The organism is Ruegeria sp. HKCCSA071, from assembly GCF_017872555.1.
Lineage (GTDB): Bacteria > Pseudomonadota > Alphaproteobacteria > Rhodobacterales > Rhodobacteraceae > Ruegeria.
The window spans coordinates 1-112,145 of sequence record NZ_JAEDOX010000010.1 but is presented as its reverse complement, the minus strand read 5'-3'; the positions used below and the strand labels follow the sequence as shown (position 1 = coordinate 112,145).

Here is a 112,145-nt window from a genome sequence, read left to right as displayed (position 1 = left end):
GGTCGCCGGTGCGTACACCATCGGCCAGTACTTTCTCGATCGCGGCCTCAAGACGATCCGCTTCTTCGCCCTGATCAAAGCTATAGCGCAGGGCCATGGCAAAGCTGAGGATACAGGCGATCGGGTTGGCTTTGCCCTGACCCGCGATATCCGGAGCCGAGCCGTGGACGGGCTCATACATTGCCTTGGGCCGACCATTGGCCATCGGCGCGCCCAGAGAGGCCGAAGGCAACATGCCCAGCGACCCGGTCAACATCGCGGCGCAGTCCGACAGGATGTCACCGAACAGGTTGTCGGTCAGGATCACATCAAACTGTTTCGGTGCGCGCACAAGCTGCATCGCGCCGTTGTCGGCGTACATATGGCTCAGCTCAACTTCGGGGTAGTCCGCAGCGACGCGGGTGACGACTTCGCGCCACAGGATGCCCGATTCCATGACGTTGGCTTTTTCCATCGAGCACAACTTTTTATTGCGGCGCATTGCCAGTTCAAAAGCCGAGCGCGCGGCGCGTTCGATCTCGGATTCGGTGTAACGCTGGGTGTTGATGCCGACGCGTTCGTTGCCTTCCTCGAAGATGCCGCGCGGCTCACCGAAATAGACGCCCGACGTCAGTTCGCGGACGATCATGATATCCAGACCGGCAACGATGTCTTTCTTCAGCGACGAGAAATCGGCAAGCGCGTCAAAGCACTGGGCCGGGCGCAGGTTCGAATACAGGTCCATTTCCTTGCGCAGGCGCAGCAAACCACGCTCGGGTTTCAGGCTGAAATCCAGATCGTCGTATTTAGGACCGCCGACAGCGCCCAGCAGAACCGCGTCAACCTCTTGCGCCTTTGCCATGGTCTCATCGGACAGAGGCTTGCCGTGGGCGTCATAAGCGGCACCGCCCACCAGATCCTCGCTCACGTCAAATTGAAGACCGCGATTGGCACCGAACCAATCGATGATTCTGCGCACTTCGGCCATAACTTCTGGGCCAATTCCGTCTCCGGGCAGGATGAGGAGCGAGGGGTTGGGCATGAAGGGTCTCCTTGCGTTTTGTTGCACAGGCCCTAGCGTCTGCGCAGCATCGGGTCAATGAGACAGACCTGTCAGAACACAAGGAAAACACATGCTGACACCTGGAAATCGGGTTCCTGCGCTAAAAATCGAAACTGTTGCCCATGGCAGCTTCGATCTTGACGTGGACAAAGGCGAAAACGGGGCGCTGGTAATTCAATATCGCGGGCTGCATTGCCCGATTTGCATCAAGCAGATGGCCGAGGTAGAGGCGGCGCTGGACGATTTCACGGCGCTGGGTGTCGAGGTTATCATGATCACCACCGATACCGCCGAACGTGCCGCTGAAACCGCCGAAAAAGCCGGAGCGTCGCGCTTGCGTGTGGGTCACAGCTTTCCCCTGTCTGCTGCGCGGGAGGGTTGGGGTCTTAACATCTCGACCAAGCGCGAAGGCAGCGCCGAACCGGATCTGTTCGCCGAGCCGGGGCATTTCTACATCGCACCTGACCGGACGCTTTATTTTGCGTGGCAACAGACCACGCCTTTTGGACGTCCGTCGATGTCTGATATCGCGGGTGGTCTGAAGTTCACTTTGGGCAATAACTACCCGGCGCGCGGAACTTATACCGGCCCGCTTTGACGCTCAAAGAGCGGCTTTGAGCCCTTCTGCCAACAAATCCCAGACCCTGCGGATACGTGGGGTCTGGCGCATCGCCTGCGGTGCAGCCAACCACACGGGTAGAACCGGGATTTCAACATCCAGTGGCAAGATTTCGACATCCGGGTCGGCTTCGGCCATCTGGACCTGGCTGAAGCCAATGCCGCATCCCGCGCGGATCAGTTCCCAATAGGCGCTTTGCAGATCGCAGCGGGTCGCAAAACTATCGCGACTTGCGGGCCATCCTTTTTCGCGCATGGCCTTGATGATTTCCTGATTGGCGTCAAAACCCACAAGGTCGTGGGAAAAAAGTTCCTTGGGTGTTGTAGGGCGCCCCTTACGATCAAGATAGGACTTGGCCGCGCAAAAGCATAGTGGCACCTCCCCCAGATATCGCGAGATGATATCCATCTGCGCGGGGCGATACATGCGAACGGCAATATCCGCCTCGCGGTACAGCAGGTTTTCCGTGGTGTCAGTGGCGACCAGCTCAAGTTGAATGGCGGGTTCCTGCCTTCGGATATTCGCCAGAATCGGTGGCAGCAAGTGATGCGAAGCGAAGACCGAAGCGGTGATGCGGACCGAGCCTTCAAGCTGTTGCGACTGCCCCGCGGCAGTAAGGCTGAAGGCAGTCATGGCGCTGTGCATTTGCTGCGCCATCGGCAAGAGCTGGGAACCTGCCACGCTCAGTTTCAGGCCACGCGCGTGCCGGTCGAACAAGGATACGCCCAGTTCGGCCTCAAGGCTTTGTACTTGCCGTCCCAATGTGGGCTGGCTGCGATCAAGGTGCCGTGCAGCGGCAGACAGAGACCCGGTTTCGGCCACGGCCAGAAAGCTTTGGATCAGAGACCAATCCGCATGTGTCAGTGCTTTATCCATTCAAAAATGAATACACATTCTGCATTTCGCGGCAATTCAATACGTACATTGAATGGGTAGATTGGTCTGAAACAGGAGGCATCAATGACACAAACTGCACTGATACTCGGCGCGTCGGGCCGGTTTGGGCGCAATGCTACAAAGGCGTTTCGAAATGCAGGCTGGGCCGTGCAAACGTTCCGTCGCGGGTCCGGATCTCTTTCCCAGGCGGCAAAAGGGGTGGATGTCATCGTAAACGGATGGAATCCGCTCTATCCTGATTGGGCGCGTGAAATTCCCGACCTGACCAGACGTGTGATAGATGCCGCGTCCGAGACCGGAGCCACCGTACTGGTTCCCGGCAACGTCTATGTGTTTGGAGCGGACACGCAAGGCCCATGGTCCGGGAGTACACCGCACTTGGCCACCAATCCGCTTGGCCGCATCCGGATCGAGATGGAGGAGACGTATCGCGCCTCAACCGTCCGTACGATCCTTCTGCGTGCGGGTGATTTCATTGACACCGAGGCATCTGGAAACTGGTTCGATCAGGTCATGATCAAGCATCTGTCGCGCAATCAATTCGTGTATCCCGGAGATCCAGAAGCTTTGCACGCCTGGGCCTATCTGCCTGATTTGGCCCAAGCTGCCGTCGCGCTGTGTGAAATTCGAAAGGATCTGCCGCGGTTCTGCGATGTTCCTTTTGCTGGCTACACTCTGACCGGAACTCAGATCGCGCAGTCTTTGACGAGAGTGACCGGACGCGACATATCCGTGAAGCCGATGCAATGGTGGCCATTGCAGCTGGCGCGACCATTCTGGCGCATGTCTTCACACCTGATTGAAATGCGGTATCTGTGGCAGGTGCCACACCAGTTGGACGGATCGTACCTGACCGAGTTACTGGGTTCTGAGCATCAGACCGATCTGGATGATGCATTGCGTTCTGCAATCTCACCTAACCTGGTGACTTTGTCCTATGCGACCCCAGAGTCGATCATGCCTTAAGGCAGGGTGACGTCAACCCAGACCAATCGGTGCCTGCTGGCACGTAGGGCAGATTCGTAAAGCTTGTTGCCTTTTTCCGGCCACGTCACACCGGCATCCGAAATGCGCAGGTCGGCGGACGGCAACACATAATCCACGCGCATTTCACCCGTGGCCTTCCAAGCGACCGTTGAGGTCGAGCCTGAAGGGTCTTTCGGCAGCGGGTCTTGCAAACGGGGATGGGTCAGAAGGGACTGAATGGCCTGTTTACGGCCCTCTCCACGCGTTGGATCAAGGTTGGCATCGCCGGCGATCACAAAGGCACCTTCGGGGACTGGCTCCAGTTCACCGTTCAATAATACGGACCAGAGCCGGATCTCATCTTGATTGCGCAACCCGTTTCGATCCTCGGGCCCATCGAAAACGGGCGGCGCCGCATGAAAGGTCATGAGATTGAGCCGCCCATACGGGGTTTCGATCGGTACAACCCAATGTGCAGTCGAAGACAAGCGTTGTATCTGATGTGCCGCGTCAGACGGGAAGGGTTGCCCGTTTACGCCAGGCAGGGTGGCGCCCGGTAAACTGCGCCACAACAGCGCAGAATAATCCTGAACCTCAGCTGTGATAATTTCGTATCGTGATAACACCGCCAGCCCACCTTGACCTGTGAACTGGCCCCAGCCTTGGGCGTCGCCGGGGCCTTGGGCCTTGCTATCGCCGTCCAGGTCAAGCGAGGTTTCCAGCCCGGCATTGGGTTGTGTGGCAAGGTAATATCCGTAATCAAGCCCCGCGGTGCGCAGTTTCCCGGTCAGGGCTGTTACAGCGGTATTGTTCAGGTCCCAGTCGATACCCTGAAGGGCGATGATGTCAGGGCGCGCGGTTGCAATAACGTCGACAACGGCCAGAACTTGCGCGTCATCGCGTTGAATGTCGCGAAGCAGTAGGCCGGGACCTTTTTTGCTGAGCTCGGTGTTATAGGTGGCGATACGCACGACCTCTGCCTGTGCCGCAAAGGGCAACAATAGCAGACATAGGATGCGGATCATGCGGCCTGTGTTGACTCGCTGGTCGAATAGGCGCGGCGTTTTTCCATGATCAAGCCCGCGATCCTGAGGGTCGCCATGCCGCGCATGATCATGCTGGCGGGCAGGAAAGCCCATGCGCTCATGGTCCAGATCAAGGTCTGTGGGTTCCCGAGAGAGATCGGGGCGATCACACTGCTCATCAACTTGATGATCGCCGGAATGAGGAATGGCAGCAGAATGCCGATACAGATGTTCAGGCGGCCATCCCGTTGAAGGCGCGTAACGACATCGCCCCCTTTGGTCGGGTCAAACAGCGGCAGGTTTGTCCACACATTGAAGGCGCCATTTCCGGTTGGCCATCCCCGAACCCTGACCGCATAGGCAAAGCTGACAATCGTGACCAAAGCCGCGACATAAGCCACGCTGGCCGTGATGCGGACCAGTTCGATCAGGGCGTGGCCGGCATCCGGGGGCAACATCAACACGATGAGGCGCACCGGAGAATAGGGGAAGTCCACCACATTTGCGACAGACAAACCAACCGAATAAGAGAACGTGGTCAACTGCGTTGGTTCAAAAGTGTTTTTGCAGATCAACGTCAGAAAGGTGACCATCGACATCAGGCCGACAAACCGAAGGCGATTGACCGGCGGTGCGTCGCGGAATTCGATAAAGCTGGGAAAGGCGGAATTGTATTCGGCAAAGGTCAGGATAAACGCGAGGATCGCGAGAAAGACCAGTATCTCGGTCCCGTTCGTAGATGAGACAGGCAGGTACAACGCAGGTGTCAGCACCAAAAGTGCAACAAGTATACCGCGTATCGCCGCCCCTGTTGTGCGCGCAATCACTATCCGAACCCTTTTTCAAACCGGATCAGCCGATCTTTGTCGACTTGTTTCCAACTTGTGCCCGTCGCTTCGTCTGACGTTGACGGATGCCTCTTTAGCGTCAACATGAACGATAAGCGGCATTTTGCTCAAGCCGAGGTGCAGAAAACACGGGATTTCGGGCAAAAAGATGGCGCAACTGGTGCGGTATTGCATCATTTTCGACGCAAATCCGACGTGTATCTCAAATTGATACCCACATGTTGTGGTTTGCGAAAAATCAACCCCAAGAATGCGAGCGGGGCCGCCTTGGCGACCCCGTCAGGTTGAGTATCCACAGATTCGTCCCCAGAATCACACCCAGGGACGGGCCTGACTGGCGTGATCCTCGAACTTGTCGATGTGATGATCTTTTTCCATCGTGAGTCCGATATCGTCCAGACCATTCAGCAGGCAGTGCTTGCGATGAGGATCGATTTCGAAATCGATCACGACACCGTCCGATGTGGTGATCTGCTGGTCTTCCAGATGTACGGTCATGCGGGCGTTTTCGCCTTTATGCGCATCATCCATAAGGATCGCGTGGTGTTCTGCCCCGACAACGATCGGCAGAATGCCGTTCTTGAAACAGTTGTTGAAGAAAATGTCGGCAAAACTGGTCGAGATCACGACCTTGATGCCGAAATCCTTGATCGCCCAGGGCGCATGTTCGCGTGAGGACCCACAGCCGAAGTTGTCGCCTGCAACCAGAATCTCGGCCTCGCGATAGGCAGGCTTGTTCAGGATGAATTCTTCATTCTCCTGACCGTCATCGTGATAGCGCATCTCGTCGAACAGAACGACGCCCAGGCCGGACCGTTTGATTGTTTTCAGGTGCACTTTCGGGATGATCATATCGGTGTCGATATTGATCAGCGGCATTGGGGCGGCCACCCCGTGGACTTTTTCAAACTTATCCATGTTCACACTCCTGCGGGAGAGGGCCGTGCCCAGACCCCGCGTTAAGCTTGTTTCGTTTCTTTTGGTGCGTCCTTGACGAAGAACGCCATGAAGACAAGGCCGAGCCCGTTAAAGATCATCTCGATCCCCAGCAGGATGCCCAGCAATTGCAGCAGCACCGAAGGATCCATCGCGGCAAAGCGCCAGATCAGGATCGCCAGAACAATCGACATGATGCCCGAGACCAGCGTCGCCCAGAAATACTGTGTTCCGCGCATCTGGAACGACAGGATCACGCGGGCAATGCCGCCAGCCATAAACAGGATCAGGCAGACGGTCGCCAGTGTCAGCGTTCCCTGCAGTGGGTGATCCAGAAAGGACCAGCCCAGAAACAGCATCACGACACCCATGATAAGTGACAGTATCTTGTTGCCGGTCCCCTCGACGGTGAAGCCGCCGACAACCTGCAATGCGCCCGAAATCAGCAGCAATACACCTGTGACCACCGTCACGGTAATTGATGCCACGACCGGTGCGCCCAGCACAAAGATGCCGAACACGATGGACAGAAGTCCAAGCAATAGCCATTTTGTCCAGTCACTCATGTCTTCAATCCCTCAAATATCCAGTTATGAGGGTAGCTTACATCATTTCACGAACGTCTGTCAGCCGTCCTGTGATTGCTGCTGCGGCGGCCATTGCCGGGCTTAGCAGGTGGGTGCGCCCACCCCGGCCCTGACGGCCTTCGAAGTTGCGGTTCGAAGTCGCGGCGCAGCGTTCACCCGGTTGCAACTGGTCGGGATTCATCGCCAGACACATCGAACATCCTGCCAGACGCCATTCGAAACCGGCTTCTTTGAAGATATCCGCCAGACCTTCTTCTTCGGCCTGTGCGCGGACCAGACCCGAGCCCGGAACGACCATGGCGCGTATGCCATCCTTGATCTTTTTGCCTTTCAGAATCTCGGCGGCGGCCCGCAGGTCCTCGATCCGGCCGTTGGTGCACGAACCGATAAAGACGGTGTCGATCTCAACTTCGCTCAGCTTCTGGCCAGCTTTCAGCCCCATGTATTCGATGGAGCGGCGGGCCGCGTCGACTTTGCCACCTTCGAAATCTTCGGGGTTCGGGACGGTTGCGGTGATCGGTAGAACGTCCTCGGGGCTGGTGCCCCAGGTCACGACCGGCGCGATGTCTTCGCCGCGCAGGGTGATAACCTTGTCGAAATGCGCGCCTTCATCAGTAAAGAGCGTTTTCCACCATGTCAGAGCCGCTTCCCACTGCGCTCCTTTCGGCGCATGCGGGCGGCCTTTGACATATTCGAACGTTGTTTCATCCGGCGCGATCAGACCGGCACGAGCCCCGCCTTCGATCGCCATGTTGCAGACGGTCATGCGACCTTCCATTGACAGATCACGGATTGCTTCGCCGCAATACTCGATGACATAGCCGGTACCGCCAGCAGTGCCGGTCTCACCGATCACAGCCAGAGTAATGTCCTTGGCGGTCACGCCCGGTTGCAACTTGCCGGTGATTTCCACCTTCATGTTCTTGGACTTCTTCTGGATTAGTGTTTGCGTGGCCAAAACATGCTCAACCTCAGACGTGCCGATGCCGTGAGCCAGCGCGCCGAATGCACCGTGAGTCGCTGTGTGGCTGTCGCCGCAGACAACGGTCATACCCGGCAGGGTCCAACCCTGTTCCGGGCCAACGATGTGGACAATGCCCTGGCGCACGTCATTCACCGGGTAGTAGTGAATGCCGAAATCCTTGGCGTTCTTGTCCAGCGCCTCGACCTGAATGCGTGATTCCGGGTTTTCGATCCCGTTCATGCGGTCCGGTGTGGTCGGCACGTTGTGGTCCGGTACAGCGATGGTCTTTTCCGGCGCGCGCACTTTACGGCCTGCCATGCGCAGCCCTTCAAAAGCCTGCGGGCTGGTAACTTCGTGCACCAGATGGCGGTCGATATAAAGCAGGCAGGTTCCATCATCGGCTTCGTGCGCGACATGGGCGTCCCAAATCTTGTCATAGAGTGTCTTGGGGGACATCGGTCCTCTCCCGTATGTAATGAGAAATAGCTGGCGAGTTGGCTCAGGCGACGGATAGGCGCGCCAGAACCGTGCGGGCAGCGCCAAAGAACCGTTCACGCAAGCGCGCGCGATCTTCCAGATTCTGAAGTTGGGCCACATTGAGTCTCATGCGGTTCAGATATACCGCGCCCATCCGGCAATCAAGGTTCAAAACCAGTGTCAGGCTTGCATCGCCCCGCATTGCTGTCCAAGCTGACCCGCAGGAGACGTGTATGAACCAAGACCTGATCCCCAGTACGCTGACGGACCTCTACAACAACATGGTTGCGGCTTTTTCCGCGCAGTTCGAGAAGTTGCTTGATCTGATCGTCACGCCAGGCTGGCGACAATATCAACTGCTCATCATCCTGTTACTGTGGGCGCTGGCTTTGCTGCTGAAGTTTCTGACTCAGTCCAAATGGGATAGTTGGGCCCGTTCACGTACAGGATGGCCGAAATGGCGGCTGCGAATTCTGGTGCAGTTGATGCGGCGGTTGGCGCTGCTCTACTTCATCCTGCTTTCCTGGGCAATTTATCTGATCATGCAGCAACTCACCTGGCCATCGCGCAGCTATATCATAGGGGTGATAGCTACGTTGGCGGCGGCATGGCTGGCGATAGCACTGGTCGCGAGACTGGTCCAAAACCGCACGCTTCGCCGGATTTTCAAATGGGCAATGTGGATTTACGCAACGCTTGTCGCGCTGAATCTGACGGATGATGTCGCGGGTTTTCTTGATGGAGTCGCGATTTCCATCGGGGATCTACATATTTCGGCCCTTGGGATTCTCAAGGCCACATTGCTGATTGGCATCCTGCTGACACTGGCCCGTATCGGTACGCGCGCAGCCGAACGCGCATTGCAAAGCAATGACGACATAACACCTTCCATGCAGGTGCTACTGTCGAAAGGCATACAGGTTTTGCTTTACGGGGCAGTCTTTATGGCTGCGATCCGCACTTTGGGGTTCGATCTGACCGGCATCGCGCTTTTGTCCGGCGCCATCGGCGTGGGTATCGGGTTCGGTTTGCAAAAAGTGGTGTCGAACCTGATATCGGGGATCATCATCCTGATGGACCGCTCGATCAAGCCGGGCGACGTGATCTCGTTGGGGGATACGTTCGGTTGGATCAACTCGCTTGGCGCGCGATATGTGTCGGTCGTAACACGGGACGGGCGCGAGTACCTGATCCCAAACGAAGATCTGATAACCAACCAGGTGGTGAACTGGTCTCATTCCGACCGGTTCGTGAGATTGGATCTGGATTTTGGTACCAGCTATGACGACGATCCGCATAAAGTGCGCGCAACCGCAATCAGGGCGGTAAAGGCGGTTGCCCGGGTCCTGAGCGGCGGCAAACATGAACCGGTTTGCCACATCACCGGGTTTGGTGACAGCAGCGTGGACTATGTGCTGAGGTTCTGGATCAGCGACCCGACAAAGGGGCTGACCAATATTAGGGGCAATGTCTATCTGGCGCTTTGGGACGCATTCAAGGAAGAAGGTATCTCGATCCCCTTCCCGCAGCGCGAAATCCGGTTGCTGCCGGACGGCGCAACTGCGCAACAGATCATTACAGAGTAAGCGCCTGTGTGCGCCCTGCAGCGTGCATTCATTGAAATGTTGCATTCCCCTTGCTACCTTATTAGTACCCCGGCGCCGGGGTTTCACGGCGCGCAGCAAAGGAGGACTATGTCCTGTCTCTACATACACAGGCGGGTTTGCCCGCCGATGATGGGGTCAACATAATGGCCCACTCTCAGTCAATCAGCGACAAGCTGCTTGAACGAATCCTTTCCTCACTTTCCGATGACAAGGCCGAAGACGTCGTGCAGATCAACCTGCAGGGCAAATCATCGGTTGCGGATCACATGGTGATTGCCTCGGGTCGGTCGACTCGTCAGGTTTCGGCCATGGCGGAAAAGCTGACGGATCGCATCAAGCAGGAATTCGGTTTCACCTCGAAGGTCGAAGGCAAGGATACCGGCGACTGGGTGCTGATCGATACGGGCGACGTCATCGTCCATATCTTCCGCCCCGAAGTGCGTGATTTCTATCAGCTGGAAAAGATGTGGCTGCCTCAGGGCGGCAGCGCCTCGGCGAACTGAGGCGCTATCCCGGCCTGCATTAACAGGCCGGAGGCGAGAGAGACATGCGTATCAGCATAGTTGCGGTCGGGCGATTGCGCGCCGGACCCGAGAAAACACTGCTTGACGATTACCTGACCCGATTTGACCGGACCGGCCGTGCGCTGGGCCTTGGGTCTGCGCAGGTGATCGAGGTTGAAGACAAGAAAAACGCGGGGATGGCAGCCGAGGCCGCGCTGCTGCGTAGGGCCCTGCCCAAAGGGGCAGTGTTGTGCACGCTGGATGAACGGGGGCGGGTCATGTCCTCGCCCGATTTCGCGAAGAAGCTGGGTGATTGGCGCGATGCCGGTCGGCAGGACCTGGCGTTTGTGATCGGTGGTGCGGACGGAATTGACCCAGTTCTGCGGACCGAGGCGGATTTTTCCATTTCATTCGGGTCGATGGTCTGGCCCCATATGCTGGTCCGTGTGATGCTGGCCGAGCAACTTTACCGGGCCGCGACCATTCTGTCAGGTGGCCCCTACCACCGGGTCTGACATGGCGCAGCTTCTGATCGTTTATCACTCCCGCACAGGCGGTGCCCGGCAGATGGCCGAAGCCGCGGCCGAAGCTGCGCGAGGTGAGGCTGACACAAAGCTTATGCCTGCCGATCAAGCCGGGCCGGAAGATCTATTGGCTGCCGATGGCTACATCTTTTGCGCGCCAGAAAATCTGGCGGCAATTTCGGGTCAGATGAAGGAATTCTTCGACCGTTGCTACTACCCGGTGCTGGGAAAACTAGAAGGCCGACCCTATGCGCAGATGATTTGTGCAGGATCAGATGGCGAAAATGCCGCCCGTCAGATCGCACGGATTGCCACCGGTTGGCGATTGAAAGCTGTTCAGTCTCCGCTGATCATCTGCACCCATGCGCAAACGCCCGAGGCCATTTTGGCCGAAAAGACAATCCCGCAAGACCAGCTGGATCAATGCCGCGAGACAGGAGCCGCTTTGGGTGCGGGTCTGGCCATGGGTATTTTCTGAGGGTCAATCCAGTTTGACCACTGTGGTGCCTTCATTCCATCCGTCGACGATGCACCGTGCCTGAACTTGCACCTGAGTCATGCCTTCGGGAATGACCACCCCGCCCAGAGAGCGGGTAAAGGGTTGCTCGGTTTCGTGTGGATGGAGCAGGACGCGCATTCCCAACTCGTTTCCATCCATATCCAGAACACGCCAGCCGTCGGCGTAATGGTCCCAACCCGTGTCGGGATGCCGGATCGTCACATCGAACCGCCATGTTTCGCCGTTCGTACTGGTGCGGACCTGTTCGATTGTTGGTGGGTCGGCAAGGGCGGGGCTCGCCAACATGGCGCAGAGAATCAAGTATCGCATCGCACCAGTGTAACCAGTGTGGCGGTGTGTCGGTATCACGTATCCGTGCTGGCCGCTCGGGCCATCAGTATTTCCCGCGAGTGTGAGGTGAACTCGCGCCGATACAAGACGCCAAACGTGACCGCTGTACCCAAAAATAGCGCGACAGGTCCAAGAAACCACGCCAACGACGCCAGTGCAAAATAGGTGGCGCGCAGACCGCGGTTGAAGCTGCGCGCGGCGGTAACACAGATCTCGGCCGCCTGACCGGCGCGAGGATAGGTTTGCGGGTCTTCGGGGTCATTGGGAACTGCAGCCATCAACACGGCGCAATATCCGAAAAGGCGGTGCGCCCAGACATATTTCAGAAATGCGTTAGCCAGCAGCAATACGACGAAAAGGATTTTGATCTCCCAGACCATTGCCGGAGCACTGCCGATGGCGAGGTCGATTGCGACGCCTGCCAGTCTTTCGGTGTTGCCCAGCAGGGCCAGCCCACCCCCGATGGCAATCATCGTGGTCGACGCGAAAAATGTACTGCCCTGCCGCATGGCCGCCACGACCTGTGCGTCAAACATGCGCGGTTGGCGGGTCACCATCTCGCGCATCCAGTCGCGCCGATAATCGTCCATCATAAGGGCTACGGATTGCCTCTGCGGTGACGGATGTTCAATTTTCCTCCCGATCCACAGCCAAGCAACCAGCAGCAGAAGCAGCGATGCATAGTCCAGAGGGGCAAAAAGAGCGGCACGTTCGATCCAGGTCATGACCGCGACAGTAAGGCCGGGCATGGGAACTTGCCAGCGCGATAAATTGGTAATATTATTTTACCAAAAGGAGGAGCGCCATGGAGATGCCAAAGCCAAGTCCGGATGTTCTGAGCCGGAAATCTGCGCTTGTTGCGCGGCTGTCGCGGGTTCTGCCCGAAGAGGCGATCATCCACGACCCCGCCGAAACCCGCGCTTACGAGTGTGACGCCTTGACGGCTTATAGATGCCCGCCAATGCTGGCCGTGCTGCCGTCAAGCACACAGCAGGTTTCGGATGTTCTGCGCATTTGTCATGACGAAAACGTGCCTGTGGTGCCGCGCGGGGCGGGTACTTCGCTGGCCGGTGGAGCCTTGCCGACTGCGGATTGCGTCATTCTGGGCGTCGCACGGATGAATGAGGTGCTGGAAATCGACTATGACAACCGCTTCATCAGAGTACAGACGGGTCGCACCAATCTAAGCGTTACCGGCGCGGTCGAAGAAGAGGATTTCTTCTACGCCCCCGATCCGTCTTCGCAGCTGGCTTGTGCCATCGCGGGCAATATCGCGATGAATTCGGGCGGTGCGCATTGCCTTAAATATGGGGTGACCACAAACAACCTGTTGGGCGTGACCATGGTCATGATGGATGGCAGCGTTGTCGAAATTGGTGGTGCGCATCTGGATGCACCAGGTCTGGACCTGTTGGGTGTCATCTGTGGGTCTGAAGGCCAGCTGGGTGTGGTGACCGAGGCCACGTTGCGTATTCTTCGCAAGCCCGAGGGCGCGCGACCGGTCCTGATGGGTTTCAATGACAATGAGGTTGCAGGGCAGTGTGTCTCGGACATCATCAAATCGGGCATATTGCCGGTTGCGATCGAGTTCATGGATACATTGTGCATCAGGGCCTGCGAGAACTTTGCCCATGCCGGGTATCCCGACTGCCATGCGCTGCTGATCGTCGAAGTTGAGGGGTCTGACGCTGAAATCGATTATCAGCTTTCGAAAATCATCGAGATAGCCAAACGCCATGACCCGGTTGAATTGCGCGAAAGCCAGTCGGCCGAGGAAAGCGCCAAGATCTGGTTGGGTCGGAAATCTGCATTTGGCGCCATGGGACAATTGAACGATTACATGTGTCTGGATGGCACGATCCCGGTGTCAGCCTTACCAACCGTTCTGCGTCGTATCGGAGAACTGAGTGAGGAGTTCGGGCTGCCGGTTGGAAATGTGTTCCACGCAGGCGACGGAAACATGCATCCGCTGATCCTGTTCGACGCCAACAAACCCGGCGATCTGGAAAATTGCGAAGCTTTCGGGGCGGAGATCCTGAAGCTGTGTGTTGACGAGGGCGGCTGTCTGACCGGGGAACATGGTGTGGGGATCGAAAAACGGGATCTGATGGCGCATCAATACTCACCTGCCGACCTTGATGCGCAGATGGCGGTTAAGGACGTTTTCGATCCCAAATGGCTGCTGAACGCGGCCAAAGTGTTTCCGCTCGACGTGTCAGAGCCGCGGCGAATGGCAGCAGAATAAGGGGGCGCTGCCCCTTGCCCCCGGAGTGCTTTGGAAAAGATGAAGCCAATGAGACCTGAGACTGAGGCCGATCTGGCAAAGCTGGTGGCCGGGTTGGAAAACCCTGTACGCATTGTCGGAGGCGGGACGCGTGGAATTGCCGGCCCGTATGCGGAAATCGAAACCGGAGCTTTGCGCGGTATCACGCTTTATGAACCCGGGGCGCTGACCCTTGTTGCACGGGCAGGGACGCCCTTGGCCGAGATCACGGCGACGCTGGAAGCAGAGGGTCAGCACCTCGCGTTTGAGCCGATGGATCATCGCGGATTGCTGGGGACTCAGGGTGAACCGACCATTGGCGGCGTCGTCGCGGCCAATATTTCGGGCCCGCGACGGATACAAGCCGGGGCCTGCCGGGATTTTCTGCTGGGGGTACGCTATGTCGATGGGCGCGGGCAGGTGATCAAGAACGGTGGCCGCGTGATGAAGAACGTCACCGGGTACGATCTGGTCAAATTGATGGGCGGGTCCTGGGGTACTTTAGGAGTTTTGACCGAAGTTTCGCTGAAGGTGCTTCCAAAACCAGAACGGGTGGCAACATTATCTGTTGGGGTTCGGGATGCTGGCACTGCGGTTCGGGTTCTGTCCACCGCACTGAGATCTCCGTTCGAGGTAACGGGGGCTGCGTATGATCCAGACGCTGGAAAAGCCCTGCTTAGGGTCGAAGGTTTCGCGGGCTCGGTCGCATATCGCACAGGCAGATTGACGGCTGAACTGTCTAGGTTTGGTGAGATTACAGAGGAAGCAGGTGCAGACACGCTTTGGGCTGGTATCCGCGATGCTCATCCGTTTCATGGGCAGGACGGGGATGTCTGGCGGCTTTCCGTAAAACCCGGAGATGCGGCCGAAGTTTCTGCGCGTGCTGAAGCGGATCAGTTGCTGTTTGACTGGGGCGGTGGACTTGTCTGGCTGCGCGTCCCGAAGGGCACGGATCTGCGCGCGCGTCTAGGTGTGTTTTCTGGCCACGCGACAGTTGTACGAGCGGATGCAGAAACAGTCGCGCGACTGGGGCGCTTTCAACCGGAGACCGCGGCCGTCTCGACCCTGACAAATGGATTGCGCGCGAAGTTTGACCCACGTGGTTTGTTCAATTTAGGGCTGATGGGATAGGTTTATGCAGACATCATTCACTGAACGGCAGCTGCAAGACCCGGCAACCAAGCGCGCAAACGAAATTCTGCGAAATTGCGTCCATTGCGGATTCTGCACGGCGACTTGCCCGACTTATCAGGTTCTTGGCGACGAGTTGGACAGTCCGCGCGGGCGCATCTATCTGATCAAGGATATGCTCGAAAACGAGCGGCAGCCCGACGAAAAGACGGTCAAACATATCGACCGGTGCCTGTCCTGCCTAGCTTGCATGACCACTTGCCCATCAGGTGTGCACTACATGCATCTGGTCGATCATGCGCGTGAATATATCGAGGCGAATTACAAGCGCCCTTTGACGGATCGCATTTTGCGTTGGGTTCTTGCGCAGATCCTGCCCTATCCGATGCGCTTTCGCTGGGCCCTGATCGGGGCTAAACTGGGTCGCCCGTTCCGGTTTCTGATGCCAGATGCCCGGTTGCGTGCCATGCTGGACATGGCGCCCAAGAACATTCCACCGGTCAGCCGTAATGATGATCCACAAAGCTTTGCGCCCGAAGGCGAGCGGAAAAAGCGGGTGACCCTGATGACGGGATGCGCGCAGAAAGCGCTGAATACCGACATTAATGACGCCACGATCCGTCTGCTGACCCGGCTGGGATGTGAGGTTGTGGTGGCTGAGGGTGCTGGATGTTGTGGAGCACTGACCCATCACATGGGAAAGGTGAAAGACAGCCATGCAGCCGCAATCGCTAATATCAGAGCCTGGGTTCGCGAGATGGACGGCGACGGATTGGACGCCATCGTGATCAACACCTCGGGCTGTGGGACGACGGTCAAGGATTACGGGCATATGTTCCGGAACGACACGCTCTCGGATGATGCCGCACGGGTCTCGGGTATCGCGATGGATATCAGTGAGCTGGTTATGCAACTGAATTTGCCCGAAGGGCGTGATCAGGACCTTACAGTTGCGTATCACGCGGCGTGTTCGCTGCAACATGGGCAGAAGATCAAGACCTATCCCAAAGACCTGCTGAAACGGGCCGGGTTTCAAGTGGTCGAGCCCGCCGACAGCCATTTGTGTTGCGGCAGCGCGGGGACTTACAACCTGATGCAGCCGGAAATCTCGGGTCAGTTGAAGCAGCGCAAAATCAAAACACTTGAGGCGAAGAAGCCCGATATCATCGCCGCAGGCAATATCGGTTGCATGATGCAGATCGGGTCTGGGACCCAAGTGCCAGTCGTTCATACGGTCGAGCTGCTGGATTGGGCGACAGGGGGGCCAAAGCCACCCGCCTTGCAACGGGCAGAGGGCGCTGTTCCCATATTGCGATGAGCCGCCCTGATGCCGACCCGCATCATTTCCTGAGGAAATACCCCTGTACACCGATCGCCCTATTTTCGCCCAACGGGGCACGTAGGACAAAAGCTTCAGAGTGAGTCTCCGGAGACCCGAGTGCGCAACTGGATTAAGGCGATTGTGCTTTGTGCTTTGCCGATGGCGGCTACAGCACAGGACACCAGGCTGGAAAGCTTGGAGACCTCGGATTCCGGGCGCGAATGGATGGCTGTCGGGCGTCTGGATATTGCCGGAAAAGGGTTCTGCACCGGAACGCTTGTATCGCCGACCCTTGTGCTGACAGCGGCGCACTGCCTGTTCGACAAGGTGTCCGGGCAGCGGGTGAACCCGTCCGATATCGAATTTCTGGCCGGGTGGCGGCTGGGCCGCGCTTTGGCTTATAGAACGGCAAGGCAGGCTGTAATTCACCCGGATTATCAATTCAGTGCTGAGTCGTCGACGGACCGTGTCGGCGCGGATGTCGCCCTGATCGAGCTTTGGCAGCCGATCCGCAACACATCGGTCATTCCGTTTGAATCAGGAGATCAGCCGCGCCGGGGCGCGGAAGTGGGCGTGGTGTCATATGCACATGACCGGTCAGAAGCGCCTTCGTTGCAACAGGTTTGTTCGGTCATGAACCGGCAGGCAGGCGTTATGATCATGTCTTGCGACGTCGACTTCGGGTCTTCAGGAGCACCGGTTTTTTCTTTTACAGGCACGCGCCCTCAGATCGTGTCGGTTGTGGCGGCAAAGGCCAGCATGGATGGCCAGAGCGTTGCGATCGGGACTGCGGTTGAACATTCGCTGCAATTGCTGCGCGACGAGCTGTCTGCCGGGCACGGATTTGGATTGTCGACCTCCGGTTCGGGGACGGGCAAGAACGTCGGTGCAAGGTTTGTCCGACCATGACCAAGGTCTTCATAAGCCTGCTTTTGGGCCTGAGTGTTCTGGCGACCGCATCCCATGCGCAAGCCAACAAACGCAAGCTGACAGACCGGGACGACCTTTACGGTTGGGAAGCAATCGGGCGGCTGGATGTGCGCGAAGCGTCCTATTGCACAGGTACGCTGATCGCGCAGGACATGGTGCTGACCGCTGCCCATTGTGCTGTGGACCGTCGTACCGGGGAAACATACGCGCCCGAAGACATCACGTTTCGTGCGGGTCTGAGCAACGGCAGCGCGTTGGCCGAGCGTCAGGTCACGCAGATTGCGGTTTTGCCCGGCTACGCTTCAAATAACCCGCTTTCGCACGAAGGCGTTCGGATGGATGTCGCCCTGATGCGGTTGAATGAGCCCATCCCGTATTCGATTGCCGATCCTTTCGTGTTGCACAGCGGGCGAGTTTCAGGAAACGAGATCAGCATAGCCTCATATGGGCGCGGACGATCCGAGGCGATCACGCGGGAAAGGTCGTGCCGCGTTTTGGATCGCAGGCAAGGCTTGATCACTTTTGATTGCGACGTCACCTTCGGGTCTTCCGGATCCGCCATTCTGGCAAAAAACGGTTCGCGCTGGCAGGTTTTGTCCGTGGTTTCAGCGGTAGGCACGAACGGTCGCAGAAAGGTGGGGTTCGGCATGGAGCTTGACGAGGTCGTGGCCGAGCTCAAGTCCATCATGCGGCGCGATGCGCCAAAACCAACGGCTACGATCCGCCGGTTACAGGCTGGGTCCGGTGCGTCCGGGTCTGGCGCGAAATTCATCAGCTCCGGCGGGGGTTGAACTCGGTCAAATCGCTTCCCATGTCACTGATATCGGATCGCCACAACGGGGTCCGTCATTAACATTGGTCCGTCCAGCCGGAGGGCCAGATCGTGAATCGCTCAAGACTGAGGATATGACACATGCGTACATTTGATTTTGCACCGCTGCACCGCGCCACCATTGGCTTTGACCAGATCGCCGACATGATGGATCGCGTTCTGACCAATGATGTGGCACAGCCAAGCTATCCGCCTTACAACATCGAAAAAACCGATGTCGACACCTACCGTATCTCGGTGGCCGTTGCCGGTTTTTCGGAAAGCGACCTGTCCGTTGAAGTGAAAGAAAACTCGCTGGTTGTTGCCGGTAAGAAGGCATCCGAGGACAAGAGCAGCAGCTATCTGCATCGCGGCATCGCAACCCGCGCGTTCGAGCGTCGCTTTGCTCTGGCCGATCATGTCCGTGTCACCGGCGCAAGCCATGAAAACGGAATGCTGAACATCGACCTGAAGCGAGAAGTGCCCGAGGCCCTGAAACCGCGCCGGATCGAAATTACCTCGGCTAAAGCCATCGAAAAAGACGTGGTTGACGCCAAGGCCGTGAACTGAGGCTTTGAAAGCCTGGCGGCAGTCTCCTCCTCCCGGACTGCCGCAACACCCGCGCCCCGCGTTCCTCCAGACGCGGGGCGTTGTTTTTTGATGTCAGCGCCTATGCTCATCAATGCGTCGGCCCGGTAAACTCGGCTACACTCATCGCGAACCTGTGCTAGAACTTGCAGATGTCGACGACATCCACGCAGACCAGACCGGCTATTCCGCAACCGCTTGCGGTTGTTGGCGTTCTTTTTGCTTCAATCTGTTTCGGGCTTGTTCCCTATTTCAGCAGGGGGCTGACTGAGCAGGGCGTTGCACCTTTCGCGGTCGCATTCTATCGCTACATCGTTCCAGCGGTTTTGTTACTGCCAGTTCTCATCGTACACCGAAAAGCCTGGCGCGAGATTTGTTGGGGTCTTGCGGTCGGAGTGGTGATGGGGCTTGGCTGGATTGGATATGTCACAGCCTTAAAGACACTGCCCGCATCGACGGTGGGCGTGCTCTATATGACATATCCGGTTTTCACGTTGATCATTGCGTGGGCTTTGTTCGCAGATACTCCCACAAGGCGCGCGTTTCTTGCGTCTGGCCTCATCATTCTGGCTGCCATCATAGCAGGCTCGCCAGCATCCGTTCCGTTCGAGCACATTCCTACGCTTTTAATCTCGCTGGCTGCGCCATTTGGTTTTGGCTTCGGGATTTCTGTTCTGGTCCACAGGTTGTCCAGAATTGCGCCACTTGCACGTATCGCCTCGGTGTCGCTGGGATCGGTTCTTGGGCTTTTGCCTTTGATGCTGAGTGCAGACGTTTCCACGCTGCTTCCTGACGGTCAGTCCGATTGGGTTCTGATCATTGGAATTGGATTGGTCACGGCGCTTGTGCCGCAGCTTGTCTACACGATCTGTTCGCCGCTGATCGGCGCTTCTCAAACTGCGGTTGTCGGAAGCATTGAATTGCCCACGATGTTTGCAGTCGGGTTCTTTGCGTTTGGAGAAGCGATCACTACTGCGCAAGCCATAGCCTGTGCTTTGGTTTTAGGGGCAATTGCAATCACCAGAAGTCGGGTGACGCGCACCGTAACGACCGTGATAGCCAAAGAGGAAAAGACGTAAGTTTGGGGTCGGATCGAGCCCTCTACGAGAACTCCCCGCGATGCTTGTGCGCAGGGAAATCATGCTTGGTGAAATAAGCTCATTGCCCAGCCGCCACCGGCCCGTTTGACCGGAACAACGCCTCACCTGTGGGCAGAGCGGCCACCGCCCAAGGCGATGGCCCCCCAAATCAGACCGACATGCAGACGTATTTCATCTCAAGATAGTCCTCCATGCCGTGATGGCTGCCTTCGCGGCCCAGGCCGGATTGCTTGACGCCGCCGAACGGGCCCAACTCGGTCGAGATGATGCCGGTGTTCACGCCGACAATGCCATATTCCAGCGCCTCGGCCACTTTGTAGACGCGGCTCAGATCCTTTGCATAGAAATACGAGGCCAGACCAAAGATCGTGTCATTCGCCATAGCGATCACGTCATCTTCATTTTCGAACTTGAACAGCGGTGCCAGCGGGCCAAAGGTTTCGTCCTGCGCCACCATCATGTCCTGAGTCACGCCGGTCACGATGGTCGGCTGAAAGAACGTACCGCCCAGATCGTGAGGCAAGCCACCGGTCAGAACGGCGCCGCCCTTGTCCGTGACATCCTTGATATGCTCTTCCACCTTGGCGACCGCATCGGCATTGATCAGCGGGCCGGTTGTGATGCCCTCGGCCAGACCGTCGCCGATTTTCAGGGCTTCGACCGCCGCTTTCAGTTTGGCAGCGAACGCGTCATAAACACCGGCCTGTACATAGATGCGGTTGGCGCAGACACAGGTCTGGCCGTTATTGCGGAATTTGCACAGCATCGCGCCCTCGACCGCAGCATCCAGATCGGCGTCATCAAACACGATAAAGGGTGCATTGCCGCCCAGTTCCATCGAGCATTTCATGACCTGATCAGCTGCTTGCCGCAGCAGGATACGCCCCACCTCGGTCGAGCCGGTAAAGGTCAGCTTGCGCACGCCGGGGTTTTCGCAGAACTCCTTGCCGATCTCGCTGGACTGGGATGAAGGCACCACGTTGAACACACCAGCTGGCACGCCGGCTTGTTCCGCCAGAAGCGCCAGAACCAGCGCGGACAGTGGTGTTTCTGCCGCCGGGCGGGCAACAAAGGCACACCCCGCCGCCAGCGCCGGTCCTGCCTTGCGGGTGATCATGGCGTTGGGAAAGTTCCAGGGTGTGATCGAAGCCGCCACACCAATGGGCTGTTTCAGCACCATGATCCGTTTGTCGCGCTGATGCCCCGGGATGGTCTCGCCATACACTCGCTTGGCTTCTTCACCGAAGAACTCGATGAAGGACGCACCATAGCCGATCTCGCCGATGGCCTCAGCCAGTGGTTTCCCCTGTTCTGCGGTCAGGATCTTGCCCAGATCTTCGGCGTTCTCCATCATCAGGTCGAACCAGCGCCGCAGGATCGCTGCACGTTCCTTGCCGGTCAGCTTGGCCCATTCCTTTTGCGCGGCCTCGGCCTGCGCAATTGCTCCGGCAACCTGCGCCCGGCTGACATCGGCCACTTTGGCCACCACATCGCCCCGGGCCGGGTTGGTCACGTCGAAAGTACCGTTGTCACCATCCACCCACTGACCACCGATATAGGCTTTGGTTACAAGCAAGTCAGGGTTCTTCAGAATTGATTTCAGATCGGTCGTTGCGTCCAGCATGTCATTCTCCGCGCAGAAATTGAGTTGCCGCACCCAATCAGGTGTTGAAGGCTTTGTCTATGTCCACCGATGCGTGCCGATCAGCCCAGTTTTGATCAAATTATTTTCTGACCCAATCGTTGCAGCATAGTCGCATGGTTGAGTTCTACGTCAGGTTGCGATCACACGGCTTTCCTTTCCACCCCAAGTTTGCCAGAGTTTGCGTGATTTTTGGACTCAAGGGGATGTAAATGACCGTAACATTTCCTATCTTACTGGGTAATTAAAGAAAAAAAGGACAGTAGAGATGTCGAACCAGCAATTCGAAGCGCTTATCAAAGAAACGCAAACGAAAGTGCGCGAAAGCCAGTCGCAGATCGAGGGGCTGACCTCGCGCATTGAAGCGGCCCGCGCCAAGATCGGCACCGCCGAGGCCGATATCGACATCGAAAACGCCACGCTCGAGGATGTGCATGCCCATACCGAGGTGATGAATGCCAATATCGCCGAGCTGATCATGGGTCTGGATGATGTCACCAACGCGTTTTCCAAGGACTTCGACGAGATGCGCTCGAAAACCGGGTGGGAGTCGTTTGTCGGCATCTTCTCGAAAGGAAAATCCGAGTCGATGCGGCAGGAGCGGATGCGCACCGCCAATATCGACGACAAGTTGCAAGACCTGATCGCCAAATCGGACGTGATCGTGAAGCTGCTGCAAGGGCAGCTGACCGCGCTGGAAGAACAGCGCGTAAAGGTTGAAGACAACCTGAGCGGCACGCTGGACGATCGCGAGGCCACCGTGGCCGAGTTGGAGGCGCTGCGCGCCGAAATTCAGGGCATGGACCCGGCGATCATCACTTTGGAGAACAAAATCTCCGTCGAACAGGACGCCGCCGCGCGTACCCAGCTGGAAACCGAACTGGCTGAGCTGAACAAGCAATACAACGCCAAGGTTCAGGAAGAGCAGGTCAAGCTGGCCAAGTCCCAGACGCTGGAGCGTTATATCGAAAAGGGCAAGACCTGGGTCGATTCACTCCAGAACCAGGCGGCGACACAGATGGTGCTGATCAACAAGCTGCAGACAGACACGCAGCAGCGCGTGGTTCTGTATGATGCCCTGACCAAATCGCTGAAAACCGCGCAGCAGCAGGACGTGGCCCACCGTATCAACGAGATCGGCGTGCAGACCGACCAGGAGGCGCAAACCGCCATGGCCGCCATCGGCACCGCAACCAACCAGAAAATGGCCGACATGCTAGAGGCGCATGAGGATCACATGGTCTTTGCCCGCGACGTGCTGGAGAAAAAGGCCAAGGCGGATGAACGGTTCGCGCGCCGGTTTGCCTCGATTGTCGAGAAGCATGATAAGAATTTGTATGGTGGGTGATGAGTAACCCAAGGATAAGAGCTTGTCTGGCGTACGGACTATTTTTGTTTGCCCTGACATCGCTGACGTTCTCGGTGCCAGTCTATTTTTTAGATTCAGTGAACATGGAATACAATAATGGGTTCAGCGGGGAGGCTGGAAAATACACAACACCAGGTTCCCAACTTATCGTGATGCTTTTCGCTTTTCCTTTTGCGTTTGGTTTCTTTGGTGCGGTTTTGGGGTGGCAAGCGCGTAAGCAGCGCCAGTTAACCCTTTTGGCCGCTTCCAACCCGTTGGCACCGGAGTACTTGAAGAAAAAATCAAAAACGCGGTTCTTGGACCAGACTCTCTACCGATTGAATGTAGACGGTACCGATATGCAAGTCTCTGGGATCAAAAATGACTGACCCCACCCAAGACCATGTCGGCCTGACCGACACCTTCGCCTCGCGTCGCTATTTCCGCAAATTTGAGGTGATCACTGTCCACCTGCTGCGCGTGGCCGCGACGATGGAGGCCGAGGGCGCGATCAGCAAGCAAGAGGTGCGGATCGTGTCGCGCTACCTCTCGGGGCTGCTCTACACCTTTCGCGCGCTTAGCATGAAATACCTTCTGGTTGGGCGCGATACAGGGCGGTTCTTTGGCAGCCTCGCCATGGACAAGCGCGACAGCGGGTTTCCGGTGGCGGCCGAGTTGCTGACCATGGCCAATGACGCGCAGCAGGCACAGGTGCATCTGGCGAATATGCCCTCGGAAGATGACCTGAAAACCGACATGGTCCGCACGATCATTGGTGACCGGGAAATCCCCACCAAGCTGCAATTCGCGCTGTCGCAAAGGCTCTATTACGAAGAGTTGCTAAAAGGTCAGCTGTTCTGGGCCCGGAACGATCCCGAATGCCACTGGATCGGGAATGAGGGCGAGCGGCGCAAGTTCATGATCCACTGGGCGGTCTATGACAGTCAGGTCAACCTGCCCGTCATATATCTGATGCAGCTGGAGGACACAGGCAAATCCGCCCTGCCCAAGGATCAACGCCGCTGGCCCGAAGTGCAGGCGCATCTGATGGCGCAGTCTTTGGGCGGGCTGAAACTGGTGACCATAGCCAAGGGCTTTGATCAGGATTTCGATGACCTGCACCCCAAACACCTGCGTCGCATCCATGTGGGGCCGATGTATTCTTCGGCGTTTACCGAACAATCCGGCCCCTTGCGGCAGGTGCTGGAGGATGCGCAATCCCCGCAAGGTCAGGATTGGGCGCTGGCCTGGACCACCGAAGAGCTGCACAGCGAAGAGGTCATCGAGGAACGCGCCGGCTGGTTTTCAACTGTCGAGCGTGAGGTTTTTGCGCTGGATCCTTTTGGCGGGCAGGGGGCCGAGACCGGGGCCACCCGTACCCAACGGTCGATCATCCTGCCACAGCGCCCGTTTCAGGTGCTGGCCGAACGCAACCCGCCGGGTTTTGCCGATGTGCGCAAGTTCGTCGTCAGCAATGCGGGGCAGGTTTTGAGGTACTAATTTTCGCCTTCGGCGAGAGTATTTTTGAAAAGATGAAGCAAGGGCGGTTTTTGAGATGAGTTTGACGTCAGATCAGATGGAATTGCGCGAAGACGACATTCGCAAGCATTATCCGGCAGCGACCGCTTTGCTGAGCGGGTTCGAACATGCGCCGCGGATCGCCAAAGCCGTGGAATCCACCGTTGAACGCTCACCAGGTGTTTCGACTGGTCGGCGGTTTCGCTCGACGACACCGGGGTTGGTGACACGCCGGACCGTGCGCGCAGACGGGGTGCATCTGGTTGAGAGGATCGAAGCCTCGGACGATGGTGATGCTTTGGTCTCACCGCCGCAAGCGACGGCTCAACAGGCGATCCGCCGCGCCATCGCAATCGCTCTGGCCGTGGCCGATACTTATGCGGAACAGACCCCGCTTGCCGATCTGAAACGCGCGAACCTGGCCGGAGATCTGCCCGCCGCGCGGAAGACCGAGTTTTCAGAGGTTCTGACAGCCGAAGCGCTGATCTCGTTACACACGTTCGGCAATGCGCTGGCTTATCTGTTATCCTCGCATCTGGGTGAGACCACGGTTGATATTGGTGAGATCGAAGAGGTCCTGACAGACAATGGCCAGCTCGCCTTGCACGGCGCGCTGTGGGAGCTGGACCAGACGCTGGCCAAACACGCCTCGGACGATGCACATCTGATCGCCGCCGCCAGTGCCTATGCCGAGCAACTGATGGAGAAGTCAGCCCTGCGCGCAGGGTCCGCAGGTCATCTGGCCCCGTTCCAGAACGCAGCCTGGCATATCGAGGCCGATGATCTGACGATCCGGGGGTTCGAGCCGACCTCCAAGGCAAAATCCACCACCTTGACCATGACGTTCAAGAAGCCGAATGAAGTGGTGGGCAACCATATCGCCAAATATCAGGCGATGAAGCTGGCCAAGATGGTGATGGCCTATGATTTCGACCGCCGTCTGAACCCGTTTGCTGAACTTGGCGGGTTCATCTTTACCTTCATGGGCGATGGCAAGCCGGGCACCGGCAAGACCACCCTGATCCAGATGATGGCCGGGCTGATCAATGACTATTGCCAGAACGCGGGCTATCCGTTCCGCTATCAGAATCTGAGCACCGACAATATCGACAGCTATCAGGGCAAATCCGGCCAAAACGCCAAGGCCTTTATCAACACGATCATCGACCCCTCGGTCATCGGGTTCGGCACCATCGACGATATCGACCAGTTGGCGGGCAAGCGCGGCGACCGGCAGTCGTCAGCCGGGCAGTTGGAAATCACCGCCGTGCTGATGGAGAGCTTTGCGGGCGCCAACACTGTCGTGCGCGGCAACTGCACCTTTGGCATGTTCTCGAACTACCCCGAGAATGTGGACGACGCCCTGCGCCAGCGGGCAGGCGCGCGGTTTCTGGTGGACGGGCCGCAAACGCGTGAGGACTACATCGACATCTTGCACCTGTTGATGGGCCGCAACCACGACATCCCGCTGGGTGAACACGAAGCCTATGCCGCGCAGGAGATCAAAAAGGCCGTCGCCGCCAGTTTCGAAAGCCATTCCCGCCCGCATGAGGACGCCTTGTTGCAGGTCTATGACCGGGTGTCTGGCAAGATCGGTCAGATGGACACAATTGCCAAGCTGGGCACCTACCTCAAGGCGATCCAGCAGGCGGATGAGCGCTTTACCGGCCGTGCGATCAAGAACATCACCGACGCGGTCAAGGTCCGCGCGATGGATTTCGAACTGCCCGATGAGTGGATGGAAAACCCCGACCTGTTCCTGTTCCGCGACTACGATACGAAGAGAGCGATGATCGAGGACCTGCGCCAGCCGATCACGGTTGAGATGGTGATGCAGGAAATCAACCGCTACGCCGACAGCGAATTCCGCTATGCCGACAAGAGCGACGAGGTCGCCATCGAAAACGCGGTGCGTGAGATGGGCCGGATGGAAGAGGCCAAGCGGCGGTATCTGGAGGGGAAGGGGTAAATGGACCCTGTCGAACGACCCAGTTTTTGGCGCTTTGGCAACCCCATCATGTGGGCTTGTTTAGCGACAATGGGTTTCATCGCAATGATCGTTTGGTTTGGGTTGGCACCGACGTGCAATGGCGATCTGTTTCCGAAAGGTGACTGTCCTCCAAAATGGCGACACCTCTACGCTGCTCCACCAAATGAGGTGGGAGATACGCTTGCAGGTTTAGCAGGAGTGTTTGCGTTCATTTGGCTAATAGCGACTGTATTGTTGCAATCAGTTGAGCTTGGTGAGCAAAGACGTGTTTTGGCCCTTCAGAAAGAAGAAATGGAAGAACAACGAGCGGCAACACAAGAGATTGCGAAAGCAAATGCTGAGCAAGTTAAAATCTCTGAATTGCAGTACGAGATCTATAGAGATGAAAGAGAACAAAGAAATCAGGCATACGCCCAATCTCAGGCACAAGAACTGTGTTCGCATATACACGAGGCCCTTGTAGAGCTATTCATTTCGCCTCAGAAATTCTCCTCACAATCTAGTGGAACAGTGGAGGTGAGGTTGATGGACCATCTCTCCTTCAATGTGGCAAGTGGTCGAGACTTAAGGGAGCTGGCTACAAAAAAACTCCTAGCCGGTCTTGTGCAGGTGGTCGGTTCGCTGAGCCCAGATGATTTTCCAGAAGAAGATATTGAACCGTCTGATAGGCTAGTTCGTCTTCATAAGCACATAGCTGAGTTAGTATCTCTTGTTGATAAAGCGGGGCCGGTTTCGAAAGCAAAGTACGAAGATGAAGGTTTGTTTGCCGCCTTGATGTATCTTGATCTAAAGTTTGGACGCCCAATATGATCCGCCTCATCGAAAAAGGCCTGATGTTCGGCAACCTCGTCCACATCTCCAGCCCGGCTCTGGTCGAGCGATATAACCGCGCGCTGCAGCATCTGGCGGGCAAGACCACTCAGCTTTCGGATTTTCATGTCGATATCTCGGGCTATTCGCCGGAGGTGGGGATTGAGTTGGATGACGAGCTCTACCTCAACCCCAACGGGGTCAACCGGCAGTTCATCCTGCTGACGACCGAGCAGAAACGCGCGCCTTTGCTGAACGTCAAATTCTCGACCTCTCGCGATATCCTGCGGGAATTCATCGAGATGAACGAAGCGCAGCTGTTCGCCCTGACCGCCACCGATGCCGTGGCCGGAGAGCTGGTGAACTCGGTCTTCAAGCTCAGCGGTCCCCGCGATCTGTTCAATCTGCGCAAAATCGAGATTGAGGCCGACACGGCAGGCGGCACCTTGCGTAAGGCGCAGCAATTGGCGGGCATGGTCGAACAATTCAAAACCGCCGAGGACGCCTGGTTCGACGATGTGTTGATCGCCAGGATGATCGAGACCGCCAAAGAAACCGGCGACGTCACGCGCAACCCCGTCCATCTGCGCCACACGGATTTTGAGCAACGCAACTTCTGGACAGCGCATTTCGGCGGGCTGTACCTGTTCCCGGATCTGGACCACCCGGCGGCGATCTGCATGGGTGAAATGCCTGACGATTTGCCGATCAAATACGTTTTTGACCCGTCGCAGCGAAACCAGATTGCCAAGTTTCTGGATTACAACGATCTGGTCGAACCCATCGTCAAAGCGCGCGGCGTGGATGCCGCCGCGATCCTGCAGCAGAAGATGGATTTCCTGACTGTCGATGCGGCGGCGGATGCAGATGTCGACCTGACCGGACTGGACCGAAGCGATATGCGGCGGTTGGCGCGCAATCACTCGGATCGCTTACCCGAAGCCTATCACGGCATTGCGCAACTGCTGCGCTGGGCAAGCGACGGGGGGCCGTGGCCGCGTATCACGTCGGATCATCCGGCCTATTTCTACACTTTGCGCGCCGCTGACACGCCGAACCGTGATCTGGTGAACATGCTGCTGGCCGAATTGGCCCCGCTGGATCCACGCCAGATGTTCATCTGCCACAAAGAGCTGTTCTATAGCACCTATTCCAGATGGTCCGAGAGCAAGAAAGCCTATGTTGCCGACTTCCTCGCGCGCGAGTATCAGGTGGACAAGCAAGGGGCCCGTGCCGCGCTGTTCGGCCATGAGCCGGATATGAGCGGTGAAGACCGGGTCAGCGATGACATTATCGCGCGGGTCGGTCCGTGGGGTTCGGTAAGGAAAGGCTGAAATGTTCGGGTTATTGCGCCTTTTGCTGATCTTGTTGGTGATCCAGACGATCGCCTATGTCGCGCTGTCTTTCTACTCGCGCGGGATACGCCGTCGTAAACTGGAAAGCTGGTGGGACGAAAAGGGCAAGACGGGCAATAAGGACGCCTTTGTCGAACGCGGATTGCATGTGTATGACAACTCGTTTCGGCGTAAACTGATCCTGGGTGTCTATATCGTGCCGTGGGTGGCGATTGGCGCGCTGATCTACATCGTGAATTACATGTGAGGGTTTAGGCATGGCCTATGTGAAATGGGCGTTCATTATCATTTTCTGGGGTACGATTGCCGTGATCCTGCAATATTCTCTGCCCCAGCATGACATTGTGCGCATCGTAAACACCTACGAAGAGCGACAGGATCTGAACGACTGGACGCGGATTTTCTGGTCTGAACCCGAAGACCAATCCACCAGCCTGTCCAACCGGGATGTGCAATTCATTCAGGCCGTGCGCGAAAATGGCAAGCCGATCGTGTACCGAAACGAAGACACCGGGTGGGGGTGGCCACCTTATTTCAAGTTCGACACAGCGAACCTTTACACTGAAGCCAATGATGCGAAATCGACCAAAGAAAACCCGAAATGGGTGGTCGTAACTCATTACGGATGGCGAAACGAGTTCATGTCGATCTTCCCCAACGCCATTTTCATCAAACATGTGGAAGGGCCGGATGTGCAGGTCATTCCCTGGTTCAACATCATTTTCCTGACAATTTTTGCCGCGCTGGTCTGGGCGGTTTGGGTGCGCTGGCGCAGGTTCCGAAAGGCCCGAATTGATCCGATGATCGAGAATGTGGAAGACGGCTTTTATGCTGCCGGTGACGCGATTGAAGAACGCCGAAACAGATTTCAGCGCTGGCTGGACAGCTGGAAGTCGAAATAGGCCTTAACGTCACGGGCGTGTTTGCGTCAGGCCCTTTGGACTAACGATATCGGCTACCTGACAACAAATTCTGCGTGCAAGGCGCCCGCCGCTTTGATGGTTTTCAGAATATCGATCATATCCTGGGGCGATACCCCCAGCGCATTCAGACCTGCGACAACCTCGGACAAGGTCGTAGCTTCGGGGATTTCGGCAAGGCCGGTTCCTTCTTCCTCTTCGATCCCTGCAATAGTGCGCGGAACGACCACTGTTTCGCCCCTGGCAAACGGGTTGGGTTGCACGGCAATCGGCGCTTCCTGAACTGTCAGGGTCAGATTGCCCTGAGAGACAGCCACACGCGATATCCGAACCTCTTGTCCCATGACAATGGTGCCAGACCGCTGATCGACTACCACACGCGCCTTTGCTTCCGGCTCGACCAGAATATTCTCGATACGCCCGATGGCATGGGCCGTTGACGCTGCCTGAGTTGCAGCAATGTTGAGGTCAACCGTGCCTGAATCGCGCATAATTGCCACAGCTCTGTTGAACTCGGTGTTTATGGCAAATTCAATTCGCGCGGCCGTGGTGAAATCAGGCTCTCTCAATGCCAGGCGCATTTGGGTCAGAGTTGACAAGTCGAACTCAATTTCACGCTCAACACGCGCGCCGGACGGGATCACACCCGAAGTTGGCACGCCGCGCACGACCGACGCGGCCTCTCCTTCAGCCAAAACGCCACCTGCAAGGATTGTGCCCTGTGCAACCGCATAGATTTGCCCGTCTGCTGCGTTCAGCGGGGTCATAACCAGTGTCCCACCTAACAAGCTGTTTGAATCGCCTATCGCCGAAACCGTCACATCGATTTGGCCGCCGACTCTGGCAAAAGGCGGGAGACTGGCTGTCACCAGAACGGCTGCAACATTCTTTGGCCGGAAATCCTCGCCCGTTACGTTGACACCCAAACGCTCCAGGATGTTGGACATGATCTCTTCGGTGAAAGGAGAGTTGCGCAATCCGTCACCGGTTCCGTTTAAACCAACGACAAGGCCATAACCCACAAGATCATTACCTCGGACACCGTCGAAATCGACGAGGTCCTTGAGGCGGATTGCCCCCGCCCAGGCCATACCGGGAAGAAGAATCAGGAGAAGTATCAGCGCCCTCATCTCAGGAAATTCACCAGCGAAAGGTTCGCATTGCGAACGGTTACCGAATAGAGGCTTTCCAACTGAAACTGCACCGTTTGCAATTTCGCCGCTGTTTCATAAGGATCGGCCGCGATCAGTTCGTTCCGGCTGAATTCCAGACTGGTTCGGGCCATCGAATTTCGCGTAGCGGCTTGTTCGATGCGGGCCTCGGCGCTGCCGACCTGAGCCCGCAGGTTTACCGTGGCATCCTGTGCGTTGGCCAGATCGACGCCCAGCTGCGTGAACAGGGCGGTGCGCTGGTCGGAAGAAAGAGCCAACGTATTGTCGGTGGCTAATGCTGCTACCGCAACATCCCTCAGGGCTGCCTTGAATGCCGGGTCGGTTGCCGTAAGTGGCAGCGCGACACTTTCATTTTCCGAGATCTGCATAGGAGAGAGCGTGGGCCCCCCGATATCTGATATCCTTCAGTCAAACCGCTGGCTTTGCGCATCTGGTCAAGCTGATGATCCAGTTTCTCCAATTGGTGCTGAATTCTGACCTCGGCCTCGAGGATCGGGCGGAGTGTCTGAAATTGCTTCTGGAAACCGACGTCGGCTATTGTTTCCAGTCCGCTTAACTGAGTGTCCTTCATCGGATCTGCTCCTTTGCACGTTTCCGCATCGCTTCGGCGAACCTGATTGCAGCGGCAACGGGGCGATAATGCTCTTCGGCGATCTCCTGCCCGATGTTGACAGTTGCGTGAAGCGCACGCGCCGTCGGAGGGTCCGAGTGTATAGGAACGCCAGCCTGACCCGCAGCAGAACGGATGGAAGAGGCCACTGCATCCGTACCCTTGGCGACACAAACAGGAGCACTGCCTGTAGCCCTCGACCATTTCAGCGCAACGGCAAAATGGGTGGGATTTACGATGACAACATCCGCGCCCGGAACATCTGCCATCATCTGGCTCGAGGCGATCTCCTGTGCACGTTGACGTCGGTGTTGCTTTACATACGGGTCGCCTTCGGCGTCCTTAGTTTCATCCTGGAGCTCTTTACGCGACATGCGGTTCTTGCGCATGTGCTCGGCGTATTGCCACAGAAAGTCGATTACGCCGATGCACAGGGCGATGGCAACCACAATGAACAGGAAGCGAAACAACAGGTTCATCATCAGCAGTATGGATGACGTTGCCGGGGCCGCGCTGGCAGACAGAATTTCGGCCAGGTTCGACTTGATGAAAAGTGCGAGGCACAGGCTGTAGATCACCAGTTTGGTTGTACTCTTGGCAAACTCGAACAAACCACCGCGCCCGAACTTGTTTTTTGCATTCGAAACAAGGGATATCCGCGAAAGCTTTGGCTTCAGTTTGCTGGGGGCGAACACCAGCGTGCGCTGAGCAATCAGGTTTAACAGAACGGCCACCGCTGGCAGGCAGAATAACAAGGCAATGGGTGGCAATGCGCTACTCAGAATTTCGGCAACCGTTGCTGCCGCAGGTCCGGTTTTCAGAAGGTTCGCGATCTGGTCGGATTGGTCCATAAGGACCATGAACAGAGTTCCCAATTGCGCGACCGCGTACTGCCCTGCCGCCAACAATGCGATCAGCAGTCCGGTATATGCCGCGACTACCGACAAGTCGTTGGACTTGGGAACTTCACCCTTTTCACGGGCTTTCTGGAGCTTTTGCGGCGTCGGCTCGTATGACTTGTCGCTGTCGTCATCGGCGCCGCTCATCGCTGGTCTCCGATCGGGTTCATGAAGAAGGCAAACAGCGCGTCCGACCAAACAGAGAGGATCAATGGTGCACCCGCAAACAGCAGAAACAGCCCTGCAAATGTTATTGCTGGCGCGCCCACAAAGGCAACCATCAGTTGCGGCATGGCCCGGTTGATGACCCCAAGTGCGAGGTTGTAGATCAACGAGGCGATGACGAATGGCGTTGCCAGCGAGAAGGCCAACACAAAGCTGCGTGAGATTTGTTGCACACCCCAATGGGACAAATCCGGCGCGCTTGGTGCCAACCCCATGGGAAATAGGGCATAACTCTGGATCAAAAACTGCGCGGCCCGAACGTGCAAGCCCATGATGACGGCAAGCGTCACCCCCGCGATCGTTAGCAGATATCCCATCGCCGGAACAGGATCAGCGGCCGCCGCGCCAAGCAATTGTGACAATGACGTGGATTGTGCGGCGATAGATCCGGCTGTTTGCAGCGCCAAAACAAACAGCCGCAGCCCTGTTCGAAGCGCCAGTCCAATCAGGATTTCTGTCCCAACCAGCCGTCCCAGTGTCCAAAGGCTGGGAGACAGGTCTAAATGTTGAATTGTCGGAAAAATGATCAGGGTAAAGGCGACGGAAATCCCCAGTTTCATCCGCGTTGGAATGCTGCGTTCACCGAATGCGGGCAGCAGTGAAACCAGAGCAGAGACGCGCAGAAAAACCGCAAAGGCCGGCCAGAGCGGTTCGGCCAGCCGCGTCAACAATTCTGGCGGCAACGCGATCACGCGGGAACAGTTCCTACCAGCGCGGGTTTGGCTTCCAATCCGATTTCCTCAAAGGACAGAACCGGGCTTGAAACGCCGCGCGCATACATGATCGTACGCAACAATCGGCGTCGCCGGGACGAGGTCACGACCGCAGGAAACAGACCGTTATCAGCAGATCTGGCGATGCTGCTGACCATGCCGTCGGCTAGTTTGTTAAAAAGGTTAGGCGGTAGCGCGACATCCAACCCGGCACTGGGCGCGTCGACCTGGTAGGTGGTGAACGTTTCCTCCCATTCGGGGGCCAGTTGGATTAGCGGAATCGAGCCATCCTCACGCTTCATGTCCGCGACCAGTTGAAAGCCGAGACGCTGGCGAACCAATTCGCAGATGCCTTCAGGTTGGGTGATTGTCAGCCGCGCTTCGGCCACGCTTTCAAGGATCAGAACCATGTTCCGGATCGAAACCCGTTCCTCCAGAAGCAGTCGCAGAACGGCGTGCAATGTGTCGATTGGCACTTTGTCGGGGATCAATTCATCCAGCAATTTGCGGTTTGCTTCAGCCCGAACTGGGTCGCTCAGACGGGTCATTTCGGTCAGCAGGCGGCGCAGGGATTCCAAGGTCAGCAGGCGTGAGAAGTTCTGTTTGATGATCTCAAGCAGGTGCGTGGCCAGAATCTCAGGCGGTGAGACTATGGTGGCCCCGTTCAACGTTGCGTCCTCCTGATGTTTGGGCAGGATCCAGCGGGCAGGCGCGCCGTAAACCGGCTCGGTCACCTCATTGCCTTCGGGCAACAGATCGAACCCGTCCTGAACCAAAGCCAGAACCAGATCGGGGTTCAGAACGCCGCGCGCCTGTTCGACCCCCTGAACCTTGATCACATTGGTTCCGGTTGGCAGGTCGGCTCGATCAGTCAGACGAATTTCAGGCAGGATCAATCCGAAGGTGGACGCCACGTAGGTACGCATATTGGCGATGCGGGCATCCAATCCGGTTCCGGGATTCAAAACCAAGCTTACCAGATCGGGTGCGAATTCAAGGTGCACGTCATCCAGATCCAGAATATCTCCAATAGCCTGCGAGACCGGCACTTCGGTTTCGGTCGCCTGCGACTGCAATGACGGGTCCGTTTCTTTCTGCTTTTTCCGAATTCTGTAGGCCGCGTATCCAAGCACAGCTGCACCGAGGATGAACGGCAGGAAAGGCAGGCCGGGCACCAGCGCAAACAGGACCATCAGAACCGCCACGGTAGACAGCGCAGCCGGATGCCGCCCGAGTTGCGAGAAAATGGCATTGTCGGTGGCACCCTGTGTTCCGCCGCGCGCCAGCAGCAATGCAGAGGCAATCGAGATGATAACGGCGGGGATCTGCGAGACCAGACCATCACCGACCGTCAGGATTGCATATGTCTCGAACGCCGAAGCCACTGGCATTCCGTGCACGATCACCCCAATGATCAAACCCATAACAAGGTTCAGAAGAGTGATCAGAAGACCGGCAACGGCATCGCCTTTTACAAATTTCGATGCACCGTCGAGCGAGCCGAAAAACGTTGTTTCCTGCTGTTCGCGTTCCCGCCGTTCCTTGGCCTGCTGATGGTCGATGGCCCCGGCCGACATGTCACTGTCGATGGCAAGCTGCTTTCCCGGCATCCCGTCCAAGGCAAAGCGCGCGCCGACCTCGGCCATACGGGCGGCCCCTTTGGTGATGACCATGAAGTTCACGATCAGAAGCACGCCAAAAACCACAAGGCCCAGAAAGATGCTGCCGCCCATGACGAAATTGGCGAACCCTTCAATTACGTCACCCGCCGCGTTGGGTCCGGTATGCCCCTGACCGATGATCAGTTTGGTCGACGAGACGTTCAGCGACAGGCGCAGCATCAGCGATGCCAGCAGGATCGTTGGGAAGGACGAGAAATCCAGTGGACGTTCGATGAACAGCGTCAGAGTGAAAATCAGGATGGCCAGCGCGAAAGAGGCGGCTAGCCCGACGTCCAGCACCCCGGCGGGCATGGGCAGGATCATCATGACGATGACGGTCATCAGCGCCAGCGCCAGCAGGACAGTGGGTGAAAACAGGGACCGGATGTCAAACTGGGGCACGTAGGTTTCCTAATTGAAAGCGATGAAGGCAGTTGCTGTGCCATTGGTCGGCACCAGAGAGCCCAGCGCAGTGGTGGCGGGTGTGGCCACTAGCATCGGAATCAAGGGCGTTCCGGCCCTTGTGAACGGATCGCGTGACATACCAGAAAACCCGTGCGAGGACGGGTCATCCAACTGGGCCATCACTGTCTGGAACCGGCCACGATAAGCCTCGGCCAGAGCATTCGTACGGGAATGATAAGCCCCGGCCGCAGCCGGCCACGAACCAAGCTCGAAATAAAGGTCTTTCAGGAAGCGGGCGGCGTAGGTTGCGTTCGCATCCGGATCAAACATCGCATCGATCGAGCGGAAGGCTTTGCCATGCCAGCGATAATTGACCTGGAAACACCCGACGTCAAAGTTACGAGAGCCTGCTTTGAAAATTTTGAAAACATAGGCCTTGGCCTCGGCCTCGGAATTGAACCAATACCCCTGACCTTCGGCATTTATGGCCCAAGGCCAGGGCTGCAACTGCCCGTCTATCTGTCGGCCGGTTTCAACGCGGGTTATGGCGCGCAACACGTCCAACGGAACACCTTCGGACAGTGCCGCACGGCGCGCGGCCTGATCACAAAGCCCGCCTATTTGTGATGCGTGCATGGCGGAACCCGCCTGCGCCAACAGCACATGCAGTATTATGAAAGCAATCGGTATTCTGTGAATTGGCATTCTGCCGGTCCGGGATTCTGGTGTTCCCGGCCAAGCTAGACGCCGATCGGTTTACAGAGGGTTATCGCAGCCTCAGTTTCGGTCGATCCTGCGCCCGAAAACAACGCTTGTATTGGTGCGCAGGACGCCGGGGATCTTCGCCAGATCGTCCACCAGAATGTCCAGATCCTCCAGCCTCGGGGCATCTGCGGTCAGCATCAGATCGAATTCGCCATTGATCGACAGGCACAGTTTGACCTCGGGATAAGCCTCGAGCCGTCTAAGGATTCGGTTGGTTTCCTTCTGCTGCACTTCCAGCATGACGATGACCTGTACTTTGGGCGTGTCTTCCGTGGACCCAAGGCGCACGGTGTATCCCGTGATTACGCCGCGATGCTCCAGCCGACTGATCCGTTCATGCACGGTCGTACGGGCCACACCCAGCGAGGCCGCGATCTGCGTGGTCGAGGCACGCGCATTGGCTTGCAGGGCGGCGATGATACGGCGGTCTAGCTGGTCCATTGGGGCTCCGGTTTGCGCAAGTCCGGGTTTAGATCAGATTGGCGCCCTTTCTCAAGGCTCACGCGGCATGCGCGGGTGCAGGTCGTCGATAATAATCGGATGCGCGTGGGGGCCCGCTCCGGCCAGATGCGGATGATCTGCTGGCAGATCGGGGTGATTGTGAACAACCGGTTCCTGATCGTCACGCGGCCAAAGGCTGACTGCCACAATCACGCCTGCCATGGACAGAACAGACATACTGCCGAGTGCGACAGTCGGCCCATAGACGGTCATTATCCACCCAGCCAGCGGATACAGCACCAACCAGCAACCGTGTGACAGAGTAAACTGTGCGGCAAAGACAGCTGGGCGGTCTTCGGGATGGGCCGAACGGGTCAACAAACGACCCGAAGGCGTAAGGGTTGTAGAATACCCAAAGCCGGTAAAGGCCCAAAAAACGGCAAGGACACCCAGCGTGAGCGGGGTCGTCGCGGTCAGCACCGAGGCGATGGCCATAGCGCCCGACGCAAGAATAGCTCCGAACAGCATAACCTTGCGATCTTCGATCCGATCCAGCACGCGGGGCAGAGTGAACGCCGCCAGCATCGACCCACCCCCAAATCCGGCTAGTGCAATGGCCACGGCGCTTTCTGACAGGCCAAGGGTGGCTCGCACGATGACCACTGTATTGACGATCACCATCGAACTCAGCGCTGCGGCGCTCCAGTTAAGCGCAAGCAGCCCGCGCAGCCGGGGGGTTTTCAGATAGATGCGAATTCCGCGTGTCGTGCGGTCATGAATCCCGCGTGGTTTGCTGGGCTTGGGCGAAGGCAGGGCGACCGAGACCACCAGCAATGCCGAGGCAACAAACCCCAGCGCTGTGCCCCAGAACAGGCTGTTGAAGCTGACCAGCAACAGAAGTGCCGCGGCAAACATCGGGCTCAGCAGGCTCTCCATGTCGTAGGCAAGACGTGACAGTGACAAAGCGCGGGTATACTCGTTTTCGTTCGGCAAGACGTCCGGGATCGTTGCCTGAAAGGCAGGCGTAAAGCCTGCCGAAGCGGATTGTAGCACGAAGATCAGCACATAGATTTGCCAGACCTCGGTTACGAAAGGCAGGCATACGGCGACTGCGGCGCGGATCAGGTCCAGAAAAACCAGCATCTTCCGACGGTCAAGCCGTTCGGCAAAAGCAGCCGCCAGTGGGGCCACGGTGACATAGGCCACCATCTTGATCGTCAGCGCGGTGCCCAGCACAAGGCCAGCAGCGTCTCCGGCCAGATCAAAGGCCAGCAGCCCCAGCGCGACTGTGGCCAGCCCGGTTCCGGTCAGGGCGACGATCTGGGCGGCAAACAGGTGGCGGTAGGTCCGGTTTTTTAGAATGCTCAGCATGGTTCAGAGGTATTTCGTGATGGCTTTGAAATCCTCGATCCCGCCGCTATCGCTATCAGAAGACAGGCAATGGTCGATGTGATCATGGATCAAGGCGCGCTTGGCATTGGTAACCGCTTTTTCAACGGCAAACAGCTGTTGGGCAATGTCTGAACAGGGGGCCTGACCTTCAAGCATGGCAATGACCTTTGCCAGATGCCCGTGGGCCCTTTTCAGCCTTGCCGTGATATGCGGATGCGACTCGCGGGGTACAATTGTCATGGTTTATCCCTATCCCCCCCATGGGGATATTGTCAATCCTGGTGCGGGGATTTGCCCGTGACTTTTGGACGGCGTTGAGTTTATGGACCAAACCGCCTATCTCGGAGGCGATACCGCACAAAGGAATAGTCGGGTGGCGAACCATTTGTACAAAAACGACCTGCCGGACGGGTTAGATCTGGGCCCTGTTGTGGCCATTGACTGTGAAACCATGGGCCTGAACCCGCATCGTGACCGCTTGTGCGTGATTCAGATGTCGGGTGGAGACGGCAACAGCCATATTGTGCAGGTGGAAAAAGGCCAGGCTGAGGCGCCGAACCTGTGCGCCATGCTGGAAAACCCTGACGTACTGAAGTTGTTTCATTTCGGGCGCTTCGACATCGCCGCCATGTACCATACATTTGGCGCTCTGGCCGCGCCGGTCTATTGCACCAAGATCGCCAGCCGCCTGGTGCGGACCTATACCGACCGGCACGGGCTCAAGAACCTGTGCCAGGAACTCATCGGTGTTGATATTTCCAAACAGCAACAGATGAGCGACTGGGGCGCAGTCTCACTTACGGACGCTCAATTGGATTATGCTGCGTCAGACGTTCTCTATCTGCATCAGCTGCGCGATGCGCTAAACATCCGGCTGGCTCGCGAGGACCGGACTGAAATGGCGCAGGCCTGTTTTGACTTCCTGCCGATGCGTGCGAAACTGGACCTCGCCGGTTGGCCCGAAACGGATATCTTTGCGCACTCATGACCGATACCGAAGCATTCCTGAAAACCGCCCGTCAGGTGGTCACTGATGAAGCCCGCGCGCTGGACGTACTTGCCGACAGTCTGGACGCGCATTTTGCCGAAGCCGTGCAGCTGATCCTTCAGGCTACCGGGCGCATCATCATCAGCGGCATCGGCAAGTCTGGCCACATAGGTCACAAGATCGCGGCCACGCTGGCCAGCACCGGAACGCCTGCCTATTTCGTGCATCCGGCAGAGGCCAGCCATGGCGATTTGGGCATGGTCTCCAAGGGTGATGTGGTTCTGGCGATTTCGAATTCGGGCGAGGCACCGGAACTTGCCAATCTGCTGGCCTTTACACGCCGCTTTGGTATTCCGCTGATCGGATTGTCCAGCAAACCTGACAGCACATTGATGAAACAGGCCGACGTACATCTTCTGATCCCGTCGATGGGCGAGGCCTGCGGTTTTGGCATGGTGCCGTCGATTTCCACGACGTTGACCCTTGCCATGGGCGATGCATTGGCGATTGCCCTCATGAAATACCGCGATTTCCGGCCCGAGGATTTCCGTGCCTTCCATCCCGGTGGCAAACTGGGCGCTCGGCTGAGCAAAGTACAGGATCTGATGCATGTCGGAGAGGCCCTGCCTCTGGTTGCGGCACATACTCAGATGAGCGATGCGCTGATCGAAATCAGCCAGAAGGGATTTGGAGTTGCTGGCGTAACGGACCCGCAGGGTCAGTTGGCAGGGATCATTACAGACGGTGACTTGCGGCGCCATATGGATGGGCTGCTGAACAAAACGACCGAGCAGGTAATGACCCCCAACCCCACAACCATATCCCCGGATGCGTTGGCAGAAGAAGCGGTTGCGATCATGAATGACCGTAAGATCACCTCGCTCTTCGTGGTTGACGAGGCCAAGTCAGGTCAGGCTTTGGGGCTGCTTCATATCCACGACTGCCTGCGTGTCGGTCTGGGCTGAGGGAGGCTGAGGTGGACAGATATTCCCGCATGGTGCAGTTCCTGAAGGTTCTGTTGCCGCTCGCGGCTATTGTGATGTTGTCCACGGTATTCCTGCTGTCCCGCAGCATCGAAACAAACGTTTCCGTGCCCTTCGCGCAAAAAGACATTGATGAGAGACTGGCGCAACAGGTGGTAACGCGACCGGATTACCGCGGAACGACCCGCAAGGGAGAGACCGTGCATATCGAGGCTGTGCAAGCCACGCAGGGCACCGAGGCGTCGGTTCCGACAGCATCCGAGTTTCGCGGCCGCTTTGGTCTGCTCAATGGCGGAACAATTACGCTGGATTCGAATTCCGGCCTGATCCGTCCGGATAATGGAACAGCAACCTTTGTTGGTGACGTGGTCATCACCACGGCGGACGGGCTCAAGGTCACGACGGATCTGCTCAATACCTCGTTGGACGAAATCCGGGGCGACACCCCGGGGCAGGTGAACGGAACCGGTCCGATCGGTGATTTTTCCGCGGGGCGCATGACCTTTGGCACTGAAAAAACGGACGGGCCGGTCCATATTGTTTTTACAGACGGTGTGAAGCTGATATACGAGCCTGAAAAAGCAGAAAGATAACTTGTGTTCGATTTTCGATTTGTTCCTTTGTGCCTCGCCTTGATCGCGGGCGCCGTGCCCGTGACCGCGCAAGAGGCGCAGGTGGCTTTTGGGTCCGCGAATGCCGATCCGAGCCTGCCGGTCGAGGTGACATCGGAAACCCTGAACGTCAATCAAGAGGACGGATCGGCAGAATTCATCGGAAATGTCATCGTCGTTCAGGGTGAAATGCGCCTGACTGCCGAACGCGTGCTTGTTATCTACAATCAGGAACGCTCGGCGATCGAGCGAATGGAAGCGACCGAGAATGTGGTTCTGGTCAGCCCGCCGGATGCAGCGGAAGGCGACTGGGCTGAATACAAGATCGGCTCGGGTGAGATTGTCATGAAAGGCAACGTCCTGCTGACACAAGGCCCAAGCATCATCAGTGGCGATCAGATGAACGCCAACCTGACATCCGGTACGGCGACCATGACCGGGCGGGTCAAAACGATCTTGCAGCAGGGAAACAACTGATGGCGCTTCCCGACCTGAAACTGACCGAGGGCAGTTCCGGGCTGCGCATCGAGAAACTGCGGAAGTCCTATCGAAAAAAGACGGTGATCCGCGATGTCTCGATGACGCTGGGCCGGTCCGAAGTGGTGGCGCTGCTGGGGCCGAACGGGTCAGGTAAGACCACAACGTTCTATTCAGTTGCGGGGCTTGTGTTCCCCGAGGCGGGAAAAGTCACGATAGACGGCCAGAATGTAACTACGTTACCCATGTATCGGCGCGCGCGTCTCGGGATCGGGTATTTGCCGCAGGAGATGTCGATCTTCCGCGGCATGAGCGTCGAGGACAACATTGCTGCCGTTCTGGATATCACGGTTTCTCATGCACATAAGCGCAAAGAGCGTTTGGAAGAGCTGTTGTCTGACTTCTCGATCGAACACTTGCGCCGGGCCCCGGCTCTGGCGTTGTCAGGCGGCGAGCGCCGCCGGGTTGAGATCGCGCGCTGTTTGGCCGCAGACCCCAAATACCTGCTGCTAGATGAACCGTTTGCGGGTGTCGATCCAATAAGTGTCGGGGATATTCGGCACCTTGTGGCGGATCTGAAAAAACGCGGTATTGGTGTGCTGATCACCGATCACAACGTCCGGGAAACACTGGAAATTATTGACCGGGCCTATATCCTGCATGACGGTCAGGTTTTGATGTCCGGCACACCTGATGAGGTTGTCGAAAACGAGAATGTGCGTCGTGTCTATCTGGGCGAGAATTTCCGCATTTCATAACCTTGCGCGGAGTTGTGCCAATAGCATCGCGGAAATCGCGTATATACACATCTGTTTTGATTGACTCTTCCCTCGTCTCTTGCCTCAATTGGCTTATGGCATTTACCCGGTTCCAGTCTGGATCTCGATGTCCCTTCTTCGAAGGGCTGGAAACAAGGCAACCGCGGAAAATGTCTCGACCCCCCACCCGATAAAAACAAGCCCGCCGCGTTCCGCGGCGTCAGAATGGGTGTGAATTGTGAAGGAGATCACATGCGTTACCAAATCAGCGGAAAACAGATCGACATCGGTTCGGCATTGCAGACACACGTGCAGACCGAACTGAATGAGGTCGTGGGCAAGTATGCGCAGCGGCCTACGGATGCCAACGTCGTCTTTTCCCGTTCGGCGCATGAATATGTATGCGAAACAACGGTGCACCTTTCCACTGGCCTGACGGCTCAGGCCAAGGCACATGCAACCGAAATCTACGCGGCGTTTGAGGCGTGCTGCGGTAAAATGGAGAAACAGTTGCGTCGCTACAAGCGCCGCCTGAAGGACCACCACAAGGATCGGGTCGAACCGGTTGAACTCTTTGGGGCGTCCTCTTATATCCTCGCTTCAAACGAATCGGAGTCGGCCGATGAACCCGAATCGCTACAGCCCATGATTGTGGCCGAGATGGAAACAAAAATCCCATCTTTGAGCGTCGGTGAGGCCGTTATGCAAATGGAACTTGCCGGTGCGCCAGTGCTGGTGTTCAGAAATGAAAACAAGGACGGGTTGAATGTCGTTTATCGTCGCGAAGACGGTAACATCGGCTGGATTGATCCGTAACAGGCAAGGATACGAGGCCGCACCCGCCTATGCGGGCGCGTGCCATGGAGCGTGATCATGGAGCTTTCGAGCATACTGAAGCCCGAAGCGGTACGTGTTTTGTCCGCTGCTTCCAGCAAGAAGCGGTTGTTTCAGGAAATCGGTGACGTCGCTGCAGCGACGCTGGGTATCGATCCTCAGGAAGCGGTTGATTTCCTGCTGGAACGGGAAAGCCTTGGGCCTACCGGAGTCGGCCATGGTGTGGCGCTGCCGCACGCGCGCCTGCCCGAGCTTGATGCGGTTTCGGGTGTTTTCGTAATGCTTGAAAAGCCCATCGATTTCGGATCGGTTGATCGCCAGCCTGTGGACATTGCCTTTGCGCTGTTTGCACCGGAAGAGGCGGGCGTCGATCACCTCAAGGCATTGGCGCTGGTGTCTCGCACTTTGCGGGATACTTCGGTTTGCACCAAACTTCGGGCGAACCCCGATCCGGTAAAGCTCTATGCGATCCTGACCGAGGCGCAGTCTATGCAAGCCGCCTGATTGACCCAGAAAAGCCCCCGAGAACCGGGGGCTTATTCTTTTCCTGGGCTCGGATCAGCCGCCGGTTCCCATTTCCAACGTCCACCAGATTTTGCCGCCACCTTCCTGATGCCAGGCGAATCCCATTTGGGTGGCTTTGGCGTCCATTATGACAGCCCTCGGTCCGGGTTCCTGCATCCAAGCGGCAAGCGTTTCCGTCTCGGTCTCGTAGGTTTCGGAGATGGCTTCCCCCAGAAAAGTACCGAAATAGCCGACACGTGCTGCCCGGTCGATCGGCGACGAACCGTCTGACCCAAAGTGCCAGGGTCGGTTCTGTCGCGACATATCTTTCGAATGAGTCGCAGCTGCCGCGTTCAGTTGTGCGTTTAGTTGTACGGGCTGCAATCCCTGAGCCTGACGCAGGGCATTGACCGAATCAAGCATGCGGAACTGCAGCTTTTCCGGGTTGCCGCGGATCTTATACACGGTCGGCAATGGGCGACCATCAGATCCCAGAGTGGTTGAGCCGGTGTTGGTACATGCCGCAAGCGCGACAAAGCAAATCAATAGTAAAGAAACGATGCGCGTCATGTTCGACCTGATTATTGTATCACAACACGGCATAGCGCGCCTGCTTGTTCTGAGCAAACGCGCAATGGTCATAACTTGCATGATTCTGCCGGTTTGGTTTGCGACTGAAGCATTCTGGCAATAGAATACCTTTGATTTCAGACCTCACCTAAACACAGGACCCGTTGTCATGGTCAAAAAGCGCATTCATTCGCCCACACGCAGGGGTTTTCTGGCAGGGGCTACTGCCACTCTGGCTACCCCGGCGCTGGCACAATATATCCCGGGCGACCCGCTGCGCCCCGCACCCGAGATCGAACCGGCAGTTCGACGCAACGTATCCGGGTTCCGGGCATTGGATTGGCAACCGTATTTCTCGAACACCAGAAATGGCGCCATATTGGTCGATACCGTTTCAAGAGCGCTGCATTATTGGTCGGATGATCAATCAGTGTACAAATTGTACCCGTCGTCGGTTCCGCTGACCGAAGAACTCACCCGGCGCGGGCGGACCAGTGTGATCCGCAAGGTCGAAGGCCCAAGCTGGTCTCCAACGCCTTCGATGAAGAAGAGAAATCCGGAATGGCCGGACTATATTCCTCCCGGTCCGGATAACCCTTTGGGAACGCACGCTTTATATCTGAGCTGGAAGTATTATCGCATTCACGGCACGCATGATACGCGTAAAATCGGCCGCAGATCTTCGAACGGCTGCATCGGCCTTTTCAACGAAGACATCGCCGAGTTGTTTTCGATGGCGAAAGTCGGCACGCAAGTGTTGCTAATATGACGACATTTTCGTGTGCGAAGCCGCTTACAGGTCAAGTTGCAATTGCATTCCCGCTCTAATGCTGATTAGAAAAAACTACGAGGTAAGTCTTAGATGTGCGGTTCCGGATATTGGAACCGTGCAAATTCTGGAGGTTAATATGAAGAAACTCGTTCTCGCCGCAGCTCTGACTGCAGCAGCTTCGACCGCATATGCTGGCAACCTGGAAGAGCCGGTTGTTGAAGCACCGGTTGTTGTTGAAGAAACTCAGGGTTCGTCGCAGGGCATTCTGCTGCCGCTGATCCTGCTGGTCGTCGTTGCTGCTGCTGTTGCTGCAAGCTAACCCGACGCGAAATTCATGAAAAAGGCGGTGGAGCAATCCACCGCCTTTTTTTGTTCCAACAGGTCTTCAAGCCTGTTGCGCGCCAGGGGTACTGACGCGCCAGTATCAAGCCGAGCTTGACGTTCTCATAAGAGATACCGATTTTGCTCTGGAAACGCTTTACGCCAGCCACCCGCGCAGATTGTCTTCGATCACCTTTCCAAGTGCTGCGATATGGGCATCGTCATCGTTAAGGCATGGAATATAAGTAAACGTCTCGCCGCCTGCTTCTTCGAAGCTCTCTTTGATTTCTTCGTTTATCTCTTCCAGCGTTTCGATGCAGTCCGCCGAAAATGCCGGGGCAATTACAGCAATGTTCTTTTTGCCTTGTTTCGCGAGTTCGGCCACGTGATCCACAGTGTAAGGTTTCAGCCATTCTTCGGGACCGAAGCGCGACTGGAAAGTCGATACCAGTTGATCATCCGTCCAGCCCAGTCGCTCCTTTAACAGCCTTGTCGTTTTAGCACACTGGCAGTGATAGGGATCGCCCTGGTGAAGATACCGCTCGGGCATCCCGTGATATGAGCAGACAAGAATGTCGGGTTTTGTCTCCATAGCCTCGTATGCTCGTTCAACAGACTGCGCCAGCGCATCGATATAAGCAGGTTCATCGAAATAGGCCGGAACGGTTCGCGTGGCGGGCTGCCAGGCTTCGTCCATCAGTGCGCGAAAGAACTGGTCGTTGGCGGTGGCCGTCGTTGCGCCAGCGTATTGTGGGTAAAGCGGAAAGAACAAGATGCGATCGCACCCTGCCGCTACCATCGCGCGCACTTTGGATTTGGTCGACGGGTTGCCGTAACGCATACAGAAATCGACCATGACCTGATCACCGTAACGTGCATGCATCGCCTGGCTTAGCTTGGCGGTCTGGTCCTTGGTGATGGTCATCAGCGGGCTTTCGCCCTTTTCCTGATTCCAGATCGATTTGTAAGCCTCGCCGGAACTGAATGGCCGCTTGGTCAGGATGATCGCCTGCAAAATCGGCTGCCATTTCCATTTCGGATAATCGATGACGCGCTGGTCCGACAAGAACTCATTCAGATATCGGCGCATTGGCCAATATGTGTAGTCGTCCGGCGTGCCCAGATTGGCCAGCAATACGCCGACGCGACCCATCCTGATCTTGGGGTGATTCGTAGGAGCATGAGCGGGTCGAGTGGCATCAAACATATGAAGCTTCCTGAATTTCTTGCGTTAGGGCCTGAAATAAGGGGATTTGGTCGCGCGTCAATCGGGCAGTTTGCCCTCGTCCGTGCGCAAGGCGTCAGCCAAACGTGTTTGCGCCGACCCGGGACGCAGTGGCTTTGGTTGACTGTCGTGGGGGGCCCATCCTGTCAGGCAGATCAGTTCGAACGTGGCTGCCAAGCGTCCCGATCCTGTGCTGAAATGAGACGCATAAGTGTTTTGCGCGGTCTCAAATACTGCGCGTTTGGTCGGATGTCTCAGGCGCGCGGATAACGCATTGGCCTCACCCATATTCCGCAGATCGTGCATCAGGTGCCAGATGTCACGATACTCAACCGTGAGTGTCACCGAGTCAGCGACCGGCAAGGCCAGACCGGCGCGCTGCAACAGACCGCCCATGTCCCGCAGCCCGGCCATTGGGGCGATGCGGGGGCTGAGGCCGCCGGTAACGTCAATCTCGGCCTGACCCAACGCCGCGCGCAGTTCGTGCAGCGTTTCGCCGCCCAGACAAACAACCAGCAACAACCCATCAGGTTTCAGCGCGCGGTGGCATTGGATTAACTGACCTACCGGATCGTTTGCGCAGTGCAGTGTCATAGCGTGGATCACAAGATCATGTGCGCCGGTTTGCAGTGCCAGCACTTCGTCATCCGCAATGATCGAGGCTTCGGGAAATGCGTCTGTCCAAAGCTGCCGGTAGGCTGTCACGATCGCTGGTGCCGTAAAGGATTTGTTAACCATGGAAAGCCGATCCTGAACCTCGTCCATCGCGGCGCGGTGCAGAAAAAGGGCATCATCCTGCACGCGGCTGCGATGACGCAGAATGGCGGCACGGTCAAAAAGGGAGGGCGCAGTGGGTTCGGGCAGTTTCATAGCTGGCAAGTATCGCATCGCGCAACGGATTCAAACCGCACTTGCACTTATTTATCCACCACGTTGTATGGGGTGTGGCGACCTGACAGAGTCCGATTTTGGCCTGTGTGGCCCATGCTGGCGCGAAACGCCATTTATCGGCGGCACGGTCTGTGAAAGCTGCGGTATGCCCCTGATTGGGGGGCAGGATGGGTTTCGGACTGAGTGCGATGATTGCCTGAAGACCGCGCGCCCCTGGAGGGCAGGCCGCGCGGCGCTTTTGTATGACGGCAAGGCGCGGTCACTGATCCTGGCGCTGAAACATGGTGATCGGCCTGAACTGGCCCGCCCTGCCGCACAGTGGATGGCGCAGGCAGGGCGCCCATTGCTGCGACCGGATGTGGTGATTGCTCCGGTTCCTCTGCATTGGTCGCGCTTGCTCAAAAGGCGATACAATCAGTCAGCTCTGTTGGCGCAGAACCTGGGGCGTGAGACAGGATTGGAATGTGTACCCGATCTGTTGATTCGCAAAAAGAAGACGCAGGTATTGGATGGCAAAACAGCAGCCGAGCGGGCACAGATTTTGGAAGACGCAATATGCCTTCACCCCCGAAATGCCCGACACCTTATTGGCCGTGACATTTTGCTGGTGGACGATGTGATGACGTCCGGGGCAACACTGGCCGCATGCACTCGGGTCTGTCAGGCAGCGGGGGCAAATCATATTTTCGTGTTGGCTCTGGCGCGCGTTGCCAAGGATGCCTAATTCGCCCAAGATTGCGCGATATCCGAAGGGAACGGAAAATGAAGTCGGTAGAGATCTATACATCGCCACTGTGCGGCTTTTGTCATGCGGCCAAACGCCTGCTGAAGCAGAAAGGTGTCGAGTTCAAGGAGATCGACGTGTTGATGCACCCCAAACGCAAACCTGAAATGATTCAACGTGCCGGGGGTAAACGCACGGTCCCGCAGATTTTCATCGGCGCTACGCATGTCGGCGGTTGCGATGATTTGTACGAGTTGGAGCGTCAGGGCAAGCTTGACCCTCTGCTTGCGGCCTGATGAAAACCGCGCTGCTGCAAATCACCTCGTCGGACGATCCGGCTGAAAACCTCGGGATGGTACGAGGCATGATGGCCGAAGCGGCAGAACAGGGCGCCCGCTTTGTTCTGACACCAGAGGTTACGAATTGCGTTTCGACCAGCACCACACGGCAGCGCGCGGTTTTACAACATGAAGAAGATGACATCACCTTGGCGGGCCTGCGCGAACAGGCTGCTGATCTGGGTGTGTGGCTTCTGATCGGCTCGTTGGGGCTCAAGACCCATGAGAGTGACGGTCGCTTTACCAATCGTTGCTTTATGATCGGACCGCAAGGTCAGATCGTGGCGCGGTATGACAAAATCCATATGTTCGATGTGCAGGTCACCGAGACCGAGACGTTCCGCGAATCAAAGAATTACCGTCCAGGTGAAAAAGCGGTCATCGCCGAGACGGATTTCGGCAAGGTTGGTCTGACCATCTGTTACGATATCCGCTTTCCATATTTGCACGCGGCACTGGCGCAGGCGGGCGCGCGCATTCTGACCGTCCCGGCCGCGTTCTCACCAGTCACGGGCGCCGCGCATTGGGAAGCCTTGCTACGCGCGCGCGCAATCGAAACCGGGTGTTGGGTGCTGGCCCCGGCCCAGACGGGGGAACACCCGAAAACCGGCGGCAAAACCCGCTATACTCACGGGCACAGCATGGTCGTCGACCCGTGGGGAAAGGTGCTGATCGACGCAGGGACCGATCCAGGCATTCACATTTTCGATTTGGATGATAGTTCTGTGACTGAGGCGCGACGACGTGTCCCTTCACTGCACCACCGCCGTTCCTTCGATGGACCCTGACAGAACGGAACAATGACAGACGACACCAATGCCCTTGCGGTCACGCTGTTCAGCGAGATCCTGACCGCCGATCAGCTATTGCGGAACCGGCTTAGCCGTGTGCTGCCCAAGGGCATGGAAATCTCGCATTTCTCGGTTCTGAACCACTTGGCTTTTGTCGCGGATGAGCGCAGCCCGGCACAGCTGGCCAACACGTTCCACGTCACCCGCGGCGCGATGACCAACACCTTGGCCAAGCTGGAGTGGGCCGGATACATCCACATCCGACCCGATTGGGACGATGCCCGCCGCAAGATGGTGGCGATCAGCCCCGCAGGGCGCCGCGCACGCGATCAGGCGATTTCTTCGATTGCCCCGTTGATCAACCGCGTGGTCGGAGAGTTGGGGGATGACCGTGTTCGTTCAACATTGCCAGTGTTGCGCGATCTGAGAAAGCAGTTGGAAGGGGAATAACCCTCAGCCCGGCTTCACACTCGCCGTCACGTAATTCACACTCAAATCCCGGTCCGAGATCGACCAGCTCCACAGGATCGGGTTGAAGACAAACCCCTTGCGGTCCACCGGGTCCAGCCCGGCCTGGCGCAGCAGGTCAAACAGCTCCTCCGGCGTGATGAACTTGTTCCACTCATGCGTGCCGCGCGGCAGCCAGCGCATCACCACTTCAGCCCCGAAAATGGCCATCGCATAAGATTTCGGGTTGCGATTGATGGTTGAGCAGATCAGCAGCCCGCCGGGCCTGAGCAACTGCTGCGAGGCGGTCAGGAAACCCGCCGGGTCGGCCACATGCTCGACCACTTCCATGTTCAGGACCACGTCGAACTGCTCACCAGCGGCGGCCATGTCTTCGGCTGTGGTGTGGCGATAGTCGATCTGCAAACCGGACTGCTCGGCATGGATGCGCGCAACAGGCAGGTTGCCTCCGGCGGCATCGGCCCCAACGACCTCGGCCCCCAGACGCGCCATGGGTTCGCTCAGCAGCCCACCGCCACAACCGATATCCAGCAGGCGCAGGCCTTCGAACGGCATAGGCGACTTTAGGTCGCGATCGAATTCTCCGGCGATCTGCTGTGTGATATAATCCAAACGGCAAGGATTCAGCATGTGCAAGGGTTTGAATTTCCCATGAGGATCCCACCATTCTGCCGCCATCGCTTCGAATTTTGCGATCTCGGACGGATCCACCGTGTTCGGATGCGCTTGCATTCCTGTCTCCGTATGCTCTTTTACGCTTAAGGACTATATAGGGCCATAATGGACAAGTACCCGGACCAAAAGCGCGCAGTTCAATATCTGTACCCGCCGATCGATCCGTTCGACCAGCGTATGGTCGATATGGGCGACGGGCACCGTATCTATGTGGAACAATGCGGTAATCCCGAAGGCATACCCGTCGTGATCCTGCATGGCGGTCCGGGTGGCGGCTGCAGCCCTGCAATGCGTCGCTACTTTGATCCGCATGCGTACAGGGTGATTCTATTTGATCAGCGTGGGTGTGGCCGGTCTCGCCCCACGGCTTCGGTTGAGAACAACACGACTTGGCATTTGGTGGCCGACATTGAACGGTTGCGCGAACTGTTCGAGATTGATGAATGGATAGCTTTTGGCGGCAGCTGGGGCGCGACGCTTGCGCTGATCTACGCGCAGTCGCATCCCGACAGGGTCAGCCGCTTGGTGCTGCGGGGTGTGTTTCTGGCAACTCAGGCTGAACTTGACTGGTTTTATGGCGGCGGAGTGGGGCGTTTCTGGCCGGAGCAGTGGCAGAAGTTCACCGCGCTTTTGCCCGAGGCCGAGCTGAAGGACACCATCACCGCCTATAACAAACGCCTGTTCTCGGGGGACCGCGCGACCGAGACCTTGTATGCGCGGGCATGGTCGCACTGGGAAAATGCGCTGGCATCGATCCACACGAACGGATCAGTGGGCGAAAGCCCCGGTGAATACGCACGTACATTTGCCCGGCTCGAGAATCATTATTTCTACAATAAGGTTTTTCTGAAAAAGGATGGGCAGATCCTAGATCAAATGGACCGGATCGCTCATATCCCGGGACACATCGTGCAGGGGCGATACGACATGATTTGCCCGCCGCGGGCTGCCTGGTCGCTGAGCGAACGCTGGCCGAATGCCGAGATTAAGATGGTACGTCAGGCCGGTCATGCGCTTTCTGAACCCGGGATCAGCGCAGAACTGATCCGGATCATGGATCGCGTGGCGGAGGGTTTGGCATGACACGCATCGACCGCCGTGCCTTGTTTGCTTCGGGCGCCGCCGCCGCGCTGCTTGCCGCGACAGGCGCGTCCCTGTCGGACAGACCCGAGAAAGGCGGCACGCTGCGATTGGCTGTGCCGCGCGACGACAGTCTTGAGCAGGTGGCACGCGGTGCGGTTTTCGACACGCTGACCGAGATCGCCCCGGATGGCACTTTGCGGGGCGAGCTTGCGACCGGCTGGCAAACCGACGCCGATGCGAAGGTCTGGAGCTTTGATCTGCGCAATGATGCGGTGTTTCACGACGGAGCACCTTTGGATATCGCAGACGTTGCGGCCGTATTGGGCGAGATCGGGCATACCGAGGCTTTGACTGTCAACCGTTTGCGGCTGGAACTGGCCGAGGCAAATCCGGGCCTTCCATTCCTTTTGGCAGAAAGTCGTTTTGTCATTGCCCGCAATGGCGAAGGCGTCACGCCGCTACACAGGGCCAACGGTACGGGTTGCTACCGTGTCGAGCGCGCCGAAGACGGCCGACATTTCCTGGGTCGCCGTGTTTCGGGGCATTACAAGGACGGTCAGGCCGGTTGGGTCGATGCATTCGAAGTGATCGTTATTCCCGATGCCCGTGTCCGCGCCGAGGCATTGCGCGATGGCTACGTCGATATTGCGGCTTTCCCAGATCCGTTAGAGATCCGTGGTACGCGCGGTCTTCGCTACTATCCGTCCGAGACGGACATGGCACTGGCCATCTCTGGGGCAGTGGGATTGCCGCGGCAGATTGCCGGACGCACTGTTTTGGACGACGGTCGTATCGCTGAACGGTGGTGGATCGTGTAATTCCAGGTGACACTTCTGTCAGGGGTTGCAGACTCGGATCATCCTGCGTATACGCAGTTTCAACAGCGGCGCGTTGGACTTCCGGTCCAAGGCTCCACCGGAAAATTCGACGGGCCGCGCGCCCGTTTTTTTGTGCCCGATTGACAGGGTAGAGAACCTGATGACAAACGACCTGATAGCCAAAGCTGCCATCGACCGGCGACTTGCCGAGATCATTACCCCGGTGATTGAAGGCCTGGGGTATGAGTTGGTCCGTGTCCGGCTGATGAGTGGCAAGCAGACCACGCTGCAAATCATGGCTGACAAACCCGAAGGCGGCATCGAAGTGGATGACTGCGCCGAGATTTCGAATGCGATCAGCGCCACCCTGGACGTCGAGGACCCGATCCTCGACGCCTATACGCTAGAGGTGTCCAGCCCCGGTATCGACCGCCCCCTGACCCGTCTGAAGGATTTCGAGACCTTCGAAGGGTATGAGGCCAAGATCGAGACCGCCGAACTGATTGACGGCCGCCGACGCTTTAAGGGCGAATTGGCCGGGATCGAAGGGGACGAGGTTCTGATCAACATCCCCGAGGGGGATGAAACCATCACCATCGGTCTGCAATTCGACTGGCTGAGCGATGCCAAGCTGGTCCTGACCGACGACCTGATCAAGGAAATGCTGCGCCAGCGCAAAGATGCGGGCGCCCTGAACGAAAACGCTTTCGACGAGATTGAGACCGAAGGGTCCGAAGAGGAGACGAACTGATGGCAATTACCTCAGCCAACCAGCTGGAGCTGCTGCAGACTGCCGAGGCCGTGGCCCGCGAAAAGATGATCGACCCCGGTCTGGTTGTCGAAGCGATGGAGGAATCGCTCGCTCGCGCCGCCAAGAGCCGCTACGGCGCCGAGATGGACATTCGCGTCAGCATCGACCGCAAGACCGGCAAGGCGACCTTTACCCGCGTGCGCACCGTGGTCGAGGATGACGAGCTTGAGAACTATCAGGCCGAGTTCACCGTCGAACAAGCCAAGCAGTACATGGAAGACCCGCAGGTAGGTGACGTTTTCGTTGAAGAAGTGCCGCCGGTCGAAATGGGCCGGATCGCGGCGCAGTCCGCCAAGCAAGTGATCCTGCAGAAGGTCCGCGAAGCCGAGCGGGATCGTCAGTATGAAGAATTCAAGGATCGTGCGGGCACCATCATCAACGGTGCCGTCAAGCGCGAGGAATTCGGCAATGTCATCGTCGATCTGGGCGGTGCCGAGGCTGTTCTGCGCCGCAATGACAAGATCGGTCGCGAAAGCTATCGCCCGAACGATCGTGTGCGTGCTTATATCAAGGAAGTGCGTCGCGAAGTGCGTGGCCACCAGATCTTCCTGTCGCGTACCGCGCCGGAATTCATGGCCGAGCTGTTCAAGATGGAAGTGCCGGAAATCTATGACGGTATCATCGAAGTCAAGGCCGTGGCTCGTGACCCCGGTTCGCGTGCCAAGATCGCCGTGATCTCGTATGACGGCTCGATTGATCCCGTTGGCGCCTGCGTTGGTATGCGCGGCAGCCGCGTGCAGGCCGTTGTGAACGAACTACAGGGTGAGAAGATTGACATCATCCCTTGGAACGAAGACCAACCGACCTTCCTGGTCAACGCGCTGCAACCTGCCGAGGTTTCGAAGGTTGTTCTGGACGAAGAAGCAGGCAAAATCGAGGTTGTCGTTCCTGAAGAGCAGCTGTCTCTTGCAATCGGTCGTCGCGGTCAGAACGTGCGCCTGGCAAGCCAGCTGACCGGTCTGGATATCGACATCATGACCGAAGCTGAAGAATCGGCGCGTCGTCAGAAGGAATTCGAATCTCGCACCAAACTGTTCATGGACAGTCTGGACCTGGACGAGTTCTTTGCGCAACTGCTGGTGTCCGAAGGCTTCACCAACCTCGAAGAAGTTGCCTATGTCGAGATTGATGAACTTCTGGTCATTGACGGTGTCGACGAAGGCACCGCGCAGGAACTTCAAACCCGGGCGCGTGAATTCCTGGAAGCCCAGGCCAAAGCCGCCCTGGATGCAGCCCGCGCACTGGGTGCCGAGGACAGCCTCATTGAATTCGAAGGCCTGACACCCCAGATGGTAGAGGCGCTGGCCAAGGACGATGTGAAGACGCTGGAAGACTTCGCAACCTGTGCCGACTGGGAACTGGCCGGTGGCTGGACCACGGTCGACGGTGAACGCGTCAAGGATGATGGCGTGCTGGAGCCCTTTGGCGTCACACTCGAAGAAGCACAAGACATGGTCATGACTGCGCGTATCCTGTTGGGTTGGGTTGATCCGGCCGAGCTGGAGCAGGCGGAAGAAGACGAAGCAGACGAGGAGGTCGAGGCCTGATCTCAGGTCTCGGGTGGCGCGTATGAGTCGCGGTGGTGTCCATAAGGATAGGTCTGATGGACCTGAGCGTAAGTGTATCGCCTCGGGCGAGGTTCAGCCTAAATATGGCTTGATCCGCTTTGTGACGGGGCCGGATGGTCAGGTCTTTCCGGATGTCGCGGCGAAACTGCCGGGGCGAGGCGTTTATGTGGCGGCGGATCGTGCCGCGCTGGACAAGGCCATAGGCAAGAAACTGTTTGCACGGGGGTTCAAGGCACAGGTGACCGTGCCTCAGGATCTGGCGGCAGAGGTTGAAAAACAGATCGCGCGCCGCGTGATTGAGTTGCTCAGTCTGGCGCGCAAGTCCGGCGACGCGGTTGCCGGGTATGAAAAGGTCAAGTCGTGGTTGGACCGGGAAGAGGCTCAGGTCCTGATTCAGGCCACTGATGGATCGGGGCGCGGCAAGTCGAAGCTCAGTACGCCGCACTTCGGAAAATACATCGGTTGGCTGACGGCAGACGAATTAGGGCAGGCATTTGGGCGCCAAACGGTGATTCATGCGGCCTTGGCCTCTGGCGGACTCGCCAAACGTGTTGTAGAGGAAGCGCAGCGCCTGCGTGGCTTGCGCGAAACGGATGACGGCGGCAAGGGCCGCGCGGAAGGGTAAGAAGCTTTATGAGCGATAGTGACGGCAAAAAGACATTGGGTCTACGTGGCGGGGCACGCCCCGGAAATGTGAAACAGAGTTTCAGCCACGGACGCACCAAGAATGTCGTGGTGGAAACCAAACGCAAACGCGTGGTGGTCCCCAAGCCGGGCGCGGCAAAGCCGGGTGGCGGTGCCGCACCTTCGGGTGATCCGTCGCGTCGCCCCGCAGGTATTTCCGACGCGGAAATGGCGCGCCGTATGAAGGCTTTGCAGGCTGCAAAAGCCCGCGAGGTCGAAGAGGCCGCTGAACGCGAAGCCGCTGAAAAGGCGCGCGAAGAAGAGCGTGTGCGCCGCCGCGCGGAACAGGAAGCGAAAGAGCGCGAGCAGCGTGAAGCCGAAGAGCGCGCACGTCAGAAAGCCGAAGACGAAGAGCGCAAGCGCCTGGAGGCTGAAGAAGAAGCCAAGCGTGCTGCTGTTGCTGCTGCGGCGCCAGCTCCGGAAGAAGCCAAAGCTTCGCGCAACCCGGCCAGCAAACCTGCGCCTGCTGCCGCACCTCGCAAGCAGGATCGCGAACGCGAACAGCGCGGTCGTGGCAAGGGTCGCGAAGACAACCGTCGTTCCGGCAAGCTGACACTGGGTCAGGCCACCGGTGACGAAGGCAGCCGCCAACGGTCGATGGCAGCGATGAAGCGCAAGCAGGAACGCGCTCGTCAGAAAGCCATGGGCGGTTCGGTCGAGCGGGAAAAGGTGATCCGCGACGTACAACTGCCTGAGGCAATCATGGTCTCGGAACTGGCCAACCGTATGGCCGAGCGTGTGGCTGACGTGGTCAAATCGCTGATGCAGATGGGTATGATGGTCACGCAGAACCAGACCATCGATGCCGATACTGCCGAGCTTATCATTGAAGAATTCGGCCATAAGGTCACGCGCGTCTCTGATTCGGATGTCGAAGACGTCATCAAAGAGATCGAAGACAGCGAGGACGATCTGAAGCCCCGTCCACCCGTCATCACCATCATGGGTCACGTCGACCACGGGAAAACTTCGCTGCTGGATGCAATCCGTGATGCCCGAGTTGTGGCTGGTGAGGCCGGTGGCATCACCCAGCATATCGGCGCCTATCAGGTGAAAACGGATGGTGGCTCGACGCTGACCTTCCTGGATACACCCGGCCACGCGGCTTTCACCTCGATGCGCTCGCGTGGTGCCCAAGTGACGGATATCGTGGTTCTGGTTGTCGCTGCCGATGACGCGGTCATGCCGCAGACCATTGAGGCGATCAATCACGCGAAGGCAGCCAAGGTGCCGATGATCGTGGCGATCAACAAGATCGACAAGCATGATGCAAATCCGGACAAGGTGCGCACCGATCTGCTGCAACACGAAGTGATCGTCGAGAAAATGTCGGGTGAGGTTCAGGACGTAGAAGTGTCTGCCATCACCGGTCAGGGTCTGGACGAGCTGCTGGAAGCCATCGCATTGCAGGCCGAGATTCTGGAACTGAAAGCCAACCCTGATCGCGCTGCCCAAGGTGCCGTGATCGAGGCACAGCTGGACGTGGGCCGCGGTCCGGTCGCAACGGTTCTGGTTCAGAACGGTACATTGCGTCAGGGCGATATCTTTGTCGTGGGTGAGCAGTATGGTAAAGTCCGCGCGCTGATCAACGACAAGGGTGAGCGCGTCAAGGAGGCTGGCCCGTCGGTTCCCGTTGAGGTTCTTGGTCTGAATGGTACGCCTGAAGCAGGCGATGTTCTGAACGTGACCGAAACCGAAGCACAGGCCCGTGAGATCGCCGCCTACCGTGAACAGGCCGCTAAGGACAAACGCGCCGCCGCCGGTGCCGCAACGACCCTTGAGCAGTTGATGCAGAAGGCCAAGGAAGACGAAAACGTCACCGAGCTGCCTATTCTGATGAAAGCAGATGTTCAGGGTTCGGCGGAAGCCATCGTTCAGGCGATGGAGAAGATCGGCAACGAAGAAGTACGCGTGCGCGTTCTGCATTCGGGTGTTGGTGCCATTACTGAAACGGATGTCGGTCTGGCCGAAGCGTCTGGAGCTCCGATCTTTGGCTTCAACGTTCGGGCAAATGCCTCGGCACGGAATACCGCAAACCAGAAGGGCGTCGAGATTCGCTATTACTCGGTGATCTATGACCTCGTAGACGACGTGAAAGCAGCCGCATCCGGCCTGTTGAGCGCCGAAATTCGCGAGAAGTTCATTGGCTACGCCGAGATTCGCGAAGTCTTCAAGGTTACCGGCGTTGGCAAGGTTGCTGGCTGTCTGGTCACCGAAGGCGTGGCGCGTCGTTCCGCCGGTGTCCGCTTGCTGCGCGACAACGTGGTGATTCACGAAGGAACGCTAAAGACGCTGAAGCGTTTCAAGGATGAAGTGGCCGAGGTTCAGTCGGGTCAGGAATGTGGTATGGCATTCGAGAACTACGATGACATTCGCGCAGGCGACGTGATCGAAATCTTCGAGCGCGAAGAAGTCACCCGCACGCTGGACTAACCCGGCAAAAGATGAAAACGAAAAACAGCGGCCCCCTCAGGCCGCTGTTTTCTTTTGACGAAGCTCTTATTTTGTCCGACGCAGAAATGTAGCTGAATGCATGATTATATCGAAATGATGCATTCCTTGCGCGAGCGTAAAACTAACCGGGTGTCCGGCCTTTCGCAGCCTTTCGGCATAGTCGCGGCTTTGGCGAATGAACTCACCCGTATCCCGTTCGGCTACCGAAACGTGGTATCGAGGACCGGGCCGGGGCAGATTGCGGATAGGTGACAGATCGTTGACCTCGACCGGCGTCAATTGCAGCGGATCGTTCACCGACATCAGGCTGATCGGTTCCAGGTCGTATATACCGCTGATCAGAATCACATCCCGCACCCGAAGCCCCGCTTTGGCAAGTGCATCTGATGAGGTTGCCATTACCATCGCCGCCAGATGCGCGCCTGCACTGTGACCTGACAAGGTGATCCGCGACGGATCGAACCCCAGCTCCTCCGCCTGGGCCGCCAGCCACAGCAACGCGTCACGGCATTCGTCGATCATGTCACCAATCCGGGCATCGGGTGCCAGCGTATAGTTCACAGTCGCAAAAGCTTGCCCGTGTTCTACCAGACCCGGTGCCATCAGAGACGATTCATTCTGGCTGAGCGCCTGCCAGTACCCGCCGTGAATGAAAACGTGAAGAGGTGCCTTGTCATCGCGAGCGGGAAAGAAATCCAGAACTTGTAGGGGGCTATCACCATAAGCCAGATTTTCCCGTACCGGAAAGTCGGCCCGCGCCCGAGCGCTCAGTGCTTTATAACCGGCAAGATAAGGGCTCAGGTCGCCGCCGATCATTGTGCTGGGGGAATACTCCCGCTCCAGATCGGATTGCGAAAATCCTCGATACAGCATGTCTTAGGTCTGCCCGCTATACATCAATTCCGTACGCACGTCGTAAAGGTCGTGAAAGAACCGCAGCTCTAGCGCCTTTCGCAAAAAGGCCACGCCGCTTGAGCCACCAGTGCCGGGTTGCATCCCGATCACGCGCTCAACTGCGGTGGCATGATCAAAGCGCCAGCGTTGAAACAGGCTTTCCACATCCATCAGTTTTTCGGCCAAAGCATAAAGATCCCAGTATTTTTCAGTGTTGCGGAATACCTCGACCCAGATTTGTACCACGCGCGAATCGCCGCAATAGGGTTGGGCGTAATCGCGTTCGATCAGATCCTTGGGCACGTCGAACCCTTGACGGGCCAGCATGTGCAACACTTCGTCATAAAGCGACGGTTTGGTCAGAGCGGCATTCAGCATCTCCATCACCTCTGGGTCATGCGCATGGACCTTCAGTGTTGACGCATCCTTGTTGCCGAGAATGAACTCAATCTGCCGATACCCGTAGCTCTGAAACCCTGACGAGCTGCCCAGTGCCTGCCGAAACGTTAAATAGTCGGCAGGCGTCATGGTCAGAAGGGTTTCCCAGGCCGCAATCAGCTGCCGCTGAATGGCCTTGATGCGGTCGAGGTTTTTCATCGCTGGGCCAAATTCATCCTGTTGCAAAAAACGGCGCACCTCGACCAGTTGGTGATGCATCAGTTTCAGCCACAGTTCGCTAACCTGATGGATGATAATGAACAGCATCTCGTCCGGCTGCGCGGGGTCCTGAAAGGTCTTTTGCAGGTTCAGCAGTGTTTTGAGTTGCAGAAAATCTCCATAGCTTTTGCGATGTGTCTCGGCGAAATCAGTGACCAGAGTGTCTTCGACACCTCTTTGCAACAGACGATCGTCTTTGTTCTCGCCCATCTCATGCCTCCCTTGTGCGATCCTTGCACCTGTCTAGGCGTTGAGTTCGTAACTTTCCAGCGGGTTAGGTCCAGTCAAGGACAACCTTGCCAGAGAGGCCTGATTTCATCGCGGCGAAACCATCCGAGAAATCATCAACCGCAAAGCGATGCGTGATCACGCGGGACACATCCAAACCGTTTTGCAGCATGGCGATCATCTTGTACCAGGTCTCGAACATCTCGCGACCATAGACGCCCTTGATTGTGATCGCCTTGAAAACGATGCGCGACCAGTCGACCGGAGATTTCCCCGGCGGTATCCCCAGCAAGGCGATTTTCCCACCCATCACAAGCGCTTCGACCATCTGGTCCAGCGCGGCTTGTGAGCCGGACATTTCAAGCCCCACATCAAAGCCTTCTTTCATTCCAAGCTGTGCGATGATGTCGTGCAAATCTTGTTTGGAAACATCAACGGTCCGCACCGACGGCACCACATGTTCAGCCAGTTTCAATCGTTCAGCGTTAATGTCCGTAATCACAACATTGCGGGCACCTGCATGGCGGGCAACGGCGGCCGCCATGATGCCGATGGGTCCTGCGCCGGTGATCAGGACGTCCTCGCCCAGAAGGTCAAAGCTTAGCGCGGTGTGTACAGCATTGCCCAGCGGATCAAGGATTGCCCCGATCTCATCCGGGATATCGTCCGGCAGGGGAACAACGTTGAAAGCAGGCAGTTTCAGGTATTGCGCAAACGCACCCTGTTCGTTCACCCCGATCCCGCGCGTGCCGGGGTCGAGGTGAAACTTGCCGGCTCGGCTTTGACGGCTTTCAGTGCCGATCAGATGCCCTTCGCCGGAACAGCGCTGCCCAACATCCAGACCGGTGACGTTGCGCCCAATCTCGACGATTTCCCCGGCGAACTCATGACCAGTGATCATCGGAACCGGAACGGTGTGAGAGGCCCACTCATCCCAGTTCCAGATGTGAATGTCGGTACCGCAAATTCCGGTCTTGTTGATCTTGATCAGCACCTCATCAGGCCCAATTTCGGGAACCGGGGCCTGTACCATCCACAACCCTTCTTCGGGTTTCGACTTTTCCAGCGCTTTCATCGTGTTGGGTCGCATCAAATCACCCCCAGTTCCTTGCCGACCCTGCCAAAGGCCGCCAACGCGCGGTCCAGTTCGTCCCGCGTCAGGGCAGCGTTCATCTGCGTTCTGATCCGCGCCTGTCCGCGGGGAACAACAGGAAAGAAGAAGCCCGAGACATACACGCCCTCATCAAACAGCTTGGCGGCCATCTCTTGTGCCAGCGTTGCATCGCCCAGCATGACAGGGATAATCGGATGTTCACCGGGCAACAGATCAAAACCAAGCTTTTCCAGACCGGCACGCCAGTACTTTGCGTTTCCGAACAACTGCGCGCGTAGAATGTCGCCCTCTTCGACCAGGTGGATTGCCTCAAGCCCTGCGGCGACGATGGATGGCGGCAGCGAATTCGAGAACAGATAGGGCCGCGCCCGCTGCCGCAGCAGGTCGATCACTGGCTGCGGCCCGGCGATGTAGCCGCCGATTGCCCCCCCAAGTGCCTTGCCCAAAGTTCCTGTCAGAATGTCGACATCAACACCAAAGTGATCCGGTGTTCCGGCGCCGCGCGGCCCCATGAAGCCTGTTGCATGGCAATCATCGACCATGACGATGGCATCGTATTTATCAGCCAGTTCGCGAATTTTCGGCAAGTTGGCCAAATAGCCATCCATCGAGAACACGCCATCGGTTGCGATCATGATATGACGCGCGCCATCCTCGCGCGCCTGCTTCAGCCACGCTTCAAGGTCATTCATGTCATTGTTCAGATAGCGATAGCGCTTGGCCTTGCACAGCCGCACCCCGTCAATGATAGAGGCGTGGTTCAGACTGTCCGAAATGATGGCATCTTCAGGCCCCAGCAACGGTTCGAACAGCCCGCCATTGGCATCAAAACAGGCCGCGAACAGGATCGCATCGTCCTTGTTCAGGAACTTGGCCAACCGCTGTTCCAGTTCACGGTGAATATCCTGCGTCCCGCAAATGAACCGGACCGAGGCCATGCCGAAACCCTTCGGACCCATCGCATTGGTTGCGGCCTCGATCAGCGCGGGGTGATCCGCAAGACCCAGATAGTTGTTGGCGCACAGGTTGATCACCCGTTTTCCGCCCACCGTAATCTCACCGCCCTGAGGCGAGGTGATCATTCGTTCGCGCTTGTACAGCCCTTCGGATTCGATCTGCGCGAGTGTGTCCGTGATGTGGGACAGGAATGCATCTGCCATGGCGACCTCCGTTCAACTGAGTCGCACATCTAACATAGCGGATGAATTTCCCAAATAGGGGAATTTCAATATACAGGAAAAATTTCCGTGAAGGCGGAAAATTGCTGATGTCAGGCGTTCTTTACGATCAAAAACACCCGCGCAGGTTCTTTGGCCGAGATGGAATGCACGATATCCGCGGCATAGCGGGCGGTGTCCCCTTGGCTCAGTTCCGAAACGGCACTGCCCGATGTAACCTTGACGGTGCCTTCCAGCACTGTCAGCTGTTCGTGCGCGCCGCGCGCATGGGGCTGACTGTTCAAGGCCCCGCCTGTGTCGAACTCGATATCATAAACCTCATGACCTCCGGCCTCTTCCGGTGGGGACAGGATGCGAATGCGACAGTTCTGCCCCATATTGTCGATGCTGGGCACCTCGGACGCGCGCAGCACCTCGATTTGATCGCTGGCTTTTGAACCTTCCAGAAGACCGGCAAAATCCACCTGTAGCGCACGTGTCAGGTTCCAGAGGGTCGAGATCGTTGGGCTGCTTTCCCCGCGTTCGATCTGGCTAACCATGGATCTGGATACGCCACTGAGGTTTGCGACTGCTTCCAGCGACAGTCCTTTGGCCCGTCGTGCTTCTTTCAGGCGGGCGGGCAAAAGGTTCAGGATATCGTCTGTGTTCTCCGTCATGACGGAATCCATGCGTATTGGGACCTCGCTTGTCAATTCCATCCGTGACGGCACGTCCTATAGGACAGAATAATGCTGCGTGTGCATACTGACGACGATTCCAAGAGGAGAAAGACATGACAGACATCGTATTGCTGGATGGTGCGCGCACCGCGATTGGAACTTTCGGTGGCGCACTTGCGTCAACCGCGCCCATTGATCTGGCGACGGTGGTCACCGAAACCGCCTTGGAGCGGTCTGGGGTAGAAGGTGCTCAGATCGGGCATGTTGTATTTGGCCATGTCATCAACACCGAACCTCGGGACATGTACCTGTCGCGCGTGGCCGCGATGCAGGCCGGAATTCCGAACGGCACCCCTGCGATGAATGTAAATCGGCTGTGCGGTTCGGGGGCACAGGCGATCGTGTCAGCAGTGCAATCCTTGATGCTTGGCGATGCCGATTTCGCCGTGGCAGGTGGCGCAGAAAGCATGTCGCGCAGCCCTTACATTGTTCCACAGGCGCGCTGGGGCGCGAAAATGGGTGATGTCACATCGCTGGACATGATGCTGGGTGCATTGAACTGCCCCTTTGGCACAGGGCACATGGGCGTGACGGCCGAGAACGTTGCCGATGAACACCAGATCAGTCGTGAACAGATGGACGACTTCGCCCTGACTAGCCAGACCCGCGCGGCAGCTGCAATTGAAGCCGGATATTTCGAAAGCCAGATCGTGCCCGTTCAGGTGAAGGTCAAGCGTGACATTGTGGATTTCAAAGTTGATGAGCATCCAAAGGCGACGACAGCCGATGCGTTGGCCGGGTTGCGACCGGTGTTCAAAAAAGATGGGCGTGTGACGGCGGGCAATGCCTCGGGCATCAACGACGGCGCGGCGGCGATGGTTCTGGCAACGGCGGGCGCGGCGGAAAAGGCCGGATTGAAGCCAAAAGCGCGTGTGATCGGATATGCACATGCTGGCGTGCGCCCCGAAGTCATGGGTATTGGCCCGGTACCGGCCGTTCAGAACCTGTTCAAAAAGACGGGTTTGTCGGCGGAAGATTTCGAAGTGATCGAAAGCAACGAAGCATTTGCCGCGCAGGCGCTGGCCGTCAACCAGGAGCTTGGGTTGGATGCAGCGAAAGTGAACCCGAATGGAGGCGCGATAGCGCTGGGGCACCCTGTAGGCGCGACGGGCGCCATCATTACCATGAAGACGCTTTACGAGTTGGAGCGCACAGGCGGATCAAAAGGGTTGATCACCATGTGTATCGGTGGCGGTCAGGGGATCGCCATTGCCATCGAGCGGCTCTGATCCGGGTCTGGGCAAAGGGGGGCTGTCTGCCCCCCATCGCGCAAGGCGCGATTCCCCCCGAGGTTATTTTCAGCCAGATGAAGCTGCGGATCACAATCAACCGAGTGTGGCGATCAACAAAACAGCAGCTGCGCCGACAAAAGCGCCGATAGCGGCGGGCAATACTTTTTGCATCAGTCCGGGATTATCCGGCTCATCTTTGTGTGTCTGCGCAATCAATGCATCTTCGACCAGCGTCGGCAGTCGTGGGCCAAAGCGCGCCAGAACCAAAGCTGTTTTGGCAAAGTCACGAAGCGCGGCGCGCGGGCCGATGGATTGTTTGATGTAATCTTCGACCACGGGGCGGGCAACTTCCCAGATATTGATGTGGTCATCCAGAGACCGGGCTACGCCTTCAACCACGACCATCGTGCGCTGAAGAAGGATCAGCTCGGTTCGGGTTTCCATGCCAAAACGCTCTGTCACTTCGAACAGATAGCTTAGCAAACGGCCCATCGAAATATGCGAGGCATCCATGCCGAAGATCGGTTCGCCAACCGCACGCAGGGCGCGGGCGAATTCGTCGACGTCCTGATGTGCGGGAACGTAACCGGCTTCGAAATGCACTTCGGCCACGCGCTTATAGTCGCGGCGGATGAAGCCGAACAGTATCTCGGCATAGACCCGGCGCGTGTATTCGTCGATATGGCCCATGATACCGTAATCATAAGCGATGATATCACCGTTGGCGGCGACCTTGAGGTTGCCCTGATGCATATCGGCGTGGAAATAGCCGTCGCGCAGGGCGTGAAGAAGGAACAGGCGCAGCACACGTTCCGCCAGATCACGGCGGTTGTGGCCGGCGGCATCGAGCGCGTCGTTTTCACCCAATGGAATACCGTCGGCCCAGCTGAGTGTCATCACGCGTCGTGCCGACAGTGACCACAATACGGGCGGCAGCCAGAACCCTGTGTCGTCTTTTGTGTTGGCCGCGTATTCCGAGGCAGCAGCGCTTTCCAGACGCAGATCCAGTTCACCCCGTACAACGCCATCGAAATGTTCAATGACCTCCATCGGGCGCAATCGGCGGGCTCCGGGCGCAAACAAATCGACGATGCGGGCGGCGAAGTAGAACGCATCTACATCCTTGCGAAAGGCGCGTTCGATATTGGGACGCAGGACTTTGACGGCCACGTCTTCTCCGGTGCTCGCAAGCTTGGCCTTGTGGACCTGTGCGATCGAGGCGGCAGCTATGGGTTCACTGAATTCGCTGAATATCTCGGCAACAGGTTGCCCCAGTTCCCTTTCTACTTCGGCCAAAGCCTCGGCTTTTGAGAACGGTGGCAGTTTGTCTTGCAAAACACGAAGCTGCACAGCCAGTTCATCGCCTACAACATCCGGGCGTGTCGAAAGCACCTGACCAAACTTGATGTAGGCCGGGCCCAGGGCGGTGAGCGCACGTGTTGCAGGCGGCATCTTTGGGTCGCCCTTGTAACCCAGCCACCAAAACGGTTTGCCTAGAGCGTGGGCAAGAAATCGGATAACCCGTGGTGCCTCGAACGCGTCGAGGACCACATTCATGGCGCCGGTGCGCTCAAGCGTGGCGCCCGTTCGGATCAGGCGGATGATGTTGTGGGGACCGCGCATGCGTCAGATCTTCCAGCCGGAATGCAGCGCGGCGATACCCATGCTGAGATTGCGGAATTTCGCGTTTTCGAAGCCAGCGGTTCGGACCATGTTCAGGAAGGTTTCCTGATCGGGGAACTTGCGGATCGACTCCACCAGATACTGATAGCTGTCGTAATCATTCGCGATCAGCTTTCCCATGCGTGGAATGACATTGAAGCTGTAGAGGTCATAGAGCTTTTGCAGCCCGTCATTGGGAAGCTGACTGAACTCCAGCACCATCAGGCGGCCACCAGGTTTCAGAACGCGAAAGGCTTCGTTCAGGGCCTCTTGCGGGCGGGTCACGTTCCGGATGCCGAACGAGATCGTGTAGACATCAAAGGTGTTGTCTTCGAACGGCAGGGCCATAGCGTCGCCCACCACCCAGTTCAGGCTGTCGGCCATCTGGTCGGCTTCGGCGCGTTGCCGTCCTTCGACCAGCATGGGTTCTGTCAGATCAAGAACCGTGGCATGGCCATAGCCTGCGCGTTTCAGAAAGCGAAAGGAAATGTCACCGGTTCCGCCTGCGACATCCAGCAAACGCTGATCGGGGCGTGGCGCCAACCAGTCCATCATCGCATCTTTCCAGACCCGGTGGATACCCATCGACATGACATCGTTCATCACGTCATATTTCGAGGCGACCGAGTTGAACACGCCCTGCACGCGCCCGGCCTTGTCAGCCTCGCGTACGGTTTCGAACCCGAAATGAGTGGTGTTGTCGCTGTTGTCGGACATAAGCCTTGCCGTTTGTCGAATTTCGCTTCTGTTATAGGGCTCTGGGAGCGGGGCACAATGCGGCCCTTTGGAATAGGAGCCCTGTAATGCCAGAATTGCCCGAGGTCGAGACTGTAAGACGCGGCCTGAGCCTTGCGATGGAGGGGGTCGAGATTGAAAGGGCGGATGTGAATCGCCCGGATCTGCGCTGGCCATTTCCCGAACGCATGGCAGAACGGCTGACCGGGCAGCGGGTGGATCGGTTGCGGCGGCGGTCAAAATACATCCTGGCCGACCTCAGCAGTGGCGAGACCTTGTTGATCCATCTGGGGATGTCGGGGCGAATGACGGTGTCAAGCGATCCACTAGGTCATTTCCTGCGCGAACATCCGGCCGCTGAGAAACATGACCATGTTGTTTTTCACATGGCCAACGGGGCGCGTATCACCTTTAACGATCCACGCCGGTTCGGGGCGATGGACCTTCTGCCCACAGCCACGGCCGAGGATCACAAGCTTCTGGCGGTTCTGGGACCGGAGCCCTTGGGCAATGATTTCCATGAGCAACACCTGATTGAAGCGTTCAAAGGCAGGAATACCCCTGTCAAATCAGCCCTTCTGGATCAGGGAATCGTTGCTGGGTTGGGCAATATCTATGTTTGCGAAGCGCTTTATCGCGGCAAGGTGTCGCCACGTCGTAAAGCAGGGCAAATATCTGCGGCACGTGTATCGTCGCTGGTTCCGATCATTCGGAAGGTGTTGCAGGACGCGATCGAAGCAGGCGGATCATCCCTGCGGAATTTCCGGCAAGCCGATGGAGAACTTGGATATTTTCAGCATAGCTTTGATGTCTACGGCCGCGAAGGAAAGCCCTGCCGGACCGAGGGTTGCAATGGTCTGATCCAGAGAATCACCCAGTCCGGTCGCTCATCCTTCTATTGTGCGCAATGCCAAAGATAGCTTGATCCAGAGAATTCGCGTGGTAAGGACTCGTAACTGAACGGAACAACCGGAAGCTTTTTTCTCATGGCTTTTGAGACGATCATCGTCGAAATCGAAGACCACGTCGCCCTAATCAAACTCGACAGACCGGATGCGTTGAATGCGCTGAACTCCCAGTTGCTGGGTGAGTTGTGTACTGCGCTGGAAGAGGCGGACAGCAACGACAAGGTGCGTTGCATCGTCATCACCGGATCGGACAAGGCCTTTGCTGCTGGCGCGGACATCCGGGAAATGTCCGAGATGAGCTTTGTAGATGTCTACACCACCAACCTTTTTGCTGATGCAAACGATCGGGTTTCGGCGATTCGCAAACCGATCATCGCTGCTGTTGCGGGCTATGCTCTGGGTGGGGGATGCGAGTTGGCAATGCTCTGCGATTTCATCATTGCTGCGGACACTGCCAAATTCGGTCAGCCTGAAATCAACCTTGGCGTAATAGCAGGGTTGGGCGGCACCCAGCGTTTGACGCGCTTTGTCGGCAAGTCCAAGGCGATGGACATGAACCTGACCGGTCGGTTCATGGACGCGGACGAAGCCGAGCGCGCTGGTTTGGTCAGCCGGGTCGTACCAGCCAAGAAACTGATCGACGAAGCCGTCGGTGCGGCGCAAAAAATAGCAGAGAAATCGGCGCTGACGGCAGCTGCGGCAAAAGAAGCGGTCAATCGCAGTTACGAGCTTCCGCTGAGTGAAGGCATGCTGTTTGAGCGCCGCGTCTTCCATTCCATGTTTGCCACCGAAGACCAGAAAGAGGGCATGGCGGCGTTTCTTGAAAAGCGGGCTGCACAGTTTCGCGACAAGTAAATCGCAAGAGATTAATGAAAGGCGGGCGTTGCCCGCCTTTTCTTTGCCGGGTCTGTGAGTTCCAAGAATCGGCTTGGCAATCCTTGAAATGTTAGGTATTGAGCGCCGCAATACATGCGCGTGCGGCCCGCTTGGCCCGACTCACACTCGTGATTTCTGATCCGGTGCGGATATGTCCGTGGCGCGCAACCCTTGATAACCGTACCGAACGAAGGTCAGAGATACATGGCAAATTCGCCCCAGGCAAAGAAACGCGCCCGTCAGAACGAAAAGCGTTTCGCTGTTAACAAAGCGCGTCGTTCGCGCATCCGCACCTATCTGCGTAAAGTCGAAGAAGCGATTGCATCCGGTGACAAAGATGCGGCAACCGCAGCACTGCGCGCCGCCCAGCCTGAGCTGATGCGCGGCGTTACCAAAGGCGTGTTCCACAAGAACACTGCCGCGCGTAAAATGTCGCGCCTGTCGGCCCGGGTCAAAGCTCTGGGCTAAAGCTCGCGGGTTACCTTAGGTCAAGTCAGCAAGGCTGAACTAATGTCAAAGGCGCTGCGCATTGCGGCGCCTTTTTTCGTGTTGCCGGAATACCGCGCCTTCACGAAACCGAGAGATTCTTTCGACCAAAGACCCGAGTCAATATCAGAGTTTCGTTGCCGCGCCCCATTTCAAGTTGCTACCACTGATGTCAGCGATTCACTCGCTTGGGGGGACAGGCTGTTTACTCGATCGGACTGACGGGCATCAGATCGATCAGGAGACATTCGTCGACGACTGGCGCAAGCTGGGCTGCCGATTTGCCGCGAAGTCCGGGTTATCCGGGATTCTCGGCCCTGTCTGAAAATTGAGATTGTGACGTGCAGCCCGAGTTTCGGGACGCTCATTTATTGTTGAGCGTCGAAAATCCGGGTGCACCGAACTTTCAGGGGCAATCCCGCCAAACCGTTAGGTTTGGCGATAGGTTTCCTTTGGGCGTGTGAATACAAGACCGGGCAACCGGCTTCGTATGATAAGGCCGACAGGCCAATAAGAATGGGATGCGTGAGGCGCTGAATGACACAAGAGAAATGGGGACTACTGCGTAACAAATTGCTGAAGGCCGTCGGTCGGAATAATTTCACCACTTGGATCGAGCCTCTGGAATTTAAAGAGCTGCAGGATGGTGTGGCGGTTTTTTCCGTGCCAACGAACTTTATGGGGAATTACGTCAGCCAGAATTTTGCGGACCTTATCTTGTACGAGCTGAATACGGCTGGGGAAACCGTTCAGCGTCTGGATTTCCGTGTTGCCGCCAACTCGCCCGCACGCCCCAAGCCCGCAGCCAAGGTGGTCGCCGAAACTCGGCCAGAGCCGGTACCCACAGTCGCTACGGATAGTGCGCAGAACGCTTTGGAGTCGTTGCAGGCCGCGCCGCTGGATTCGCGGTTCACCTTTGACAGTTTCGTGGTGGGCAAACCCAACGAGCTGGCCCATGCTGCCGCGCGCCGTGTGTCCGAAGGCGGCCCGGTAACATTCAACCCGCTCGTTCTGTATGGTGGAGTGGGTCTGGGTAAGACCCACCTGATGCACGCAATTGCCTGGGAGCTGAAAACCAAGCATCCGGAACTGAATGTCCTGTACCTGTCAGCCGAACAGTTCATGTATCGCTTCGTGCAGGCCCTGCGGGAACGCCGGATGATGGATTTCAAACATTTGTTCCGTTCGGTCGATGTGTTGATGGTCGATGACGTGCAGTTCATTGCCGGAAAGGATTCTACTCAGGAAGAGTTTTTCCATACGTTCAATGCGCTGGTGGATCAGAACAAGCAGATCATCATCTCGGCTGACCGCGCCCCGGGCGAAATCAAGGATCTGGAAGATCGTGTAAAGTCCCGCCTTCAATGTGGTTTGGTCGTTGACCTGCATCCGACCGACTATGAATTGCGTCTGGGCATTCTTCAAAACAAGGTCCAGCAATATAGCAGTTCCTATCCCGACCTGACGATTGCAGATGGCGTCCTTGAATTTTTGGCTCATCGTATCTCGACCAATGTCCGCGTGCTGGAAGGTGCTCTGACACGTCTGTTTGCCTTTGCCTCGTTGGTTGGACGCGAGATCGACATGGAGCTGACGCAGGATTGTCTGGCAGATGTCCTGCGCGCATCCGAGCGTAAGATCACAGTTGAAGAGATTCAGCGGAAAGTATCCGAATACTACAACATCCGCATGTCTGATATCATCGGTCCCAAGCGCCTGCGATCCTACGCGCGCCCCCGTCAGGTGGCGATGTATCTGTGCAAGCAGCTGACCAGCCGGTCGCTGCCAGAGATCGGTCGTCGGTTCGGCGGGCGCGACCACACCACGGTCATGCATGGCGTCAAGCGCATTGAAGAGCTGAAGCTGACCGACGGTCAGATCGCTGAAGACGTGGAAATGTTGCGCCGGTCTCTCGAAGCCTGAACCGGGTCAGTAGTGCTTAGAAACGCTCCGGGCTTCTGCGCCGGGGCGTTTTTTGTGCGTAATAATCCACGGTTGCACCAGAACTGAGGCCTGTGGGGCACGCCGCACTTGACGGTTGGTGCATTCCAACCCAGAAATCCGTAAAAAATCCTTGTGCCTCGGGGTGGAACCGCTAACGTGCCAGTCCCGCCCAAGTCGGTACGCAAGTCAGAGGAATTGAGGGTATGAAGATCAGCATTGAACGCGGCACCCTACTAAAGGCCGTTTCGCAGGCCCAGTCTGTTGTAGAACGTCGCAATACCATTCCCATACTTGCCAATGTCCTGATCGAGGCCGAAGGCGATCAGGTCCAGTTCCGTGCCACCGATCTGGATATCGAAGTGGTCGATAAGGCACCCGCACAGGTCGAAAAGGCAGGCGCGACAACCGTTGCGGCAACAACCCTGCATGAGATTGTGCGCAAACTGCCCGACGGTGCGCTGGTGACACTGACCGCTGACAGCGCTGCCGGACGGCTGACAGTTGAAGCGGGTCGGTCGAATTTTTCGCTGGCGACGCTGCCAAAAGAAGATTTCCCGGTGATGGCATCGTCTGAGTATCAATCGAATTTCACTGCTTCGGCGGCATTGCTGCGCCGGTTGTTCGACAAGTCGAAATTCGCCATCTCGACGGAAGAGACCCGGTACTATCTGAACGGTGTCTACATGCATGTGGCAGATGGGTCCGAAGGTGGAAAAATGTTGCGTTGTGTGGCCACCGATGGCCACCGGCTTGCGAGGATTGACGCAGATTTACCGGATGGTGCGGCGGATATGCCGGGCGTGATCGTACCCCGCAAAACAGTCGGCGAGTTGCGCAAGTTGCTGGATGACGACGAGATGGATATCGCCGTTTCGGTCAGTGAAACCAAGGTGCGCTTTGCTACGCCGGATATCACGCTGACGTCGAAGGTTATTGACGGCACTTTCCCCGACTACACACGTGTTATCCCACAAGGAAACACTCGCAAGCTTGAAGTGGATGCCGCTGAGTTCGCGCAGGCCGTGGATCGCGTTGCGACTGTTTCGTCGGAACGGTCGCGGGCAGTGAAATTGCAATTGGAAGGTGACAAGCTGATCCTGTCGGTAAACGCTCCCGACAGCGGTGCCGCCGAGGAAGAACTGGCCGTCGCTTACGGGGATGAGCGGTTGGAGATCGGGTTCAACGCCAAATACCTGTTGGAGATTGCGTCTCAGGTGGATCGTGAGAATGCAGTTTTCCTGTTCAACTCGGCTGGTGACCCGACATTGATGCGCGAAGGCAACGACCTGAGCGCCGTATACGTCGTCATGCCGATGCGCGTCTGATCGCGCGGACGCGCGATGCCTCCGGCGGGAGTATTTTTGAAAAGATGAAGGGAGGGGTCATGGGATTGGCCCTGACCGAGCTTACGGTCTCGCATTTTCGATCTCATAAGCTGGCGCGGTTGTCTCTGGACGGGCGACCCGTTGCCATTCACGGGCCTAACGGTGCGGGGAAGACCAACATTCTTGAAGCGGTGTCGTTGTTTTCACCCGGTCGCGGGATGCGGCGGGCGAGTGCAGCCGAGATGACCCGGCGGCCCGAAGCGTTGGGTTGGAAACTGTCCGGGTTGCTGGACGCTCAGGGGCAGCGTTTTGAAATCGAAACCTGGTCCGAGGGCGGCGCAGCGCGACAGGTGCGAATTGATGGCAAGTCGGCGACCCAGATCGAACTGGGAAAACTTGCGCGGGTTGTCTGGCTGACCCCGTCCATGGACCGTCTGTGGATTGAAGGGGCTGAAGGGCGCCGTCGGTTTCTGGACCGTATTGCGCTGAGTTTTGACCCAGCCCACGCTGAAACATCGCTGATCTATGAAAAAGCGATGCGCGAGCGTAACCGTCTGCTGAAAGAGCAGGTCAGGGACGCGCATTGGTATGCCGCGCTTGAAGGGCAGTTGGCCGAGACGGGGCACCGCATCCATACCGCGCGGTTGAGGTCGCTGGATCTTCTGCGGGCGGCGCAGGACCGGGCGGAAACCGTGTTCCCTTCGGCTGAACTTGAATTGGTGCAAACCGAAGGCGCAATTCCCGAGACGGTGGAAGATTTGCGAGACGCGTTGAGCGAGAGCCGGTTCAGGGATCTGGCAGCGGGCCGGACCCTGGTGGGGCCGCATCGGTCCGACCTGTACGGTGTGTTCGCGGCCAAGGGCGTGCCGGCAAGAGAGTGTTCCACTGGTGAGCAGAAAGCGCTTTTGGTGTCGCTGATCCTGTCCAATGCGCGGGCGCTGGCGGAGATCTTGGGCGCACCTCCGATCGTTCTGCTGGATGAAGTGGCCGCGCATCTGGATGCTGGGCGGTGCGCAGCGCTTTATGACGAGGTTTGCGCGCTGGGCGCTCAGGCCTGGATGACGGGCACCGGACCTGAACTGTTTGCGGAATTGGGCGACCGGGCCCAGACGCTGATCGTGACCGAAAGCGATGAGGGTTCGGTCGTGGCGGCTTAGGCCGGTTCGCTGACTTTACGTTCCCACAGAAAGCCGCGCATAACTTCGTCCACTGGGGTTTTGGCCATGTGGTTGACGTAGTTCGACATGGTTTTCTGGGCCAGACCCAGCACGACATCCAGAACCGCGCGATGGGAATAGCCCGCATCAAAGAACGCCTGAAGCTGATCTTCGGTCGGGTTGCCTCGGGTTTCCATCACTTGCAGGGTGAAGGTGCGAAGTGCTTCGAGTTTGGCTGAAGGCAGCGGAGTTTCGTTACGCAGCGCGTCCGAGATTTCGTCCGATATCTTCATCATCTTGGCGATACCGGTGTGGGCGGGCACGCAGTAGTGGCACTCGTTTTCCACATTGATGGTCTGCCAGACGACGGTTTTCTCATCATTGTCGAAATCAGTTTGCAGGAACAGGCCGTGCAGAACCTGATAGCCTTCGAGATGCTGAGGGCTTTCGGCCATGACCTTATGAAGGCCGGGCAAGCGACCAAAAGCGGCCTGAGACTTTTGCAGCAGCGGTTTGGACGCTTCAGGCGCGGTTTCGAGGTCGTGAGACGGGAAATTGGCCATGTTGGAACTCCTGTTTTTGGCGCGATGGGTCGTATTTAGGGTTTCTTGAGTGATCGCTCAAGTATATATTTGAGTGAACGTTCAAGAATTGGTGATGTTGATGCCCCGCAAACCTACATATGATCGTGACGCGTTGATCGCGAAGGCGAAGGATATCTTCTGGCGTCAGGGCTGGGCTGGTACATCGCTGAAGGACCTTGAGCGGGAGCTGAAGCTGAAGCCCGGCAGTTTTTATGCGGCATTCGGGTCGAAAGATGCGCTCTATGCGCTGACAATGGAGAGTTATACGCAAGAAGGTGTGGCGCGCCTAAAGGCCCTGGCGGAAAAACTGGGCCCGAAGGAAGCGCTGAAAGCGCAGCCCCGATTGGTGATCGAAGCGCCCAAGACCCCGGCAAAGGCCTGCATGTTGGCAAAGACATATGCCGAGTTGAAGGCGAAGGATCATGACCTTGCGGATCAGGCGGCCCATCACATGGCGGAAATGAAAGAATGTTTCGCGGATCTGTTTCGCAAGGCTCAGGATGCCGGTGAAATCGGGGCGGGACATGATCCGGATCGATTGGCGGCACGGTATCAGTCGGACATTCTCGGGCTGCGATTGTCGGCCGAGCGCGAGGATGTCGATGCGTTGGAAATTGCCGCGGATATCGCTTCTGATATCGATCGTTTGTGATCCCCTTTTCGGGTGGCGAAAAACGATCCGGAACAACACAAAATATTGGGGGATGGCGTGACAATCCCTACCAGAAAACGTATAAGTTACCAAAATAATATAGGTACTGACTGAATGTCCGAAGACGCACAGGCCCCTCAAGAATACGGCGCAGATTCTATTAAGGTTCTCAAAGGCTTGGAGGCAGTTCGCAAACGCCCCGGCATGTATATCGGGGACACGGATGATGGCTCGGGTCTGCACCATATGGTGTATGAGGTTGTCGACAACGGGATTGACGAGGCTTTGGCGGGTCATGCCGACCATGTGACGGTGAAAATTCACGCCGATTCCAGTGTTTCTGTCAGCGACAATGGGCGTGGTATTCCGGTGGACATCCACCCGGAAGAAGGCGTGTCGGCGGCCGAGGTGATCATGACCCAGCTGCACGCCGGTGGGAAATTCGACAGCAACTCGTACAAGGTGTCGGGTGGTCTGCATGGTGTGGGTGTTTCCGTGGTGAATGCGCTTTCGGATTGGCTGGAGCTGCGTGTCTGGCGCAATGGCAAAGAGCATGTCGCGCGTTTTGAAGGTGGTGAAACCGCTGAGCACCTGAAGGTTGTCGGTGAATGCGGGGGCCGGACAGGAACAGAAGTGCGGTTTCTGGCTTCGACCGATACATTCTCGAACCTTGAATACTCATTCGAGACATTGGAAAAACGCCTGCGCGAACTGGCATTTCTGAATTCGGGCGTACGGATTATCCTGATCGACGAGCGCCCGGCGGAACGGCTGGAAACCGAGCTGTTCTATGAAGGTGGGGTCAAGGAGTTCGTTAAGTACCTCGACCGGTCCAAAACCCCTGCCATGTCCGAGCCGATCTATATCAAGGGCGAACGCGACGATATCGGTGTGGAGATCGCAATGTGGTGGAATGACAGCTATCACGAGTCTGTCCTGCCCTTTACCAACAATATCCCTCAGCGCGATGGCGGCACCCATGTAGCAGGTTTCCGTGGTGCCCTAACCCGGACGATCAACAACTACGCGCAGTCCAGCGGGATTGCGAAAAAGGAAAAGGTTAGCTTTACCGGTGATGACGCGCGCGAAGGTCTGACCTGTGTGCTGTCGGTCAAAGTGCCTGATCCGAAGTTCTCGTCGCAGACCAAAGACAAGCTGGTCAGTTCCGAGGTTCGCCCGGCGGTCGAAGGTCTGATGAACGAAAAACTTGCCGAGTGGTTTGAAGAAAACCCGACCGAGGCCAAAGCGATCGTCGGCAAGATCATCGAGGCCGCACTGGCGCGCGAAGCCGCTCGAAAGGCGCGTGAACTGACCCGCCGCAAAACGGCGATGGATGTGAACTATCTGGCGGGCAAGTTGAAGGATTGTTCCGAGAAAGACCCGTCCAAAACCGAAGTCTTCCTTGTCGAGGGGGATTCGGCGGGTGGATCTGCGCAAACGGGCCGGGACCGTCTGACACAAGCGGTTCTGCCTCTGCGCGGTAAGATCCTGAACGTGGAACGCGCGCGGTTTGACCGGATGTTGTCTTCGCAAGAGATTGGTAATCTTGTCATGGCGCTGGGTACCGGTATTGGCCGTGATGAGTTCAACATTGAAAAGCTGCGTTACCACAAAATCGTCATCATGACCGATGCGGATGTGGACGGCGCGCATATCCGAACCCTGCTGCTGACGTTCTTCTACCGGCAAATGCCCGAGTTGATCGAAGGTGGATATCTCTATATCGCGCAGCCGCCGCTCTATAAGGTTTCGCGCGGTAAATCAGAGGTTTATCTGAAGGATCAGGCGGCTCTGGACGATTATCTCGTCAACCAGGGGGTCGAGGGCGCCGTACTGAAACTGGGATCGGGCGAAGAGATCATTGGTCAGGACCTGGCCCGGGTGGTGGACGAAGCGCGCCAGTTGAAACGCGTTCTGGACGCCTTTCCGACGCACTACCCACGCCACATTCTGGAACAGGCCGCTGTTGCCGGTGCCTTTGTGCCGGGTGCGGTGGATGCCGATCTGCAAGGGGTGGCTGACAAGGTTGCCGCCCGTCTGGACCTGATCGCGTTGGAGTATGAGCGTGGCTGGCAGGGCCGGATCACGCAGGATCACGGAATTCGGCTGGCCCGCATTCTGCGTGGTGTCGAAGAGGTTCGCACCTTGGACGGCCCGATGTTGCGGTCGGGGGAGGCCCGCAAAACAGGCAGCTTCACGCAAAGCCTGCAAGAGGTCTACAACACCTCGGCCACGTTGATCCGCCGTGATCGTAGCCAATTGATCCACGGTCCGCTGGACCTGTTGCGCGCCATTCTGGAAGAAGGGGAAAAGGGCCTGTCCCTACAGCGCTACAAAGGTCTGGGAGAGATGAACCCCGACCAGCTTTGGGAAACAACTTTGGACCCGGATGCACGCACGCTGCTGCAAGTGCGCGTTGACGATATGGTGGAAGCTGACGATCTGTTCACCAAGCTAATGGGTGATGTTGTCGAACCTCGTCGGGAATTTATCCAGAAGAACGCCTTGAGCGTCGAAAATCTGGATTTCTGACGGTTTGTAGGGACGCGCACAAACCTTCACGCACCCCATAAGTTTGCACTGTTTCACGATAATAGTGCAGAGGAGAGCAAGTAAATCGCCTTATGCGGGTGTCGAAGGATAAGTTTCAGTTGCTCAAGGATTGAACACCTGATCGCGATACCAGATCAGGTTCTCCTTGTGCCCAGCAGTTTGACCAGAGATCTGCTTGGAATGTCCAGAAAACGAGCTCATTGCCGGTGCGGACAATTTACTCGAAAACCTAGGTGTCCCGTCGTCCTTGAAAGTCACCAGACCCTTGTCAAATGCTGTATCCCATGATGCTGACAGCAAATAGCTTTATTCGGATACCCTAAGGTCTGTAGCTCGTTCAGCTCTCTTTTCGGGCAGTGTTGCAAAGCGAATACCCTTTAAGAAGGTACGATTTCTGGCTCGATTCTCGGTTCTGAATACCTTGCCAAGTTTACCGGCTGATCAGTCGAAAACAGCCCATCTGAGTGAACCTCTCCCCAAATGGGTTGATCCACACCATAAACAGGCCAAATCGCGCGGTTCGTGAAGCCGACCTTCCGGCCAACTCTCTTTTTGCCCTGAAGTTCTCGGACGCGACTTGCAATCGAATAAGCGTCATCCAGCGTTAGCTGCCCTGCCTCTGAAGACAGTGGAGATATCTGCTGGGCAGAGGCAATGGCATCAGAGATTGTCTGAGCGTTAGATTCAATATCTCTTGTCATATTCGCATTATATGCGCCAACGGCTGGATCGCGATGCAATCAAGGTATTGAAGAACTAGGTTCCTCAAGTCACAGGTATGAAGAACGATGCTAACTGTTGGTCCATTCCCTAGGAGACCTGACATGACCAAACTTCGCCTTTTTGGTATCGTCATCCTTTTCCTTGCAGCACTAAGTGGGCTTTCAGAGCACCTGTTTTTTGGCGGTGTCGACCCAAACGGCGTTCTGCAAGAAAGCTTCTTTTTGCCGCTGACTTTCATTCTCGCAGCAATTGGCGTCGTTGTGCTCGTAGTTTCTTTGTTCCAATCGCGGCGTGACTGAGACGAGTCCGTCAGTTAGAACGCTGTTCCAAAACGCAAATCGGGTAATCTCCAGGATGGCGACCTCCGCCCAAGTCTAGGCAGGCCTCCTCATATTGGTAACGTTCGACCGCACGTCCCGCTAGGAACATGTATAACCCGACCGTCAATACGGTGAGCGCCAACAGTATCTTCGTACTCCGTGTCATTGCTCAGTTTATTGTTTCATTCTCTTGGTGTCAGTCAACCAGCTTTCAGATCTTGTCGAAAATTGGCAAACTCTGAAACTCAAACTTCAAATTGGTTTCGTCGAGTTTCTGAATAAGGGACGCGCTCTCGATCAGATCAATCTCGGTCCAGAAGTTTTGGCCTACTAGCTTGAAAAGGTGCGTATCGGCGGAGCGGTGAGCATCTGCATTGATCTTAGCTATCGACTCCTAAATCCAATGATCCATGCCTATACTCAATGGCGCTGTTCAGCGCCCATCAAGCTCGGGAAAATCGTTTCAAGGCTTGACCTTTTGCGATTGCTTTTACGCAAGGGTGGGTGTGGTCGGAATGTAAAACCCGGCTTGTCTTGCCTCGCAGTAAATGCACGAGCAGGTCTGTATTGCGCAGACCTTCCCGTGTTGTGAGTTTGCTCATATGCCACAACAAAAAATCCAAAAAGATAAACTTTGTTTTTCAAGTCCTAAGTTGAGGTAGCTTCGCTTGTACCGCGAGAGGAGAAAGTTGGTGACAAACAATAGGCCGTTCCCACTAAGTCGAATTGCTCAGCGCATCACTTTGGCGAGTTTCACATTCGTAGCTTTCGCTTTTGTGATGTCGCCAACCAGTGCACAGGCTCGAAGCTCACAAGCCTGCGTAGAATTGGGTTCGCCCCGGATAGAATATTCATCAGGTTCTGAAACCACTCTAGCAAATCAAACTATCTCTACGACTGAGCGAACATGTCTCCCGATCCCGAATGGTCCAATAACGCATCTTCTGATTGGAAACTCTTCCATAACGCCTTCTGGGGAAATTGAGCTGTATGTCCCGGGCCAAAATACCGTTCCAAGCAATGCTTCAGTTTTGACTCTTCTGAACGTCGATGTCGCGGCGGGGACCGGCGACTTTGTTTCACGGGAGGCCCTGACGACGCAAATCAACGGCAAGCTACGGGTGAATATTATTGGCACTTCGATTGGTTCGGGAAGGTCGATGACATTCGCACCCGCCAATGGTGGAGACGTTGACCCTACCGAGGTGTATTTCCAATCAGACACGCCGTTAACTTACGATAACTTGACAGTAACAAACGCGACGGAAATCGCGTTTGGTGTGATCAACATTCAGACAAGAATAGCTCAAGCGTCTGATTTTACACTGACCAACAGTTCAATGACGGCCACCAGCAATATGGTGATCGGTGCTGGTTCAACACTTCGGCTTGACGCGTCCAGCAGCTTAACCACGGTCGATTTTGATAACTTTGGTACTCTGGCCGGCAACGGCACCGTGAACGCATTCAATTTCAACGTGAGAAATGGCGCTGTTCTTTCACCAGGCTCCTCGATTGGAACGTTGAATTTTACTAGTGCAATTTCCTTCGATGCGGGGTCGACGATTTTGTCGGAAGTCGACCCCGCAGCGGCACAAAATGCGGATCTGGTTTCGTCAACAGACGCAGTCACTGGCATCAACAACGCCACCATACAAGTCGAAGCCGCTCGTCCCGGCCTGACTGCGCAGGACTATGCTGCTGGCAACGACTATACGGTTTTTCAAGCCTCGAGTTTTGATGGAAACTCCCCAACTCTTGTTGCCGGGGGATCCCTGCCCGCCCTATCCAGTCTGAGTATCTCAAACACGCCAACTGCGGACGGTAGTATTGATATTGCGTTTTCGACCCTCCCCGTTTCGAGTTTACCGCAACATCCATCAGTTATCGGATCTCCCAATGCAAGCAACCTTGCTGGTGCGGTGGCCAACACCACAAACACGTCTCCAGGAACCAACCTGACCAACGGCACAACCTTGGGCAATGCCGTTAACACGCTTACCAATTCAGGTTTGGCTGGGTTTAATAGTGTGCACGCAGAACCATATTCCTCCAATTTGACCGTTGGTCTGGAGCAACTTGACCTGATAACCAACACAGTGCTGAGCCACGCTGACTGCCGCAAGTATCAAGCGGTTGGCTTCAGCAACGCGGATCAACCCGTTGCAGCAGGCGATATCGACTTGGCCCAGAGCCCGAGTGGCGCAATCGACTGCTCTGATCGGCGCTGGTGGATCGACACGGCCTATGTGAGCGGGGACGTTGAGGGAAGTAACGGCCTTGGCACATTCGACTATTCGCTGGGCACCATTTTGGTCGGAGCGGATGTCGCAAGCACCGATAGAGGTGTGGTCGGCGTGTACGCAGGTTTTGGGACATCCTCCATGGATGAACACGATCAAGTCGATCAGGACTTTTCGACCGACAGCTATCACGTGGGCGTCTATGGGCGTACAACAACAGGAACCTGGGAGTTCTCCGGGCTGGTCGGTTACATGTTCGGTGAAACCGACGCCAAGCGAAATAACCCTTCTGTTGATGGCTTTACGGGAGGCGAGGCAAAGTCTGATTTGGACCAAGAGGGCATCCATGCCGGTATCCAGGCACGGAAGTTGTTTAACCTGGACAGCGGTGCAAGGGTTTCCACAGTTTTTGGATTGAACTACGGGCGTATTCAACAAGGTTCAGGCACAGAGACGGGCGGTGGTGATTTCAACTACTCGATTGAAAAAGCGAACGCAGAGTCTCTGGTTGCTTCCATTGGAGTTGATTATCAACGCGACTTCTTGACAGAGAATGGTTTGCTAACCCCAATCGCCTTTGCTCGTTACGAGTATGACTTCTTTGCCAACAAGGATAGTGAGCACGAAATCACTGTGACGAGCCCGATATTTGGCACGTTCACACAAGTCGGACAAAACCGAGGAGCAAATGGTTTCGTTCTTGGTCTGGGGCTAGGGTATCAGATTTCTGATCTGGCAAGACTAACGGCAGGGTATGGTTACTCAGTTCGTTCCAACGGCCAAGAGCATGGCCTCGGTGCAAACTTAAGTGTTCGGTTCTGATTAGGGTGGAGCAACGAAGAGGAGTGGTAAGTTAGCTGCAACAACTTGCGGAAGCTATCGTGGCAATGTGACCGTCATTCTCTAGCGATCAAAATTTGGGGATATTAAAAACATAAAGCCGCGATTTCTTGGCGTCGTCTGTCAGGATATAGAGAAGCCCTCTGGTCTCATCGAGGGCGATCCCTTCGGGATGTTTAACTTCTTTTTGTTTTCCATCTTCTGAGAACGTCAAACTGATAGACTTTACTGACTTGGATTTTGGATTGTAGACGAAGATCTGACGGCTTTTGTCACTCACAATCCAAAGTGAACGCGAGGACCGAGACCATGCCAGGCCACTCAAATCCAGTTCATTATCATCTACACGTTCGGAGATAAAACCTGCATCGAGGGCTAAAGGAATCATCTCAACAATTTCATCTAGCTCTGGTGATACGACCATTAACAACCTTGGTTGTCCCTCAATGCCAATGAAGACCCGCCCGGATTCCGGGTCGACGGCGATGCCCTCAGGTCCCTTGTTCAAAGGGTTACCGACGAGCAATTCAGCGGCGTCCGAGTAGCCTTTGAGAGATGTGAGAGGGATTGTAGTTAGTTGAATGGGGTCTGTCGGGTGAACGACTAGAATTGATCGATCAGTTTCCTGAAGTACTAAAACAGACCCATCTTTTCGTGATGCGACGCCCTCCAGATCTGATCCCGCCAATGAAGGCAGCTTGAATGAGTTTCCTAATGCCCCGTCGATTCCAAGTAGGTGCAGTTTAGGTTCAGCGTCGCTTACTGACCATAAGAAGCCTTCCGCGTTGGACAGAGACAATCCGGAAGGCTCCGAGAAGCCTTCCGATTTATCCGCCACCTTGAAGGAGTCGATGAGAGTCAAACCGGGACTCTCGGCGTGGGCGAGCTCGATCCATGCAAGAAATGCAACAGTAGCGCTTGCAAAAGAAGCTAGTGTTCCAAGCTTGGGGAAGCACCGTGAAAACCCAAGTTTCGACCGAAGCAGCTTGTGTTCTGACATTGGGTTTTCTCGCGCTTGGACCATATCCTTGTATCAGCGTTCGTATCACAGTCCGGACGCGATGTCCGAAGAATGCACGGTAATCTCTTTACCTGATCCCGCCTGTTGCGATTGAATTGAATAGGGCACGATGTGCCTTTGGTGAAGCGTAAGCCTTTGGCGTGAGCAGGAAGGAAGACAAGTTGAATACGACCCTCACATTTGTGACCGTGTTGTTGATGCTGCTGTTGCCAGGTGCTGTGGTGTCACAAGTCGACCCTGCGACGATGCTGGCCGGGGCTTCGGGGTCGGAAATCGTTATCGAACGCCGGTGGACGCAGTTTCGTGGCAAACAGGAACTGTATTTCTTTACTCTCGATGTGATTGTTACGATCATTCTGGCTGGCTTGATCGTCTATCATCCGGTGAGACGTAAAGCCCGTAGAAGTGTCAGCGATATCGTCATGCCGCGACTGTTCTTCCTTTATGCGCTTGTCGGCATGGCGGTTGGGTTTCTGGTCGTACAGCACGGATCGATGATCGGGTTCGTGATTTTTGGAATAGGAGCTCTGTTAAGGTTCCGATCAAATATGGATGACCCGGTCGACACGGTGGAAATGATTATAGTCACCGTGCTTGGGCTGGCGGTAGGGCTGGGCTTGCCCTTGATGGCCACACTGGTGGCGGTTGTATGTTGGTGTTTCATTTGGCTCGGTGGGCGAAACAAGGGCGTGGAAATTTCGCTCAAGGCTTCAAACGAAGAGCACTCATTGAAAGTCAGCGGGGACATTGAAGCCATGGCCGCAGACGCTGGCTGGAAGTTGGTCCGAAAACACCACGTTCCTGGAAAATCTCGCGTTTCTTTGCTTTTCATCACTTCGGGTGGATTGTCGGAAGCTCGGATCGAAGAGATGATAAACGATCTGGTCCCTGAAAAAGTTGAGTTGAAACTCAACCTCTAATCATTTCACAAGGTCTAAGCGCTTTAATACCGCATTCGGGGATCTGATCTCTTTCGGTAGCGACTTGAAGTTTACCGACCTTTCGAAATCGGGTCCACGATATACTGCTATCCCAAATTCTCCGTTTGGCTGGAACGTAACATGAGTGAAGCTGTGAGGTGATCTGGCTTTTGAGCCGATAAGCCGTCGCGGGCCACCTCCCAAACAAGCTTGAGAGACGTAAGCCACGCCGTCTTTCCAACCTGGATAGAAGGCATGATGGTGCCCTGACAAATGCAGTACGACACCGCTTTCCAGGTAGATTTTTTCAAGTGTTGGGTCACCGATGATTTCGCGTTCGCGCTGAATCGCGAAGGGCCAGAGTGGGAGGTGACTGAAAGTGACAATCGGGTCTCCATTTGCCCCCAGTTCCTCAAGTCTGTCCTGCTGGTCGCCGGATAGAGGTCCCAAGGTCGTAGCGTCCAAAGACGCAAACGTTACGCCCTGCATCTCAAAAGCGTAGAAGAACGGGTAGTCATCTGAAACCAGGAAATCGACATCTGGCTTTCTTGGTGCCCATTCCTCTGCGTATATTTTTCTTTCACGCTCGAACCCTCGGTAGGCGGAGGCATCATGGTTTCCAGGCGTGACCGCAAATGGAATTCCGGCAGCCGCTAGAGGATCTGATACGGCCACGTGAAACGCCTTCCACATCTCCCTGACCTGTTTGTCTGACAAGTTGGGAATGCGCTGTCCCGCGACCATATCGCCCGTCGAAATCACCAGATCGGGATCAATCTCGACTATCCGCTTAATTGCCTTCTCGACGCGGGCATCGTATTTCACCGAACCATAGCTGCCGTTCAGATCCGATATGACGACAACATCCAATGCCGCCGCTTTGCAGGTTAGCAGAGCGGTCCAAATGAACACCGCAATAAGGGCTGAACGCTTACGGGTCATAACAGTCCACAGCCTCAACCTCGGTGCCGTTTCTCAAAAAGAATGCGACAGGATCCAAGTCGAACATCAAATCGCCATTTGAACAATTGTCCTGGAGGATGGACGTTGCCAGCTGGGTGTTTTTTACAACTTGTGCAATCTGCCTATCTGACAACCCAAGGCTCTGCGACAGCCAGCCGTAGACGGGACCTTGAGATTTAAGATCATTATTCAAAGAAACCAAGCGCCGATACGTACTTGGAGAGAAGTGTCGCATTTTCTCCAGCATTTGAGTGGACTTCGCGAAGTTGGCATACGCTACCCGCCCACCAGCATCGTTGTCGTTTAGATTGCTGCGACGGATCAATAACGCCTCGGCAGGAACATCTCCATCGTTTGGCTCATGGTGCTTGGCTTTCTTATGCTTCAGTTCTCCGTCTTCGACCCAATACCAATAGGGTGTGAAGTCTATGTTTCCCACGCGGTCCTGCTGGCTAAAGATGAAATCTAGGAGAACAATCTCGGTAAGTTCTTGCATCCAAAATGTCATCTGTTGATCACTGACATCAGGACCGAGATCCTTGTTGATCTGCCGGTCCTTTCGGCCTTCTTTAACGCCCTCTGCAATAGCCTCTGGCAGGGGTTTTGAGGAACGCAAAGCCAAGAAAGCAGGCGTTTCCTGGAAATCACGGTTTTGGCCTTTCCCCCATCCAGACTTGCGGGTGCCGTTGATTTCCGAACCGTATCGATGCCCAGGACTATCAAGCAGTACACCGTATATTTGCGTTCGATCCGAGGTGAACAGATCATCGGTTGGTTGGTATGAGTTTGGGTCGGCATCCGCAGCCGCGAAGACCCGCCAGCCTTCGTGGTTCATGCGCCCGCCATGAGAGCCGCCAGAAATCGCAAGGCCAGGCTCGGCGACCTCGGAAAAATGCGCCTGGGTGTCCATGCTACGCCAAACGGCGACTGGAACTTTTACAGTCGCGTCGAAATATCTGGAGAAATGATAGTAAAGCAGCGACGAGGTGGAAAAGGTTCCACTGGTGCCCTTTTGGTTCATGGTGGATTTGAATTTGGCCACCCTGTCCTTGGCTAGATCTTTCGCCGCCTTCCCCTCTTTGCAAGCGTTTCTCTCGAATTCAGAGCGCTTCCCCACGTAGGGACCTTCCGAAATATCGTAGACGGCCATTCCTGGGCTGGTGCTCCAGGTTTTTGGGCAAATGGCAATTTCGGAGGCATAGAAATCGATCTCGCAATAGGCTGTCTCTTCCTCAAGATCGCTTTTTTGATACGCGCCCGTTGGAACTTTTTCGATCCGAATGCAGCGTTCCGTAACGCCGTTGGGACTCTCAAATGTCGTGGCTTCACCGAGGACATCGTCGCTCGCCCACAAGGCAGTGGGTGCAATGAAAGCCAGTGACCCCAGAAGATTGAACCTCATTTGGATACTCCTCCCGATATCATTTGGGGCAAATCGCTGCCTGTTGTTCGGTAGAGATCGTCAAATTGGGGTCGACACTGAATTTGGAGAACTTTGAGTCAATCCACTGGTCACACCCGCCTGAACATGGGGCACCGTTACGGGCATCATTCCAATAATCCTTGGCCCTTTCTTCCGTCCAACCGCAAAACTGAACGAGCGCCATTGCCGACAATGCTCCCGAGGAATGAACGCCCCACATGCAGTGCACCAGAACAGGACCCTTTCTAGGGTTTTCAATCACCTCATGTATGGACGCCATGACGGCACTGGGACGGGAGGATCTGGCGCTCTGATAGTCAAAGGATCCGTTTCCACAACTAGTGCGACCGTATTCAGTGTTTTTGCCAAAGTCGGCATAAAACCCGGTTGAAAACCCTTCATCACACAAAGTTTCACGTTGTCCTTCACTCAGGCCCGTTCGGTCTTTGTCGCCGCCTTTGAAACCAGAGCGATACAATACTCCGCTTAAGACTGGGCGAAAGAAAGCGACGCCATCAACACCCCCGTCGCCACCCTTTGAAAGCATTTGACTGTTGCTTGGGCCACCGTTTCGACTGGTTACGTCAGAATTCGCAGCGGTTGCGAGAACACCAATGAATATGAGGGACGTCAAAAACCGCATGCCAGCTCCTTTCTATTTTTCAGCCTGTTATGCTCACACTCTTCCCACTTGGAAATCTATTGGAGCGGCTCAATCTCAGCAGCCTTATCAAGTGCGCGATAGACTTTCCGACGTGAAGCTTTAAATCGGCCACACCAGATTGATGATAAAGACGACCACGAAGTAGGCCAGAAAAACTTTCCAGTTCAATTGGTGTTTGTTTTCTTCGTTTATCACGCCGGCCGATTTCAATGCCAGGTTTGTTACAATTAGAGCGACGATGGTAACCGCCGCATGTGCCAAGTCGAAATGCAAACTAAAGCTCCCTATTGCAGATATTTGATTGATGAAAAATGTGTCAGCAGTCACCTGATGGCAGCATAGTAACATCTGAGTACCTTCCCTCAGACGTCGTGATCCGAGCACAAGCAACAGTATCCTTGTTAAACCAGTACGAGGTCAGCCCTTCGCTGCGGACGAGTTCAAATCCGAGACTCTGGATGCCCATTTCAGCTTGGCCCGCTTTTGCCCCTTCAAATGACGAAAGATCGCTAGAGCTGCCCACAGTTGGTGCACTTGCATCCACTGATCCACCACTGTCGTCGCATGCTGCAAGCGCAGTAATACACGCTGTGCCGATCACCAATAGGACCTTGGGTTTCATCTGTTTTTCCTTCGCTTTTTGGACTTGCGTTCCAGGGTCTCTGATTGATCACCTATTCAATTCCGAAAATTACGTTGTAGCCGACGGAAGAGTTGCTGCGATTGATGACCTCCACAACATGATCACCAGATTGCCAAAGCTGTCCTCGATACTCCTTGTCCGCCGACATCAATCCCAACAGTTCAGAACCATCGGGGTTGCGAATAACGTAGTCCAAGGAGCCATTTCGCGGAGCAACGCGAACGTAGAGGAACTGTTCGTTTTTGGCACCCAGAACGTATTGCTGCGACGCTCCGGGCGCGAGTTCACCAACAAGTTCTGCGCCAGTGGAACCAGAATCAAATTTGACACGTTGGCTACCAGTAGACCCGGCGGCGCCTGCCATGGCTCCACCGCCATCATCCATCGCTTCGACAACCGACATCTCGCCGATGCTTCCATCCTTGTACGCGATGCAGCGCCAAAGTGTTCCACCTGCATCTCGCAGCATGACGAGCGTGCCCGCTTCTGAGAACTCTGAGCTTTCAATCGTACCGGACTGACCGTCTGGTCCACCAACCTGCCGCAAATGGCCGATACACGCGTCGTCGGCTTCTGACATTGCAAAGGCAGCTGCGCCCGCGATTGCGAACATGGGCGTGAGGAGTTTGAATAAAACGAGTTTCATCAGATGGTCCCTTGCTGGCTAATCCTTGGAGTTTTGTTCCGTGCAAATCGGAACCTCACTTGGCTTCTCGTAACTTTGACAGAAATTCATCGCATGCCTGCGCGCTGCCGACGATCTCGTCCGTCGTTTCAATTCCTTGCAGTGACGCCATTTCAGAATTTACGCGGTTAAGGATCTGATCCGCTTGCTCGGCGGTGATCAGGCTCTCGGCTTGTGCTCCTTTCAATGTGGAGCAGACACCGGCGGACAAGCCTGTCGCAACGCCGACACCCACCGCGGCCCCGCCACCCAAGGTCATCGCCCCAACCACGCCGAGGACGAGCCCGATCACAATTCCCAAGATTACTTTTCCCATGTTTTCCTCCCTTTTGGTGAGAAAGAGTTCAGCCACCACTACTGGCGCAATCTGCGTGCCCATCTGCAAATCAAGACCAGCGCTAACAGGTTGAGCGCCGGAGCAATCGCCGCGAACCACGGCTTGACGGAATCCGAAAATAAGTCCGCCACAAGTATCCAAGGTAGTCCCAACGGCAGCAGGAACACTCCGGACAAAGGGTCTCGTTCCTGTCCCAACCAGCCAAAAGTGCCCGTCAAGAATGCAACCAACGCCAACAGGTACATGACCGCGAATACGATGATGGTGGTTCTACAAACCAAGTCGAGTCTCAGCAGATCAAGCCAGTGCTGCGCAGCCGTTATCGGCTACGCATCAGACTACTCACAATGCGCCTTCGTCGCCCAGGAACTCGATACCAGCTGTCGCGCCATCACTGTAGGCAATGCAATTCCACGGAGCACGATCCTCGCCAACACCTACAGTAACCTGTGTTCCCGCCTCGCTAAATGCGGATGAGAGAACCACGACTTGTGAATTGTTCGTTGTGCTGGCTACATCTCGCAAACACGCCTGCTGAGCGGGTGTGAGTTCGGCGGACGCACTGGATGTACCCGTGTCGTCACAGGCCGCAAGCAGTGTGAAACAAGTTGCGCCCGCAATCATCACCATCTTGTTGGTCATCTTCTTCTCCCTCTGAGTCTGTTGAAATTAACGAAATTGGATGCGCTTGTTTGAAGCTCTCGCGTTTGGGCGCCGACAGAACACACAACGTTCCTGTGACGACCTTTCCCAAAACTTGCCGCGGGGGGCTTGGTCGGCGGGACGATATTTCGTTGACTATCGGGGCCGACGATAACGTGTGAAGGCCGAATGACGTCACTAGCAAATGCTAGAGCAAACTCTGGAAAGAGGGCGAGTACACTAAGTCTGAGCATCGCGTCCTCCATACGCTTGATCAATGTAAAAGGCCTTCCGACCACCAGCACTCACTCCAGCAGTCGGAAGGGCTCGGCACAGCGAGCAGTAGCGACCACAACGGAGGTAAAATAAAGTTGTGTCGAATTCGAATGTTTGAATCTTAATTTTAATAAATCAATATTTTTTTCGCGCGAAAAATTCATTACGCTCTTGTGCGATAGGCTTTTGCTTTCAAGCATAAAGGTAAGTGGGAACATCCATAAGGGAGAGTGTATTCTTTTGGGTCGGCGAGGCGTTCTGAGGTCGCACAGAAACTAAGAAAGGATTGAAAATGGGGTTTGTTGAAGCCGTTAAAACGTGTTTCTCGAAATACTTCCAGTTCTCCGGTCGGGCTTTACGCTCAGAATACTGGTGGTTCTTCTTGTTTGTGGTTCTCGTGAGTGCTGCTTTAGCTGTGCTGGATACCATCATATTTGGGATCAACCTCGAAACAGGGCAAGGATCTCGGGTTCTGTCCTTTGTTTTCCAACTTGCAGTTATCGTACCTATGCTGGCCGCCGGTTGGCGAAGGCTGCATGATACAGGGCGACCTGGCTGGTATTTGCTGCTGCCGATGGCGCTCAGCATTGCAACGCTTTTTGTTATGTTGGGTGGGGTGGCGTTCTTCTCGGTGTTGGAACAAGGGACCGAAAACCCCGATGCATTACGAGGACCCGCCGCAGTCCTGGGCGTGACCGGTATTGTTGTTGTCTCAATTCTGCAATTGGTTCTGTCCATCCTGATGATCTGGTGGCTGACGCGACCTTCCCAAGAAGGCGAAAACGAATATGGCGAACCTGTTTCCTGATCTGGTTGCCTAGGTAACGGGCCGGAATCTCTGCTGAATGACTGCGCGAAACGTAACACCATGGAGAGAAAAAATGAGGTTCAAAACGATTTCCATTGGAGCGTTGATGATCGCAATGGCGACCACAGCATCGGCGGAGTGGTCGTTCAACTCCGGGCCTAATCCCAATGCATTTATTCAGACCGGAAACATGACCCTTGAACTTCAGTGTGACCGTATCCGCTTTGCTCCGGCTGGATATGAGGACAGCCAGGACATTTTGCAGAAGCAAGGGCTTTCCATTCGTTTTTTGAAGAACGGCACCACCGAAGTTGGGGCATTTCAGGTTGGCGCAGAAAACGCGGCTTTTCAGATCGTCGACAATTATCCTGTCGAGGTCAGTTTCAATAGTCAGCAAGACTATAGTTTTGTACTGGACCAGCTTGCGGCCAATGCATCGGTTAATCTGTCGATGATTGATCAAGATGTCAGCTACGGAATCTTTGACTTGAAAGGTTCCAGTGCTGCAATTCGGTCGCTTCGTTCCGCCTGCGATTCAGGTGCTAGCCAGGGGGCCTCCTACGAAGCGCCCGAAGGCATTGTCTATTGCGGTGGCGGGGCGGTAGAGCGCGTGATCGAACCCGTAATTTTGAACAATCCAGAGGGGGAGTGGGACGCGCGAGTAACGGTCAACGGCGAGTCGATCAGAGCCATGACGGCCTACAGTTACTTCGGAAACTCTGTGCCGCCGGCCGGATTTGTCGTCGCCCTGCTTGGGGAAGACAGGTCCGAGTTTCTGATTTTTAGCGAAGGATCGGCAAACTGGCTGGAATACGGGGATTACAGGTATGATCAGTGCAATTGAAGCCACCTTCCAACCAGCTTCCCAAATAGCGTGTAAGATAAAATGTTTCGTCGCCGGGATTGTGCTTGCTTCGGGCCTTGTTTGGACCTCACCAGCTGTCGCGGCTGATGTATCGCAACTTCCGTCCGGTTTGCAGGCGAGGGTTGATTTGGCGGCACGAGCCTGCGCGGAGTTCAACGACGGTCAGTTTGACATAGCCTGGGGCGCGGTTGAAAGGGTCGATCTCGACGGAGATCTACAACGAGACTGGGTTTTGAATGAGTCTGGTTTTGTGTGTTCGAGCGCCGCATCTCTTTACTGCGGAACTGGCGGATGCATGTCGCACTTCTTGATAGAAGAGGAGGTTCAATCCTTGCTCAACCAGGGCTGGACGGTTGTTGATTTTGGGCGTCAACGCGTTGTTGTTGCGGATATTCATGGATCCAATTGCGACGGAATGAACCCAACGCCTTGCGTCACCGCCAGTGTTTGGGATGCGGACGCTAAGACGTGGCGCTCGTCTGCTGGCGATTGGGAATAAGTTGCATATGAGAATTGCAGATAAGCCATAGGATCTGGTTTGTTCGATGGATTCTCTGTGGCACGCAAACTTATGGGCAAATCGTGCAAAGTTATGCGCAAATACCGCGCAGAGTTATGGGCAAGCTTCCAGGATTTTCTTTAATGAAATCAATGTTGGGAATGCAGCGTTATGAGTGCACCTACACGGTTGTTATGGGTTCTATGTGGCATGCAAACCTATGGGCAAACGCTGCGCGGGGTCATGGACGAAATTGCAAGATTATCTTTTGAGAAATCAATGCCGGAGATGCAGTGTTAGGAGCACACCTGCATGGTGTGAACCAACAATCAAACCGGGCAGTTAAATCGGGTCAACCAACGTGAGGTTTTTCATTCTTTCCGGCCTATACTCCTGTATCTGATCGCAATATGGACTGACTGTTCCAAAAAACTTCCCACCGGCACCTTGAATTTCTGGACTGATCATTCCAAATCTTACTCATGAGCAAAGATACCCTTTCAGATGGTGGCATCAAAACACCCGCAGGCCCAGGTCGGCCCCGTGCCTTTGACGAAGCCGAGGCCTTGGAAAACGCTTTGTGCGTATTTTGGCACAAAGGCTACGAGACAGCATCCGTGGATGATCTGACAAAGGCCATGGGTTTGAGTCGCTCCAGCTTCTATGGAACATTCGGCAACAAGCAGGCTTTGTTTCACAAAGCCCTCAGCCACTATTCAAGGCGTGGTTTGAAAAATCTGCGTGACGTCGCGGCCGCAGGCGGAGATGACCCTGTTGGTGCAATAATGGAAGCTTTGGCGAACCCGCAGGGCGGTCGTGACGGGTGCATGCTGATCAATTGCCTTACGGAGCTTGCTCCGCATGATGATGAAGTGGCGGATCTCGGGCGACGCCATTTGGAGAGTATCGACGAAATTATTGCGAGAGCGCTTGAGCCTTCGGATCCGGGACAGGCCCTCGACAAGGCTCGCGCCTTTGCCTCCCTTGCGATCGGCACGCTGGCTTTACGAAAGGCGGGCGTTCCCGACGAGCGGATATCGCAAACCCTGAAACAAGCTCGGTTGGTGATATCACCGTAGGCCACCCTAACCATGAGAGCATGAGACGTAACAAAAGCTTTAACAAGGAACCTCGACTACAAATTTGGACCAAGTAGTCCAAAAATGTATGAGCGAAGCAAACCAAAGAAGGAAGCAGCAATGGCTGATGAAAAACTGTTCTCCGGCATCAAAGCTGGTGCAATCGAACTGAAAAACCGCGTTGTCATGGCGCCACTGACCCGCAACCGGGCAAGAGCCGAGGACGACAGCGTCCATGAATTGCAGGTCAAGTACTATGCGCAGCGGGCGGGCGCTGGCCTGATCATCACGGAAGCTTCGCAAATCTCGCCCCAAGGCAAGGGCTATGCCTGGACGCCCGGCATTTATTCTCAAGCGCAGATCGATGGCTGGAAAAAAGTGACTGAGGCCGTCCATGCTGAGGGCGGCAAGATTGTGATCCAGCTTTGGCATGTGGGCCGGATTTCGCATTACAGTTTGCAGCAGGGTGGTGGCGCCCCTGTTGCGCCATCTGCAATTGGCGCTAAGGCCAAGACGTTTGATGGTGAACAGTTTGTTGAAACATCTGAACCGCGGGCTCTGGCCATCGAAGAAATTGCTGGCATTGTTGCGGACTACCGGAGAGCCGCGGAAAACGCCAAGAAAGCGGGTTTCGACGGTGTCGAGATCCATGCAGCCAACGGATACCTTATCGATCAGTTCCTGCGCGATGAGTCCAACAAGCGTGAAGACGAATACGGCGGTCCTATCGAGAACAGGGCACGGTTCCTGCAAGAGGTCACGGATGTGGTTGTCGACGTGTGGGGTGCCGACCGTGTGGGTGTTCGCCTCAGCCCATTCTCGGAAGCCAATAACATTTCCGACAGCGACCCGCAGGCGACATTCGCACATGCGATTAAATTGCTGAATACCTATGGGTTGGCCTATCTCCATCTCGTAGAAGGACAGACCGGCGGCCCGCGCGATATTCCGGAAGGTTGCGATCTGAAGGCGCTCTATGAATTGTTTGACGGTGCGAAAATGGGCAACAACTCTTACGATCGGGAAATGGCAATCGAAGCGGTTGAATCCGGAGCCGTCGATCTGGTGGCCTTTGGTCGGCCGTTCATTTCCAACCCGGATCTTGTCAGCCGGCTAGAGAAAGACACCGCGTTGAATGAGCTGGATCCAACTACCCTCTACGGTGGCAATGAAAAAGGGTACACCGATTATCCGTCGCTGGCAGAGGAAGCGGTTGCAGCCGAGTAACACATCGCTTTTTAAGTCGTGGTGACAGGCAATACCATATTGAGTGAGCGCGCTGGTTTGGATGCGCTCACTTCGCGTATTCGGCAATGTCCTTTCTTCGAGCGGGACCCAACACGAGTCTGATAATGGGCTGTTTTCCCTCTGATTGGGATTGACTTTTTCCAATCCGAATACCCTCTTGAATGAGGGGTTCAAATTTTTTTAAGAGATATTTGGTGACTACCACTAATTGATCACGTCTCTCAAATTACGTAAGTTTTTGGGAAATCGTGCAGGCTTATGCGCAAATGGCGCGTGAAATTGTGAGCAAAAATCTTCAGTTTTTTGAGTAAAACAAATGGTGGGGATGCGGCGTTTTGAGCACTCCTACATGGTATAAAGATCAATGCTCCGCGAGCTGAGGGCTGCGGTCGATTTGCGCTGTTTGCTGATTGAGCGATGTGCAACTTGGAAGGCACTGGCCACGCATTTGTCCACAAGCTCTGACCCATCAATCGACGTAACGAAACTGTGGTAATGCCGACTCGGTTGCTTCTAACCTTTGCCGCGCGAGGTAGCGGCAGAAATGGTTGCGGCGGATGTTCAGCAAAGTATTAAAAATGACCGGCGGTGCGGTGGTTCTGGGCGGGGTGGCTCTGATTGGCTACCTTTGGTTCGCGCCCCCGGATCTTTTGAAGGTGGGAACCAATTACTCTGCCAAGATCGTGTGTTCGAACGTTTTCATTGCCGGACGGGCTCCGGGCGAAGTTCTGGCCGTGGACGTGCAGGCACCTGGTCATCCGTTGCTGGGGCAAATCTCAATTAAGGTGGATCGTGACGCGCAGACTGTGACGGCGCGGATCTTTCAGTTCTTTGCGCCTGCGACATCGCAGTTTCGTCAGGGGCTGGGCTGCACAAATGTTCATGAGGCTGATCTGAGCAATCAGACACTTTCCGCGCCTGATCCGCTGCCAGACGGTCTATGGCCAAACGGGAATGACGTTGCCTTGTCCCAAGACTCGAAGCTTCAGAATGTCATGTTGAATGACAGTTTGGTGGGTGAAGGATTTCGCGCAGTTGTGGTGGTTCGAAAAGGGCGCATCATTGCTGAACGATATGCCGATGGGTTTGATGCGGATACCCCGTTACTGGGCTGGTCCATGACCAAGACAGTTACGGCCGGGTTGATCGGCACCTTGATTGAAGCGGGTCAAATGAGCTTGTCAGATACGCTTGTCGACAGCTTTCCCGATTGGGCCGGCGACGCAAGGCGGGGTATTACCGTGGCTGACATGTTGGCGATGACAAGCGGGCTGCAATGGGATGAAGAATACGGGGACGTTTCAGACGTAACACGCATGCTGTATCTTCGTGACGATATGGCCGAATTTGCTGCCGGGCGCGTTGCTGAATCCAGTATTGGAATGAACTTCAACTATTCCTCGGGCACGTCCACGACGCTGTCTCGGGTTTGGCAAAACAAGTTGGGCGACGGTGGACTGAGCTATCCACAAAACGCGCTATTTGCACCGATTGGCATGACATCGGCGGTTGTCGAGACGGATGTCAGCGATACTTTCATCGGATCCAGTTATATGTATGCGACGGCGCGTGACTGGGCCCGGTACGGGCAGCTATTGCTGCAAAAAGGGGTTTGGAAGGGCTCTCGGATATTACCAGAAGGTTATGTGGACTGGATGTTCGAACCGGTTGATGCTTCGGATGGCAAATACGCCAAGGGTCACCTTTGGCTGGAAGCACCCGGAGGTTTTCCACCTTTTGAAGATGCGGTTTGGTTGCAGGGGCATGATGGGCAGTCCATCGGTATTTTCCCCTCTCATGATATGGTGATCGTGCGATTGGGATTGACGCCATCCCGGCTGGGTTATTCATCCTTGCCGCTGGCCAAGGAACTGATTTCCGCAGCAGGAAGCTAGCGTGCCAGGGTGCTGATACCTGTTGGCAGCAACAGACAGATCACGCCTGACAGACAGGTATTTCGACGGATACATCCTCGATCAGGACACAGGGTCGCAGGAGAGTGTCTTGCAAGTTGCGAACATTTAGTATACCGCGGCATACAAAATTAAGGTGCTGGTTTGTTACCCGCCAGCGCACCAGCTAAATGGTCGGAACCGTCATGAGCCTATATACAGAATACCTGAACGAGATCGAGACGCGCAAAGAGCAAGGTTTACACCCCAAACCCATTGAAGACGGTGCGCTGATTCAGGAAATCATCGAACAAATCAAGGATGTGGACAACGTTCACCGCGCCGAGTCTTTGACCTATTTCATCTATAACACGCTGCCGGGTACAACCAGCGCAGCTGGTGAAAAGGCACGGTTCCTGAAAGAGATCATATTGGGTGAAGCCTCGGTCGAAGAAATCTCGCAGGTCTTCGCGTTCGAGCTGCTGTCACATATGAAAGGTGGCCCCTCGGTCGAGGTTCTGCTGGATCTGGCGCTGGGCGATGATGTGTCGATTGCAAGTCAGGCGGCAGAGGTGCTGAAAACACAGGTGTTCCTGTATGATGCGGATACCCAGCGCCTCAAATCTGCTTTTGAGGCCGGAAACGCAGTCGCAAAGGACATTCTGGAGAGCTATGCCAAGGCCGAGTTCTTTACCCGGCTGCCTGACATCGATGAGGAAATCAAGGTTGTGACTTATGTCGCGGCCGAAGGGGACATTTCCACCGACCTTCTGTCGCCCGGCAATCAGGCGCATTCTCGTGCGGATCGGGAACTGCATGGCAAATGCATGATCACACCGGCGGCGCAGGCCGAGATTCAGGATTTGCAGAAACAACACCCGGACAAACGTGTCATGTTGGTCGCCGAAAAAGGGACCATGGGCGTCGGGTCCTCGCGCATGTCCGGCGTCAACAACGTCGCCTTGTGGACCGGAACGCAAGCCAGCCCTTATGTTCCCTTTGTGAACATCGCACCGGTTGTCGCGGGAACAAACGGAATCTCACCGATCTTCCTGACCACCGTTGGCGTGACCGGAGGTATCGGTATTGACCTGAAGAACTGGGTCAAAAAGCTGGACGATGACGGCAACCCGATCCTGAACAACGACGAAAGTCCTGTCCTTGAACAGAAATACTCGGTCGAGACCGGAACCGTTCTGACCATCAACACAAAGGACAAGAAGCTTTACAACGAAGCAGGCGATAAAGAGCTTGTCGATGTATCGTCGTCCTTCACGCCGCAAAAGGTCGAATTCATCAAGGCTGGCGGCTCTTACGCTATCGTCTTTGGTAAGAAGCTGCAGACATTTGCGGCCGAAACCCTTGGCGTTGCGCTGGAATCTGCATTTGCTCCGTCCAAGGAAATCTCGCACGAGGGTCAGGGCCTGACAGCTGTCGAGAAGATCTTCAACAAAAACGCGGTTGGCGTGGCTGACGGAAAGGTTCTGCACGCGGGTTCGGACGCTCGGGTTAAGGTCAATATCGTTGGGTCGCAAGACACCACCGGCCTGATGACCGCGCAGGAACTGGAAGCCATGGCGGCGACCGTGATCTCGCCCATCGTTGATGGCGCCTATCAATCCGGGTGCCACACAGCGTCGGTTTGGGACGCAAAGGCGCAGGCGAACATTCCTAAACTGATGAAATTCATGAACAACTTTGGCCTGATCACCGCGCGTGATCCCAAGGGTGTTTACCATTCGATGACAGACGTAATCCACAAGGTGCTGAACGACATCACCGTGGATGACTGGGCCATCATCATTGGCGGCGACTCGCACACCCGCATGTCCAAGGGCGTAGCGTTTGGCGCGGATTCGGGAACCGTTGCGCTGGCGCTGGCTACCGGTGAAGCCACGATGCCGATCCCTGAATCGGTTAAGGTGACCTTCAAGGGCCAGATGGCAGATCATATGGATTTCCGCGATGTGGTTCACGCCACCCAGTCGCAGATGTTAAAGACATTCGGTGACAACGTCTTCCAGGGCCGGATCATCGAAGTTCATATCGGCACCTTGCTGGCGGATCAGGCGTTCACCTTCACCGACTGGACGGCCGAGATGAAGGCCAAGGCCTCAATTTGTATTTCCGAAGATGACACGCTGATTGAATCTCTGGAAATCGCCAAAGGCCGCATCCAGATCATGATCGACAAGGGCATGGAGAACGAAGCCCAGACGCTGCAAGGTCTGATCGACAAGGCGAATGCGCGGATCGAAGAAATCAGGTCGGGTGATAAGCCGGCCCTGAAACCCGATGAAAACGCCAAGTATTTTGCCGAGCTCGTTGTTGATCTGGATGAGATCGACGAACCGATGATTGCCGATCCGGATGTGAACAACGCTGACGTATCAAAGCGTTACACCCACGACACGATCCGCCCGGTTTCCTACTACAAGGGTGAAAAGAAGGTCGATCTGGGCTTTGTCGGGTCGTGCATGGTGCACAAGGGCGATCTGATTATCGTCTCGCAGATGCTTAAGAACCTTGAAGAGGAACGGGGCACTGTCGAGTTCAAGGCCCCGCTGGTTGTTGCGGCACCAACCTACAACATCATTGATGAGCTGAAAGAAGAAGGCGAGTGGAGCATTCTTCAGAAATACTCGGGCTTTGAATTCGATGATCTGTTCCCGAAGAACAAGGCACGTACGGAGTATGAAAATATCCTGTATCTTGAGCGGCCCGGCTGTAACCTTTGCATGGGGAACCAGGAAAAGGCTGCAAAAGGCGATACCGTTCTGGCGACATCCACGCGCCTGTTCCAAGGGCGTGTTGTCGAAGACTCGGATGAGAAAAAGGGTGAGTCCCTGCTGGCGTCGACGCCGGTTGTCGTGCTTTCGGCTATTTTGGGCCGGACCCCAACTGCCGAGGAATACAAGTCGGCGGTCAAGGGGATCGACTTGACCAAGTTCGCGCCGCCGATGGAAAAGCCTGCGTCCGCGAAATCTGCTCATTTCTGAAGACGCGTTTTGAATCTTGAAAGCCCGGTCGCCAGGAAATGGTGGCCGGGCTTTTCCAATTGAACGACACTCTCTGCCCTTCAACACCACGTCTTAGCAAGGATGGGTTATGCACCTGACACATCCGCTCAGGTTCCGTTTCGGTGGACACTGTCAAAGAATGGGTAAAGGGCCGCGGGTCTTGGTCTGGCGAAGCACAAAGTTGCTGCGGGTGTCGCGGACCAGCCCTGATTTCAACAAGCGCTGCATGATGAAGACCTCAAGATCCTCGGGGGTTTTGGCATAAACTTTCAGGATAAAGTCGTGATCCCCGGTGATCGAGGCGCACTCAACGATTTGCGGCTCGGTCTCGACCAGACGAAGAAACGCCGAGATGCTGTTCTCCTGATGGTCTTTCAGTGCGACGTGGACATAGGCAATGGCATTCAGACCAACAGCCTTGGCTGAAACCTGCGCGCGATACCCTGAAACCACCCCTGACGATTCAAGGTCACGGACGCGGCGCCAGCATTGCGACGCCGATAACCCGGTCCGGTCGGCAAGCTCCTGCATAGACAGACGTCCACTGGCCTGAAGCTCTCGCAAAATATCGATGTCGGCTGAGTGAAGCATTTGGGCCGAAAATCGCAGTATCTCGGAATGTTTCATTCATAATACGGACGAAATTCAGAATATCAAAACAAATTCTCCGTGTGAGTTGAGGTATCCTGATCTCATGCAGGAGGATGCTGATGCCCAAATCGACGAAATATGTCGCCAAACTGGCGGATGAACATGGCCACATTACCTACACAGACGAAGAGAATGCGGTCTGGGCTGATCTTTACGCGGCACAGGAAGAAAACGTACGGCGCTATATGGCGCCGGAATACCTAAGCGGTTTGGCGCGGCTGGATTTGCCGAAGACCAAAGTGCCTTCTTGTGCAGAAATTTCGAAACGGCTGCTGGACCTGACCGGCTGGCGGGTGCAGCCGGTTCCGGCGCTTATCGGGTTCAAGACATTTTTCGGGATGCTGGCGGATCGGGTTTTTCCGGCCGCTTCTTTCATCCGCTCCCGGGAAGATTTCGACTATATCGAAGAGCCGGATATCTTTCATGAGATTTTCGGACACACCCCGTTGTTAAGCGACCCGCGTTTTGCCGCGTTCAGCCACGCCATCGGGCTAGCCGGAAAGCAGGCAGATGACGCGGATTATGCTTGGCTGATCAGGCTCTACTGGTTTTCGATCGAGTTTGGTCTGCGCCGCCAGAACGGTCAAATCAAGGCGCTGGGATCAGGGTTGGCCTCGTCACCGACTGAACTGGTCTACGCTGTGACCAGCGACATACCAGATCGTGACCCGTTTGATGTTCTGACGATTCTACGAACACCCTACCGGATCGACATGCATCAGATGGGGTATTTTGTTCTGGATGACCCTGAAGAATTGTTTGAGGCCGCCGAACGGGACCTGCTGGCAGATGTTCGTCGTGCGCGCCGCCTCGGGCTGTTGCCGAACAAGTTCCCCGAAAAGATCAGAGCCGCCGAGTAGCGGGGGCCGCGTCTTTTCAAGCGTCAAGGTTTTTGTACATATAAGTTGTGGGTTCGAATTTTGGTTCAAATGGGTTCCGACAGTAATTCGGTATTTCCCCCGCGATCTGAAACCCAAGGCTTTGATAAAGCAGCCGCGAGGGATCGGTGCTGCGCGTATCAAGTACAAGCACCGTGCGCCCCACCTCTTGCGCGCGAAGAACAAGCGCATTCATTAGGGATCGGCCTAACCCCCGCCGTCTGGCGTTAGGGTGGACCAGAAGTTTCGCCACATCGGCGCGGTGGGGTTGGTTGGGCATTGCCGCCGGGATCAGTTGAACGGTGCCTGTAATGCGGGGACCGTCATACGAAACGAATAAGTCCAGCTTACCTGACCTTAGACCGGGCTGTACGTTTTGGTGCCAGTACGCACGCGCATCATTCAGGGTAAACGGTAGAATGAAACCTATGCTGGCCCCATCATGAACACAGGCATGCAGGATTTCAGCCAGGTCATCCAGTGCCGCGTCAAAATCGTTATCGGTCAGGCGCGTGATCATATAAGCACCAGCAGGTAACGTGCGCCACGCGACGCCCCTGTTTCAAACCGGGTCGGTCCCGACAGATGGTAGCGCAGGCAATCCCCGGCGTTCAGCGCGTGCGCCGTTCCATCAACCGTCAGAGTAAGCGCACCGTCCATTAAGATCAGATGATGCTCTTGCCCCGATTTAGGAGGCACTTCGTAGGTGATGACCGTGTCCCGGGGCAGGTGGCATTCCAGAACCTCGGCGTTCAATCCATTTGCAGGTGGTGAAACAGCACGGCGGGTGAAGCCGGTTTCAGGGTCGCGCCACTCGGTCTGGCGTTCGAATGGAACCTTGGGGTCAAAGCTGTCCTCAACCATCATCAGCAGCCGCGAGATCGGCAGATCGTATGCAGCACACAGACGGCCTAGATTGTCGGCTGTTGGGCTGACATCCCCTTTTTCCATGCGGGACAAGGTGGCGCGGCTGATCCTGCAGTGCTCGGCAAGGTAATCCAAAGACCAGCCACGCCCGCGGCGCAGTTCGCTCAGGCGATTGGCAAGGCGGTTTGACAGGGTGTCGGGCATTATAAGCAGTTGAAAAAATATCTCATATACGAGAAAATACTCTAAAAAATATAGCTTATCAAACAAAAAGGATGCGAACAAGCCGCATCCTTTTAAGAAACCAGCGAAAGAAGGCTTACTTCCAGCCAACTTCGTTAAAGATCTTCTGCGCTTCGGGGATGTTCTTTGCAACGTCTGATAGGTTCACGTCGTCGGCCTTGAATTCACCCAGCGCCTGGACCGACTCGGCCAGTTCGACATTTGGAACTGCCGGGAACTCGTCATTGCCCGCCGAGAAGTATTTCTGCGCCTGATCGCTGGCCAGATACTCAAGAAATAGGATCGCGTTTTCCTTGTTGGGTGCGTGCGCGGCGACCCCACCACCGGATAGATTCATATGCGCGCCATAGCTGTCTTGGTTCGGGAAGACCCAGCCGATCATGTCGCGCTCTGCGGACAAGCCTTTGACGTCTGTGCGAATGGAACGCGCGAAATAGTAGGTGTTCGAAACCGCGATGTCACACTCGCCCGAAACGATGCCGCGCAACTGGTCGGTGTCACCGCCCTGTGGGTCACGCGCCATGTTGGCGACAACGCCCTCGGCCCAGGACTTGGCGGCCTCAGTGCCTTCGTGTGTGATGATCGACGCCAACAGAGTCTGGTTGTAGGTGTTGGTCGAAGACCGGATACAAACCATTCCCTTGTATTCCGGTTTGGCCAGATCAGCGTAGGTGGCCGGCGGGTTGGTCACGTTTTCCTTGTCGAAAAAGATGATCCGACCGCGTTGCGAGAAACCAAACCACTGATTGTCACTATCCTGCAGGTTGGTGGGAATGCGCTCTTCCAGTGTAGCGCTGTCGATTGATTGGAGGACACCTGCATTCTTGGCCCGCGCCAGACGCGACGTGTCCACGGTCAGCATCACGTCGGCAGGTGAGTTCGCGCCTTCCGCTTCCATCCGGGCAATCAGTTCATCCGCTTTGCCTTCGATCCTGTTGATCTTGATGCCGGTTGCGTCTTCAAAGTCGGTATACAGCCGTTCGTCGGTGTCATAGTGGCGCGACGAATAGAGGTTCAGTTCGCCCTCGGCGGCGGCAGAGGTTGCGATCAAAGCCGACAGCGCGGCGGCTAGGCAGGTCGTGGATTTCAGCATTGTGTGCCTCAACAATTAAATTTCGGGCCGGTCATTAATCCGACTGATTTTCTCAATTATACGATTCTGAGCGGGATGCAAGTAAATCCGACTGATTTACTTGGGCAAAAAGTCGCTGGTGGCGTTCAACATGCGATGCTCTGAAGGCATGCGAGGGGGAAAGGTCGGTGGTAACGTGGCCGAGGGGGCTTGGTCCAAACGCTTCAAGCGGATAATTTGACAGGACAGATTGTCTTGGAAATCAAAAAAGCTGGCTTGTGCACTTAAAGGAAGAACCTGAGATATGCCCGAAACACTGGCTGAAAAATTAGAGAAATCTAACCTTGGCCATTGGATGTCGCGCTTTGAAGGCTTCATGGTTTTTATTGGTGTGGTCGGTCCCTTTGCCACACTGCCGCAGCTCGTGAAGCTGTACTTGACGCATTCGCACCATGCCTCGGGACAATCCTTGTTATCGTGGTCGCTATATACCGCCTTATCCCTGCTTTGGTTTGCTTACGGCTTGGTTGTTGGAAAGCTTCCAATCTATGTCGGCAACGGGATTTCGATGGTTCTGAACTTTCTTATGGTCATCGGCATTCTGATCCATGCAGGGATTACATTTTAGGCGCGGGTGAAACAAAAAAAACCGCACCCGGAGGCGCGGTTTCATTAAGCAGTAATGTGCAGTTCTTAGCCCTGACGCGCTTTGAACTTGCGCTGCGTCTTGTTGATCACGTAGACGCGGCCTTTGCGACGCACAATCCGGCAGTCGCGGTGCCGGTTCTTGAGCGAGCGGAGCGAGTTCTTGACCTTCATGGTCTGTCTCCAATCTGCGGCGCCTTCATCAAGGACGTGGCCAGCGCCTGGGTTACTCGGGTGTCCCGGAAAACCGGAACAGTGAAATCATGGTGGGCGGTACAAGGATCGAACTTGTGACCCCTTCGATGTCAACGAAGTGCTCTACCGCTGAGCTAACCGCCCACTTTCCCTTTGCGTGCCTTGCCCCATAACGAAATGGGGCGCGGATCCCCGCGCCGGTAGCGGGGTCTATAAAAGGAGTCGCAAATGGGTTCAAGGGGTTTGGAAGAACAATTTTTCCGGTCTATGTTGATTACGAACACGGAGGGATCATGCAAAGCGCAGCCTATGTATTGGATATGCCCGAAAACCGCACCTCGTGCGTGGTTTTTTCATCGCCACACAGCGGGCGGGAGTATCCTGAGGCATTTCTGAACCGGTCCGTATTGAACCGGAGCGTGATTCGATCCTCAGAAGACGCCTTTGTTGATCAGTTGTTCGCGCCCGCCACGGAAAACGGTGCCCCTTTGATCAAGGCGGCCATGCCACGCGCCTACCTGGATTTGAACCGCAGTCTGGATGAGCTTGACCCGGCCTTGATCAGCGGTGCCCGCAGGCACGGGCATAATCCAAGGGTCGCGTCAGGGCTGGGGGTGATTCCCCGCGTGGTTGCCAACGGTCGGGCAATCTATCGCGGCAAACTCACCATGGACGAAGCGCGGCTGCGCATCGACACCTATTGGCGCCCGTATCATGCGCGGTTGAAGTCCCTGCTGGCCGAATCACACGAGATGTTCGGTCAGGCAATTCTGGTGGACTGCCACTCGATGCCACATGAGGCGGTGGCCATGGCGGGCACTGCGCGCGGAAGGCGACCCGAGATCGTGCTGGGCGACCGGTTTGGCGCGTCCGCATCCTCTGAGGTTGTGGATATCATTGAAGCGGCTTTTGCAGCAGCGGGTCTCAACGTGGCGCGCAATGCGCCTTTTGCCGGAGCATATGTGACGCAAACCTATGGTCGTCCTGGCCGCCAGCAGCACGCTGTTCAGATCGAGATCGATCGCGCTTTGTACATGGACGAGGAAAAAGTCGCGCCCAATGCCGATTTCATGACGTTCTCGAAGCTGCTCAGGCAGGTGGTTCGGGAGATTTCCAGCCTGGGTGCGAGCCCAGAGCGCCTGGCGGCGGAGTAGCTTCAGCGCAGCGCGCGGCCCTTCATGATTGCTTCGGCACCGAACCTCTGGCGAATCTTGTCGGTGGCCCGTTCGGCCTTTGATCTGCGGGCGGCATCCGGATCCAATAGGTCGCCAAAAATATCCGCCTGATCCGCCGGACAAAGATCGGACAAACCACAGCCCAACAACCGATATGGCCCCTGATCGCCAACCTGATCGAACAGGCCCCGGGCCGTGCGGTAAATCCGGTCGGCTATCTGTGTCGCATCCCGCAAGGACACGCGCCGCGTCAGGATCTTGTGATTGGCCTTCTTCAGTTTCAACGTGACAACCCGACCAGCCAGATCCTTTGCCTTGGCGCGATCCGACACTTTCAAGGCCATGCGCCACAAATGGCCGTCCAGAATATCAAGGCTCGACGTGTCTTCGAAAAATGTCGTCTCGTTGCTGATGGATTTCATCGGCTCATGCGCGGATACGCGTCGCTTGTCCTGTCCTCGGGCCAAGTGCCACAGGCGATATCCCATTGAGCCGAACCGTGCGGTTAGTGCCTCCTGATCCCAACGCAGCAAATCACTGAAAGTTCTGATCCCGGCCTGGTCCAGCGCTTCCTGCGCAGCCGGGCCAATGCCCCAGATCAACCGTACGGGTTTGTCGTTCAGAAACTCTGGCGTTTCCGCCTTGCCGATCACTGAAAACCCGCGCGGTTTGTCGAGGTCCGATGCGACCTTGGCCAGAAATTTGTTGTGACTTAACCCGATAGATCCGGTGACACCGATTTCTTCCTTCATGCGCTTGACCAGACGCGCCAGCATGACGGCAGGTGGCGCGCCGTGCAGACGTTCGGTTCCCGACAGGTCCATGAAGGCTTCGTCCAGCGAAAGCGGTTCGACCACGGGTGTCAACTCATCCATCATTGCGCGGATGTCGCGCGACACCTGGGCGTAGACGGACATGCGCGGCTTGATCACGACGGCTTCGGGGCAGAGTTGCAAGGCCTTGAACATGGGCATGGCCGACCGGACACCGCGAATACGGGCAACGTAGCAGGCAGTCGAAACAACGCCGCGTTTGCCGCCGCCAATGATGACCGGTTTGTCCGCCAGTTCCGGGTTGTCACGTTTTTCCACTGAGGCATAGAAGGCATCACAATCCATATGGGCAATCGACAGGTCAAACAGTTCCGTGTGTGTCTTTACCCGCGGACTGCCACAGGCAGTACAGCGTTGTTCGTTTGACAATGTGGTCAGGCAATCTCGGCAAAGACCGGGCATCTGCGTCCTCATGCGTTCCGCAGTTGGCTTGGAGGTTCTTTATATCACCTGTGATCCTGGATCAAAGGCCCTGCTGACGTGGTATGATTAAGAAAGAAGACCCCCCGCACATCGCGGGGGGAAGTAACGAACCTCAGGAAGAAGCGGTTCGTTGGGGAGTATTTCCCCTTCAGAATCTCTGAAAATCCTTAGTTTCGATAGGATGAAGGTCGTGCGGAGAAAACTCGGGTTTTGAATGTGTGTTTTCTGGCACAGAGACGATTTGGCGCGGTTTTGTCAAAAAGTGACCTAAGGTCAACTTGTTGCGCGGAAAATCCAACGCAAAACACACCTGAAAGAACCAAGCGGTTTTAGCTTACCTTCAGAGAATTTAGTTCGGAAAGAACAGCCTCAGCAGCGGCTTTTGGGTCTTTTGCCTGATAAATCGGGCGGCCGACAACGATGTGATCTGCGCCATCCTGAATGGCGCTTGTCGGGGTGGCTACACGTTTCTGGTCGCCAAGCGCTGCGCCAGCAGGGCGCACACCAGGGGTTACGATCAGACGACCTTCAGCCTGAGGCAGAGCGCGGATCAGGGCGGCTTCCTGCGGGCTGGCGATAACGCCATCAGCACCGGCTTCAAAGGCTTTGGCCGCGCGCTCAACGACCAAGTCCTGCACATCACCGGATTTCAGAAGGCTTGCGTCCAGATCGTCGCGGTTCAGCGAGGTCAGGATGGTCACGGCGAGGATCTTCAGGTCTTTACCCGCAGCACCTTCTTTGGCGGCGCGCACCACATGAGGGTCACCATGCACGGTCAGAAAATCCAGATCGAATTGCGCCAATCCCCGCACGGCATTTTCAACTGTGTTGCCAATGTCGAATAACTTCATGTCCAGGAAGATGCGCTTGCCGTGATCCTGTTTCAGTTCGTTGGCCAATGCCAGCCCGCCACCGGTCAGCATACCCAGTCCGATTTTGTAGAAAGAAACACTGCCCCCCAAACGTTCTGCCATGGCCAAACCTTGCAGAGCGTTGGGAACATCAAGGGCTACGATCAGGCGGTCATCAGACATGGGGGCGCTCCTTTTTGGCAAACGTCTGCGTCCTAGCGGCTTCGGGCCGCTCTGTCCATCTGCTAAGCCGCGCAGGCAGCTTCAAATCGTGTTATCGTGCTCTGTATTGAAAACTCGAATTCAAAATGAGGGGCGACAAATGAAAAAGTTGGTTTTGCTGGGCGCGTTGATTGCACTGGCCGCATGTAATGAAACGCCAGCCGAGGCTACGGATACAGGGGCTGCACCTGTTCCGACCAATGACGATTTGCGTTTGGTTGGTGGTTACAGGTCCGAAGATGATTGGTGTCAACTTACTGGTGAAACGGCGTTTACCGGCAATTTCCTGGACCATACGGCAGATCTGGTTTCTTGCCCGACGGGAAGTGCGGCAGCCCAATCTTTGGTGAATGATCTGGGTGCCGTTCAGGTTGCCGAGACCGGTGGTTATTCAGTCTATACCATCCAGCGCGAATAGGTCGATTTCTGTGTCTTAGCCTCTTGAACCACCGAAGATATTTCCCAGATTGAATGTGAGGCTTCGACCGACATGTGCTGCCAGGCGGGCATGTCAAAAGGGGCGCTTGGAAAAGGAGAATATCATGGACTTGAACAAGTTCACCGAGCGGGCACGGGGATTCGTGCAGGCAGCGCAAACCATTGCGCTGCGCGAGGGGCACCAGAGGCTGGAGCCTACGCATATACTCAAAGCACTGATGGATGACGATCAGGGGTTGGCCAGCAACCTGATCACGCGCGCGGGTGGGGCCCCGAACCGCGTGGTTGAAGCGCTGGACAGCGCGATGGGGAAAATCCCCAAGGTCAGCGGCGACGCGAGCCAGATCTACATGGACGGCCAGACCGCCAAAGTACTGGACGAGGCTGCAAAGTTGGCATCAAAGGCGGGCGACAGTTTCGTGCCGGTCGAACGCGTGTTGATGGCGCTGTGCATGGTGAAGTCCAAGGCCAAGGATGCATTGGACGCCGGAGCCGTATCAGCGCAAAAACTGAACGAGGCGATCAACGACATTCGCAAGGGTCGCACCGCTGACAGCGCGTCGGCGGAAGAAGGTTATGACGCGCTCAAGAAATACGCACGTGACCTGACCGAGGCTGCGGCCGAAGGCAAAATTGATCCGATCATCGGTCGGGATGAAGAAATCCGCCGCTCGATGCAGGTTCTGTCGCGTCGCACCAAGAACAACCCGGTTCTGATCGGTGAACCCGGCGTCGGTAAGACCGCGATTGCCGAGGGCATGGCCCTGCGCATCGTGAACGGTGACGTTCCGGAATCACTGAAGGACAAGAAGCTGCTGGCGCTCGACATGGGTGCGTTGATTGCTGGTGCGAAATACCGTGGTGAGTTCGAAGAACGCCTCAAGGCCGTTCTGACCGAAGTGACTGAAGCTGCGGGTGAAATCATCCTGTTCATCGACGAGATGCACACGTTGGTCGGTGCCGGGAAGTCTGATGGTGCAATGGATGCGGCCAACCTGATCAAGCCTGCGCTTGCCCGGGGCGAGTTGCATTGTATTGGTGCGACCACGCTGGACGAGTACCGCAAATACGTGGAAAAAGACGCGGCCCTTGCGCGCCGGTTCCAGCCTGTAATGGTACAGGAGCCGACGGTCGAAGATACGATCAGCATCCTGCGCGGCATCAAGGAAAAGTACGAACTGCACCACGGTGTTCGCATCTCGGATTCAGCGCTTGTTTCGGCGGCGACCCTGTCGCACCGCTATATCACTGACCGCTTTCTGCCCGACAAAGCCATCGACCTTGTCGACGAGGCGGCATCGCGTCTGCGGATGGAGGTCGACAGCAAGCCCGAGGAACTCGATCAACTCGACCGGAACATCCTGCAGATGCAGATCGAGGAAGAGGCGCTGAAGCTTGAGGATGACGCGGCCTCGAAGGACCGTCTGGAAACTTTGCAGAAGGACCTGGCCGACCTGCAGGAGCAATCCGCCGAGATGACCGCTCAGTGGCAGGCTGAACGCGATAAACTCGCGGGCGCGCGTGATTTAAAAGAACAGCTCGACAAAGCGCGTGCTGATCTGGAGATCGCCAAGCGTGAAGGCAATCTAGCGAAGGCAGGTGAGCTGTCTTACGGCGTCATCCCCGAACTTGAGAAAAAGCTGACCGAGGCCGAAAACGCCGAAAGCAACGCCATGATGGCTGAGGAAACGGTGCGCCCGGAACAGATCGCTTCGGTGGTCGAGCGTTGGACCGGTATCCCGACCTCGAAAATGCTGGAAGGCGAACGCGAGAAACTGCTGCGGATGGAAGACGCTCTGCATTCCCGCGTGATCGGTCAGGATGCAGCGGTGACTGCTGTCGCCAACGCCGTGCGCCGTGCACGTGCGGGTCTGAATGACGAAGGCCGTCCGCTGGGATCGTTCCTGTTCCTTGGACCAACCGGCGTGGGTAAGACCGAGCTGACCAAGGCCGTTGCGAATTTCCTGTTCGACGACGATAACGCGATGGTGCGTATCGATATGTCCGAGTTCATGGAGAAACACGCTGTTGCCCGTCTGATCGGGGCTCCTCCGGGCTATGTCGGTTACGACGAAGGCGGTGTGCTGACCGAAGCCGTGCGGCGCAGGCCTTATCAGGTCGTGCTGTTTGACGAGGTCGAAAAAGCACACCCGGACGTGTTCAACGTGCTGTTGCAGGTTCTGGATGACGGTGTGCTGACCGATGGTCAGGGCCGCACCGTGGACTTCAAGCAGACGCTGATCATTCTGACGTCGAACCTAGGCTCTCAGGCGCTCAGCCAGTTGCCCGAAGGCGCGGACAGCGGGCAGGCCCGCCGTGATGTGATGGATGCGGTGCGGGCACATTTCCGGCCCGAGTTCCTGAACCGTCTGGACGAAACGATCATCTTTGACCGCCTCAAGCGGGCCGATATGGATGGTATCGTCGATATCCAGATGGCGCGTCTGCAAAAACGCCTGGCGGCCCGCAAGATCGAATTGGCCCTGGACGATGGCGCCAAGGAATGGCTGGCCAACGAAGGATATGACCCTATTTTCGGTGCCCGCCCGCTGAAACGCGTGATTCAGCGCGCCCTGCAGAACCCGCTTGCCGAAGCGCTGCTGGCCAGTGAGATCAAGGATGGTGAGGTCGTTCCGGTCACTGCCGGAACTGATGGTCTGATCATCGGTGACCGGTTGGGGACGTCGGAACGGCCCCGCCCCGATGATGCAGTGGTTCACTAAGTCGATGAAACGTAAAAAACCCGCCTTCACGGCGGGTTTTTTTTACGTTGGCGACCCATAACCTTTGTTTAGGTAGTCGTTCAGAACCTTCATCCAGACCTGAGCCTTCTTTTTCTCAAACTGGGCGGTAAAGCGCAGCTTCACAATGCAGTCGTTGACAACGCCAACGGCCAGAAACTCGGATAACCCGTCCGACGTTTCCATTTCGGCCCGAAGCGGCAGAACCTGGGAACTGTCCCGCATCTGATAAGCATTGATTTCCCCCAACTCGGCACCGCGCTGTTCAGCGACGGCGGCAATGTCCCGGGCGGCCTGTCTGAAACTTTCAACGGCCATATCGTTCGTGACTTTCCTTTCCTGATGGTCGTAGAAGAAAATGGTGATCTTGGAGGAAGGGTCTGTAAATGTGACGGAATAACCAAGGCCTGGATGTTCTGACTCATAATCTTTTGATCCCACCTGGTTCAGGTCACTCAGTAACTCGGGTGCGCGTTCATGTAAGTTTTTGCAGGATTGTACGTCTGCCAAAGCTGATGACGCCAGCAATGCCATCGACAACGCGAGTATTCTGAATGTCATGAAAATCTGTAGCCTTTCAAGAAATCGGTGGGGCCTGTAGTTTACCCGGATTGTTCGGCGAATCTTTAAGTACCGGGCGTGGGTGATCGCACTGCAAGCACCCACAAGGCTCTTACATCAGCGCAAATATCCGCGCCGGACCTCCGGTGCCACCCGCGTGTTTCGGTGCGCCAATAACAAGTGTCGCGCCCGACGCGGGTACCTGATCTAGATTGGCCAAGCATTCGATTCCGAACCGGCCAGAAGGCAACCAGGCATAATGGGTGGCGAAGTCTGCAGACATGCCGTGATCCAGTGACAAGGTGTCAACGGCAATTGACCGCGCCCCGGTTTCCTCCATCAGCATCTGCGCAGCTTCAACGTGAAAGCCCGGGTAATGCTGCGCTTCGCCGTCGAAATTGCGGAACGCGTCTGTAGCGGTTTTGCCGGCCCATCCTGAGTGCATGGCGACGCAGGCCCCGTCGGGGATGTCACCGTTGGCGGCTATCCAGGCTCTCAAATCATCCGGGGTGACACGCGTATCGGCGTCTTCTGCTGCGCGGGCTGCAATATCGACCACGCAAAGTGGTGCAACCAGATCTGAGACCGGGATTTCATCGACCGATGCACCATCCGCAGAAAAGTGCAGCGGGGCATCTATATGCGTGCCCGTATGCTCGTTGATCGACAAATTGAACAGATTGAATCCGTGCTCCGCGAAATTGAATGCCTGTTCGGCGGAGATACCCGGCTCTCCGCCCCAGGTCGGGAAATCCGGGCTGAGCGTGTGGGTCATGTCTTGGACACCGCCATACCCCGCGGCCAGTGTGGCCGGTGCCATAGCCCCGGTTGCGGCAGCTGCAACACCCGATGCCGCCGCGGCTTTGAAGAACCCACGCCGGGATAGCATCCTGTCTTTTACGGCGTTCATTACACAGATATCACACATTTTTCGTCCTCCCATTGCGGCCACGCGGCTGCAAAAACAGGCCCGCCACACTGTTGATCGCGTATGGTGCCTGCCTGACAGAGTGCAGTTTTGGACCCGCAGTTGTAAAGACTGTAGGCAGACAACCCGGCTGTTGTCCTCCGTTCAGAGCCAGCTCTGAGTGAACCGTATATCCCCAACGAAATGTTCGAGCACTGAGAGTTGGCTCAGGTCGTGACAACCTCTGAAAGCGGACAGAGCGCGGCACAATCCGCCTGTCTGGGCCTGTCGCCAATCGGAACGTTACAATCACGTCGCTCAAACGTGACGCCTGTTTCCATGGGTCTGTGCTATCAGCACCCTAAGTCTGTAATGACAAACGAATATGACGGAGACCCAGATGGCGCATCGCTGGACCAATACAATGACACATGCCGACGTCACCCCACGGGCGGCGTTCCTGAACCGGCGGCAGGTCATGGCCGGGATGGCGGGTGTTGGTTTGGCGGCAATGGCCCGACCAGCGGCGGCGCAGGATGCGCTGGAGCCGAACACGTGGGAAGAGATCACGAGTTACAACAACTACTATGAGTTCGGGACCGGAAAAGACGATCCGGCGAAATATGCGCATACGCTGGTGACCGAACCCTGGAGCGTCAAGATTGACGGTCTGGTCGATCGTCCCGGTGAGTATGATTTCAAGGACATCCTGTCCGAGATGACGATCGAAGAACGCATCTATCGCTTCCGTTGCGTTGAAGCCTGGTCAATGGTCATTCCATGGAACGGGTTCGAACTGGCCGATCTTCTGAACATGGCTGGGATAAAAGACGGCGCGAAATACGTGGCGTTTGAAACGGCCTACCGCCCGGATGAGATGCCGGGAACGCGCTATCCCATTCTGGAATGGCCCTATCGCGAGGGTTTGCGCCTGGATGAGGCGATGCATCCGCTGACGATTATGGCCACTGGTATCTATGACAAGCCGATTCCAAATCAGAACGGCGCGCCATTGCGTCTGGTGGTGCCGTGGAAATACGGGTTCAAATCGATCAAATCGATTGTCCGGATCACGCTTACTGAAGAAGAGCCGCCCACCAGTTGGAACATGGCTAACTCGCGCGAATACGGGTTTTATAGCAATGTAAACCCGAACGTCGATCATCCGCGCTGGTCTCAGGCCTCCGAACGTGAAATAGGCGGCGGCCTGTTCGCGTCGCGCAAACCGACGCTGATGTTCAACGGCTATGAAGAAGAGGTCGCCAGCCTTTATGAAGGTATGGATTTGACCAGGAATTACTAGAATCATGCAGGCCATCAATCAGACACTCCGGCGTATTCCGGTATGGGCTGTTTATCTGATGGGCGCGCTGCCCGCGCCCTGGCTGTTCTATCTTGGCCTGACTGGCGGTTTGGGGATCGAACCGATTGAGGCGCTGGAGCACCGCTATGGCGAACTGGCGTTACAATTGCTGATTGCCGGCTTGGCCATCACATCTTTGCGCCGATTTGTGGGCTTGAACCTGATGAAGTTCCGTCGGGCCATTGGGGTGCTGACTTTTGTATATGTCAGCCTGCATCTCCTTGTCTGGCTGGTTCTGGACGTTCAGTTTCCCAGCCAGATTTGGGCGGATATCCTCAAGCGTCCTTATATTACAGTTGGCATGGGGGCGTTTCTTTTACTGTTACCTTTGACGGCAACATCCAACAACTGGTCGGTGCGGCGATTGGGGCCGCGGTGGCGCAGGCTGCATTGGTTGGTATACCCGGCTGCTTTGCTGGGAGGCCTGCATTATGTGATGCTGGCAAAAGGGTTTCAGATCGAGCCGTTGATCTATTTGGCAGCTATCGTCATCCTTCTTGCCCTTAGGTTGCCGATTCCAGGGCTGTCACTCCAGTCCAACACAGCAGATTCTGCCTGACTCGGAAGCGAGTCTGTGAGTAACATTGTGAACAAGGCGATAAAGTGCGGAACCCTGTCTGTGTTTCTGGCGATTTTGGCGCGCCTCCGCTTGATTGAAAGTCATTAAAAAATTGAAAATAAATAACTAATTTTGAAATCTGCTTTTTCTTTGGTTTTTGTGCATTTTCTGCTTGCGGGTTTTGAGAGTAATACTTAGAACGCCCTTCACCGGCGCAGCATAGGTTGGCCTGACGGACTGGAAAGACGGTTGAGACGCTCAGGAGAGACTGGGGGCATCTTGTGTTGAGGTTTAGGCGGTTGC

The 112,145-nt window shown here is 56.1% G+C and carries 117 protein-coding genes and 1 tRNA gene (1 of these 118 running past the window's edge); 67 read left to right on the top strand and 51 right to left on the bottom strand.

Annotated features, from left to right (window positions below; translation table 11 throughout):
* Window positions 1-1,021 carry the 5' portion of a 3-isopropylmalate dehydrogenase gene (gene leuB / locus I9188_RS16475; RefSeq protein WP_209507247.1) on the bottom strand. It extends 83 nt beyond the left edge of the window, so only the first 1,021 of its 1,104 coding nucleotides appear in the window; the start codon lies at window positions 1,019-1,021; its stop codon lies beyond the left edge, outside the window.
* A gap of 91 nt (window positions 1,022-1,112) precedes the next feature.
* On the opposite strand from leuB, the gene I9188_RS16470 reads away from it, so the two are divergent.
* Window positions 1,113-1,640: a redoxin domain-containing protein gene (locus tag I9188_RS16470; RefSeq protein ID WP_209507246.1), complete on the top strand. Its 528-nt coding sequence runs from the start codon at window positions 1,113-1,115 to the stop codon at window positions 1,638-1,640.
* Between the two features lie 3 nt (window positions 1,641-1,643).
* On the opposite strand, the gene I9188_RS16465 is transcribed toward I9188_RS16470, so the two are convergent.
* Complete coding sequence (locus I9188_RS16465; protein ID WP_209507245.1) at window positions 1,644-2,537, bottom strand: LysR family transcriptional regulator; 894 nt, start codon at window positions 2,535-2,537, stop codon at window positions 1,644-1,646.
* A gap of 84 nt (window positions 2,538-2,621) precedes the next feature.
* Here I9188_RS16465 and I9188_RS16460 point away from each other — a divergent pair, with 84 nt between their 5' ends.
* Entirely contained in the window at window positions 2,622-3,524 is a 903-nt protein-coding gene (locus I9188_RS16460; protein WP_209507244.1) for an epimerase, read from the top strand.
* Here the strand turns inward: I9188_RS16460 and I9188_RS16455 are convergent.
* Together I9188_RS16455 and I9188_RS16450 are read right to left on the bottom strand one after the other, a co-directional pair.
* The gene (locus I9188_RS16455; RefSeq protein ID WP_209507243.1) at window positions 3,521-4,549 is read right to left on the bottom strand and encodes an endonuclease/exonuclease/phosphatase family protein; all 1,029 of its coding nucleotides are present in this window, start codon (window positions 4,547-4,549) and stop codon (window positions 3,521-3,523) included. The genes I9188_RS16460 and I9188_RS16455 overlap by 4 nt on opposite strands.
* Window positions 4,546-5,376 carry a hypothetical protein gene (locus I9188_RS16450; RefSeq protein WP_209507242.1) on the bottom strand — a complete coding sequence of 277 codons (831 nt, stop codon included), beginning with the start codon at window positions 5,374-5,376 and terminating at the stop codon, window positions 4,546-4,548. Before I9188_RS16450 ends, I9188_RS16455 begins: the two co-directional genes overlap by 4 nt.
* 105 nt (window positions 5,377-5,481) lie before the next feature.
* Between I9188_RS16450 and I9188_RS16445 the strand changes: the two genes are divergently transcribed.
* A complete protein-coding gene (locus tag I9188_RS16445) occupies window positions 5,482-5,685 on the top strand; it encodes a hypothetical protein (RefSeq protein WP_209599681.1) in 204 nt (67 codons plus the stop codon).
* Window positions 5,686-5,709: 24 nt separating this feature from the next.
* Here the strand turns inward: I9188_RS16445 and leuD are convergent, their stop codons facing one another.
* The 4 genes from leuD to I9188_RS20300 are packed head-to-tail and all read right to left on the bottom strand — an operon-like array spanning window position 5,710 to window position 8,563.
* Window positions 5,710-6,315 carry a 3-isopropylmalate dehydratase small subunit gene (gene leuD / locus I9188_RS16440; protein ID WP_209507241.1) on the bottom strand — a complete coding sequence of 202 codons (606 nt, stop codon included), beginning with the start codon at window positions 6,313-6,315 and terminating at the stop codon, window positions 5,710-5,712.
* A 41-nt stretch (window positions 6,316-6,356) separates the two neighbouring features.
* Window positions 6,357-6,899, bottom strand: coding sequence for a DUF308 domain-containing protein (locus I9188_RS16435; RefSeq protein ID WP_209507240.1), 543 nt, complete (start codon window positions 6,897-6,899; stop codon window positions 6,357-6,359).
* Between the two features lie 37 nt (window positions 6,900-6,936).
* Window positions 6,937-8,340, bottom strand: a complete 1,404-nt coding sequence (gene leuC, locus I9188_RS16430) for a 3-isopropylmalate dehydratase large subunit (protein WP_209507239.1) — start codon at window positions 8,338-8,340, stop codon at window positions 6,937-6,939.
* A gap of 43 nt (window positions 8,341-8,383) precedes the next feature.
* Window positions 8,384-8,563 (bottom strand): hypothetical protein, encoded by a 180-nt coding sequence (locus tag I9188_RS20300; RefSeq protein WP_245223738.1) that lies wholly within the window; start codon window positions 8,561-8,563, stop codon window positions 8,384-8,386.
* Between the two features lie 79 nt (window positions 8,564-8,642).
* Here I9188_RS20300 and I9188_RS16420 point away from each other — a divergent pair, with 79 nt between their 5' ends.
* From I9188_RS16420 to I9188_RS16405, 4 genes are all read left to right on the top strand, one after another.
* Window positions 8,643-9,947: a mechanosensitive ion channel domain-containing protein gene (locus tag I9188_RS16420; RefSeq protein ID WP_245220653.1), complete on the top strand. Its 1,305-nt coding sequence runs from the start codon at window positions 8,643-8,645 to the stop codon at window positions 9,945-9,947.
* A 164-nt stretch (window positions 9,948-10,111) separates the two neighbouring features.
* Window positions 10,112-10,471 carry a ribosome silencing factor gene (gene rsfS / locus I9188_RS16415; RefSeq protein ID WP_209507237.1) on the top strand — a complete coding sequence of 120 codons (360 nt, stop codon included), beginning with the start codon at window positions 10,112-10,114 and terminating at the stop codon, window positions 10,469-10,471.
* Window positions 10,472-10,515: 44 nt separating this feature from the next.
* On the top strand, window positions 10,516-10,986 hold the full coding sequence (gene rlmH / locus I9188_RS16410) for a 23S rRNA (pseudouridine(1915)-N(3))-methyltransferase RlmH (RefSeq protein WP_209507236.1): 471 nt from the start codon (window positions 10,516-10,518) through the stop codon (window positions 10,984-10,986).
* Window position 10,987: 1 nt separating this feature from the next.
* On the top strand, window positions 10,988-11,473 hold the full coding sequence (locus I9188_RS16405) for an NAD(P)H-dependent oxidoreductase (RefSeq protein ID WP_209507235.1): 486 nt from the start codon (window positions 10,988-10,990) through the stop codon (window positions 11,471-11,473).
* Window positions 11,474-11,476: 3 nt separating this feature from the next.
* Here I9188_RS16405 and I9188_RS16400 read toward each other — a convergent pair whose 3' ends face one another.
* A complete protein-coding gene (locus tag I9188_RS16400; RefSeq protein ID WP_209507234.1) occupies window positions 11,477-11,824 on the bottom strand; it encodes a hypothetical protein in 348 nt (115 codons plus the stop codon).
* 35 nt (window positions 11,825-11,859) lie between these two features.
* Window positions 11,860-12,570, bottom strand: coding sequence for a DUF599 domain-containing protein (locus I9188_RS16395; protein ID WP_209507276.1), 711 nt, complete (start codon window positions 12,568-12,570; stop codon window positions 11,860-11,862).
* Window positions 12,571-12,650: 80 nt separating this feature from the next.
* On the opposite strand from I9188_RS16395, the gene I9188_RS16390 reads away from it, so the two are divergent.
* The 7 genes from I9188_RS16390 (at window position 12,651) to I9188_RS16360 (ending at window position 19,968) form a co-directional block, all read left to right on the top strand.
* Window positions 12,651-14,090, top strand: coding sequence for an FAD-linked oxidase C-terminal domain-containing protein (locus I9188_RS16390; RefSeq protein WP_209507233.1), 1,440 nt, complete (start codon window positions 12,651-12,653; stop codon window positions 14,088-14,090).
* Window positions 14,091-14,138: 48 nt separating this feature from the next.
* Window positions 14,139-15,239 carry an FAD-binding protein gene (locus I9188_RS16385; protein WP_209507232.1) on the top strand — a complete coding sequence of 367 codons (1,101 nt, stop codon included), beginning with the start codon at window positions 14,139-14,141 and terminating at the stop codon, window positions 15,237-15,239.
* 4 nt (window positions 15,240-15,243) lie between these two features.
* The gene (gene glcF, locus I9188_RS16380; protein ID WP_209507231.1) at window positions 15,244-16,557 is read left to right on the top strand and encodes a glycolate oxidase subunit GlcF; all 1,314 of its coding nucleotides are present in this window, start codon (window positions 15,244-15,246) and stop codon (window positions 16,555-16,557) included.
* A gap of 120 nt (window positions 16,558-16,677) precedes the next feature.
* Window positions 16,678-17,469 carry a trypsin-like peptidase domain-containing protein gene (locus I9188_RS16375; RefSeq protein WP_348540348.1) on the top strand — a complete coding sequence of 264 codons (792 nt, stop codon included), beginning with the start codon at window positions 16,678-16,680 and terminating at the stop codon, window positions 17,467-17,469.
* A complete protein-coding gene (locus I9188_RS16370) occupies window positions 17,466-18,281 on the top strand; it encodes a trypsin-like serine protease (protein ID WP_209507230.1) in 816 nt (271 codons plus the stop codon). The genes I9188_RS16375 and I9188_RS16370 overlap by 4 nt, the downstream gene beginning before the upstream one ends.
* A gap of 122 nt (window positions 18,282-18,403) precedes the next feature.
* Window positions 18,404-18,871 (top strand): Hsp20 family protein, encoded by a 468-nt coding sequence (locus tag I9188_RS16365; protein ID WP_209507229.1) that lies wholly within the window; start codon window positions 18,404-18,406, stop codon window positions 18,869-18,871.
* 170 nt (window positions 18,872-19,041) lie between these two features.
* The gene (locus tag I9188_RS16360) at window positions 19,042-19,968 is read left to right on the top strand and encodes a DMT family transporter (RefSeq protein ID WP_209507228.1); all 927 of its coding nucleotides are present in this window, start codon (window positions 19,042-19,044) and stop codon (window positions 19,966-19,968) included.
* Between the two features lie 169 nt (window positions 19,969-20,137).
* Here I9188_RS16360 and I9188_RS16355 read toward each other — a convergent pair whose 3' ends face one another.
* Window positions 20,138-21,613: an NAD-dependent succinate-semialdehyde dehydrogenase gene (locus I9188_RS16355; protein WP_209507227.1), complete on the bottom strand. Its 1,476-nt coding sequence runs from the start codon at window positions 21,611-21,613 to the stop codon at window positions 20,138-20,140.
* A gap of 286 nt (window positions 21,614-21,899) precedes the next feature.
* Here I9188_RS16355 and I9188_RS16350 point away from each other — a divergent pair, with 286 nt between their 5' ends.
* The 8 genes from I9188_RS16350 (at window position 21,900) to I9188_RS16315 (ending at window position 29,554) form a co-directional block, all read left to right on the top strand.
* A complete protein-coding gene (locus I9188_RS16350; RefSeq protein ID WP_209507226.1) occupies window positions 21,900-22,979 on the top strand; it encodes a hypothetical protein in 1,080 nt (359 codons plus the stop codon).
* Between the two features lie 44 nt (window positions 22,980-23,023).
* Window positions 23,024-23,368 (top strand): hypothetical protein, encoded by a 345-nt coding sequence (locus I9188_RS16345; protein ID WP_209507225.1) that lies wholly within the window; start codon window positions 23,024-23,026, stop codon window positions 23,366-23,368.
* Complete coding sequence (locus tag I9188_RS16340) at window positions 23,361-24,479, top strand: hypothetical protein (RefSeq protein WP_209507224.1); 1,119 nt, start codon at window positions 23,361-23,363, stop codon at window positions 24,477-24,479. The genes I9188_RS16345 and I9188_RS16340 overlap by 8 nt, the downstream gene beginning before the upstream one ends.
* 55 nt (window positions 24,480-24,534) lie before the next feature.
* Window positions 24,535-26,466, top strand: a complete 1,932-nt coding sequence (locus tag I9188_RS16335) for an ATP-binding protein (RefSeq protein ID WP_209507223.1) — start codon at window positions 24,535-24,537, stop codon at window positions 26,464-26,466.
* A gap of 69 nt (window positions 26,467-26,535) precedes the next feature.
* A complete protein-coding gene (locus tag I9188_RS16330) occupies window positions 26,536-27,297 on the top strand; it encodes a hypothetical protein (protein WP_209599680.1) in 762 nt (253 codons plus the stop codon).
* Window positions 27,294-28,631: a DUF6638 family protein gene (locus I9188_RS16325; protein ID WP_209507221.1), complete on the top strand. Its 1,338-nt coding sequence runs from the start codon at window positions 27,294-27,296 to the stop codon at window positions 28,629-28,631. The genes I9188_RS16330 and I9188_RS16325 overlap by 4 nt, the downstream gene beginning before the upstream one ends.
* A gap of 1 nt (window position 28,632) precedes the next feature.
* Window positions 28,633-28,899 (top strand): hypothetical protein, encoded by a 267-nt coding sequence (locus tag I9188_RS16320; RefSeq protein ID WP_209599214.1) that lies wholly within the window; start codon window positions 28,633-28,635, stop codon window positions 28,897-28,899.
* A gap of 10 nt (window positions 28,900-28,909) precedes the next feature.
* Entirely contained in the window at window positions 28,910-29,554 is a 645-nt protein-coding gene (locus I9188_RS16315; protein ID WP_209507219.1) for a DUF1523 family protein, read from the top strand.
* 53 nt (window positions 29,555-29,607) lie between these two features.
* On the opposite strand, the gene I9188_RS16310 is transcribed toward I9188_RS16315, so the two are convergent.
* From I9188_RS16310 to I9188_RS16270, 9 genes are all read right to left on the bottom strand, one after another.
* Window positions 29,608-30,702, bottom strand: a complete 1,095-nt coding sequence (locus I9188_RS16310) for a flagellar basal body P-ring protein FlgI (protein WP_209507218.1) — start codon at window positions 30,700-30,702, stop codon at window positions 29,608-29,610.
* Entirely contained in the window at window positions 30,699-31,112 is a 414-nt protein-coding gene (locus I9188_RS16305) for a flagellin (protein WP_245220646.1), read from the bottom strand. The genes I9188_RS16310 and I9188_RS16305 overlap by 4 nt, the downstream gene beginning before the upstream one ends.
* Window positions 31,113-31,311: 199 nt before the next feature.
* Complete coding sequence (locus tag I9188_RS16300; RefSeq protein WP_209507217.1) at window positions 31,312-32,400, bottom strand: flagellar type III secretion system protein FlhB; 1,089 nt, start codon at window positions 32,398-32,400, stop codon at window positions 31,312-31,314.
* Complete coding sequence (locus tag I9188_RS16295) at window positions 32,397-33,170, bottom strand: flagellar biosynthetic protein FliR (protein WP_209507216.1); 774 nt, start codon at window positions 33,168-33,170, stop codon at window positions 32,397-32,399. The genes I9188_RS16300 and I9188_RS16295 overlap by 4 nt, the downstream gene beginning before the upstream one ends.
* Window positions 33,167-35,254 carry a flagellar biosynthesis protein FlhA gene (gene flhA, locus I9188_RS16290; protein ID WP_209507215.1) on the bottom strand — a complete coding sequence of 696 codons (2,088 nt, stop codon included), beginning with the start codon at window positions 35,252-35,254 and terminating at the stop codon, window positions 33,167-33,169. The genes I9188_RS16295 and flhA overlap by 4 nt, the downstream gene beginning before the upstream one ends.
* 9 nt (window positions 35,255-35,263) lie before the next feature.
* Window positions 35,264-35,893, bottom strand: a complete 630-nt coding sequence (locus tag I9188_RS16285) for a transglycosylase SLT domain-containing protein (protein ID WP_245223737.1) — start codon at window positions 35,891-35,893, stop codon at window positions 35,264-35,266.
* A 141-nt stretch (window positions 35,894-36,034) separates the two neighbouring features.
* The gene (locus I9188_RS16280; protein ID WP_209507213.1) at window positions 36,035-36,463 is read right to left on the bottom strand and encodes an Lrp/AsnC family transcriptional regulator; all 429 of its coding nucleotides are present in this window, start codon (window positions 36,461-36,463) and stop codon (window positions 36,035-36,037) included.
* Between the two features lie 51 nt (window positions 36,464-36,514).
* Entirely contained in the window at window positions 36,515-37,834 is a 1,320-nt protein-coding gene (locus I9188_RS16275; RefSeq protein ID WP_209507212.1) for an MFS transporter, read from the bottom strand.
* 3 nt (window positions 37,835-37,837) lie between these two features.
* Window positions 37,838-38,095, bottom strand: coding sequence for a metal-sensing transcriptional repressor (locus I9188_RS16270; protein WP_209507211.1), 258 nt, complete (start codon window positions 38,093-38,095; stop codon window positions 37,838-37,840).
* A 133-nt stretch (window positions 38,096-38,228) separates the two neighbouring features.
* Here I9188_RS16270 and I9188_RS16265 point away from each other — a divergent pair, with 133 nt between their 5' ends.
* The 7 genes from I9188_RS16265 to I9188_RS16235 all read left to right on the top strand — a co-directional run bounded on the left by I9188_RS16265 (window position 38,229) and on the right by I9188_RS16235 (window position 43,010).
* On the top strand, window positions 38,229-38,843 hold the full coding sequence (locus I9188_RS16265) for a ribonuclease D (protein WP_209507210.1): 615 nt from the start codon (window positions 38,229-38,231) through the stop codon (window positions 38,841-38,843).
* Entirely contained in the window at window positions 38,840-39,808 is a 969-nt protein-coding gene (locus tag I9188_RS16260; protein WP_209507209.1) for a KpsF/GutQ family sugar-phosphate isomerase, read from the top strand. Before I9188_RS16265 ends, I9188_RS16260 begins: the two co-directional genes overlap by 4 nt.
* A gap of 11 nt (window positions 39,809-39,819) precedes the next feature.
* Window positions 39,820-40,419 carry an LPS export ABC transporter periplasmic protein LptC gene (gene lptC / locus I9188_RS16255; protein WP_209507208.1) on the top strand — a complete coding sequence of 200 codons (600 nt, stop codon included), beginning with the start codon at window positions 39,820-39,822 and terminating at the stop codon, window positions 40,417-40,419.
* Window positions 40,420-40,422: 3 nt separating this feature from the next.
* A complete protein-coding gene (locus I9188_RS16250; protein WP_209507207.1) occupies window positions 40,423-40,914 on the top strand; it encodes an LptA/OstA family protein in 492 nt (163 codons plus the stop codon).
* Complete coding sequence (gene lptB / locus I9188_RS16245) at window positions 40,914-41,672, top strand: LPS export ABC transporter ATP-binding protein (RefSeq protein ID WP_209507206.1); 759 nt, start codon at window positions 40,914-40,916, stop codon at window positions 41,670-41,672. The genes I9188_RS16250 and lptB overlap by 1 nt, the downstream gene beginning before the upstream one ends.
* A gap of 252 nt (window positions 41,673-41,924) precedes the next feature.
* Window positions 41,925-42,488: a ribosome-associated translation inhibitor RaiA gene (gene raiA / locus I9188_RS16240; protein WP_209507274.1), complete on the top strand. Its 564-nt coding sequence runs from the start codon at window positions 41,925-41,927 to the stop codon at window positions 42,486-42,488.
* 57 nt (window positions 42,489-42,545) lie between these two features.
* Window positions 42,546-43,010, top strand: a complete 465-nt coding sequence (locus I9188_RS16235) for a PTS sugar transporter subunit IIA (RefSeq protein ID WP_209507205.1) — start codon at window positions 42,546-42,548, stop codon at window positions 43,008-43,010.
* 54 nt (window positions 43,011-43,064) lie between these two features.
* Here the strand turns inward: I9188_RS16235 and I9188_RS16230 are convergent, their stop codons facing one another.
* On the bottom strand, window positions 43,065-43,475 hold the full coding sequence (locus I9188_RS16230) for a CAP domain-containing protein (RefSeq protein ID WP_348540347.1): 411 nt from the start codon (window positions 43,473-43,475) through the stop codon (window positions 43,065-43,067).
* A gap of 274 nt (window positions 43,476-43,749) precedes the next feature.
* Here I9188_RS16230 and I9188_RS16225 point away from each other — a divergent pair, with 274 nt between their 5' ends.
* Entirely contained in the window at window positions 43,750-44,349 is a 600-nt protein-coding gene (locus tag I9188_RS16225; RefSeq protein WP_209507203.1) for a L,D-transpeptidase, read from the top strand.
* 139 nt (window positions 44,350-44,488) lie between these two features.
* Window positions 44,489-44,671, top strand: a complete 183-nt coding sequence (locus I9188_RS16220; protein ID WP_117870963.1) for a hypothetical protein — start codon at window positions 44,489-44,491, stop codon at window positions 44,669-44,671.
* 159 nt (window positions 44,672-44,830) lie between these two features.
* Here the strand turns inward: I9188_RS16220 and hemH are convergent, their stop codons facing one another.
* Window positions 44,831-45,880, bottom strand: a complete 1,050-nt coding sequence (hemH, locus tag I9188_RS16215; RefSeq protein ID WP_209507202.1) for a ferrochelatase — start codon at window positions 45,878-45,880, stop codon at window positions 44,831-44,833.
* 57 nt (window positions 45,881-45,937) lie between these two features.
* The gene (locus I9188_RS16210) at window positions 45,938-46,768 is read right to left on the bottom strand and encodes a methyltransferase domain-containing protein (RefSeq protein WP_209507201.1); all 831 of its coding nucleotides are present in this window, start codon (window positions 46,766-46,768) and stop codon (window positions 45,938-45,940) included.
* Window positions 46,769-46,784: 16 nt separating this feature from the next.
* Between I9188_RS16210 and I9188_RS16205 the strand changes: the two genes are divergently transcribed.
* From I9188_RS16205 to I9188_RS16190, 4 genes are read left to right on the top strand one after another with little or no spacing between them, the layout of a single operon-like run.
* A complete protein-coding gene (locus tag I9188_RS16205; protein WP_348540349.1) occupies window positions 46,785-47,513 on the top strand; it encodes a ComF family protein in 729 nt (242 codons plus the stop codon).
* A gap of 38 nt (window positions 47,514-47,551) precedes the next feature.
* Window positions 47,552-47,809 (top strand): glutaredoxin 3, encoded by a 258-nt coding sequence (gene grxC, locus I9188_RS16200; protein ID WP_209507200.1) that lies wholly within the window; start codon window positions 47,552-47,554, stop codon window positions 47,807-47,809.
* Complete coding sequence (locus I9188_RS16195) at window positions 47,809-48,639, top strand: carbon-nitrogen hydrolase family protein (RefSeq protein WP_209507199.1); 831 nt, start codon at window positions 47,809-47,811, stop codon at window positions 48,637-48,639. Before grxC ends, I9188_RS16195 begins: the two co-directional genes overlap by 1 nt.
* A gap of 12 nt (window positions 48,640-48,651) precedes the next feature.
* Entirely contained in the window at window positions 48,652-49,092 is a 441-nt protein-coding gene (locus I9188_RS16190) for a MarR family winged helix-turn-helix transcriptional regulator (RefSeq protein WP_209507198.1), read from the top strand.
* Between the two features lie 3 nt (window positions 49,093-49,095).
* Here I9188_RS16190 and ubiG read toward each other — a convergent pair whose 3' ends face one another.
* The gene (ubiG, locus tag I9188_RS16185; RefSeq protein ID WP_209507197.1) at window positions 49,096-49,842 is read right to left on the bottom strand and encodes a bifunctional 2-polyprenyl-6-hydroxyphenol methylase/3-demethylubiquinol 3-O-methyltransferase UbiG; all 747 of its coding nucleotides are present in this window, start codon (window positions 49,840-49,842) and stop codon (window positions 49,096-49,098) included.
* Between the two features lie 48 nt (window positions 49,843-49,890).
* On the opposite strand from ubiG, the gene pip reads away from it, so the two are divergent.
* The 6 genes from pip (at window position 49,891) to infB (ending at window position 57,182) form a co-directional block, all read left to right on the top strand.
* On the top strand, window positions 49,891-50,868 hold the full coding sequence (pip, locus tag I9188_RS16180; protein ID WP_209507196.1) for a prolyl aminopeptidase: 978 nt from the start codon (window positions 49,891-49,893) through the stop codon (window positions 50,866-50,868).
* Entirely contained in the window at window positions 50,865-51,686 is an 822-nt protein-coding gene (locus I9188_RS16175; protein WP_209507195.1) for an ABC transporter substrate-binding protein, read from the top strand. Before pip ends, I9188_RS16175 begins: the two co-directional genes overlap by 4 nt.
* A 160-nt stretch (window positions 51,687-51,846) precedes the next feature.
* Window positions 51,847-52,437 carry a ribosome maturation factor RimP gene (gene rimP, locus I9188_RS16170; protein ID WP_209507194.1) on the top strand — a complete coding sequence of 197 codons (591 nt, stop codon included), beginning with the start codon at window positions 51,847-51,849 and terminating at the stop codon, window positions 52,435-52,437.
* Entirely contained in the window at window positions 52,437-54,044 is a 1,608-nt protein-coding gene (gene nusA, locus I9188_RS16165) for a transcription termination factor NusA (RefSeq protein WP_209507193.1), read from the top strand. Before rimP ends, nusA begins: the two co-directional genes overlap by 1 nt.
* Before the next feature lie 22 nt (window positions 54,045-54,066).
* Window positions 54,067-54,690, top strand: a complete 624-nt coding sequence (locus I9188_RS16160) for an RNA-binding protein (RefSeq protein WP_209507192.1) — start codon at window positions 54,067-54,069, stop codon at window positions 54,688-54,690.
* An 8-nt stretch (window positions 54,691-54,698) separates the two neighbouring features.
* Window positions 54,699-57,182 (top strand): translation initiation factor IF-2, encoded by a 2,484-nt coding sequence (gene infB, locus I9188_RS16155; protein ID WP_209507191.1) that lies wholly within the window; start codon window positions 54,699-54,701, stop codon window positions 57,180-57,182.
* 66 nt (window positions 57,183-57,248) lie between these two features.
* Here the strand turns inward: infB and I9188_RS16150 are convergent, their stop codons facing one another.
* The 5 genes from I9188_RS16150 to I9188_RS16130 form a co-directional block, all read right to left on the bottom strand.
* Window positions 57,249-58,076, bottom strand: coding sequence for an alpha/beta hydrolase (locus I9188_RS16150; protein WP_209507190.1), 828 nt, complete (start codon window positions 58,074-58,076; stop codon window positions 57,249-57,251).
* Window positions 58,077-58,079: 3 nt separating this feature from the next.
* Window positions 58,080-58,964, bottom strand: a complete 885-nt coding sequence (locus tag I9188_RS16145; RefSeq protein WP_209507189.1) for a tryptophan 2,3-dioxygenase family protein — start codon at window positions 58,962-58,964, stop codon at window positions 58,080-58,082.
* 64 nt (window positions 58,965-59,028) lie between these two features.
* A complete protein-coding gene (gene tdh, locus I9188_RS16140; RefSeq protein ID WP_209507272.1) occupies window positions 59,029-60,057 on the bottom strand; it encodes an L-threonine 3-dehydrogenase in 1,029 nt (342 codons plus the stop codon).
* A gap of 14 nt (window positions 60,058-60,071) precedes the next feature.
* Complete coding sequence (locus tag I9188_RS16135; protein ID WP_209507188.1) at window positions 60,072-61,256, bottom strand: glycine C-acetyltransferase; 1,185 nt, start codon at window positions 61,254-61,256, stop codon at window positions 60,072-60,074.
* A gap of 110 nt (window positions 61,257-61,366) precedes the next feature.
* Window positions 61,367-61,930 (bottom strand): XRE family transcriptional regulator, encoded by a 564-nt coding sequence (locus I9188_RS16130; RefSeq protein ID WP_209507187.1) that lies wholly within the window; start codon window positions 61,928-61,930, stop codon window positions 61,367-61,369.
* A gap of 116 nt (window positions 61,931-62,046) precedes the next feature.
* Here I9188_RS16130 and I9188_RS16125 point away from each other — a divergent pair, with 116 nt between their 5' ends.
* Window positions 62,047-63,222, top strand: a complete 1,176-nt coding sequence (locus I9188_RS16125; RefSeq protein ID WP_209599679.1) for an acetyl-CoA C-acyltransferase family protein — start codon at window positions 62,047-62,049, stop codon at window positions 63,220-63,222.
* A gap of 96 nt (window positions 63,223-63,318) precedes the next feature.
* Here the strand turns inward: I9188_RS16125 and ubiB are convergent, their stop codons facing one another.
* Together ubiB and ubiE are read right to left on the bottom strand one after the other, a co-directional pair.
* On the bottom strand, window positions 63,319-64,848 hold the full coding sequence (gene ubiB / locus I9188_RS16120; RefSeq protein WP_209507185.1) for a 2-polyprenylphenol 6-hydroxylase: 1,530 nt from the start codon (window positions 64,846-64,848) through the stop codon (window positions 63,319-63,321).
* 3 nt (window positions 64,849-64,851) lie between these two features.
* A complete protein-coding gene (ubiE, locus tag I9188_RS16115) occupies window positions 64,852-65,604 on the bottom strand; it encodes a bifunctional demethylmenaquinone methyltransferase/2-methoxy-6-polyprenyl-1,4-benzoquinol methylase UbiE (RefSeq protein WP_209507184.1) in 753 nt (250 codons plus the stop codon).
* 86 nt (window positions 65,605-65,690) lie between these two features.
* On the opposite strand from ubiE, the gene mutM reads away from it, so the two are divergent.
* The 6 genes from mutM to recF all read left to right on the top strand — a co-directional run bounded on the left by mutM (window position 65,691) and on the right by recF (window position 72,318).
* Entirely contained in the window at window positions 65,691-66,542 is an 852-nt protein-coding gene (gene mutM, locus I9188_RS16110; RefSeq protein WP_209507183.1) for a bifunctional DNA-formamidopyrimidine glycosylase/DNA-(apurinic or apyrimidinic site) lyase, read from the top strand.
* Window positions 66,543-66,608: 66 nt separating this feature from the next.
* On the top strand, window positions 66,609-67,385 hold the full coding sequence (locus tag I9188_RS16105) for an enoyl-CoA hydratase (RefSeq protein ID WP_209507182.1): 777 nt from the start codon (window positions 66,609-66,611) through the stop codon (window positions 67,383-67,385).
* A gap of 225 nt (window positions 67,386-67,610) precedes the next feature.
* Window positions 67,611-67,874: a 30S ribosomal protein S20 gene (gene rpsT / locus I9188_RS16100; protein ID WP_039541017.1), complete on the top strand. Its 264-nt coding sequence runs from the start codon at window positions 67,611-67,613 to the stop codon at window positions 67,872-67,874.
* A gap of 555 nt (window positions 67,875-68,429) precedes the next feature.
* Window positions 68,430-69,815 (top strand): chromosomal replication initiator protein DnaA, encoded by a 1,386-nt coding sequence (dnaA, locus tag I9188_RS16095; protein WP_209507181.1) that lies wholly within the window; start codon window positions 68,430-68,432, stop codon window positions 69,813-69,815.
* Between the two features lie 224 nt (window positions 69,816-70,039).
* Window positions 70,040-71,161, top strand: coding sequence for a DNA polymerase III subunit beta (gene dnaN / locus I9188_RS16090; RefSeq protein WP_209507180.1), 1,122 nt, complete (start codon window positions 70,040-70,042; stop codon window positions 71,159-71,161).
* Between the two features lie 59 nt (window positions 71,162-71,220).
* Complete coding sequence (gene recF, locus I9188_RS16085; RefSeq protein WP_209507179.1) at window positions 71,221-72,318, top strand: DNA replication/repair protein RecF; 1,098 nt, start codon at window positions 71,221-71,223, stop codon at window positions 72,316-72,318.
* On the opposite strand, the gene I9188_RS16080 is transcribed toward recF, so the two are convergent.
* Complete coding sequence (locus I9188_RS16080) at window positions 72,315-72,881, bottom strand: carboxymuconolactone decarboxylase family protein (RefSeq protein WP_209507178.1); 567 nt, start codon at window positions 72,879-72,881, stop codon at window positions 72,315-72,317. The genes recF and I9188_RS16080 overlap by 4 nt on opposite strands.
* Before the next feature lie 100 nt (window positions 72,882-72,981).
* Between I9188_RS16080 and I9188_RS16075 the strand changes: the two genes are divergently transcribed.
* From I9188_RS16075 to I9188_RS16060, 4 genes are all read left to right on the top strand, one after another.
* A complete protein-coding gene (locus I9188_RS16075) occupies window positions 72,982-73,554 on the top strand; it encodes a TetR/AcrR family transcriptional regulator (RefSeq protein ID WP_209507177.1) in 573 nt (190 codons plus the stop codon).
* A 114-nt stretch (window positions 73,555-73,668) separates the two neighbouring features.
* Window positions 73,669-76,086, top strand: coding sequence for a DNA topoisomerase (ATP-hydrolyzing) subunit B (gyrB, locus tag I9188_RS16070; RefSeq protein ID WP_209507176.1), 2,418 nt, complete (start codon window positions 73,669-73,671; stop codon window positions 76,084-76,086).
* Between the two features lie 845 nt (window positions 76,087-76,931).
* The gene (locus tag I9188_RS16065) at window positions 76,932-77,129 is read left to right on the top strand and encodes a DUF3955 domain-containing protein (protein ID WP_209507175.1); all 198 of its coding nucleotides are present in this window, start codon (window positions 76,932-76,934) and stop codon (window positions 77,127-77,129) included.
* A 1,052-nt stretch (window positions 77,130-78,181) separates the two neighbouring features.
* On the top strand, window positions 78,182-80,215 hold the full coding sequence (locus I9188_RS16060; RefSeq protein WP_245220645.1) for an autotransporter outer membrane beta-barrel domain-containing protein: 2,034 nt from the start codon (window positions 78,182-78,184) through the stop codon (window positions 80,213-80,215).
* A gap of 88 nt (window positions 80,216-80,303) precedes the next feature.
* On the opposite strand, the gene I9188_RS16055 is transcribed toward I9188_RS16060, so the two are convergent.
* Window positions 80,304-81,233 carry an SdiA-regulated domain-containing protein gene (locus I9188_RS16055; RefSeq protein WP_209507174.1) on the bottom strand — a complete coding sequence of 310 codons (930 nt, stop codon included), beginning with the start codon at window positions 81,231-81,233 and terminating at the stop codon, window positions 80,304-80,306.
* A 182-nt stretch (window positions 81,234-81,415) separates the two neighbouring features.
* On the opposite strand from I9188_RS16055, the gene I9188_RS16050 reads away from it, so the two are divergent.
* Window positions 81,416-82,174: a hypothetical protein gene (locus I9188_RS16050; RefSeq protein ID WP_209507173.1), complete on the top strand. Its 759-nt coding sequence runs from the start codon at window positions 81,416-81,418 to the stop codon at window positions 82,172-82,174.
* On the opposite strand, the gene I9188_RS16045 is transcribed toward I9188_RS16050, so the two are convergent.
* From I9188_RS16045 to I9188_RS16010, 8 genes are all read right to left on the bottom strand, one after another.
* Window positions 82,175-83,116, bottom strand: coding sequence for a metallophosphoesterase (locus tag I9188_RS16045; RefSeq protein ID WP_209507172.1), 942 nt, complete (start codon window positions 83,114-83,116; stop codon window positions 82,175-82,177).
* Entirely contained in the window at window positions 83,106-84,539 is a 1,434-nt protein-coding gene (locus I9188_RS16040; protein ID WP_209507171.1) for a hypothetical protein, read from the bottom strand. Before I9188_RS16040 ends, I9188_RS16045 begins: the two co-directional genes overlap by 11 nt.
* A gap of 19 nt (window positions 84,540-84,558) precedes the next feature.
* Entirely contained in the window at window positions 84,559-85,203 is a 645-nt protein-coding gene (locus tag I9188_RS16035; protein WP_209507170.1) for a hypothetical protein, read from the bottom strand.
* A 120-nt stretch (window positions 85,204-85,323) separates the two neighbouring features.
* Entirely contained in the window at window positions 85,324-85,497 is a 174-nt protein-coding gene (locus I9188_RS16030) for a hypothetical protein (RefSeq protein WP_165590775.1), read from the bottom strand.
* 43 nt (window positions 85,498-85,540) lie between these two features.
* Window positions 85,541-85,846 (bottom strand): hypothetical protein, encoded by a 306-nt coding sequence (locus I9188_RS16025; RefSeq protein WP_082643644.1) that lies wholly within the window; start codon window positions 85,844-85,846, stop codon window positions 85,541-85,543.
* 52 nt (window positions 85,847-85,898) lie between these two features.
* Window positions 85,899-86,513: a hypothetical protein gene (locus I9188_RS16020; protein ID WP_209507169.1), complete on the bottom strand. Its 615-nt coding sequence runs from the start codon at window positions 86,511-86,513 to the stop codon at window positions 85,899-85,901.
* A gap of 55 nt (window positions 86,514-86,568) precedes the next feature.
* A complete protein-coding gene (locus tag I9188_RS16015) occupies window positions 86,569-86,931 on the bottom strand; it encodes a hypothetical protein (RefSeq protein ID WP_209507168.1) in 363 nt (120 codons plus the stop codon).
* A 300-nt stretch (window positions 86,932-87,231) separates the two neighbouring features.
* A complete protein-coding gene (locus I9188_RS16010; RefSeq protein WP_170808400.1) occupies window positions 87,232-87,531 on the bottom strand; it encodes a hypothetical protein in 300 nt (99 codons plus the stop codon).
* A 568-nt stretch (window positions 87,532-88,099) separates the two neighbouring features.
* Here I9188_RS16010 and I9188_RS16005 point away from each other — a divergent pair.
* The 7 genes from I9188_RS16005 to I9188_RS15975 all read left to right on the top strand — a co-directional run bounded on the left by I9188_RS16005 (window position 88,100) and on the right by I9188_RS15975 (window position 97,197).
* The gene (locus tag I9188_RS16005; protein WP_209507167.1) at window positions 88,100-88,615 is read left to right on the top strand and encodes a DUF805 domain-containing protein; all 516 of its coding nucleotides are present in this window, start codon (window positions 88,100-88,102) and stop codon (window positions 88,613-88,615) included.
* 73 nt (window positions 88,616-88,688) lie between these two features.
* Window positions 88,689-89,459 (top strand): hypothetical protein, encoded by a 771-nt coding sequence (locus I9188_RS16000; RefSeq protein ID WP_209507166.1) that lies wholly within the window; start codon window positions 88,689-88,691, stop codon window positions 89,457-89,459.
* The gene (locus tag I9188_RS15995) at window positions 89,443-89,979 is read left to right on the top strand and encodes a hypothetical protein (protein WP_209507165.1); all 537 of its coding nucleotides are present in this window, start codon (window positions 89,443-89,445) and stop codon (window positions 89,977-89,979) included. Before I9188_RS16000 ends, I9188_RS15995 begins: the two co-directional genes overlap by 17 nt.
* Before the next feature lie 482 nt (window positions 89,980-90,461).
* Window positions 90,462-91,058 carry a TetR/AcrR family transcriptional regulator gene (locus I9188_RS15990; protein WP_209507164.1) on the top strand — a complete coding sequence of 199 codons (597 nt, stop codon included), beginning with the start codon at window positions 90,462-90,464 and terminating at the stop codon, window positions 91,056-91,058.
* Between the two features lie 120 nt (window positions 91,059-91,178).
* Complete coding sequence (locus tag I9188_RS15985) at window positions 91,179-92,285, top strand: alkene reductase (protein ID WP_209507163.1); 1,107 nt, start codon at window positions 91,179-91,181, stop codon at window positions 92,283-92,285.
* A 578-nt stretch (window positions 92,286-92,863) separates the two neighbouring features.
* Entirely contained in the window at window positions 92,864-94,201 is a 1,338-nt protein-coding gene (locus tag I9188_RS15980; RefSeq protein WP_209507162.1) for a serine hydrolase, read from the top strand.
* Between the two features lie 203 nt (window positions 94,202-94,404).
* Window positions 94,405-97,197 (top strand): bifunctional aconitate hydratase 2/2-methylisocitrate dehydratase, encoded by a 2,793-nt coding sequence (locus tag I9188_RS15975; RefSeq protein WP_209507161.1) that lies wholly within the window; start codon window positions 94,405-94,407, stop codon window positions 97,195-97,197.
* A 153-nt stretch (window positions 97,198-97,350) separates the two neighbouring features.
* Here I9188_RS15975 and I9188_RS15970 read toward each other — a convergent pair whose 3' ends face one another.
* A complete protein-coding gene (locus tag I9188_RS15970; RefSeq protein ID WP_245223735.1) occupies window positions 97,351-97,845 on the bottom strand; it encodes an Lrp/AsnC family transcriptional regulator in 495 nt (164 codons plus the stop codon).
* Window positions 97,846-97,928: 83 nt separating this feature from the next.
* Between I9188_RS15970 and I9188_RS15965 the strand changes: the two genes are divergently transcribed.
* Complete coding sequence (locus tag I9188_RS15965; RefSeq protein ID WP_209507160.1) at window positions 97,929-98,729, top strand: phenylalanine 4-monooxygenase; 801 nt, start codon at window positions 97,929-97,931, stop codon at window positions 98,727-98,729.
* Between the two features lie 16 nt (window positions 98,730-98,745).
* On the opposite strand, the gene I9188_RS15960 is transcribed toward I9188_RS15965, so the two are convergent.
* The 3 genes from I9188_RS15960 to I9188_RS15950 all read right to left on the bottom strand — a co-directional run bounded on the left by I9188_RS15960 (window position 98,746) and on the right by I9188_RS15950 (window position 100,950).
* Entirely contained in the window at window positions 98,746-99,267 is a 522-nt protein-coding gene (locus tag I9188_RS15960; RefSeq protein ID WP_209507159.1) for an N-acetyltransferase, read from the bottom strand.
* Window positions 99,264-99,818, bottom strand: a complete 555-nt coding sequence (locus I9188_RS15955) for an XRE family transcriptional regulator (protein WP_209507158.1) — start codon at window positions 99,816-99,818, stop codon at window positions 99,264-99,266. The genes I9188_RS15960 and I9188_RS15955 overlap by 4 nt, the downstream gene beginning before the upstream one ends.
* 115 nt (window positions 99,819-99,933) lie before the next feature.
* The gene (locus tag I9188_RS15950) at window positions 99,934-100,950 is read right to left on the bottom strand and encodes a Fe(3+) ABC transporter substrate-binding protein (RefSeq protein ID WP_209507157.1); all 1,017 of its coding nucleotides are present in this window, start codon (window positions 100,948-100,950) and stop codon (window positions 99,934-99,936) included.
* 283 nt (window positions 100,951-101,233) lie between these two features.
* Here I9188_RS15950 and I9188_RS15945 point away from each other — a divergent pair, with 283 nt between their 5' ends.
* Window positions 101,234-101,557, top strand: a complete 324-nt coding sequence (locus I9188_RS15945) for a SemiSWEET transporter (protein WP_209507156.1) — start codon at window positions 101,234-101,236, stop codon at window positions 101,555-101,557.
* Window positions 101,558-101,622: 65 nt separating this feature from the next.
* Here I9188_RS15945 and ykgO read toward each other — a convergent pair whose 3' ends face one another.
* Window positions 101,623-101,748: a type B 50S ribosomal protein L36 gene (gene ykgO / locus I9188_RS15940; protein WP_008755722.1), complete on the bottom strand. Its 126-nt coding sequence runs from the start codon at window positions 101,746-101,748 to the stop codon at window positions 101,623-101,625.
* Window positions 101,749-101,838: 90 nt separating this feature from the next.
* Window positions 101,839-101,913, bottom strand: a tRNA-Val gene (locus I9188_RS15935).
* A gap of 149 nt (window positions 101,914-102,062) precedes the next feature.
* Between I9188_RS15935 and I9188_RS15930 the strand changes: the two genes are divergently transcribed.
* Window positions 102,063-102,923 (top strand): N-formylglutamate amidohydrolase, encoded by an 861-nt coding sequence (locus I9188_RS15930; RefSeq protein WP_209507155.1) that lies wholly within the window; start codon window positions 102,063-102,065, stop codon window positions 102,921-102,923.
* A 2-nt stretch (window positions 102,924-102,925) separates the two neighbouring features.
* Here the strand turns inward: I9188_RS15930 and I9188_RS15925 are convergent, their stop codons facing one another.
* Together I9188_RS15925 and pyrF are read right to left on the bottom strand one after the other, a co-directional pair.
* The gene (locus I9188_RS15925; protein WP_209507154.1) at window positions 102,926-104,179 is read right to left on the bottom strand and encodes a DNA polymerase IV; all 1,254 of its coding nucleotides are present in this window, start codon (window positions 104,177-104,179) and stop codon (window positions 102,926-102,928) included.
* A 350-nt stretch (window positions 104,180-104,529) separates the two neighbouring features.
* A complete protein-coding gene (gene pyrF / locus I9188_RS15920; RefSeq protein ID WP_209507153.1) occupies window positions 104,530-105,234 on the bottom strand; it encodes an orotidine-5'-phosphate decarboxylase in 705 nt (234 codons plus the stop codon).
* Between the two features lie 139 nt (window positions 105,235-105,373).
* On the opposite strand from pyrF, the gene I9188_RS15915 reads away from it, so the two are divergent.
* The gene (locus I9188_RS15915; RefSeq protein WP_209507152.1) at window positions 105,374-105,691 is read left to right on the top strand and encodes a hypothetical protein; all 318 of its coding nucleotides are present in this window, start codon (window positions 105,374-105,376) and stop codon (window positions 105,689-105,691) included.
* Window positions 105,692-105,815: 124 nt separating this feature from the next.
* The gene (clpB, locus tag I9188_RS15910) at window positions 105,816-108,434 is read left to right on the top strand and encodes an ATP-dependent chaperone ClpB (protein WP_209507151.1); all 2,619 of its coding nucleotides are present in this window, start codon (window positions 105,816-105,818) and stop codon (window positions 108,432-108,434) included.
* 42 nt (window positions 108,435-108,476) lie between these two features.
* On the opposite strand, the gene I9188_RS15905 is transcribed toward clpB, so the two are convergent.
* Complete coding sequence (locus I9188_RS15905; protein ID WP_209507150.1) at window positions 108,477-109,013, bottom strand: hypothetical protein; 537 nt, start codon at window positions 109,011-109,013, stop codon at window positions 108,477-108,479.
* A 112-nt stretch (window positions 109,014-109,125) separates the two neighbouring features.
* Entirely contained in the window at window positions 109,126-109,941 is an 816-nt protein-coding gene (locus I9188_RS15900) for a cyclase family protein (protein WP_209507149.1), read from the bottom strand.
* Between the two features lie 379 nt (window positions 109,942-110,320).
* Between I9188_RS15900 and msrP the strand changes: the two genes are divergently transcribed.
* A complete protein-coding gene (gene msrP, locus I9188_RS15895; RefSeq protein ID WP_209507269.1) occupies window positions 110,321-111,223 on the top strand; it encodes a protein-methionine-sulfoxide reductase catalytic subunit MsrP in 903 nt (300 codons plus the stop codon).
* 4 nt (window positions 111,224-111,227) lie between these two features.
* Window positions 111,228-111,842 carry a protein-methionine-sulfoxide reductase heme-binding subunit MsrQ gene (msrQ, locus tag I9188_RS15890; RefSeq protein ID WP_209507148.1) on the top strand — a complete coding sequence of 205 codons (615 nt, stop codon included), beginning with the start codon at window positions 111,228-111,230 and terminating at the stop codon, window positions 111,840-111,842.
* Window positions 111,843-112,145 lie beyond the last annotated feature (303 nt).

What these genes read in the sequence shown, in the direction of transcription:
- I9188_RS16470 (WP_209507246.1), top strand. Translation starts at nt 1,113, where the DNA reads ATGCTGACACCTGGAAATCGGGTTCCTGCGCTAAAAATCGAAACTGTT.
- I9188_RS16465 (WP_209507245.1), bottom strand. Translation starts at nt 2,537, where the DNA reads ATGGATAAAGCACTGACACATGCGGATTGGTCTCTGATCCAAAGCTTT.
- I9188_RS16460 (WP_209507244.1), top strand. Translation starts at nt 2,622, where the DNA reads ATGACACAAACTGCACTGATACTCGGCGCGTCGGGCCGGTTTGGGCGC.
- I9188_RS16455 (WP_209507243.1), bottom strand. Translation starts at nt 4,549, where the DNA reads ATGATCCGCATCCTATGTCTGCTATTGTTGCCCTTTGCGGCACAGGCA.
- I9188_RS16445 (WP_209599681.1), top strand. Translation starts at nt 5,482, where the DNA reads ATGAACGATAAGCGGCATTTTGCTCAAGCCGAGGTGCAGAAAACACGG.
- leuD (WP_209507241.1), bottom strand. Translation starts at nt 6,315, where the DNA reads ATGGATAAGTTTGAAAAAGTCCACGGGGTGGCCGCCCCAATGCCGCTG.
- I9188_RS16435 (WP_209507240.1), bottom strand. Translation starts at nt 6,899, where the DNA reads ATGAGTGACTGGACAAAATGGCTATTGCTTGGACTTCTGTCCATCGTG.
- leuC (WP_209507239.1), bottom strand. Translation starts at nt 8,340, where the DNA reads ATGTCCCCCAAGACACTCTATGACAAGATTTGGGACGCCCATGTCGCG.
- I9188_RS20300 (WP_245223738.1), bottom strand. Translation starts at nt 8,563, where the DNA reads ATGCGGGGCGATGCAAGCCTGACACTGGTTTTGAACCTTGATTGCCGG.
- I9188_RS16420 (WP_245220653.1), top strand. Translation starts at nt 8,643, where the DNA reads ATGGTTGCGGCTTTTTCCGCGCAGTTCGAGAAGTTGCTTGATCTGATC.
- rsfS (WP_209507237.1), top strand. Translation starts at nt 10,112, where the DNA reads ATGGCCCACTCTCAGTCAATCAGCGACAAGCTGCTTGAACGAATCCTT.
- rlmH (WP_209507236.1), top strand. Translation starts at nt 10,516, where the DNA reads ATGCGTATCAGCATAGTTGCGGTCGGGCGATTGCGCGCCGGACCCGAG.
- I9188_RS16405 (WP_209507235.1), top strand. Translation starts at nt 10,988, where the DNA reads ATGGCGCAGCTTCTGATCGTTTATCACTCCCGCACAGGCGGTGCCCGG.
- I9188_RS16400 (WP_209507234.1), bottom strand. Translation starts at nt 11,824, where the DNA reads ATGCGATACTTGATTCTCTGCGCCATGTTGGCGAGCCCCGCCCTTGCC.
- I9188_RS16395 (WP_209507276.1), bottom strand. Translation starts at nt 12,570, where the DNA reads ATGACCTGGATCGAACGTGCCGCTCTTTTTGCCCCTCTGGACTATGCA.
- I9188_RS16390 (WP_209507233.1), top strand. Translation starts at nt 12,651, where the DNA reads ATGGAGATGCCAAAGCCAAGTCCGGATGTTCTGAGCCGGAAATCTGCG.
- I9188_RS16385 (WP_209507232.1), top strand. Translation starts at nt 14,139, where the DNA reads ATGAGACCTGAGACTGAGGCCGATCTGGCAAAGCTGGTGGCCGGGTTG.
- glcF (WP_209507231.1), top strand. Translation starts at nt 15,244, where the DNA reads ATGCAGACATCATTCACTGAACGGCAGCTGCAAGACCCGGCAACCAAG.
- I9188_RS16370 (WP_209507230.1), top strand. Translation starts at nt 17,466, where the DNA reads ATGACCAAGGTCTTCATAAGCCTGCTTTTGGGCCTGAGTGTTCTGGCG.
- I9188_RS16365 (WP_209507229.1), top strand. Translation starts at nt 18,404, where the DNA reads ATGCGTACATTTGATTTTGCACCGCTGCACCGCGCCACCATTGGCTTT.
- I9188_RS16360 (WP_209507228.1), top strand. Translation starts at nt 19,042, where the DNA reads ATGTCGACGACATCCACGCAGACCAGACCGGCTATTCCGCAACCGCTT.
- I9188_RS16355 (WP_209507227.1), bottom strand. Translation starts at nt 21,613, where the DNA reads ATGCTGGACGCAACGACCGATCTGAAATCAATTCTGAAGAACCCTGAC.
- I9188_RS16350 (WP_209507226.1), top strand. Translation starts at nt 21,900, where the DNA reads ATGTCGAACCAGCAATTCGAAGCGCTTATCAAAGAAACGCAAACGAAA.
- I9188_RS16340 (WP_209507224.1), top strand. Translation starts at nt 23,361, where the DNA reads ATGACTGACCCCACCCAAGACCATGTCGGCCTGACCGACACCTTCGCC.
- I9188_RS16335 (WP_209507223.1), top strand. Translation starts at nt 24,535, where the DNA reads ATGAGTTTGACGTCAGATCAGATGGAATTGCGCGAAGACGACATTCGC.
- I9188_RS16330 (WP_209599680.1), top strand. Translation starts at nt 26,536, where the DNA reads ATGGGTTTCATCGCAATGATCGTTTGGTTTGGGTTGGCACCGACGTGC.
- I9188_RS16325 (WP_209507221.1), top strand. Translation starts at nt 27,294, where the DNA reads ATGATCCGCCTCATCGAAAAAGGCCTGATGTTCGGCAACCTCGTCCAC.
- I9188_RS16320 (WP_209599214.1), top strand. Translation starts at nt 28,633, where the DNA reads ATGTTCGGGTTATTGCGCCTTTTGCTGATCTTGTTGGTGATCCAGACG.
- I9188_RS16315 (WP_209507219.1), top strand. Translation starts at nt 28,910, where the DNA reads ATGGCCTATGTGAAATGGGCGTTCATTATCATTTTCTGGGGTACGATT.
- I9188_RS16310 (WP_209507218.1), bottom strand. Translation starts at nt 30,702, where the DNA reads ATGAGGGCGCTGATACTTCTCCTGATTCTTCTTCCCGGTATGGCCTGG.
- I9188_RS16305 (WP_245220646.1), bottom strand. Translation starts at nt 31,112, where the DNA reads ATGCAGATCTCGGAAAATGAAAGTGTCGCGCTGCCACTTACGGCAACC.
- I9188_RS16300 (WP_209507217.1), bottom strand. Translation starts at nt 32,400, where the DNA reads ATGAGCGGCGCCGATGACGACAGCGACAAGTCATACGAGCCGACGCCG.
- I9188_RS16285 (WP_245223737.1), bottom strand. Translation starts at nt 35,893, where the DNA reads ATGCACGCATCACAAATAGGCGGGCTTTGTGATCAGGCCGCGCGCCGT.
- I9188_RS16280 (WP_209507213.1), bottom strand. Translation starts at nt 36,463, where the DNA reads ATGGACCAGCTAGACCGCCGTATCATCGCCGCCCTGCAAGCCAATGCG.
- I9188_RS16275 (WP_209507212.1), bottom strand. Translation starts at nt 37,834, where the DNA reads ATGCTGAGCATTCTAAAAAACCGGACCTACCGCCACCTGTTTGCCGCC.
- I9188_RS16270 (WP_209507211.1), bottom strand. Translation starts at nt 38,095, where the DNA reads ATGACAATTGTACCCCGCGAGTCGCATCCGCATATCACGGCAAGGCTG.
- I9188_RS16260 (WP_209507209.1), top strand. Translation starts at nt 38,840, where the DNA reads ATGACCGATACCGAAGCATTCCTGAAAACCGCCCGTCAGGTGGTCACT.
- lptB (WP_209507206.1), top strand. Translation starts at nt 40,914, where the DNA reads ATGGCGCTTCCCGACCTGAAACTGACCGAGGGCAGTTCCGGGCTGCGC.
- raiA (WP_209507274.1), top strand. Translation starts at nt 41,925, where the DNA reads ATGCGTTACCAAATCAGCGGAAAACAGATCGACATCGGTTCGGCATTG.
- I9188_RS16235 (WP_209507205.1), top strand. Translation starts at nt 42,546, where the DNA reads ATGGAGCTTTCGAGCATACTGAAGCCCGAAGCGGTACGTGTTTTGTCC.
- I9188_RS16225 (WP_209507203.1), top strand. Translation starts at nt 43,750, where the DNA reads ATGGTCAAAAAGCGCATTCATTCGCCCACACGCAGGGGTTTTCTGGCA.
- I9188_RS16220 (WP_117870963.1), top strand. Translation starts at nt 44,489, where the DNA reads ATGAAGAAACTCGTTCTCGCCGCAGCTCTGACTGCAGCAGCTTCGACC.
- hemH (WP_209507202.1), bottom strand. Translation starts at nt 45,880, where the DNA reads ATGTTTGATGCCACTCGACCCGCTCATGCTCCTACGAATCACCCCAAG.
- I9188_RS16210 (WP_209507201.1), bottom strand. Translation starts at nt 46,768, where the DNA reads ATGAAACTGCCCGAACCCACTGCGCCCTCCCTTTTTGACCGTGCCGCC.
- grxC (WP_209507200.1), top strand. Translation starts at nt 47,552, where the DNA reads ATGAAGTCGGTAGAGATCTATACATCGCCACTGTGCGGCTTTTGTCAT.
- I9188_RS16195 (WP_209507199.1), top strand. Translation starts at nt 47,809, where the DNA reads ATGAAAACCGCGCTGCTGCAAATCACCTCGTCGGACGATCCGGCTGAA.
- I9188_RS16190 (WP_209507198.1), top strand. Translation starts at nt 48,652, where the DNA reads ATGACAGACGACACCAATGCCCTTGCGGTCACGCTGTTCAGCGAGATC.
- ubiG (WP_209507197.1), bottom strand. Translation starts at nt 49,842, where the DNA reads ATGCAAGCGCATCCGAACACGGTGGATCCGTCCGAGATCGCAAAATTC.
- pip (WP_209507196.1), top strand. Translation starts at nt 49,891, where the DNA reads ATGGACAAGTACCCGGACCAAAAGCGCGCAGTTCAATATCTGTACCCG.
- I9188_RS16175 (WP_209507195.1), top strand. Translation starts at nt 50,865, where the DNA reads ATGACACGCATCGACCGCCGTGCCTTGTTTGCTTCGGGCGCCGCCGCC.
- rimP (WP_209507194.1), top strand. Translation starts at nt 51,847, where the DNA reads ATGACAAACGACCTGATAGCCAAAGCTGCCATCGACCGGCGACTTGCC.
- nusA (WP_209507193.1), top strand. Translation starts at nt 52,437, where the DNA reads ATGGCAATTACCTCAGCCAACCAGCTGGAGCTGCTGCAGACTGCCGAG.
- I9188_RS16160 (WP_209507192.1), top strand. Translation starts at nt 54,067, where the DNA reads ATGAGTCGCGGTGGTGTCCATAAGGATAGGTCTGATGGACCTGAGCGT.
- infB (WP_209507191.1), top strand. Translation starts at nt 54,699, where the DNA reads ATGAGCGATAGTGACGGCAAAAAGACATTGGGTCTACGTGGCGGGGCA.
- I9188_RS16150 (WP_209507190.1), bottom strand. Translation starts at nt 58,076, where the DNA reads ATGCTGTATCGAGGATTTTCGCAATCCGATCTGGAGCGGGAGTATTCC.
- I9188_RS16145 (WP_209507189.1), bottom strand. Translation starts at nt 58,964, where the DNA reads ATGGGCGAGAACAAAGACGATCGTCTGTTGCAAAGAGGTGTCGAAGAC.
- tdh (WP_209507272.1), bottom strand. Translation starts at nt 60,057, where the DNA reads ATGAAAGCGCTGGAAAAGTCGAAACCCGAAGAAGGGTTGTGGATGGTA.
- I9188_RS16135 (WP_209507188.1), bottom strand. Translation starts at nt 61,256, where the DNA reads ATGGCAGATGCATTCCTGTCCCACATCACGGACACACTCGCGCAGATC.
- I9188_RS16130 (WP_209507187.1), bottom strand. Translation starts at nt 61,930, where the DNA reads ATGACGGAGAACACAGACGATATCCTGAACCTTTTGCCCGCCCGCCTG.
- I9188_RS16125 (WP_209599679.1), top strand. Translation starts at nt 62,047, where the DNA reads ATGACAGACATCGTATTGCTGGATGGTGCGCGCACCGCGATTGGAACT.
- ubiB (WP_209507185.1), bottom strand. Translation starts at nt 64,848, where the DNA reads ATGCGCGGTCCCCACAACATCATCCGCCTGATCCGAACGGGCGCCACG.
- ubiE (WP_209507184.1), bottom strand. Translation starts at nt 65,604, where the DNA reads ATGTCCGACAACAGCGACAACACCACTCATTTCGGGTTCGAAACCGTA.
- mutM (WP_209507183.1), top strand. Translation starts at nt 65,691, where the DNA reads ATGCCAGAATTGCCCGAGGTCGAGACTGTAAGACGCGGCCTGAGCCTT.
- I9188_RS16105 (WP_209507182.1), top strand. Translation starts at nt 66,609, where the DNA reads ATGGCTTTTGAGACGATCATCGTCGAAATCGAAGACCACGTCGCCCTA.
- rpsT (WP_039541017.1), top strand. Translation starts at nt 67,611, where the DNA reads ATGGCAAATTCGCCCCAGGCAAAGAAACGCGCCCGTCAGAACGAAAAG.
- dnaA (WP_209507181.1), top strand. Translation starts at nt 68,430, where the DNA reads ATGACACAAGAGAAATGGGGACTACTGCGTAACAAATTGCTGAAGGCC.
- dnaN (WP_209507180.1), top strand. Translation starts at nt 70,040, where the DNA reads ATGAAGATCAGCATTGAACGCGGCACCCTACTAAAGGCCGTTTCGCAG.
- recF (WP_209507179.1), top strand. Translation starts at nt 71,221, where the DNA reads ATGGGATTGGCCCTGACCGAGCTTACGGTCTCGCATTTTCGATCTCAT.
- I9188_RS16080 (WP_209507178.1), bottom strand. Translation starts at nt 72,881, where the DNA reads ATGGCCAATTTCCCGTCTCACGACCTCGAAACCGCGCCTGAAGCGTCC.
- I9188_RS16075 (WP_209507177.1), top strand. Translation starts at nt 72,982, where the DNA reads ATGCCCCGCAAACCTACATATGATCGTGACGCGTTGATCGCGAAGGCG.
- gyrB (WP_209507176.1), top strand. Translation starts at nt 73,669, where the DNA reads ATGTCCGAAGACGCACAGGCCCCTCAAGAATACGGCGCAGATTCTATT.
- I9188_RS16065 (WP_209507175.1), top strand. Translation starts at nt 76,932, where the DNA reads ATGACCAAACTTCGCCTTTTTGGTATCGTCATCCTTTTCCTTGCAGCA.
- I9188_RS16055 (WP_209507174.1), bottom strand. Translation starts at nt 81,233, where the DNA reads ATGTCAGAACACAAGCTGCTTCGGTCGAAACTTGGGTTTTCACGGTGC.
- I9188_RS16045 (WP_209507172.1), bottom strand. Translation starts at nt 83,116, where the DNA reads ATGACCCGTAAGCGTTCAGCCCTTATTGCGGTGTTCATTTGGACCGCT.
- I9188_RS16040 (WP_209507171.1), bottom strand. Translation starts at nt 84,539, where the DNA reads ATGAGGTTCAATCTTCTGGGGTCACTGGCTTTCATTGCACCCACTGCC.
- I9188_RS16035 (WP_209507170.1), bottom strand. Translation starts at nt 85,203, where the DNA reads ATGCGGTTTTTGACGTCCCTCATATTCATTGGTGTTCTCGCAACCGCT.
- I9188_RS16025 (WP_082643644.1), bottom strand. Translation starts at nt 85,846, where the DNA reads ATGAAACCCAAGGTCCTATTGGTGATCGGCACAGCGTGTATTACTGCG.
- I9188_RS16020 (WP_209507169.1), bottom strand. Translation starts at nt 86,513, where the DNA reads ATGAAACTCGTTTTATTCAAACTCCTCACGCCCATGTTCGCAATCGCG.
- I9188_RS16015 (WP_209507168.1), bottom strand. Translation starts at nt 86,931, where the DNA reads ATGGGCACGCAGATTGCGCCAGTAGTGGTGGCTGAACTCTTTCTCACC.
- I9188_RS16010 (WP_170808400.1), bottom strand. Translation starts at nt 87,531, where the DNA reads ATGACCAACAAGATGGTGATGATTGCGGGCGCAACTTGTTTCACACTG.
- I9188_RS16005 (WP_209507167.1), top strand. Translation starts at nt 88,100, where the DNA reads ATGGGGTTTGTTGAAGCCGTTAAAACGTGTTTCTCGAAATACTTCCAG.
- I9188_RS16000 (WP_209507166.1), top strand. Translation starts at nt 88,689, where the DNA reads ATGAGGTTCAAAACGATTTCCATTGGAGCGTTGATGATCGCAATGGCG.
- I9188_RS15995 (WP_209507165.1), top strand. Translation starts at nt 89,443, where the DNA reads ATGATCAGTGCAATTGAAGCCACCTTCCAACCAGCTTCCCAAATAGCG.
- I9188_RS15990 (WP_209507164.1), top strand. Translation starts at nt 90,462, where the DNA reads ATGAGCAAAGATACCCTTTCAGATGGTGGCATCAAAACACCCGCAGGC.
- I9188_RS15985 (WP_209507163.1), top strand. Translation starts at nt 91,179, where the DNA reads ATGGCTGATGAAAAACTGTTCTCCGGCATCAAAGCTGGTGCAATCGAA.
- I9188_RS15980 (WP_209507162.1), top strand. Translation starts at nt 92,864, where the DNA reads ATGTTCAGCAAAGTATTAAAAATGACCGGCGGTGCGGTGGTTCTGGGC.
- I9188_RS15975 (WP_209507161.1), top strand. Translation starts at nt 94,405, where the DNA reads ATGAGCCTATATACAGAATACCTGAACGAGATCGAGACGCGCAAAGAG.
- I9188_RS15970 (WP_245223735.1), bottom strand. Translation starts at nt 97,845, where the DNA reads ATGAAACATTCCGAGATACTGCGATTTTCGGCCCAAATGCTTCACTCA.
- I9188_RS15965 (WP_209507160.1), top strand. Translation starts at nt 97,929, where the DNA reads ATGCCCAAATCGACGAAATATGTCGCCAAACTGGCGGATGAACATGGC.
- I9188_RS15960 (WP_209507159.1), bottom strand. Translation starts at nt 99,267, where the DNA reads ATGATCACGCGCCTGACCGATAACGATTTTGACGCGGCACTGGATGAC.
- I9188_RS15955 (WP_209507158.1), bottom strand. Translation starts at nt 99,818, where the DNA reads ATGCCCGACACCCTGTCAAACCGCCTTGCCAATCGCCTGAGCGAACTG.
- I9188_RS15950 (WP_209507157.1), bottom strand. Translation starts at nt 100,950, where the DNA reads ATGCTGAAATCCACGACCTGCCTAGCCGCCGCGCTGTCGGCTTTGATC.
- I9188_RS15945 (WP_209507156.1), top strand. Translation starts at nt 101,234, where the DNA reads ATGCCCGAAACACTGGCTGAAAAATTAGAGAAATCTAACCTTGGCCAT.
- ykgO (WP_008755722.1), bottom strand. Translation starts at nt 101,748, where the DNA reads ATGAAGGTCAAGAACTCGCTCCGCTCGCTCAAGAACCGGCACCGCGAC.
- I9188_RS15930 (WP_209507155.1), top strand. Translation starts at nt 102,063, where the DNA reads ATGCAAAGCGCAGCCTATGTATTGGATATGCCCGAAAACCGCACCTCG.
- I9188_RS15925 (WP_209507154.1), bottom strand. Translation starts at nt 104,179, where the DNA reads ATGCCCGGTCTTTGCCGAGATTGCCTGACCACATTGTCAAACGAACAA.
- pyrF (WP_209507153.1), bottom strand. Translation starts at nt 105,234, where the DNA reads ATGTCTGATGACCGCCTGATCGTAGCCCTTGATGTTCCCAACGCTCTG.
- I9188_RS15915 (WP_209507152.1), top strand. Translation starts at nt 105,374, where the DNA reads ATGAAAAAGTTGGTTTTGCTGGGCGCGTTGATTGCACTGGCCGCATGT.
- clpB (WP_209507151.1), top strand. Translation starts at nt 105,816, where the DNA reads ATGGACTTGAACAAGTTCACCGAGCGGGCACGGGGATTCGTGCAGGCA.
- I9188_RS15905 (WP_209507150.1), bottom strand. Translation starts at nt 109,013, where the DNA reads ATGACATTCAGAATACTCGCGTTGTCGATGGCATTGCTGGCGTCATCA.
- I9188_RS15900 (WP_209507149.1), bottom strand. Translation starts at nt 109,941, where the DNA reads ATGTGTGATATCTGTGTAATGAACGCCGTAAAAGACAGGATGCTATCC.
- msrP (WP_209507269.1), top strand. Translation starts at nt 110,321, where the DNA reads ATGGCGCATCGCTGGACCAATACAATGACACATGCCGACGTCACCCCA.
- msrQ (WP_209507148.1), top strand. Translation starts at nt 111,228, where the DNA reads ATGCAGGCCATCAATCAGACACTCCGGCGTATTCCGGTATGGGCTGTT.